Raw genomic sequence first — 111,665 nt, 5'->3', positions numbered from 1 at the left:
GCGTGCTTCGACGCGTTCGCGAGCAGCTCGGCGACGACGAAGTAGACGCTGCGCTCGACCTCGGGCGGCACCTCCGCCACCGGATGCTCGACCAGCACCTCGACGGGCACCGGGCTCATGACCGCCAGCGAGTGCACCGCAGCGGTGAAGCCGCGGTCCTGCAGGATCGGCGGTGCGACTCCCCGGGAGAGCGCGCGCAGCTCGTCGAGCGCCGAGCGGACGTGCTCGCGCGCCTCGTCGATCAGCGCCGCCGCGGAGTCGGGATCGGAGCGCACCCGGTTGAGAGCCGATCCGAGGTCCATCTGCACCCGGATCAGCCGCTGCTGCGGACCGTCGTGGATGTCGCGCTCGAGCCGGCGCAGCGCCCGGTCCTCGGCGGCGACCGCCGCGCCGCGGGAGACGCTGAGCTCCGCGACCTCGCGCTGCAGCGCCTCCGAGCCCCAGGGCCCGAGCAGCAGCCGATCGACCAGGAATCGCGCGAGGGTGAGCCCGCGGGTGACGAACGGCAGCGTCGCGAGGAACAGGACGACGAGCGCGACGTCGGCCAGCACCAGGAAGGCCGTGGGCGGCCCGGCGACGCCGAGGACTGCGCTCGACTGCCCGGAGACGAGCCGGACGATCGCCGAGGAGTCGCCGGCGAGCAGCGCCGTCAGCGAGCCGAGGCCGGCCCAGCTCCAGAGCCCGAGGACCGCGGCGAAGACGAGCGCGAGCAGCGGCGCCACGACGAGCGTGTGCAGCAGCGCGAGCCAGTAGTGCCCGTCGACGACCGGGCCGTAGAGGGCGAAGGTGGCGGGCGCGACCGAGGCGGGCGGGCGGCGCCACTGCGGCTCGTCGATCCGCGGGCGGCCTGCGAGTCGGTCGAGCGCTCGGGTCGCCCGAGCGAAGCCCCGGGCGGTGTGCAGCGCCAGCGGGAGGAAGACCGCGCCGATCAGCACGCCGATCAGGCCGAGGCCCAGGGCGAGGGCGACTCCGGTGGCGAACGCACCCGCCAGCGCCAGCGGCACGGCGAGCAGGAGCGACAGGGCCTCGCGGGGCAGCTCGCGCCAGAGCCGGAGGTAGGCGGCGGAGGCCTCGCCGAGGGCGGTCGGCGCTGCAGTCACGCGAGCCTCCTCCCCCGGTCCTCGCGGGTGCGCGGACATCCTCTCGAGGGTACCGGCGGCCCTTCGCGGTGACGCGGGGGCTGACCCCCGGTTCCGCCTCGGAAGCGCGCTGCACGTGGCGGGCCGGCACAGGCCAGGCTCCCCTTCTCCCGCCTTAGCCGAGCCTGCACTTCCTTGCGAACACTGGGCTGCGGCGTAGTGTTGACGATCAGTCACCCCCTCTCGAAAGGAACAGACGATGTCCACTGCATCCGTCACGTCGCTCACCTCGTCGAACCCGGATGTCGCATCCGGAGTCGCCCAGTTCCTCAGCCCGGTCGTCATCGAGATGACCGCCCTGGCCGTCAACAGCAAGCAGGCGCACTGGCACGTGCGCGGCGCCAACTTCATCGGCGTGCACGAGCTGCTCGACGTCGTCGTCGGCCACGCGATCGAGTGGGCTGACCTGGCCGCCGAGCGCGTCGTCGCCCTCGGCCTCCCCGTCGACGCCCGCATCCAGACCGTGGCCTCGGCCACGCAGACCGCCCCGCTCACCCCGGGCTTCCAGCGCTCCGAGAACGCCATCGTCGAGGTCATCGGCCTGATGGACGTCGCGATCACCACGGTCAACACCGCGATCGCCGAGCTCGCCGACATCGATGCGAGCAGCCAGGACGTCGCGATCGAGATCGGCCGCGGCCTCGAGAAGGACCGCTGGTTCCTCTTCGCCCACGTCAGCGAGAGCTGAGCACGCGCCTCCCGCGCCGCGACTGCCCGTCGGATCCTCGGATCCGGCGGGCCGTCGTCCGTTCCTGCCCTGGTCAGTCGTCGTGCGTCACGCGTCCGGCGAGCAGCGTCGCGGCGACGGGCATCGAGCGCAGCTGCTCGCCGTCGGAGGCGAGCGGGTCGCGCTCGACGGCGACCAGGTCGGCGGTGTCTCCCACCTGCGGAGCGAGTCGCCGGGTCCGTGTGGACGCGACGAGCGCCTCCGCGACTGTGACGCGCTGCTCCGGGTGCCACGGCTCGTCGCCGTCCCGGGCGCGGGAGACGGCGGCGGCGATCGCCACCCAGGGGTCGAGCGGCGCCACCGGCGCGTCCGAGCCGAGCACGACCGTCGCTCCGGAGTCGATCAGCGAGCGCAGCGCGAAGGCCCGGCCCGTCCGGCCCTCCCAGTAGCGGTCGGCGACCTCACGGTCGTCCAGCGCATGTGCCGGCTGCACTCCCGCGACCACGCCGAGCCGGGCGAAGCGAGGCAGGTCAGCGTCCGAGAGCAGCTGCGCGTGCTCGATCCGGCCGCCGCCGACCTTGGCCAGCGCGTCGAGCGCGACCGTCGCGGCCGCGTCGCCGATCGCGTGCACCGTCGGCCGGATGCCCGCCGCGGCCGCACGCGCGAGCAGCTCGTCGAGCTCCGCGGGGTCCACGGTGAGGACGCCGCTGCCCTCGTGCCCGGCGTACGGGTGCACGCAGTACGCGGTCCGGGTGTTCAGCGAGCCGTCGATCAGCACCTTGAGCGGACCCATCCGGAGCAGGCCCTCACCGCCCTCGACCTCGTCCCCGGTGCGCAGCCCCTCCGCGATCGCCCGGTCGAGGTGGTCACGGTAGACGCCGATGTCGACGCGCAGCGAGCGGGTGCCGCGGGCGATCCGCCGTGTCCAGTCCCCCGCGTTCCAGCGCATCTCGAGGTCGACGACGCCGACGACTCCGCGAGCGGCCGCGCGGCGCGCCGCCTCGTCGGCCAGCTCGTCGAGCTCGTCGTCGCTCAGCGCGCCGAGTGCCGTGACGAGGCGGAAGCAGGGCTCCTCGCGGAGGATGTCGTCCTGCGCGGGGAAGCCGTAGCGGCGCAGCGCCGCGGAGTTGACCCAGGCGCAGTGCAGGTCGCCGCTGACGAGCACCACCGGTCGCTCCGGCGCCACCGCGTCGAGCAGCGCCGTCGTCGGCAGATCGGGCCAGAGCCCGTCGCGGAAGCCGAAGCCGACGAGGGTCGCCGGCGAGTCCGGTGCCAGGGCGAGCCGCGCACGGACCGCCTCGACCGTCTCCGCGGCCGACCGCGCCGTCGAGACGTCCAGGCGGGGAGCGGTCATCGACCACTGCGAGAAGTGCACGTGCTCGTCCCAGAGCCCGGGCAGCAGCCAGCGGCCGTCGAGGTCGCGCACCTCGGCGTCGCCCGCCCGGCCGGCGTCGAGCGTGCCGTCCGGAGCGATGGCCTCGATGCGGCCGTCGCGGAGCAGCACGGACACCGGCTCGTCGCGGCCGAGGAGCCGCGCGGTGCGCAGGAGCAGGCTCGGGGTCACGGGGTCCTCTCGGTCGTCGCTCATCACGAGCGGTTCAGGCGGTCACGACTGGCACACCGGGCACCAGTAGAGCTTGCGCGCACCGATCTCCTCGAGCAGGACGTTCGTGCCGCAGACCCGGCAGGGCAGGCCCTCGCGCTTGTAGACGTAGTTGCGCTCGGCCCGGCTGCGCACGGCGGCGGAGCGCTGCGTCTTCGTCAGGCCCCGGCGGGTGATCATCATCCCGGTCCGGATGCCGTCGTCGAGCAGGAGCGCCCAGTCGGCCCAGAGCTCGCGGGCGAGCTCGAGCGGGACCAGCTTGCCGGGCGTGTGCGGGTCGAGGCCGGCGCGGTAGAGCAGCTCGGCGCGGTAGATGTTGCCGATGCCGCTGACGACCGACTGGTCCATCAGCACGAGCCCCACCGGCGTGGCCGTCTTGCGCAGGCGGTTCACGAAGCGGTCGCGGGCCTCGTCCGAGTCGTCCGCCGCGGGGTCCGGGCCGAGCCGGGCGAGCAGCGCCTCCACCTGGGAGGGGTCCATCACCTCGCAGGCGGTCGGGCCGCGCAGGTCGGCGACCGTCTCCTCCGTCTGGATGCGCACGCGCACGGCGCCGATCGGCGGCGGCGGGAACTCCTCGAGATCGCTGTCGGTCTCGTGCTCGGTCTCGGAGAGCCGGACGGCCCGGCGGCGGCGCGGGGCGCCGATGCTGCTGCCCGCCTTGCCGTCGTCGAACAGCGGTGAGACGTGGCCGAGGAAGTCCCAGGCGCCGTAGAGGCCGAGGTGCACGTGCAGCGTCGCGTCGCCCTCGAAGCGCAGCAGCAGGTGCTTGCCGACCGCGGTCGACTCGAGCACGGTGCGGCCGTCCAGCAGCGCGGCGCCCTCGGCGAAGCGGCCCTGCGGGCTGCTCGTCGCGACGGCGTGGCCGACGATGTCGCGCTCGAACTGCAGCGCGATGCGGTGGACGGAGTGGCCCTCGGGCACCTAGCGGCCGCTCGCGGCGGAGTCGACCGTGCGGCCGGCGATGTCGCCCGTGGCCTCGTACTCGGCGAGCTGCGCGATGCGGCGCACATGGCGCTCCTCGAAGGAGAACGGCTCGGCGACGAAGGCGTCGATGAAGTCCGTCGCCTCCTCGACCGAGTGCTGGCGGGCGCCGATCGAGATCACGTTGGCGTCGTTGTGCTGACGGGCGAGCACCGCGGTGCTGAGGCTCCAGACCAGCGCGGCGCGGACACCCGCGACCTTGTTGGCCGCGATCTGCTCGCCGTTGCCCGAGCCGCCGAAGACGATGCCGAGCGCCTCGACGCCGGCCTCCTGGTCGCGCACGACCGCGGCGGCCGCGTTGATGCAGAACGAGGGGTAGTCGTCGAGCGGGTCGTACGAGGTGGGGCCGTGGTCGACCACGTCGTGGCCGGCGGCACCGAGGTGCTCGATCAGGTGCCGGCTGAAGTCCAGCCCGGCGTGGTCCGTTGCGATGTGGATGCGCACGCGCTCGTCCTCCGGAAAGCCGTTCGTGGCCCGTGGATCCCGGGCCGGGAGTCAGGGTACCGCTCGCGCGACGGCCCGGTCCTCAGCCGAGGACCGGGGCGCCGACGCGGACCGCGGCTCAGTCGAAGATCGGGTCGCGGGTGCGCGAGCGCTTGAGCTCGAAGAAGCCGTCGTACGAGGCCACGGCGACGAGGCCGTCCCAGAGCGAGAGCGCCTGCTCGCCGCGCGGGATGGGCGAGATGACCGGTCCGAAGAAGGCGATGTCGCCGATCGCGATGACCGGCGTGCCGACGTCCTGGCCGACCCGGCCGATGCCGTCGAAGTGCGAGGCGCGCATCGGCTCGTCGTACTCGTCGGTGTCGGCGTATGCGGCGAGGCTCGCGTCGAGGCCGACCTCGGCGAGCGACTCGGTGATGATCGCGTCGACGTCCGTGCGGCCGCCGTTGTGGATCCGCGTGCCGAGCGCGTCGTAGAGCGGCTTGACCTTCTCCTGGCCCTCGCGCTCGCCGACGGCCGCGACGAGGCGGGTGTAGCGCAGGGCGCGCGGGAAGAACGCGCGGTAGTCGTCGCTCACGTCCTGGTCCTCGTTGAGCACGGCGAGGCTCATGATGTGCCAGGTGACGTCGAGGTCGCGCCCCTCCGTCACCTCGTCCACGAAGCGGGAGGTCATCCAGGCCCAGGGGCAGGAGGGATCGAACCAGAAGTCAACGTCGGTCATGAGGCAACGCTACGCCTCTCGGCGCCTCTCGGGTGCGCGGGTGCGGCGCGGCCCTAGGGTGGATCGGTGGCGCCCGCACCCCGGCGCCGAAGCGGCAGCGCCGAGACGAACGGATGGAGCACCCTGTGCCTGGAGACAACCTCACCCGGAGCGAAGCGCAGGAGCGCGCCTCGCTGATCCAGGTCGACGCCTACGACGTCGCCCTCGACCTCACGCGGGGGGCCGAGACCTTCCGCAGCACCACGACCGTGCGCTTCACCGCGACGGAGGGTGCCTCCTCCTTCATCGACGCGATCACGAGGACCGTGCACTCGGTCACGCTGAACGGCGTCGAGCTCGACCCGGCCGACGTGGCCGACGGTGTCCGGATCCGCCTCGACTCGCTCGCCGCCGAGAACGTCCTTCGCGTCGACGCCGACGCGCTCTACACGAACACCGGCGAGGGCCTGCACCGCTTCGTCGACCCGGTCGACGGCGAGGTCTACCTCTACTCGCAGTTCGAGGTTCCCGACTCGCGGCGCGTCTTCGCGGTGTTCGAGCAGCCCGACCTCAAGGCCGCGTTCTCCTTCACGGTGACCGCGCCCGCCGCCTGGCAGGTCGTCTCCAACCAGCCGACCCCCGAGCCCGTGCCCGCCGGCGACGGCGTCGCGACCTGGAGCTTCGAGCCCACCCCGCGGATCTCCTCGTACATCACCGCGCTCATCGCCGGCCCCTACGTCGTCGAGACCGACTCGCTGGTCTCCTCCGACGGCCGCACCGTCCCGCTCGGCGTGTTCGCGCGCGCCTCGCTCGCGCCGTTCCTCGACGCGGACTACGTCTTCGAGAAGACCAAGCAGGGCTTCGCCTTCTACGAGGAGAAGTTCGGGGTGCCGTACCCGTTCGCGAAGTACGACCAGCTCTTCGTGCCGGAGTTCAACGCCGGCGCGATGGAGAACGCGGGAGCGGTCACCTTCACCGAGACCTACGTCTTCCGCTCCAAGGTGACCGACGCGGTCAAGGAGCGCCGGGTCGTCACGATCCTGCACGAGCTCGCGCACATGTGGTTCGGCGACCTGGTGACCATGAAGTGGTGGAACGACCTCTGGCTGAACGAGTCGTTCGCCGAGTACGCCTCCACCCTCGCGACCGCCGAGGCGACCGAGTGGACCGAGGCCTGGACCACCTTCGCCGCGATGGAGAAGAGCTGGGCCTACCGCCAGGACCAGCTGCCCTCGACGCACCCGATCGTCGCGACGATCAACGACCTCGAGGACGTCCAGGTCAACTTCGACGGCATCACCTACGCCAAGGGCGCCTCGGTGCTCAAGCAGCTGGTGGCCTGGGTCGGCGAGAAGGAGTTCCTCGCCGGCGTGCACGAGTACTTCGTGAAGCACGCGTTCTCGAACACCGAGCTGCGCGACCTGCTGGTCGAGCTCGAGGCGACCAGCGGCCGCGACCTGACCGAGTGGTCGGCGCAGTGGCTCGAGACGGCCGGCGTCAACACGCTCCGCCCGGAGATCGTGGTCGACGAGGAGGGCGCCATCGCCTCGTTCGCGATCCTGCAGAGCGCGGTCGCCGACTACCCGACGATCCGCCCGCACCGTCTCGCGATCGGCCTCTACGACTTCGAGGGCGACCGCCTCGTGCGCATCGACCGCCTCGAGCTCGACGTGGACGGCGAGCGCACCGAGGTGCCCGAGCTGATCGGCCGCACCCGCCCCGCGCTGGTGCTGCTCAACGACGACGACCTCGCCTACGCGAAGATCCGGCTCGACGACGCCTCGCTCGCCGTCGCGATCGAGCACCTCGCGAGCATCAGCAGCCCGCTCGCGCGCTCGCTGGTCTGGGGCTCGGTCTGGGACGCGACCCGCGACGCCGAGTCGGCGCCGCGCGACTTCGTCCGTCTCGTCCTCGGCAACATCGCGACCGAGACGGAGTCGACGACGCTGCGCACGGTCCTCGGCCAGCTCGTGAGCACCGCCTCGCAGTACGTCGCGCCGGAGCACCGCGACGAGGTCCTCGCGGAGGTGGGCGACCGGCTCTGGACGCTCGCGCAGGGCGCCGAGGCCGGCAGCGACGCGCAGTTCCAGTTCGTGAAGGTGCTCGCCGGCGTCGCCTCGACCCCGGCCCACCTGGACGCCGTGCAGGCGCTGCGCGACGGGACGACGACCCTGCCGGGGCTCGAGATCGACACCGACCTCTCCTGGGAGCTGCTGATCGCGCTCGTGGCCGGCGGACGGGCGGACGCCTCGGACATCGACGCGGCCCTCGCGGCCGACAACACCGCGACGGGAGCGCAGTCCGCGGCGAACGCCCGCGCGGCGATCCCGACGGCGGAGGCCAAGCGCGCGGCCTGGGACTCGGTGACGCTCGACGACTCGGCGCCGAACACCATCGTGCGCGCGACGGGGCTCGGCTTCCAGCACACCAGCGATCCCGCCGTCCTCGAGGCCATGGTGCCGGTGTACTTCGACGCCCTCCGCTCGCTGTGGGACGCGAAGAGCTACAAGATCGCGGAGTACCTCGTCGTCGGCTTCTACCCGGCGGCGACGCCCACGCCGGCGATCGTGGACGCCACCCGCGCGTGGCTCGACGCGAACCCCGACGTGCCGGCGCTGCGCCGCCTCGTGATCGAGAACCTGGCCGGCGTCGAGCGCGCCCTGCGCGCGCAGGAGCGCGACGCAGCGCTCTGAGCGCGGGGGTCTCGATACGCCGCTGCGCGGCTACTCGACCAGCATGGACAGCCGGAGGACCACGCGCCTCTTGCATGCTGATCGAGTAGCGCGCGCAGCGCGCGTATCGAGATCCCCCGCCACCAGGAGGGGCGGGTCTCGCTGCGCCGCTGCGCGGCTACTCGACCAGCATGTGGAGTGTGCACGGCGCGCGAGGGGAACCGCGCCGGCCGCGCCGACTCCGCAGGACAGCGAGATGGTGCGGCGTCAGCGCTCCGGGACCGCGCGGCGGGCCGGCCCGTCGTACGCCGACAGCGGGCGGATCAGCGCGTTCGAGGCGCGCTGCTCCAGGACGTGCGCGGTCCAGCCGACGACGCGGGCCGCGACGAAGAGCGGCGTGAAGAGCTCGGAGTCGAAACCCATCAGGCGGTAGGCCGGACCGGACGGGTAGTCGAGGTTCGGCAGGATGCCCGTGCGCTCGCTCATCTCGGCGGCCAGCGCGTCGTAGAGCTCGAGCATGTCGTCCGCCCCGGCCTGCTCCGCCACCCGGCGGAGCGCCGCCTCCATCGTCGGCACGCGCGAGTCGCCCGACTTGTAGACGCGGTGGCCGAAGCCCATCACCTTGCGCTTCGCCCCGAGCGCCTCCGCCAGCCAGGCCCGCGCGCGGGGACCCGCCTCCGGCCCGATGCCGATCTCGTCGAAGACGTGCAGGACGGCCTCGTTCGCACCACCGTGCAGCGGTCCCTTCAGCGCGCCGACCGCCGCCGTCACGGCCGAGTGGACGTCCGAGAGCGTCGATGTGACCACGCGAGCCGTGAACGTCGAGGCGTTGAACGAGTGCTCGGCGTACAGCACCAGCGACACCCGGAAGGCGTCGACGACCACCGGGTCGGGCAGCTCGCCGAAGGTCATCCAGAGGAAGTTCTCGGAGTAGTCGAGATCGTCGCGCGCGGCGATCGGCTCCTGCCCGTGCCTGCGACGCTGGATCGCGGCGACGACCGCGGGCAGCACCGCCCAGAGCCGCATCGAGCGCTCCAGGACCGCCTCCGGCGACTCGTCCTCGGGGTCCGTCTCGAGCGCGCCCAGCACGCTCACCGCAGTGCGCACGACGTCCATCGGATGCGCCGTCACCGGCAGCAGCTCCACCACCGCGCGCACCTCCGGCGCCGGCTCCCGGTGCGCTCGCTCGAAGGCGCGGAGCTGCTCGGTCTCGGACGGCGTCGGCAGCTCGCCCTTCCACAGCAGCCAGGACACCTCCTCGAAGGAGCGGGACGCCGCCAGCTCCTGCACCGGATAGCCGCGGTACAGCAGCGAGTTCGACTCCGGATCGACCTTCGAGATCGACGTGGTGTCGACGACGACCCCCACGAGTCCCTTGCGGATGTCCTGCTCGGTGGTGCTCATCGCTCGCTCCTTCGCGATCGGATCGGCGACCGGAGCCGCCGGGGTGGGTCGTGGCTCAGGCGCCGTGGTGGCCGGCGAGGCTGAAGTCGAAGACGCCCTCGTCGAAGCGGCTGTAGGACGAGTAGTCGAGCAGCTCGTAGAGCTCGGCCCGCGTCTGCATCCCCGCGACCTCGGACTGCAGCGAGCCCTCCGCCTTCAGCGCGTCGAGCGCGCGCATCGCCGCGCCCATCGCGATGCGGAGCAGCGACACCGGATAGATCACGATGTTCACCCCCACGTCGGCGAGCTGCTGCGTCGTGAAGAGCTCACTCTTGCCGAACTCGGTCATGTTCGCCAGCACCGGGACGTCGATCGCGGCACGCACGGCCTCGAACTCGCTCAGGTCGCGCATCGCCTCGGGGAAGATCGCGTCGGCACCGGCGTCGACGAGGCGCTTCGCCCGGTCGATCGCGGCCTGCAGCCCGTCGAGGGCGCGGATGTCGGTGCGGGCCATGATCACGAGACCCGGATCGCGTCGGGCGTCGACCGCGGCGGCGATGCGCCGCACGGAGGTGCTCTCGTCGACGACGGCCTTCCCGTCGAGGTGCCCGCAGCGCTTGGGGTTCACCTGGTCCTCGATGTGCAGGGCCGTCACTCCGGCGTCCTCGAGCATCTGCACGGTGCGCGCGACGTTGAGCGGCTCGCCGAAGCCGGTGTCGGCGTCGATCAGGACGGGCAGGTCGGTCATCCGCGCGATCTGCTGGCCGCGGCCCGCGACCTCGCTCAGCGTGGTCAGGCCGATGTCCGGCAGGCCGAGCTCGGCCGACAGCACGGCGCCCGAGACGTAGACGCCGTCGAAGCCCTTCTCCTCGATCAGCCGCGCCGACAGCGGGGTGAACGCCCCCGGCAGCTGCAGCAGCTCGCCGGTCGCGAGCCGCTCGCGGAAGAGGCGGCGCTTCTCGGCGGGAGTCCGGGTGGAGTGGAGCATCGGGCGTCCTTCCCCTGGGGCGGAGTTCGGGTGCGGAGTGCGGAGGCCGGGCCGGCCCTCGTCGAATCTATCCCCCGGACGCCGCCCGGCGTCGCTCCGGCGTCACCGGAGCCGGCCGGCGCGCGTCCCTTAGCCTGGACGGGATGCTGCTACTCGAGACCTCCACCCCAGACCCCGTCGCCGCGACCATCTCCTTCTTCGACTCCGAGCTCTTCTGGAAGAGCGTCGCCGTCCTCGCGATCGTGCTCGGCGCCCTGCTGGCCCGCGTCATCGCGCACTTCGTGGTGGGGCGCGTCGTCGATCAGATCGTCTCAGGGGTGAAGAAGCGCCAGCGGGTCGAGGACACGCAGGCCATCGCCGCCTCGCCCCTCGCCGCGGTCCGGGTCGTGCAGCGCACGAGGACCCTCGGCTCGATCCTCAACAACATCAGCTCGATCCTGATCGTGGTCATCGCCGTCGTGATGATCGTGAACACCATCGACAACACCCTGATCGGCTCCTTCGCGCTGCTCACGGCCGCGCTCGGCGCCGGCCTCGGATTCGGCGCGCAGAACATCGTCAAGGACGTCCTCAACGGCCTGTTCATGGTCGCGGAGGACCAGCTGGGCGTCGGCGACGTCGTCGACACCGGCCAGGCCACCGGAGTCGTCGAGAACGTCGGCGTGCGGATCACCCAGATCCGTGACGTCAACGGCACGCTCTGGTTCGTCCGCAACGGCGAGATCGTCCGGGTCGGCAACATGTCGCAGGGCTGGTCGCGGGTGATCATCGACCTCGCCGTGCCCTACGAGACCGACCTGGAGTCCGTGCAGAGCACGATCCTCAGCACCGCGAACGAGCTCGCCTCGAGCAGCCGCTGGCGGGCGCGGATCATCGACAAGCCCGAGCTCTGGGGCCTCGAGTCGATCGCCGACGACGCGCTGGTCATCCGCGTGGTGCTGAAGACCCGCACCACCGCCAAGGACGACGTGGCGCGCGAGCTCCGCATCCGCCTCAAGCGCGCCCTCGACACGCTCGACGTCAAGCTGCCCTCGCTCAGCGCGGTGGTGCTCAGCGGCTTCGAGGGCGCGACGAGCGTCGGCGGCGTGAAGGGGCCGCGGACGACGCCGACCGCCACGGTCACGACCGAGCACGGGAAGCCGGTGCGCCTGCCACGTGCTCTGCGCAAGCCGAAGGCACCGCCGGCGCCCGAGCAGGTGCCGCCCGCTCAGCGTCCGCAGGACGGCGGCTCCGTGCCGCCGCAGACGGGACCGCGCTCGTGAGCGGGCTGCAGATCGGCGGCACTCCCCCGATGCGCTCCTTCTGGGAGCACCTCGGCGGGCGACCGACCTTCGAGCGTCTCGTCCGCCGCTTCTACCAGGGCGTCCGCGAGGACGAGGTGCTCTGGCCGATGTACCCGGAGCACGACCTCGAGGGCGCGATCCAGCGGCTCACCGGCTTCCTCGAGCAGTACTGGGGCGGCCCCGGCACCTACAGCGCGGAGCGCGGGCACCCGCGCCTGCGGATGCGGCACCAGCCCTTCAAGGTGAACCCGGAGGCCCGCGACCACTGGCTCGCGCACATGCGGGTCGCGGTCGACGAGCTGGAGCTGGCTCCGGCCGACGACGCGATGCTCTGGGACTACCTGGAGCGCGCCGCGCACGCGATGGTCAACACCTTCGAGGAGTAGCGCTCGGCACTTCCCGCCGGCGTCGGGTCAGGCGGGGGTGCGGACGAGCACGTGCCCGCGCCGCGAGGTGAGCCGCCGCCACTGGCCGCTCTCGAGCAGCGCGACGGGGTCGTCCGCGCCGAGGAAGCCGAGTGCGAACAGTGCGAAGGCGGCGCCCGCGGGCACGTCCTCGAGACCGTCGAGAGGACGGCCCCAGACGGTGGAGCGCACGCGGCCGACGATCTGCTCGCCGGTCTCGGAGCCGACCGCCGCGGCGATCTCGTCGATGCCGTCGCGGGCGACCTTCTCGAGGAACGCCGGGTCCACGGGCTCGCGCCGCTGCCAGCCGCCGCGCGGCGGCGAGATGCCGGCCCAGGCGCCCGCCGTGGCGTCGTCGCCGTCAGGCAGCACGACCGGCTTGCCGTCCGCTCCCCCGGGCTCCCACTGCAGGCGGGCGAGCCGGTCGGAGAGCGCGCGGATCGGCACCACCCGGTCGAAGGCGGTCGGCTCGTCGAGCGCGAAGACGCGCAGGCCGAGCACCGTCGAGGACCGGTCGAGCAGGCCGCGCGGCTGGAGGATCGCGGTGTACGCGGCCAGGATGCGATCCTGCGCGAGGAGGCGCACGGCGCCGTCCTCGACACGCGCGGACCGGCCGAGGAACACGCGCAGATCGGAGAGGCTGGGCGGATCCGCCAGGGAGAAGGACGACATCATCGCGTCGATAAACTTACCCGAGGCCGCTCTCCTGATCGGCAGACACCCCGGAGGTCCCGTGTCCGATCCGCTCTCCTCGTTCCTCACCGCCCTCGATCTCGTCGACACGGGAACCCGCACCAGCGAGGACATCTCCACCGGCCCGTCGCAGTGGATGCCCGAGGGCCGCGTCTTCGGCGGCCAGGTGCTGGCCCAGTCGCTGATCGCCGCGGGCCGCACCGTCGAGGAGCGCAGCGTGCATTCGATGCACGGCTACTTCCTCCGCCCGGGCGACGTCTCGCTGCCGATCACCTTCTCGGTCGACCGGATCCACGACGGCCGCTCCTTCGCCACCCGGCGGACGCAGGCGTACCAGAACGGGGCGCCGATCCTCTCGATGATCGCGTCGTTCCAGACCGAGGACGAGGGCCTGGACCACCAGACCCCGATGCCGGAGGGCGTGCCGGACCCCGAGTCGCTGCCGAGCACGGCCGAGGTGCTGAAGGGCGTCGACCACCCGGTCGGCAGCTTCTGGGCGACGCAGCGGCCGTTCGACGTCCGCCATGTGGAGCAGCCGGTCTACCTCCGCGCCGACCCGAATCGCACCGCACACCAGTGCGTCTGGCTGCGCGCGCTCGGTCCGCTGCCCGACGATCCGCTGCTGCACCGCGCCGCCCTCGCCTACGCCAGCGACTACACGATCCTCGAGTCGACGCTCCGCCGCCACGGCGCCGCCTGGATCACCCCCGGGCTCCGCATCGCAAGCCTCGACCACGCGATGTGGTGGCACCGCCCCGCCCGCGTGGACGAATGGCTGCTCTACGTGCAGGAAGCGCCGAGCGCTTCGGGCGGTCGCGGGCTCTCGCTGGGCCGGATCTACTCGCGCGACGGCCGCCTGGTGGCGAGCGTCGCCCAGGAGGGCATGGTCCGCGTCCCGCTCGGCTGAGCGGTCCGGCTCGCGCCGGGACCGCCAGCCGGAGGGGACGGCGTCAGCTCCGCTTGGAGAAGGCGACGGGCTCCTCGACGTACGGCGCCCAGACCTCGCGGAGCTCCTCCGGGATGCGCTCGGGGCGACCCGTGGCAGCGGTCACCATGACGAGCGTCGTCGCGGCCTTCGTGTAGAGCACGCGCGGCTCGACGCCGGTCGGCGAGTACAGCTCGTAGCAGACCTCGAGGCTCGCGCCGCCGATCCGCCCGATCCAGAGCTCGATGTCGAGCGGGGCGCGCATGTACGGGATCGGCGCGAGGTACTCGATCTCCTGCCGCGCGATCAGGCTGATCGTGCGCGCGCCGGGCCGGGCGTCGAGCACCGCCGTCGCCCTCCCGCCCGGCTCCGGGGAGTCGGGGCGCCAGAACGCCTGGATGCGCGCCTCCTCGAGCAGGCGCAGCATCTCCGCGTTGTTGACGTGCGCGTAGGCGTCGAAGTCCGACCAGCGCAGCGGGATGGCGACGTGCAGGCGCATCAGTCGCGGGTGAGCTTGCGGTACGCGGAGCGGTGCGGCTTCGCCGCGTCCGGACCGAGGCGCTCGATCTTGTTCTGCTCGTACGACTCGAAGTTGCCCTCGAACCAGTACCAGTTGGCCGGGTCCTCCTCGGTGCCCTCGTAGGAGAGGATGTGCGTCGCGATCCGGTCGAGGAACCAGCGATCGTGGGTGATCACCACGGCGCAGCCGGGGAACTCGAGCAGCGCGTTCTCGAGGCTGCCGAGCGTCTCGATGTCCAGGTCGTTGGTGGGCTCGTCGAGCAGGAGCAGGTTGCCGCCCTGCTTGAGCGTCAGCGCCAGGTTGAGGCGGTTGCGCTCACCGCCGGAGAGGATGCCGGCGCGCTTCTGCTGGTCCGGGCCCTTGAAGCCGAACTGCGAGACGTAGGCCCGCGAGGGGATCTCGGTCTTGCCGACCTGGATGTAGTCGTGACCGTCGGAGACGACCTCCCACAGGTTCTTGTTCGGGTCGATGCCGCCGCGGGTCTGGTCGACGTAGGAGATGTCGACGGTGTCGCCGATCTTCAGGTCGCCCGAGTCGAGCGGCTCGAAGCCGACGATCGTCTTGAAGAGCGTGGTCTTGCCCACGCCGTTCGGGCCGATGACGCCGACGATGCCGTTGCGCGGCAGGGTGAAGCTGAGGTCGTCGATCAGGACGCGGTCGCCGAAGGACTTGTGCAGCTTCTTCGCGTCGATGACCTGCGAGCCCAGGCGCGGGCCGACCGGGATGACGATCTCCTCGAAGTCGAGGACGCGCGTCTTCTCGGCCTCCGCCGCCATCTCCTCGTAGCGCGCGAGGCGCGACTTCGACTTGGTCTGGCGGCCCTTCGCGTTGCTGCGGACCCACTCGAGCTCGGTGGTCAGGCGCTTGGCGAGCTTCGCGTCCTTCTTGCCCTGCACCTCGAGTCGGGCGCTCTTCTTCTCGAGGTAGGTCGAGTAATTGCCCTCGTAGGGGTAGAGGTGACCGCGGTCGACCTCGGCGATCCACTCCGCGACGTTGTCGAGGAAGTACCGGTCGTGGGTCACGGCGAGGACGGCGCCGGGGTACTTGGAGAGGAACTGCTCGAGCCAGAGCACGCTCTCGGCGTCCAGGTGGTTGGTGGGCTCGTCCAGCAGCAGCAGGTCGGGCTTCTGCAGCAGGAGCTTGGTCAGCGCCACGCGGCGCTTCTCACCTCCGGAGAGGCTGGTGACGGGCGAGTCCCCCGGCGGGGTGCGCAGCGCGTCCATCGCCTGCTCGAGCTGGGAGTCGAGGTCCCAGGCGTCGGCGGCGTCGATGGCCTCCTGCAGGGTGCCCATCTCGGCGAGGAGCGTGTCGAAGTCGGCGTCCGGGTCCGCCATCGCCAGCGAGATCTCGTTGAAGCGGTCGATCTTGCCCTTGATCTCGCCGACGCCCTCCTGGACGTTCTCGAGCACCGTCTTGGTCTCGTCGAGCTCCGGCTCCTGCATCAGGATGCCGACGGTGTAGCCCGGGCTTAGACGCGCCTCGCCGTTGCTCGGGGTGTCGAGCCCCGCCATGATCTTCAGGATCGTCGACTTGCCGGCGCCGTTCGGGCCGACCACGCCGATCTTCGCCCCGGGCAGGAACGACATCGTGACGTCGTCCAGGATCAGCTTGTCGCCGACCGCCTTGCGGGCGCGCACCATCGAGTAAATGTATTCAGCCACTTCAGTCCCTCAACCGCTCGTACGTTCTCGGAGCCCCGCTCTCCGCCGCGGGCGTCCCGTTCATCGGGTGCCCCTCGGCCGGAATGTCGCCGGTGATCGACCACCGCACGCGGGAGCGCGGGCGGGAAGGTCGGAGGCCGGGCCGGTACCGAGGATACCGGCTGGACGCGCGGAGCGTTCGGCTCGCTGCTCCGGCTCCGGCCGGCGGCTCAGCCGTCGAGCGGAACGGTGCTGCCGATGAGGCAGGCGCCGGTCGCGATCGGCGCGGCGACGACCGCGCGGACGCCGTCCACCTTCGGCCCGTACTGCCCGATGAGGCAGGCGTCGCTCGCCTTCACCGAGACCTGCACGGAGTCGGCCTCGAGGCCGACCGAGGTCTCGTCGGCGGTGAGCTGCATCGACTCCTTCGCGAAGCCGGCGGCCACGAGAGCGTCGACGACGCTCCGGCCGGGCGTCTCCGGATCGGAGCCCGCGGCGGCGGTGACGGTCTCCCGGAAGAAGGGGAGGTTCTCCTCGGCGGTGCCGCCGGGCACCAGCGCGACCGGGGCGGCGGGCTCCTCGGTGGACGGGGCGGCCGACGCCGACGGGCTCTCGGCGGCCGGCGGCGCGGTGGGCGCCGTGCAGCCGGCGATCCCGGTCAGCAGCGCGAGCACCGCTCCCGCTCGCAGGCCGGCGCGGACGACGGTCCGTGTGCTCACTCGAATCCCTCCCGCGGCGGCCGAACGCGCGCCGAACGCCGCGTCAGAACGGGGCGTCGGCCGAGTCTAACGAGGCCTCGGACGGCTCCGACGCGGAGGCGCGCGCTGCGCCCCAGTCGCCGCCGGAGGACGCGGAGGTCGCGCCCTCGACGGCGGCCGGCGCCTCCGGGCTCCAGCCGCTCGCGCCGCTCGTGGCCGCCTCGGGCGCTGCCGCCTCGGGCGCTGCCGCCTTCGCCCGCCCGACCGTCCGGGTGCAGCGGGTCGTCCCCCAGGCCAGGTCGTGGCCGAGGCCCTCGGCGATCACGCTCACGTCCGTCCCCGTCTTGCCGCCGGACTCCCAGGAGCGGACGGAGAGGCGCCCGGTGACGAGGACGCGGTCGCCGCGCGCGAGCGAGGCCAGGGCGTTGCCGGCCAGCCCGTTGAAGGCGTTCACGGTGTACCAGTTGGTCGAGCCGTCCACCCAGCGCTGAGTGGAGCGGTCGTAGCGCCGCTGGGCGGACGCCAGGCGGAAGGTCGTCATCGCGGTGCCGCTCGCCGTGTCGACGCTGCGCGGCTCGGTGCCGATGACTCCGATGACGGTCAGGGTGTCGGTCATGCTGCTGTCCTCTCCTCGGTCGCCGCCACGGGCGGCGCTCCTCTGCTCCCGGCGCGACTGCGACGGGGACGCCGCCCGGGCGGAGGGGGCCGGAACCACCCGGGCGACGCAGGGACAGTGTCGCGACGAAGGGCCCGCCTCCGTGCTGGAGGCGGGCCCTTCGGTGGAGACCGGGCGACATCGTCGCCTGGGGAGGAGAGCTAGGAGGCGAGGATGTACTTGGAGTACGACTTGCGGATCTTGTTCACCTTCGGCAGCGCCACCGCGAGGCAGTAGCCCTGGCCGGGGTTCTTGGCGAAGAAGTCCTGGTGGTAGTCCTCGGCCTCGTGATAGACGCCCAGCGGCGCGATCTCGGTGACGATCGGGCCGTCCCACCACTCGGACGCGCGGTCGCGGGCGGTCTCGAACAGCTCCTTCTCCTCGTCGGAGGAGTAGTACATGGCCGAGCGGTACTGCGTCCCGACGTCGTTGCCCTGGCGGTTGAGCTGCCGCGGGTCGTGCAGCGTGAAGAACACGTCGAGGATGACCTGCTCCGGAACCACCTCGGGGTCGAAGGTGACGGCGACGGCCTCCGCGTGCCCGGTGCGGCCCGTGCAGACGGACTCGTAGTCGGGATTCGGGGTGGATCCGCCGGTGTAGCCGGAGACGACGTCGGTCACGCCGTCGAGGACGCGGTAGACGGCGTCCAGACACCAGAAGCATCCTCCGGCGAGTACGAATGTGCGCATTGCGTGTGACTCACTTCCTGTCGCATCGACGCGTCCGGGGTGCCGGGCACGTCTCTCGATCCAACACCTCCGGCGCTGTGCGCATTCCGCACGGCTCGAGCGCTGGAATAGAGTCGGCGCGTGAGCTACGACGCCGCCCCCGCCCGCTACGACGCCATGGACTACCGACGCGCTGGACGGAGCGGGCTGAAGCTGCCCGCCCTCTCGCTCGGCCTCTGGCACAACTTCGGATCCGACCGCCCCCTCGACACCCAGCGCGCGATCCTGCGCCGCGCGTTCGACCTGGGGATCACCCATTTCGACCTCGCGAACAACTACGGCCCGCCGTACGGCGCCGCCGAGACCGCGTTCGGCCGCCTCTTCGCCGAGGACTTCCGCCCGTACCGCGATGAGTTGATCGTCTCCTCCAAGGCCGGCTACGACATGTGGTCCGGCCCCTACGGTGACGGCGGCTCGCGCAAGTACCTGCTCTCCTCGCTCGATCAGAGCCTGACCCGGCTCGGACTCGACTACGTCGATGTCTTCTACTCGCACCGCCCCGACGCCGAGACGCCGATCGAGGAGACGATGGGCGCGCTGGTCTCGGCCGTCGAGCAGGGCAAGGCGCTCTACGTCGGCATCTCGAACTACAGCCCGGAGCAGACCCGCGCCGCCGAGGCCGCCCTGGCCGGCAGCGGCGTGCACCTGCTGCTGCACCAGCCGCGCTACTCCCTCTTCGACCGCCACATCGAGGACGGCCTCTTCCCGGTCCTCGACGAGATCGGCACGGGCTGCATCGTCTTCTCGCCGCTCGCCCAGGGCCTGCTGACCGACCGCTACCTCGACGGCACGGTCCCGGCGGGATCCCGCGCGGCGACCTCGCGCTTCCTCTCCTCCGACCGGATCGACGAGAAGTACCTCGAGCGGGCCCGCGGTCTGAACGCGATCGCCGAGGGCCGCGGCCAGACCCTCGCGCAGCTCGCCCTGAGCTGGGTCCTGCGCGTGCCGACGGTCACGAGCGCCATCATCGGCGCCTCGAGCGTCGCCCAGCTGGAGCAGAACGTCGCGGCCCTCGAGGCCGGACCGCTCACGGAGTCGGAGACCGCCGCGATCGAGGAGTTCGCGGTGCACGGGACGTCGCTGAACTGACGGCCCTGACCTGACCGCCGCGGGCCGGCGGCGATGTCGGTGGTCGCTCGTAGTCTGCGAGAGCACTCGGCCGGTGGGTGCTCCCGCATTCGACGACCAGCAGGAGGAAGCAGTGTCCCTCACCACCCTTCACGCCACCCGCGTCCCGCCCACCCTCACCCGCGTGAACGCCCGCCTCTGGCGCGTGAGCACCGGAGGCGGCTCGATCGTCGGCCACGTCGAGCTCGTCGAGGGCCCGCAGGGCGAGAAGTACCGCGCGCGGCTGCTGCGCGCGGGCATGCCGGCCGGCGCCGAGATCGGCGAGTTCTGGAGCGTCGAGGACGCCGTCGAGGTCTTCCGGGTGGCCTGAGCCCCGGCTCGGCGCGCCGATCCCCCGGGGGTCGGCGCGCCTGACCGGTGTGCCGCCGGGCCCCGGGCTAACGTTCGGCTCATGCAGTGGTGGAACGAATTCGTGACCTGGGTCCAGACGGCCGAAGGGCGCCAGTCGGTGTTCGTCGGCGCACTCGTCCTCCTCGCCGTGATCGTCGGGGTGATCGTGGCCGCGCTCGTCCTCCGCTCGGCGATCGCGCGCCTCATCCGGCAGCAGGAGCACGAGCGCAAGAACGCGGTCATCGCGACGCTGATCGACGCCGCGGTCGACGCCTCCGCCTGGAACGTGCTCAGCCAGTCCGAGCGCATCCTCAGCGACCGCGCCGCCGCGCAGGCCGAGACCCACCTCCGCCTGCTCCCCGTCAAGGGCTCGGGAGTCGCCGCCAACTGGGCCGCGCACGAGCTCGCCGACCTCAAGCACACCTCGTCGACCGGCGGGTACCAGACGCAGGCGAGCGTCGGCGAGTTCCGAGACCGCCTCGTGCTCTGGCGCGACAAGCCGAACCGCGCCCGGAAGGCGTTCCTCGCCGACCTCGAGCGCTGGCGCTTCTCGGAGACCTCGCGCCCCGAGACGCCGAAGACCGGTGCCTCGACGGAGGGCTCGAACGAGCGCTCCCCCGAGCCCGTCCGCACGACCCCTGCGGCCGCTGCGGCGACCCCGGTGGTCGTCGGTGCCGGCTCGAGCACCGAGCCGACCACCGCCTTCGAGCGGCCGTCGACGCCGACGATCGTCCTGCCGCCCGCCTCCGACGGACCGCACAACGACGAAACGCGCCGACTTCTCGCCGACGTCGACCGCCTCGACGTCCCGTCGCGCGAGCGGCCCGTCGAGGAACTGCCGCCCGTCGAGCAGCGCGCCGCGAGCACGGACGCGGACTCCGCGGAGGAGTCGGACGAGTCCTCGGCCGAGCGCGATCAGAGCGCCGCGACCGCCCGCCCGGCCGACTAGCCGTCCCGAGGAAGAAGAGAAGGCCCCGATCGCGAGTGCGATCGGGGCCTTCTCCGTGGTGCAGTTCATACGCCTCAGACGTGCGCATCTCGAGCACGAGCGACTCGACCGACCAGCACAGCGAGGGGCGCCGCGATGATCGTCCACGCGACGGCGATTCCGCCGAGGATGGCGAGGAGCAACATGGTCGTACCTCCGTTTCTTACGTCGTTGTAATTCCGGTGCTGGACCAGCCTAGGGGCGGGTGGAGGGGCGGAACGGCCGATGCGGCGAAACACGCCGGTGTTGCTCAGATATCTGCACTGTGCTAGCGCCGCCCGGACCGCGAGCCCGCGTCCGGGGGACCTGCCGACCCGCGTCCGGGTGGCAGGAGCGGACGGGGCTCGACGGAGAGGATCCGACGGGCGGGCGGAGCGATCGCCGCGGTCGTCGTGACGCGGAAGTGCCCCCGGCAGGACTCGAACCTGCGACCGTCAGATTAGAAGGCTGCTGCTCTATCCGCTGAGCTACGGGGGCGTCTCGCCAGGCTACTACGGCGCCTCCACGCGGCGGCGTCGCCACGGCGCCGGCAGCAGGGCCCGGTCAGACGCCCTGCACGAGACCCAGCACGCCGACGACCAGGGAGACGACCGCGAGCAGCAGCGAGATCCCGATCAGGATCGTGTGGACGCGGAGGAAGGTCGTGGCGCGACCGGAGGCGTCGCGGGCCCGCGGGTCCTTGCGCACCCGGCGGAGGAACGGCGGCCAGACGACGGCGTTCCAGACGGCGTTGGCGATCAGCAGCACGCAGACGAGGATCATCACGGAGATCGATTCTAGGAGGCGCTCCCCCGCCGCCCCGGCCGTGTCGGTGGCCGCGGATAGACTTCGGCGCATGAGTAGCGCCCCCGACCGTCTTGTCTGGATCGACTGCGAGATGACGGGACTCGACCTCGCCGTCGACGAGCTCGTCGAGATCGCCGTGATCGTCACCGACTTCGATCTCGAACCCCTCGACGAGGGGCTGTCGATCGTCATCCGCCCCGACGCGTCGGCGCTGGAGAACATGGGCGACTTCGTCCGGAACATGCACGAGACGTCGGGCCTCCTGAAGGAGATCCCGGACGGCGTGAGCGTCGCCGAGGCCGAGTACGAGGTCCTCGAGTACGTGCTCAAGCACGTCCCCGCCGAGCAGCAGGCGCCGCTCGCCGGCAACTCGATCGGCACCGACCGGGCGTTCCTGGTCAAGTTCATGCCGCGTCTCGACGCGCACCTGCACTACCGCAACGTCGACGTCTCGACCGTGAAGGAGCTGGCCCGCCGCTGGTTCCCGCGCATCTACTTCAACGCTCCGGCCAAGCACGGCGGCCACCGCGCCCTCGCCGACATCCTCGAGAGCATCCGCGAGCTCCGCTTCTACCGCCGGGCCGTCTTCGTCCCCGAGCCGGGCCCCACCTCCGCCGAGGTGCAGGCCGTCTCGGCCGCCGTCGTGGACGAGTTCGCCTCGCGGATGTAGTACTCTCGTACAGTTGCTTCGCGGGTTCGCCCCGCGGAACACCGTCCTGGTGGGTATAGCTCAGTTGGCAGAGCGCCTGGTTGTGGTCTAGGAGGTCGCGGGTTCGAGCCCCGTTACTCACCCCAGTTGTAGGAGAACCACCTCGGAAGGCCCGGAGTCGATGGCTCCGGGCCTTCCGTCGTTCCGCCGCCGGAGATCCGACCGCTCCCCTACCTGATCGACGACGAGAGGCCAGGCGATGCTCACCCTCGACGAGGCCGAGTTCGAGACGCTGGTCGTCGCCGAGCTCGACGCCCTCCCGGACGACATGGTCGACGGGCTCGAGAACGTCGTCTTCGTGGTCGAGGACCGTCCCGAGGACGGCTCGCTCGACCTGCTCGGCCTCTACGACGGCGTCGCCCTGACCGAGCGCGAGCGCTACGGCTTCGGCGAGATGCCCGACCGGATCATCCTCTACCGCGAGCCGCACCTCGCCGCCTGCGAGACCCTCGACGAGCTGCGCGACGAGATCCACGTCACCCTCGTGCACGAGATCGCGCACTTCTACGGCATCGACGACGACCGCCTGCACGAGCTCGGCTGGGCCTGACCCGTCAACCTGGAGCGATGGCCTCCGGGTCGCTCGAGTCGAGCACCAGGTCGGCGCCCTCGCGGGGACGCTCGCGTGCGCAGTAGCGCCGGAACTGCTCGTCCCAGGAGTCCCAATGCGGCTCGAAGAGCGCGCCGTCGCGGGCGAGCGCGCGCTGCTTCCGCTGCGCCTCGTCCGCCTCGATCCAGACGGTGAGGTCGGCGAAGCGCCGGCTCCGCTCCCCCGCGGCGCCGCAACCCTCGAGCAGGAGGAGCGGTCCCTCGGCGGTGCGCGGGCCAGCGGTCGTGTCGGCCGCCCAGTTCCAGGCCTGCCAGCGCGCGCCGAGCCCGAGCGCGTGCGGCCGGACGATCCGGTCCGCCGCGATCGCGACCGAGCGGTCCAGGCCTGACCAGCCGGGGTAGACGTCGTCCATCCGCACGAGCGCGGCCGCGGGAGCGCGGGCGGACCGCCGCAGCTCCGCCAGCAGCGCCAGCGCGAACGTCGACTTCCCCGAGCCGCTCGGGCCGTCGAGCAGCACCGTGCGCGCGCGGCGGGCGACGAGGCCGGCGACGAGCGTCCGCGCGGTCGCCCCGGTGAGGTGCTGCGGGTCAACCATTCAGCACGAAGCTCCAGGCGCCGGTCAGCACGGCCGCGGTGACCGCGACCGCCGCGATCGCCGCGCCGCCCAGCATCAGCAGCCCGTCGAACGCGCCCAGGCGCGACTCCCGCGCCCAGGTCCGCGGGGTGTCCGAGCCGAAGCCCTTCGCCTCCATCGCGGTGGCGAGTCGGCTGCCGCGCCGGATCGCCAGCACCAGCAGAGAGAAGCTGCGGGCGCCGAGGCTCTTGAGCGCCGCGATCGGCCCACGGCCATCGGCCACGCCGCGCGCGCGGCGGGCCATCGCGAGGGTGCGCCAGTCGTCGGTGAGCAGGCCGACGAGCCGCATCCCGGCGAGGCCGCCGAGGACGAAGCGCGCCGGGAGCCGGAGGATCTGCGCGAGCCCGTCCGCGAGATCGGTCGGATCGGTCGTCGCGATCAGCACGACGCTCGGCAGGCCGATGGCGAGCACGCGCAGGGCGATCGCGGCGCCGAGGGCGACGGAGCCCTCCGTGACGGAGACGAAGAGGAACTGCCCCAGCACGGCGCCGCTGTCACGCCCGTAGAGCACGGTCGTGATGCCCGCGAGCGGCGCCGCGATCCAGACCGGAGCAGTACGGCGCACCAGGTCGCCGGGACGCAGCCCGACGAAGGGCAGCACGAGCAGCTCGAGCGCGAGCGCGGTCGCCGCGGACACGACGTCGACCGTCAGGATCAGGACGACGGCGATGACGAGGCTCGCGACGAGCTTCGCGACGGGGTTGGCACGGGCGATGCGGCCGCGGGCCGGGATCGCGTCCAGGAGCGTCATCCGGTCACCGCCGTCGGCTCGCCGAGGCGCACCACGGCGTCGGCGAGGGCGGACACCAGGTGCTCGTCGTGGGTGACGGCGAGCACCGCGCGGCCGTCCGCGCGCAGCTCGGCCAGGAGATCGACGACCACGTCCCAGGTCCGCCGGTCCTGCCCGAAGGTCGGCTCGTCGAGCACGACGACGGCGGGACGCCGGACCAGCGCCGAGGCGACGGTGAGCCGCCGCTTCTCACCGCCGGAGAGGGTGAACGGGTTCGCCTCGGCGAGGTGGGCGAGGCCGAGCCGCTCGAGCAGCTCGTCGGCGCGGCGCCGCTCCGCCTCGTCGCGTGCGCCGAGGTGCAGCTCCTGGCGGACCCGCGCCGTGAGGAACTGGTGCTCCGGCTCCTGGAACACCATCGCGACCCGGTCGGCGAGCTGCCGCGAGCTCCAGCGGTGCGGGTGCGGAGACGCTCCGTCGCGCACGGCCGACGAGGCCACGACCTCGCCCCCTGCCGGCGGGAGGAGACCGGCGAGCGTCAGGGCGAGCGTGGACTTGCCCGCGCCGTTCGGGCCCAGCACGGCGGTCACCCGTCCGGCGTCGATCGTCAGGTCGAGGCCCGTCGCGATGAGGGGCGGCGTGCGCCGGCCGAACACGGGGCGGGCGAGATCGAGCGCGGCGGCGGTGAGGGCGGTCGACGCGGGTGCCGGTGACTCGACGCGCCGCTCCGGGTGCTCACCGGGGAGCCAGACACCCGCTGCCACGAGGACACCGCGGGCGCGCTCGATCACGGGACGCGGCTCGCCGTCCGCGACGACCGTGCCGTCGGCGCCGAGCACGACGATCCGGTCGACGAGGTCGATCCAGACGTCGACGCGGTGCTCGACGACGATCAGGGTGGCGCCGGAGCGCGCCGTGGTCCGCTCGACCGCGGAGCGCACCTCCTCGACCCCGCGCGGATCGAGGTTCGCGGTCGGCTCGTCGAGCAGCAGGAGGCGGGGCTGCATCGCGAGGACGCCGGCGAGGGCGAGCCGCTGCTTCTGCCCGCCCGAGAGCGCGGAGGTCGATCGGTCGAGGGCGACGTCGAGACCGACGTCGTCGAGCGCGCGCCGAACCCGCGCCGGGATCTCCCCGCGCGGCACACCGAGGTTCTCGCAGGCGAAGCCGACGTCGTCGCCGACGCGGGCCAGCACGGCCTGGGTGTCCGGGTCCTGGAGGACGAGACCGGCCACGCCGCGGCGCTCCGCCGGCGAGGCGCCGTCGATGCTCAGCTCGCCCTCGTCCGCGCCGTCCTCCTCGCCGCCGAGCACCCCGGCCAGCGCGTGCAGCAGCGTGCTCTTGCCCGCGCCGGACGGACCGAGGAGCAGGACGCGCTCGCCCGGCTGCACCTCGAGGTCGAGCCCGGTGACGGCCGCGCTCGACCGGCCCGCGTGCCGCCAGCTCCAGCCGCGGGCCCGGATCGACGCGCCGCTCATCGAGCGCCCGCGCCCGCCCCCTCGACCACGCGGCCCTCCCGGCCGGAGACGAAGCGGTCCAGCGCTCCGGAGGCGGCGAGGCCGCGCACCGCGAACCAGGGCAGGAGCCCGGCGAGGACGGCGCCGGACACGAGCGACGACACGACGTAGACCGTGCGGAACAGGTCGTCGACGGCGGGGTAGTAGACCAGCAGGTCGTTGACGGCGAGGGCGAGGCCCGCGCCCGCTCCGGCGAGCATCGCCACGAGCGGGCGTCCGCTGCGGTAGAGGAAGAGGGCGAGCACGATCTCGGCGCCGAGGCCCTGGACGAGGCCGGAGAGCAGGACGGCGAAGCCCCACTGCGTGCCGATCAGCGCCGAGACGACCGCCGCGAGCAGCTCCGTATAGAGCGCCGCGCCGGGCTTGCGGATGATCAGTCCGCCGAGCACGCCGGCGAAGAGCCAGCCGCCGCCGAGGAGGCCGCCGAGGCCGGGGAGGAACTCGAAGGCGACGCCGAGGACGTTGGTCGCGATGCCCCACGCCCAGAAGACGATGCCGGCGGCGACGGCCACGACGCTGGCCACGACGATGTCGACGACCCGCCAGCGGAGGTCCCGGGGACGGCCGGCTGAGGAGGGGGTGGACTTCTGCGCTGCTGACTTCTGCGCGGAGGTGTTCTGCGCTGCTGAGTTCTGCGCTGCGTTGTTCTGCGCTGGTGTGTTCTGCACTGACGTGCCCTTTCGTGGAAGCGAAACGGGGCACGGGTCGAAGAAGAGGAGATCGAAACGTTCCTTCGCTGGCATGACCCAGATCAGGTTCGACGGTCGAAGGCTGCTGCCTTCCTCTCAGCCCGGTGCACCGGACTCCCGTGTTCGTCAGCAATCATAGACAGCATGTCGTGGTCGGTGGTGCTCGTCCTCGCCGCGGTCCTCGTGGTGCTCCTGCAGGTGCTGCTCTGGCGGCGCCGCTTCCGGATCCGCCGTGAGCTGCTCAGCTACGGCACGCGGGTGTCCGGTCGGGTGGTCGCCCAGGATCCGGCCCGCGGAGACGCCTCGGCGGCGCGCGATCTCGGTCGACTGCTCGTCGCCTACCGCCTCGTCGACGGCGAGGAGCGGCACCTGGTGAAGACCCCGCAGCGCCGGGGTGACGCCTGGATGGCGGGCGAGCCGGTCGCGGTCATCTACGACCCGCGGCGGCCGAACGACGCCGAGCGGCTGATCGTCGGCTTCGGCCGGACGAAGAAGACGTGGTTCTCGGCGCGGCCCCAGCGCTGAGGCCGCGCGCCGGAGCGGCTACTTCTTGAGCGCGCGGATGATCCGCGCGAGCGCCTTGCCGGAGACCCAGACCAGCGGGACGCCGACGGCGAGCACCGAGACGATGTTCGGCTGGAAGCGCAGTCCCAGGTCGTCCTTGATGTAGGCGCCGATCGGCACCACGGCACCGCCGCCGCCTCCTCCGCCGCCCTCCTGGCCGTCCTCGGAGCCGCTGCCGCCGCCGAAGCCGAACCAGCGGAGCGAGACAGGGACGAGCGAGACGCCGTCGACCTCGATCGGGTCTCCGTAGCTCGTCGCGGCACCCGCGGAGGTCACTTTGTCGGCCAGGGAGACAGCGATGTTGGGCATGGCCCGACGCTACTCCGCGGGCCGAACGGGCGACAAGCGGCGCACCGGCGCGCACAGGACTCCCCCACCTCCTCCCCGAGGTCTGCTGCGATGATCGTCGGATGCCGTCCCGCCCGCGCCGCCGCCGACCAGGTCGCGCCGCGACCGTCGCGGTCGCGAGCCTGCTGCTGGCGGCGTTCCTCGCCTTCCACCGCGTGCTGTGGGACGCGGCCGGCTGGCTGTCGGTGGTCGAGACCGCGATCCCGTGGTCCGGACTCGCGGTGCTCCTCCTCGTGGCCGCCGCGGTCGCCCTGCGCTCGCGCGGTGCCGGAGCAGCGGTGACCGTGCTCGTGATGGTCTACGGCGTGCTCGTGCTCCCGGTGGCGCTCCCCGCACCGGCGGTCCGCTCCGGATCGTTCACCGTGATCAGCCAGAACCTCGGCACCGGCGACGACGCCGGAGCGCTGGCGGCGGAGCTGGCGGCGAGGGAGCCGGACGTGCTCGCCTTCCAGGAGCTGGCCGGCGAGGATCGCGAGGCGGTCGACGCGGAGCTCTCGGACGCGTACCCGCACTCGTACGTGGTCGGCACCGTCGGGCTGTGGAGCCGCACCGAGCTCTCGAACGGCGAGCCGCTCGACCTCGGCCTGGACTGGAACCGCGCCCTCGCGGTCGACGTCGACACCCCGCTCGGGGCGACGCGGCTCTTCGTGGTGCACCTCGCCTCGTTCCGCCTCGGCGATCACGCCGAGCGCGATACGATGCTGGGCGGCCTCGCCTCGACGCTCGCGGACGACGCGTCGGACCGCACGCTCGTGGTCGGCGACTTCAACACCGCGACCGACGACCACCTGCTCGCACCGGTCCTCGACCAGGCGGCGCTGGTCCGCACGTCCGGCATCGGCTTCCCGGCGACCTGGCCGGCTCTGCTGCCGCTGGTCTCGCTCGATCACGCTCTGGCGGACGGGGTGCCCGCCGCGACCCTCGAGGTCCTGCCGCCGAACGGCTCGGACCACCGGCCGATCAGTCTGACGATCGGTTCCGCGTAGCGAGGGTGTCGCTGATGTCGATGCCCTTGGCCGACTCCGGAGCGGAGCGCGAGAGCAGCGAGGCCGGCCGGACGGCGCCGGTGCCGAAGCGCGCCGAGACGCCGTCGACCGCGAGCTCGGCGTCGCGCCAGTCGTCCGAGTCGCTCCAGAGCGAGAAGGCGACGTCGTCGCCCTCGACGAGCTGCTCGCCGCGGACGCCGATCAGGCGCACGGGCCGGCGCAACGGGTTGGCCGCCTCGAGCAGCGCGGACGACGCGTCGTAGAGCACGCGCGCCACGTCCGTCGCCTCGGGCAGCGTCCGCGAGCGCGTCAGTGTGCTGAAGTCGCCGAAGCGGACCTTGACGGCGACCGTGCGGCAGCGCACGCCGGAGCGGCGCATCCGCACGGCGACCTTGTCGCAGAGGCGCAACAGCTCGCGGCGGACCAGCTCGGGGTCGGCGACGTCGTCCGCGAAGGTGATCTCGTGGCCGGCGCTCTTCTCGATCTGCCGGGTGTCGACCGGGCGAGGATCGACGCCGTTGGACAGCGCGTGCAGGCGGCGCCCGGTGGCCTCGCCGAGAGCCGAGACGAGGGAGGCGAGCGGCGTGGTCGCCACATCGGCGACGGTCCGCAGGCCCCGGCGCACCAGCGCCTCCTCCGTGCTGGCGCCGACGCCCCAGAGCGCGCTCACCGGCAGCGGGTCGAGGAAGGCCTGCACCCCGTCGGACGGCACGACGAGCAGGCCGTCGGGCTTGGAGCGGCCGGAGGCGAGCTTGGCGACGAACTTGGTGCTGGCGATGCCGACGGAGCAGGTGAGACCGAGCTCGTCGTGCACCCTCCGGCGGATCTCGGTGCCGATGGCCCAGGGCGAACCGGAGATCCGCCGCGCGCCGGCGACGTCGAGGAACGCCTCGTCGATGCTGAGCCGCTCGACGAGCGGGGTGAAGGAGTCGAAGATCGCCATCACCCGGCGCGAGGCTTCGCGGTAGCGGTCCATGTGCGGCTCGAGGATGATCGCGTGCGGGCAGCGGCGGAGGGCGACGGCCATCGGCATGGCCGAGTTGATGCCGTACTTGCGCGCCTCGTAGGTGGCGGCGGTGACCACCGAGCGCGAGCCGATGTGCCCGACGACGACCGGCTTGCCGCGCAGCTCCGGGTGCTCGAGCAGCTCGACGGAGGCGAAGAACGCGTCCATGTCGACGTGCAGGATGCTCGCGCGCGGGTCGTCGAAGGGCTCGGTGGTGACCTGCCGCCCGCTGCCGTCCTGCTTGCTCACGTTCCGCCCTGCTCGAATGGCGCACCGCTCCCCTGACGGCGGTGCTTCCGAGGATCATGGTCGCACGCACCACCGACACCGGGCCGCCCTCGCGCGGACCCGCCCCGGTGGGAATGGCGGCGCCGCTCAGGCGGTTGACCCGAGCACCCACGATCACTCCATCGGAGAAGACATGACGCACGAGCACGAGCCCGCCTCCCCCGACTCCGACCTGAGCCTCTGGCTCGACCTGCAGGCCCGCGCGCACGCCGCGTTCGAGGTACGCCTCGACGCGGTGGTCGACTGGACGGCGCCGACCCCCGACACCGAGTGGGACACGCGCGCGCTCGTTCTGCACGTCGTCCGCGAGCAGCAGCGGGCGCACACGCTGCTCTCCGGCGGCGACGAGTCGCCGATCCGGCTCGAGCCCGTCGCCGCCGATCTGCGGAGCGAGTGGACCCGGGTCACGACCCTGCTGCGCGCCGTGTCCCGCGAGATCGACCCCGCCGCGGAGCTCCGCCTCGGCCGCGACACCGTCACCGCGCTGGAGCTGCTGCAGGAGCAGGTCGCCGACATCACCGTGCACACCTGGGACCTCGCGCGGGCCACCGGCAGCGAGGAGGCGATGGAGGAGGGCCTCATCGCCGCCGTGTGGGAGCTCTTCGCCCCGCAGGAGGAGACGCTGCGCGCGAGCGGGCTGTTCGCGGCGCCCGTGCCGATCGACGCCACCGCGCCGCTGCAGAGCCGACTGCTGGCGGTCACCGGCCGCGACGACCGCCTCGCCGCGTGAGCCGCGGCACCTGAGCGGCGCCGCACGAGCCGCACCACCTGAGAACGACCCCAGGCTGCCGACGGCAGGATGGGGAGGTCCGCGCCCACCGCGCGGACGGCACCAGGGGCCCAGCGCCCCGACGAGGAAGGGACACCCATGACACGCGTCGCCGTCATCGGAGCACACGGCAAGGTCGGCCAGCAGATCCTCCATCTGCTCTACGACGCCGGACACGAAGCGGTCGGAGTCGTCCGCAACCCCGACCACTCGGAGGACATCGTCCGCCTCGGCGGCGAGCCGCTCGTCCACGACCTCGAGCACTCGACCGCCGAGGACTTCGCCGGGCGACTGGAGGGCGTCGACGCCCTGGTCTTCACCGCCGGCGCCGGGCCCGACTCGGGTCCCGAGCGCAAGCGCACCGTCGACCTCGGCGCCTCCGTCCTCAGCCAGGAGGCGGCCGCGATCGCCGGCATCCGCCGCTTCGTGCAGATCAGCGCGATCGGCGTCGACGCCCCGCTCGACGACGACACCGAGGAGGGCTGGCGCGCCTACGTCGAGGCCAAGCGCGACGCCGACTCGGCGCTGCGCAGCACCGACCTCGACTGGACGATCCTCCGCCCGGGCGGTCTGACCAACGACGAGGGCACCGGCCGGATCGAGCTCGGCGAGAGCGTCGAGCGGGGCAGCATCCCGCGCGAGGACGTCGCCGCCACTGTGATCGCGGTGCTCGCCGATCCCTCCTCGATCGGAAGGACCTGGGAGATCGTCTCGGGCGACGTCGCCATCGAGGACGCGGTCGCGAAGGGCGCCTGAGCGCTCACCGCCCGTCGGGCGCCGGGAGCCCTGCACCTAGAGTGGGGCGGGTGAGCACTCACCCGCCCCGCCCCTGGATCCGCAGCTACGCCGAGGGAGTGCCGGAGGAGCTGGAGCTCCCGGCCGGCTCGCTCGTCGACATCGTCACCGAGTCCGCGCGGCTCTACCCGCATCAGGTCGCGCTCGAGTTCTTCGGCCGCTCGACCAGCTACGCCCAGCTCGCGGACGACGTGGAGAGGGCCGCGGAGGGCCTGCGCCGGCTCGGCGTGCGGTCCGGCGACTCGGTCGCTCTGATCCTGCCGAACTGCCCGCAGCACGTGGTCGCCTTCTACGCGGTCCTGCGTCTCGGCGCGGTCGTCGTCGAGCACAACCCGCTCTACACGCCGCGCGAGCTGCGGCATCAGTTCGAGGACCACGGCGCGCGGGTCGCGATCGCCTGGGACCGCGTGGTGCCGCTCGTCCAGGACCTCCCCGAGGACCTCGGCGTCGAGACGATCGTCTCCGTCGACCTGACCCGGGCGATGCCCGCGCCGATGCGCGCGGCGCTCCGGCTGCCGATCCGCAAGGCCCGCGAGTCGCGCGCCGCGCTGACCGGGAAGGTCCGCGGCGCGATCGAGTGGGACTCGTTGCTGCGCCGCCGGCTCGACCCGGCGCACCCGCGGCCGACGGCGGAGGACCTCGCGGTCATCCAATACACCAGCGGCACGACCGGCACCCCGAAGGGCGCCGAGCTGACGCACCTCAACCTCACGGCCAATGCCGCGCAGTCCCGCGCGTGGGTGCCGACGGTGCGCCGCGGCGACTGCGTCGTCTACGCGGTCCTGCCGATGTTCCACGCCTACGGGCTGACCCTCTGCCTCACCTTCGCGATGAGCATGGGCGCACGTCTCGTGCTGTTCCCCAAGTTCGATCCGGACCTCGTCCTCAAGGTCGTCCGGAAGCACCCGGCGACGTTCCTGCCCGCGGTCCCGCCGATCGCCGAGCGGCTCGCCCTCCGTGCGAAGGAGAAGGGCGTCTCGCTGCAGGGCATCGAGATCGCGATCTCGGGCGCGATGCCGCTCGACCCGGACCTGGTCGAGTCGTTCGAGGCGCTGACCGGCGGCACGCTCGTCGAGGGCTACGGGCTGTCGGAGACCTCGCCGGTGCTGATGGCGAACCCGGTCAGCACCGCGCGCCGGGCCGGCACCGTGGGGCTGCCGCTGCCGGGGACGGACGTGCGGATCGTCGATCCGGAGGACCCGGAGACCGAGGTCGAGGCCGGCGGCCAGGGCGAGCTCGTCGTCCGCGGCCCGCAGGTGTTCCGCGGCTACCACCGCAAGCCCGACGAGACCGCGGCCGTGTTCACCGCCGAGGGCTGGTTCCGCACCGGCGACATCGCGACGATCGACGAGGACGGCTTCGTCACCATCGTCGACCGGATCAAGGAGCTGATCATCACCGGCGGCTTCAACGTCTCGCCGTCGGAGGTCGAGGAGGTGCTCCGCCGGCTGCCCGCCGTCCGCGATGTGGCCGTCGTCGGCCTGCCGGACGCCCGGAGCGGCGAGCAGGTCGCCGCCGCGGTCGTGCTCGAGCCGGGCGCCCACCTCGATCAGGAGGAGGCGCACCGCACCGTCCGCGAGGCACTCACGCCCTACAAGGTGCCCAAGCGCATCGTCGTCGTCGACGAGCTGCCCCGGAGCATGATCGGGAAGGTGCTGCGCCGCGAGGTGAAGGCACTGCTGCTCGACGAGTCCTGAGGCCGGGCGGTTCCCCGCCGACCTCAGGACTCGCGGGGGTCAGAAGTCGAAGCCTCCGCCGAAGTCGCCGCCGCCGAAGTCGCCGCCGCCGCCGAAGTCGCCCCCGCCGTAGTCGCCTCCTGCGTCGCCGGCACCGGCGTCGCCGCCGTCCGCTCCCGCGTCTCCGCCGTCTCCACCGTCGGCGCCCTCGGCCTGGACCGACTCGCCGACCCCGTCGGGGATGAACGCGTCGGCGATGGCGGAGCCGATCACGAAGCCGGCGATGGTGCCGAGCATCGACGAGGCGAGAACGCCGCCGAAGCCCATGCCGCCGGCGCCGCCACCGGCGAAGCGCCGCTCCATGAAGCCGGGCTGGCGCAGCTCGCTGCGGGTCGCGGACTGGGCGAGCGACTGCGCGTCGTCCGCGCGCGGGGCGTCGCCCGCGGGCGCGCCCTCGCTGAGCTCGCGGAAGACCTGCTGGCGCTGCTCGGGCGTGAGCTGCTCGAACGCCTCGCGGTGCACCTGCTCGATCGCCTCGGGCGGCGCGGTCCGGAGGAGGTAGCGGTAGCGCTCGATCGCGATCTCGTCCTTGCTGCGCGCGGACTGCGCGGGCGGGGTGCCGTAGGACGGGGCGTCGGCGCGGCGCTCCGCGGCCGCAGGGGCCGGGTAGCCCACGGCGGGGCGGCGCTCCTCGGGTCGCTCTTCGCGGCCCAGCAGTCGGTCCAGGAATCCCATGATCTCCTCCTCGGCGCGGCAGGATGCGCACGCACAGCGCAACGCTATGCCTCCCTCCGCAGGGATCGCTGAGGGTTCACTCAGAGCGAGCCCAGCGCGGAGGACCGCGAGCGAGCGCGGGTCTCGATACGCCCCTCCGGGGCTACTCGACCAGCTTGAACGCGAGCTCGACGTCAGGAACCATGCTGATCGAGTAGGCCGCGCAGCGGGCGTATCGAGATCCACCAGCGTCAGCAGGCGAGGTCTGCAGACCCACCCCCGGGCGACGCTGGGTCTCGATATGCCCCTCCGGGGCTACTCGACCAACATGAGGGCGCAGCTCGCGGCACGCGAGTCCTCTTCGGGGAGCGGTGCACGGGGCGCGAGTCCTCCTCCGCGCGGGGGGTCAGGCGGACTCGCGGAGGACGAGCTGGTGGCGGACGGTGCGCTGCACCGACGGGCCGCCCTTCGGGAGCTCGCCGGCGATCATGGCGACGGCGAGGTCGAGGGCGTGCCGGGCGAGCTCGTCGAGGTCGACGGCGAGGGTGGTCAGCGTCGGCGCGAGCAGCCGTCCGATCGAGAGGCCGTCGATGCCGACCACCCGGACGTCGCCGGGGACGTCGACCCCGGCTCGACGACAGGCGGAGAGCACGCCGAGCGCGCAGAGGTCGTTGAACGCGACGATCGCATCGGCGACCCGCGGCCGGGCGACGATCCGCTCGGTCGCCTCCGCCGCGGCCTGGGCGGTCGGGCCGTCGGCGCGCACGAGGGAGGGCTCCAGCTCGTGCGCGGCGAACGCGCGCAGCAGCAACTCCGCACGCCTGCTCGGCCGCGCGTCCCCCGAGACGTCGACGATCACCGGACGCCGCACGCCCACTCCGGCCAGGTGCTCGGCCAGCGCCTCGACCGCGTCGGAGTGGTCGAGCACGACCGCGGCCCGCAGCGGATCACCGGTGGGGTCGAGCTCGACCACGGGGACGGAGCCGAGCCGCTCGATCCACTCGGCAGCCCGATCGCCGAAGGTGCCGATCACCGCGTCGGTCTGCGCGCCGAGCGCCTGGATCATCCGATCGGAGTCGGCGGCGAGGCCGACGTCCGCGAGCGACACGTTCCAGCCCCGCGCCGCGGCGACCCGGACGACGGCGGAGGCGAGCTCCGGCGACCACGGGTTCCGCAGGTCGTCGACGACGAGCCCGAGCTGGTGCTCGCCACCCGTCACCAGGCCGCGGCCGAAGCGCGACGGCCGGTAGGACAGCTGCTCCGCCGCCTCGAGGACCCGCTGCTTCGTCTCCTCGCTGATGCCCGGCATGCCGTTCATCGCCCGGGTGACGGTCTGGCGGGAGACCCCGGCGGCCGCGGCGACGTCGTGGATCGTCGCGCGGCCGCCGGCCTCGGCACCGCTCAGGCGCGGAGGTCGAGCCACGCCGTCTGCTCCGGAGTCAGCTCGATCGACAGTCCGCGCATCGACGAGCGCAGCTCGGTGATCGTGCGCGGTCCGAAGAGCGGGAAGGTCGGGAACGGCTGCGCGAGCACGTAAGCCAGGGCGATCGCCGTCGCTCCGACGCCGTGCTCGGCCGCCAGCTGCTCGGCCCGGCGGAGCCGCTCGAAGTTGTCCGGCCCGTAGTAGCAGCGCACCAGCTCGGCGTCGCTGGTGTCGTCCGGGCGGGCGCGGCCGGTGAAGAAGCCGCGGGCCTGCGAGGACCACGGCAGCAGCGGGACCTGCCGCTCGACCAGCCACTCCTTCGAGGCCCGGTCGGTGACGTGCACGCAGCCGTCCCACGGCACGTCGTACGCCTCGGCCAGGCCGAAGTGGTTGCTCAGCGCCTGGAAGCCGGCCCGGCCGTTGGCCCGGGCGTACTCCTGGGCCTCGTCGAAGCGCGCGGGCGTCCAGTTCGAGACGCCGTAGGCGCGGATCCGCCCGGCGCGCTGGTGCTCGTCCATCACGTCGACGAACTCGCCCACCGGCACCTCGAGGTTGTCGCGGTGCATCAGGTAGATGTCGGCGTAGTCGGTGCCCTGGCGCTCGAGGCTCTCGAGCAGCTGCCGGGTGAGCGACTCCGGATCGCAGTACGGGGTGTGCGCGCCCTTGGTGATCACGACGACGTCCTCGCGGATGCCGCGGTTCCGGATCCACTGGCCGAGGCGGCCCTCGAGCACGCCGCCGCCGTAGATGTAGCCGGTGTCGAAGGCGGTGCCGCCCTGCTCGACGAAGGCGTCGAAGATCGCCGAGGCGTGCGCGAGGTCGGGCTGGTTGTCGACGCCCATCACGAGCCGCGACATCCGCTTGCCGACGCCCGGGATCTCGCCGGAGAGCATCGGCGCGTCCGCGGCGACGCGCAGCGGACGGCCGGAGACGGTCGGGATGTCCGCGGTCTCGGCCTCGAACGGGAAGCGCAGGCCGACCGCGGCGCGCCAGCGGTCGAGCGTGCGGGCGGTCGCGAGCGTCTCGTCGAGGGTCATCTGCGGCACCTCGACGGCGCCGGCGGCGAGGGCGTCGGTCGTCGCGTCCGCCTCGAGCGCGTAGGGGCTCTCCCCCTCGAAGACCACGAGGCGGGGCTCCTCGCCCACGACGCTGATCTCGATGCCCGTCTCCGCGGCGCCGAACCACGGGTCGGCCACGTGCAGACGGCCGCGGGTGCCGTGGACGGTCAGGGCGTTCACGTCGTCCAGCGCCACTCCGGTGCGGAGGGTCGCGGTGATGCCGCCGCGGTAGGTCGCGCGGGCGATGCTCCACTCGTCGACGCCGGTCGGGCCGAGCGTGCCCTGCGCGTCGAACTCGACGGGCTCGGCGACGGCGACGCCGGTCGCGGCCTGGACCACGGCCGCCGCGGCGGTGACGGTGTAGCCGCCGACGTCGAGGATGCCGCCGCCGGCCGTCGCGAGGTCGTAGAGGCGGCCCTCGCGGGACCCGGTGCGGAAGGAGAAGGAGGCGTCGATGTGCACGACGTCGCCGATCACGCCGTCGCGGACGAGCTCGAGCAGCGCGGCGGTCTGCGGGTGGAAGCGGTACATGTACGCCTCGACGAGCGGGAGCCCGGCGCTGCGGGCGGCGTCGACGAGGGCCATCGCGGTGCCGTGGTTGACGGCGAGCGGCTTCTCGCAGAGCACGGCCTTGCCTGCCTCGAGCGCCTGGAGGACGAGCGCCGCGTGGCCGGTGTGCACGGTGGAGATGTAGACCGCGGTGACCTGCGGATCGGCGAGGACCGCGGCGTAGTCGCCCGCGGTCGCGTCCGGGAAGCCGTGCTCGACCGCTTCGGCGGCGAAGGCCGCGGCGCGCCCCTGGCCGGAGCTGCCCGCCGCGACGAGTCGGGCTCCGCGGCTGCTCGCCGGGAGCTGGGAGAGGAACCGGCGCGCGATGCTGCCGGGGCCGAGCACCGCCCAGCCGGGTGCGGTGGCGGTGGTCGGGGTGGAGTCGGTCATGCGTGGCCCTTTCGCGGCGTCGTCGACGTGAACGTTCACGCACCACGCTAGAGCGGCACGAGGGGCCGGGTCAAGCGTGGCGCGGAACGTCGCCGTGAACGTTCACCACGCGAAGAGAGACGCTCCCCCGCCGCCGCTCCCGAGGGAGGCGGACGGGCGGAGGAGCGCCGGGATCACTTCTGCTTCGGGACGACCACCCACATCACGAGGTAGGCGATGATCTGCGGCCCGGGGAGCAGGCAGGAGAGCACGAAGAGCAGCCGGACCAGGAAGGGGCTCCAGCCGAAGCGGTTTGCGAGGCCGGCGCAGACGCCGGCGATGATCTTGCCCCGACGGGGGCGCACGAGAGTAGCCATGCCTCCACTCTGGCGCAGGGCCGCTGAGTGGAGCATCAGGGGAACCCCCCGAACCGGGCTAGGGGGTGCCGCCCGGCCGCTCGGAGGCGATCCGCCGGGTGAAGCCGGCGGCGGCCCGCGCGTCCTCCTCCGGCCAGACGAGGCGGAAGCGCTCGAAGACGACGGTGCCGACGCCGCCCGGCGACTCGCGCTCGAAGTAGCGGCGGTGCCCGGCCAGCCAGGACTCCCGCGAGCGGTCGTTCTCGCCCTCGTCCCAGGCGAAGGCCTCGTCCACGCTGTCGAGCGGACCGAGACGGATCTCGACGGTCCGCAGCACGACGCGCGCGACACCGGCGCCGTCGCAGACGATCCAGTGGTCGCCGACGCGGGGCACGGGCTCGTCGTCGACGAGCGAGGCCGTCGCGGTCTTGACTCCGCGGCGCACCAGGGCGAGCAGCTCGTCGGCGAGCTCGACCGAGTCGCCGAACGACTCGACGAGGGGCAGTTCCTCGGGCGCGATCGGCTCGTGCGCCCGGTAGGCGGCCCAGAGCGCTTCCGCCGCCGCGAGATCCGGCTCGGGCAGCGGGGTGCGCGCCGGAGTGTCGGGGAGCAGCGGGAGCAGGTTGGCCCCGGCGAGGGCGGCCGGCTCCTCGGGGTGGTTGTCGGGCGTCTCCACGCGCTCGAACGGCCAGCGCAGCAGCAGCCAGCGCCGCGCGTAGGCGTCGAGCTCCTCCTCGAGGCGGGACCCGACGAGGCTCGGCACGACCCACCAGGACGCCTCCGCACGGTCGTCGCCGACAGGCCGGACGCTCAGGGCACCGAGGACCTCCGTCCAGTCCGCGCCGACCAGGAGGTAGGCGAAGAGGCGCCGCTCGCGCGCGGCGGTCTCGAGCAGCCGGAGCGCGCGCAGGTCGTCACCCGGCGACGCGGAGGGCAGGCCGCTCGGGTCACCCTCGGGCAGCAGCGCGGCGAGCCAGCCGCGGCGCTGGCCGATCACCGGGTGCAGCAGATCCGCGTCGCTCGTCACGAGCGGGCGGAGGAACGCCCCGCCCGGCAGATCGAGCCGAGCGGGGACGGACGCGTCGCCGGGCAGGGTGCTCACGCCGCCGTCCGTCCCCCGCGCATCGACTCAGCCGGCCGCGCGCTCGAGGACGAGCTCGCGGACGCGGGCGGCGTCGGCCTGGCCCTTCATCGCCTTCATCACCGCGCCGATGACCGCGCCGGCGGCCTGGACCTTGCCGTCGCGGATCTTCGCGAGCACGTCCGGCTGCGAGGCCAGGGCGGCGTCGATCGCCTCGATCAGGGCGCCGTCGTCCGAGACGACCGCGAGCCCGCGGGCGTCGACGACCTCCTGCGGGGTGCCCTCGCCGGCGATGACGCCCTGGAGCACCTCGCGGGCGAGCCGGTCGGTGAGGGTGCCCGCGTCGATCAGCCCGGCGAGCTCGGCGACCTGCTCGGGCGACACCAGCTCGGCCGGATCCTGCCCCGCCGCGTTGGCGAGCCGGGCGATCTCACCCGTCCACCACTTGCGGGCGGCCTGCGGCGAGGCGCCGGCGGCGACGGTCTCGCTGATCTCGACCAGGAGACCGCTGTTCGCGACGTCCTGGAACTCGAGGTCGGTGAAGCCCCAGTCGGCCTTCAGCCGGCGGCGGCGGGCGGCGGGCTTCTCGGGCAGCGCGGCGCGCAGCTCCTCGATCAGCTCGGGGCTCGGCACCACGGGCAGCAGGTCGGGCTCCGGGAAGTAGCGGTAGTCGTCGGCGTCGCTCTTCGGGCGCCCGGCCGAGGTGCGGCCGGTGTCCTCGTGCCAGTGGCGCGTCTCCTGCGTGATCGTGCCGCCGGCGGCGAGGATCGCGCCCTGGCGCTGGATCTCGTAGCGCACCGCGCGCTCGACCGAGCGGAGCGAGTTGACGTTCTTGGTCTCGGTGCGGGTGCCGAGCCTCTCCTGGCCGATCGGCTTGAGCGAGACGTTCGCGTCGCAGCGGAGGTTGCCGCGCTCCATCTTCGCGTCGGAGATGCCGAGCGCGAGGACGATGTCGCGGATGGTGGCGACGTAGGCCTTGGCGTACTCCGGAGCGCTCTTGCCCGCGCCGTGGATCGGCTTCGTGACGATCTCGACCAGGGGGACGCCGGCGCGGTTGTAGTCGACCAGCGAGTACTCCGCGCCCTGGATGCGGCCGGTGGAGCCGCCGACGTGGGTCAGCTTGCCCGCGTCCTCCTCCATGTGCGCGCGCTCGATCGGGATGTGCACGACGCTGCCGTCGGCGAGCTCGACCTCGACCGAGCCCTCGAAGGCGATCGGCTCGTCGAACTGGGAGATCTGGTAGTTCTTCGCCATGTCCGGGTAGAAGTAGTTCTTCCGGGCGAAGCGGCTGGACGGCGCGATCGAGCAGCCGAGCGCGAGGCCGAGGCTGATCGAGTAGCGGACGGCCTGCTCGTTGACGACCGGCAGCGAGCCGGGCAGGCCCAGGCAGACCGGCGTCGTGTTGGTGTTCGGCTCGGAGCCGGCGATGTTCGGGGCGTCCGAGAACATCTTCGTCTTCGTGTTGAGCTCGATGTGCACCTCGAAGCCGAGGACCGGCTCGAAGCGCTCGAAGACCTCGTCGTAGTCCATCAGCTCGGGGGCGGACGCGTGCGCGGAGGCCATCAGACGGCACCTTCCTGGGGGGCGGAGAGCTGGGCGGCGGCGAGATCGGGCGCCTGCGAGAGCAGCGGGTGGCCCCACTGCTCCTCCAGGAGCGCCTCGAGCGCGCCGCCGACGGTGTAGAGCCGGACGTCCTGGCGGGCGGGGGCCAGGAACTGGACGCCGACCGGCAGGCCGTCCTCGTCGGCGAGACCGGCGGGGACCGAGATGCCGGGGATGCCGGCCAGGTTCGCCGGGATCGTGGCGATGTCGCCGCGGTACATCGCCAGCGGGTCGTCGAGCTTCTCGCCGAGCCGGTAGGCGGTGGTCGGCGCGGTCGGCGAGGCGATCACGTCGACCGAGGCGAAGGCGGCGTCGAAGTCGCGCTGGACCAGGGTGCGCACCTTCTGCGCGCTGCCGTAGTAGGCGTCGTAGTAGCCGGCCGAGAGCGCGTAGGTGCCGAGGATGATGCGGCGCTTCACCTCGGGGCCGAAGCCTTGCTCGCGGGTCGCGGCCATGACCTGCTCGACCGTGCCGCCGCCCTTCGGGGTGACCCGGAGGCCGAAGCGCACGGAGTCGAACTTCGCGAGGTTGCTCGACGCCTCCGCGGGGAGGATCAGGTAGTACGCCGCGACGGCGTGCTCGATGCTCGGCGCGCTGACCTCGACGATCTCGGCGCCGGCCTTCTCGAGCACCGCGAGGGCCTCGTGGAAGCGGGCGAGGACACCGGGCTGGAAGCCCTCTCCCCCGTCGAGCTCCTTGAGGACGCCGATCCGCAGGCCCTTCACGTCGGCACGGCGGACCGCGTCGGCGAAGGAGGGCCACTCGTCGCGGAGCGAGGTCGAGTCGCGCGGGTCGTGCCCGGCGATGACGTCGTGCAGCAGCGCCGAGTCCAGGACCGTGCGCGAGACCGGGCCGATCTGGTCGAGGCTCGAGGCCAGGGCGACGGCGCCGTAGCGGGAGACCCCGCCGTAGGTCGGCTTGACGCCGACGGTGCCGGTGACGTGCGCGGGCTGGCGGATCGAGCCGCCGGTGTCGGAGCCGAGGGCCAGCGGCGCCTCGTAGCTCGCGACGGCCGCGGCCGAGCCGCCGCCGGAGCCGCCGGGGATGCGGTCGAGGTCCCACGGGTTGTGGGTGGGGCCGTAGGCGGATCGCTCGGTGGTCGAGCCCATCGCGAACTCGTCCATGTTGGTCTTGCCGATCGGCACGAGGCCGGCCGCGCGGATCTTCTGCATGACGGTCGCGTCGTAGGGCGGGCGCCAGCCCTCGAGGATGCGCGAGCCCGCGGTGGTCGGCATGTCGTTCGTGACGATGACGTCCTTGACCGCGAGCGGGACGCCGGCGAGCGGGTGCAGCGACTCGCCCTCGGCGCGGCGGCGGTCGATCGCGTCGGCCGTCGCGGTCGCGGCGTCGCCCGCGACGTGCAGGAAGGCGTGCACCGCGCCGTCGACCGCCGCGATGCGGTCGAGGTGCGCCTGCGTCGCCTCGCGCGAGGAGACGGAGCCGTCGGCGAGGCGCGAGGCGAGGGCGGAGGCGCTGAGGCGGACGAGCTCGTCGCCGTGGGCGCTCACTGCTCCTCCCCCAGGATCGCGGAGACCTGGAAGCGGCTGCCGTCGTGCTCGGGAGCGCCGGAGAGCGCCTGCTCGAGGGTCAGTGTCTCGCCCACGACGTCGGGGCGGAACACGTTCTCGAGCGGGATGGGGTGGCTGGTGGCCGGGACGTCGGGGGTGGCGACGGCCTGGATCGCCGTCACCGAGTCGACGATCTGACCGAGCTCCCGGGTGAGGTTCTCGATCTCCTCGGTGGTGAGGTCGATCCTGGCCAGCGAGGCCAGATGGGCGACCGTGTCGGCCGTGATCTCGGACATGCGTCTCCGTCGGGTGGTTCGTGGGAATCGGCGTCCAGTCTAGCCAGGGGCGCCGACGCTCCCTCCGCTCAGGCCCCGGGCGACGCGGTGGGCGAGGCGGTGGGCGAGGCGGTGACCGTGCCGGTGCCGAAGAGGCTCGTGCCGTGCTTCAGCAGCGCCTCGTAGGCGCCCTGGTAGGTGGTCGGCAGGTCGTCGCCGGGCTCGCCGTAGCGGGCCAGCAGCAGGCCCATCAGCCCGAGGGCCGGCGGGCTGAGCGGCTTGTCCCTGTTCGCGTTGGCCGGGTGCGGCGGGGTCGCCTCCGGATTCGGCGGGAGGTACTGCGGCACGGTGGTCGGCCAGTCGTCGATCTGCCGCGGGGTGTCGAGGGTGACCACGCCGAAGAGGTCGGGCGCGTCGGCGTCCCTGGCCGTGAGCGGCTCGAGCCCGTGCAGGCGGCTGAGGGTGCGGATCAGGGCGCCGTGGTGCATCTCGTCGTGCAGGATCGTGCCGGCCCGCGTGTAGGCCGAGATCGCGATCGCCGGCACGCGGCAGCCGAGGCGGTCGAAGCCGAAGCCCATCTCGCCCTCGCGGCCGTCGCCGGGCGGGGTCGCGGCGGGCGGCGGCACGTGGTCGTAGAGACCGCCGTGCTCGTCGAAGGTGGCCAGCAGCAGGGTGTTGATCGCGTTCGAGCCCGTCGTCGACGCGCTCTCGCGGATCGCCGAGTAGATCTCGTGCAGCAGCAGCTCCCCGGCGCGGACGTCGGACAGCGCGCTGTCGTAGAGCGGCTGCCCGTCGACCTCGTCCTCGTGCAGGACGCCGGTCGGCGGGTGCATGTCGTTGTGGTCGAAGACGAGCCGCGGCTCGACGAAGGCGTAGTCGGGCAGCTCGCCGCTCGCGACGTCCGCGTAGAACTGCTCCATCGGGGCGAAGTTGGTCTTCCAGTACTTCTCGAGCACCGGCGCGTGCAGGAAGCCGGTGTAGGAGACGACCTGCAGCGCGTCGAAGTAGACCCGCCAGCTCTTCCCGGCCTCCTCTAGGCGGTTGAAGACCGTCGGCGCATCGGCGAGGTCGTCGGCGAGCCACTTCTCGTAGCCGCCGCCGTGCTTGTTGGTGACGAAGCCGTGCGAGGTCGAGGCGTGGAAGAAGGAGCGGTTGCAGAAGGTCTGCGAGGGGACGGCGCAGAACCAGTGGTCGAAGACGGCGAACTCGCGGGCCAGTGTCGAGAAGACGGGCAGCATGTCCGGCGAGAAGCCGCCCATGATCGTGCCGTACTCCTCGCGGGTGGGCTCCTCGCCCTTCTTCAGGTGGCGGAGGTTCTGCACGTAGTCCTCGAGGAACCCGCTCATCGTCGGCGCGGAGGCGTCGGCGGGCGCGTTGAAGGGGGCCGTCATCGCGCCGACCGACGCCCCGGCGTTGGACGGCGGGTCGATCGTGCCGAAGAGCTGGGTGTTGACGTGCGGGTACTCCTCGCCCGGGTCGGGATCGGGCTGGCGCATCACCGTGTCGGTCGCGCCCTGGTAGACGTGCGCGGCGACGGTGTCGCCCGCGGCGGTGGTGTTGGAGTGCTCGCCGCTCTGCAGGCCCTCGAAGGTCTCGCCCGCGGGCGGGCCGTCGGCCGTGTGGAGCTGCCCCAGGATGTTGTCGAAGGAGCGGTTCTCGAACATCACGACGACGACGTGGTCGAAGCCCGGCTCGCTGCGCTTCGGCAGGGGCGACTCCGCCTCGCGGTCCCGGCCGGAGGCGACGGCCGCGCCGATCGCTCCGCCGGTGAGGCCCGCGGCGGCGACTCCGCCGGCTACTGCGCCGCCGGCCAGGAAGCGGCGGCGGGAGCGGGAGCGAGGGGCGTCGTCTCGCGGGGTGCGGTCGCCGCCGCCGTCGGTGCCGCTCATGCGTCCCGCCCTTCCCGCGTGCCGCGGATCCGTGCCTCCGGGGAGTGTAGCGACGCGCCCGGGGCGGCGGCTCGGAGCATCATGAGGGCCTGATCGACGTCGTCCGGCTCGGCGGTGACGCCCGCCGCGGCGAGGGCAGCGGCGAGGGCAGGCCCGACCGAGCGCTCCGGGTCCTCCGGCGCGAAGGCGGGTGCCGTGCGCGGATAGCGCGACAGCGGCCGGGCGGGCCCGGACAGCGCCTCGGCGACGGCGAGCACGCCGTCGTCCGCCAGCGCCCGGCGGTCCGCGGCGAAGCGGGCGCGGTGCAGGAGGGCGGGAGTCGCCGGGCCGAGCCGGGCCGTCAGACGATCACCGGGCCGCGCGCTCGAGGCGATGAGGAGGGCCGGGACGTCGCCGGGGCGACCGGACCGCCCGCGCGCGGTGACGAGCAGCAGCACCCGGCGCCCGGCCGACTCCGCCGCCCTGGCCGCGTCGACGGTCTCGTGCAGGAGCCGCTCGGCCGTCCGCGCGTCCGCAGATCTCGACCGGCCCGGATCGGCGGCGGCGGCGAAGTCGGCCGGATCGACGAGCGAGCGGGGCTCGACCAGGACGACCGGCGGCAGGGTGCCCGCGGCGGCCGCCTCCGCGAGACGGGAGAGCGGGAGAAGGGCTCCCTCGGCGGCGGCGACGGCCGCGGGGTCGTGGTGCGGCCACTCGGGGTCGGCGAGCAGCGTGGTCGAGACACCCTGCCGGTCGTCGACGACCAGGGACCAGCGGGTGCCGGCGTGCCGGGCCGAGTCGAGCAGCAGTCGGAGCGGGTCACGGCCGTCCGCGCGCCAGTGGTCGGCGCGCGCGAACGAGTGCGCGAGCAGCGTGTGCACGGGGAGCATCGCGGGGGCGAACCGGTCTCCCGGGGTGCCGGGACCGGGGGCGGTCAGCACCTCGTCGGTGCCGCCGGCGAAGTCGGTGCCCGACTCGCCGTCGAGGGCACCGAAGACCTGGCGGCGCGGCCGTCCGGCGAAGGAGACGACGACGAGGTGATCGATCCGGGCCAGCGCGGCGGCGGCGGCACGCTCTCGTGCGTTCAGCGGTGCCGCACGAACCGCGGCGTCGAGCGCGGTCGAGGCGGCCTCGGCGAAGGAGCGGCGGAGGAAGGCCCGCCGCTCCTCGCCGGGCCGGTCAGGCATCCGCGTCGGGGGTCTCCTCAGCGGCGGGCGCATCGGCGGTCGGCGCATCGGCGGTCTCGTCGGCCGACGCCTCGGCGGCGACCGGGTCGGTGCCGTCGGCGGCGGGAGCGTCGGCGACGGGCGCGCCGCCGGCCGTCTCCTCCGAGGCCGCTTCCTCAGGCAGCGCGATCGCGTCAGGACCCTCGGTCACGAGCAGGTGGAACTCCGCGGCGGTGATGATCCGCACGCCGAGCGCCTCAGCCTTGCCGAGCTTGCTGCCGGCGCCGGGCCCTGCGGCGACGTAGTGCGTCTTCTTCGAGACGCTCGAGCCGGCCTTGCCGCCGGCGGCGAGGATCGCCTCCTGCGCCCCCTCGCGGCTGTAGCCCTCGAGCGAGCCGGTCGCGACGACGGTGAGGCCGGCGAGGACGCCGCCCGCGGCGTCGGCCGCACCGGGGCCGGGGTGGCCGGGCGTGGCGAACTGCACGCCCGCCTTCGCCCAGCGGTCGACGATCTCGGCGTGCCAGTCGACCTCGAACCAGGCGAGCACCGCGTCGCCGATGATGCCGCCGACGCCGTCGACCGCGGCGAGCTCCTCGCGGCTGGCCGCGCGGATCGCGTCGAGCGAGCCGAAGTGCCCGGCCAGGGCGCGCGCGGCGACCGGGCCGACGTGCCGGATGCTGAGCGACACCAGGAAGCGCCAGAGCGGCGACGTCTTCGCCTTCTCGATGTTGGCGATCAGCGCGAGGCCGGTCGTCGACGGGACGTACTCCGCGTCGCCGCCGAACACCTCCGCCTCCGGGTCGAACGGGCCGTCGCGCTTCTGCCGCTTCCGCTTGAACGGGCCGACGACCTTCGCCTCGCCCCGGTCGTCGAGCTTCTGCAGGCCGGTCTCGCTGTCGCGGACGACGACCTCGATCGGGAAGACGTCCTCGATCCGCAGCTCGAAAAGGCTGGCCTCGGTGTCGAGCGGCGGCTCCGCGGGCACGAACGGCTGGGTCAGCGCCGCGGCGGTCACCTCGCCAAGCACCTCGATGTCGAGCGCGCCGCGGCTGCCGATGTGCTCGACGCGGCCGCGCACCTGCGCGGGGCAGGAGCGGGCGTTCGGGCAGCGCAGATCGACGTCGCCCTCCTTGGCGGGGGCGAGGGTCGTGCCGCACTCGGGGCACTGCGTCGGCATCACGAACTCGCGCTCGCTGCCGTCGCGCAGCTCGATCACCGGGCCGAGCACCTCGGGGATGACGTCGCCGGCCTTGCGCAGCACGACGGTGTCGCCGATCAGCACGCCCTTGGCCTTCACCACGTCGGCGTTGTGCAGCGTGGCCTGGCGCACCTCCGAGCCTGCGACCTTCACCTTCTCCATCTGCGCGAACGGGGTGGCCCGGCCGGTGCGGCCGACGCTGACGACGATGTCGAGGAGCTTGGTGTGCACCTCCTCGGGCGGGTACTTGTAGGCGATGGCCCAGCGCGGGGCGCGGCTGGTGGCGCCGAGCTCGTCGTGCAGCTCCAGCTCGTCGACCTTGACGACGACGCCGTCGATCTCGTGCTCGACCGAGTGGCGCTCGCGGCCGTACTGCTCGACGAAGGCGAGGACCTCGTCCACCGACTCCGACACCCGGTTGTGCGCGCTGACCGGCAGACCCCAGGAGGCGAGCAGCCCGTAGACCTCGGACTGGCTCTGCACCGGCGGGTCCGGCCAGGCGCCGATGCCGTGCACGTAGAGCGCGAGCGAGCCGACCCGCGCCTCGCCGGCTCGGAGGTCGAGGCCGGACTTCTTGTCGAGCTGCTGGCGGAGCCCGCCGCTCGCGGCGTTCCGCGGATTGGCGAAGGTGGGGAAGCGGCGCAGGGCGCTGTCGCGGACCCGCTCCTCGTCGAAGGGCTTGCGGGTGGCGCTCGGCCTGGCCGACCAGCGCTCGCGCGCCTCCTCGACGGCCTCGTCCCGCAGGGTCTCCTGCAGGGCGTTCAGTGCCGCGAACTCGCGCACGGGGATGAAGACCTCGCCGCGGACCTCGACCAGAGCGGGGTGCCCCTCGCCCTCCAGCTGCTGCGGGATGCCGGCCACGCGCAGAGCGTTGACGGTGACGTCCTCGCCGGTGCGCCCGTCACCGCGGGTGGCGGCGGTGACGAGGCGGCCGTTCTCGTAGTGCAGCGAGATGGCGAGTCCGTCGATCTTGAGCTCGGTCAGCCAGGCGACCGGGCGGGCGGCGGAGGCGACGGTCTTGTCGCACCACTCGCGCAGCTCCTCGGCCGAGAAGACGTTGTCGAGCGAGAGCATCCGCTCGGCGTGATCGATCGGGTCGAGACCGGCGGCGACCACTCCCCCGACGGTCTGCGTCGGCGAGTCCTCGGTGGCCAGCTCGGGGTGCGCCGTCTCGAGCTCGGCGAGCTCGCGGACGAGCGCGTCGTACTCGGCGTCGGCGAGCGGCGAGGCGTCGGCCGCGTAGTAGTCCTCGCTCGCCGAGCGGATCCGCGCGCGCAGCTCGTCGACGCGCTGCGCCGGATCGAGGTCCGCCGCCGGAGTCGCGCCCGCCCCGGACTTCGCGGCCATCAGAGCACCGCCCCGCTCGCGGAGGCACCGGCGAGGTCGGCCGCGACCGTGCGGTCGATCGTGCACTGGCCGAGCACGCGGGTGCCGAGGTAGACGACGGCCGTCTGGCCGGGGGCGACGCCGTCGAGCGGCGAGTCGGGAGTGATCACGAGCTCCACCTTCCCAGAGACGTCCGACACGACCGCGGTCGCCGGGACCGGGTCGGCGTGCGCGCGGATCTGCACGTCGCAGCGGAACGGCGTCGACGCGTCCTCCGGCGCCGCGCCGGCCCAGGTGAAGCGCGAGCCGGCGATCTCGCCGATGCGCAGCGCCTCCCGCGGACCGACGACGACCTCGTTGGTCTTCGGCCGCACCTCGAGCACGAACCGCGGGCGGCCGTCCGGCGCGGGCACGCCGAGGTGCAGGCCCCGGCGCTGGCCGACCGTGTAGCCGTGGGCTCCCTCGTGCGCCCCCACCACCGCGCCGTCGCGGTCGACGATCGCGCCGGTCTCGGGGGCGACGCGCTCCGAGAGCCAGCCGCGGGTGTCGCCGTCGGGGATGAAGCAGATGTCGTAGCTGTCCGGCTTGTTCGCGACGCTCAGGCCGCGGCGGGCCGCCTCCGCCCGGACGACCGCCTTCGAGGGCGTCGAGCCGAGCGGGAACATCGAGTGCTCGAGCTGCGCGGTGGTGAGCACACCGAGGACGTAGGACTGGTCCTTCGCCTCGTCGCTCGCGCGGTGCAGCTCGGGGCTGCCGTCGGCCGCGGTCTCGAGCGAGGCGTAGTGGCCGGTGCAGACGGCGTCGAAGCCGAGGTCGAGCGCCTTCTCGAGCAGGGCCGCGAACTTGATCCGCTCGTTGCAGCGCATGCACGGGTTGGGGGTTCGGCCGGCGGCGTACTCGGCCACGAAGTCGTCGACGACGTCGAGCTTGAACCGCTCGGAGAAGTCCCACACGTAGTAGGGGATGCCGAGGACGTTCGCGGCGCGCTGGGCGTCCATCGAGTCCTCGATCGTGCAGCAGCCGCGGCTGCCGGTGCGCAGCGTGCCGGGCATCCTGCTCAGCGCGAGGTGCACGCCGACCACCTCGTGCCCCGCCTCCACCGCGCGGGCCGCGGCCACCGCCGAGTCCACTCCACCGCTCATCGCCGCAAGAACCTTCACCGTCCGAGTCTACGAGCGGGCGGCGGGCGTGCGGTGTGCGCGATTCGCGGCGGTCCGTCCCCGGTCGCGTCCGATCTGCAGGTGATCGCGCGCGTTCGGCGCAGACCTGCACGGAGGATCGGGCGACTCGCGCCGGACACCTGCACAACGGACGAGCGCCTGCACAACGGGTGGGTACCGCGCGGAGGCGGCGTCAGGCGGGGAGCACGGCGCGGCTGGACAGGCCGGCGCGAGCCGCCCGCGCGTACGCGCCCGGCAGCGCCGCGAGCAGCGCGTCCACGTCGGCGTCCGTCGTGGTCCAGCCCAGCGTCATCCGGAGCACGCCGCGCGCCTCGTCCTCGCTGCGGCCGAGCGCCAGCACCACGTGCGAGGGCTCGGGGATGCCCGCCGTGCAGGCCGAGCCGGTCGACACCGAGACGCCCGCCATGTCCAGGAGGAAGAGGAGCGAGTCGCCCTGCGCGCCGGGGAAGGCGAGGTGCGCGTTGCTCGCGACCCGCCGGCCGGAGTCGACGGCCGGCCCGGTCAGCGTCGCTCCGGGGACGGCCGCGAGGATCCCCGCGACGAGCCGGTCGCGCAGAGCCGCCAGTCGCAGCGCCTCCTCGGGCAGCTCAGCGACCGCCTCCGTCACGGCCGCCGCGAACGCCGCCGCCCCGGGGACGTCCTGGGTGCCCGAGCGGACCCCGCGCTGCTGACCGCCGCCGTGCAGCACCGGCACGACCCGGGCGTCGCGCGCCAGGACGAGGGCGCCGGTCGCGATCGGCCCGCCGACCTTGTGCCCCGAGACGCTGACCGCGACGAGGCCCGCGCCGTCGCGGGAGCCGGAGGCGCGCCGCACCGCCGCGATCTCGAGCGGCACGTGTCCGAGCGCCGCGACCGCGTCGAGGTGCAGCGGCACGCCGGCCCGCGCGCAGACCGCGGCCAGCTCGGCGACCGGCGCGATCGTGCCGATCTCGTTGTTCACCCAGAGCGCGGAGACCACCGCGACGGAGCCGGGGTCCGCGGCGAGCGCCGCCTCGAGCGTCTCGGGACGCAGGGTCCCCTCAGCGTCGAGCTCGAGCCACTCGACGCGGGCGCCCTCGTGGGCCGCCAGCCACTCGACCGTGTCGATCGTGGCGTGGTGCTCGCCGCCGGGCACGAGGATGCGCGTGCGCGCCGGGGACTCCGCGACCCGCTGCCAGTAGAGGCCCTTGAGCGCCAGGTTGATCGCCTCGGTGCCGCCCGCGGTGAGGATCACCTCGATCGGCTCGCAGCCGAGCGCGACGGCGATCGCCGAGCGGGCGTCCTCGAGCCGGCGGCGCGCCTCCTGGCCCGAGCCGTGCACCGACGAGGGGTTGCCGGGCTGCGCGGACGCCTCGGCGAAGGCGGCGAGCGCCGAGGCCCGGAGCGGGGTGGTCGCCGCGTGGTCGAGATAGATCATGGCGCCCTCCGTCCCGCGTCCGGGGTGCGGAGCAGGTCTCCGGCCCCTCACTACTGTAGGTCGCATGCAGACACGCGACTCCCTGGCCCGCCTCGGAGTCGTCGTGGACGCGGAGGGCGGTGAGCTGCGGGTCTGGTCGGAGCACGCGACGGCCATCGATCTGCTGCTCTACGACGAGAAGGACCCGAGCTGGGTCACCCGCACCGTCCCGCTGACGCGCGGGGAGGACGACGTCTGGTCGGCCCGGGCCGCGCAGCTGACCGTCGGCCGCCGCTACGCGATCAAGGTGGACGGGCCCTCGGGCGTCCCCGGCCGCTTCGATCCGCGGGTCCCCCTGCTCGAGCCGTACTCCCGTGGGCTGCACCGGGTCGCCGAGAACGAGTGGCGCTCCGTCGTCGTGGACGACTCCTTCGACTGGGGCTCCTCCGAGAAGCCGCGCACGCCGCTGGATCGCACCGTGATCTACGAGGCGCACGTGAAGGGCCTGACGAAGCTGAACCCGGCGCTGCCCGTCGAGCTGCGCGGCAGCTACGCCGGCCTCGCGCACGAGTCCACCGTCTCGTCGCTTCTCGAGCTCGGGGTCACCGCCGTCGAACTCCTCCCCGTGCACGCGTTCGTCTCGGAGCAGCGGCTGCTGCGCCAGGGGCTCACCAACTACTGGGGATACAACACCCTCAACTTCTTCAGCCCGCACGCCGCCTACGCCTCCCCCGCCGCCCAGCGCGGCGGCCCGACCGCGGTGCTGCGCGAGTTCAAGGGCATGGTCAAGCTGCTGCACGAGGCCGGGCTCGAGGTGATCCTCGACGTGGTCTACAACCACACCGCCGAGGAGGGGCCGCAGGGTCCGCGCTCGAGCCTGCGCGGCATCGACGACCAGGCGTACTACCGCCAGACCGGCGAGGGCCACTACATCGACGTGACCGGCTGCGGCAACACGATCGACTTCGGCCGGCCCGTCGCCCAGCGCCTGGTGCTCGACTCGCTCCGCTACTGGTCCGACGAGGTCGGGGTCGACGGCTTCCGGCTCGATCTGGCCGCGACCCTCGGGCGGGACGAGATCGCGCACTTCCAGCGCGACCACCCGCTGCTGCGCGCGGCCATCGAGGATCCGTCGCTCGCCGACGTGAAGATGATCGCCGAGCCCTGGGACGTCGGCATGGGCGGCTGGCAGACCGGCAACTTCCCCGACGGCTGGTCGGAGTGGAACGACCGCTACCGCGACCGCGCCCGCAACTTCTGGCTCTCGGACATCGACTACGCCCGGCGCGCGGGAACGGCGCCGGTGGGCATCGGCGGCTTCGCGACCCGGCTCTCCGGCTCGTCGAACACGTTCTCGCTCGAGCGCGGGCCGCTCGCCTCCGTCAACTTCGTCACGGCGCACGACGGCTTCACGCTCGCCGACCTGGTCTCCTACAACGTCAAGCACAACATCGGCAACGGCGAGTCGAACCGCGACGGCGCCGACACCAACCGCTCCTTCAACCACGGCTTCGAGGGGCCGACCACCGACGACGGCGTCAACCGGGGCCGGCGGAAGGCGATGCGGAACCTGCTCGGGACGCTGCTGCTCTCGGCCGGTGTGCCGATGATCACGGCCGGCGACGAGTTCGGCCGCAGTCAGCGCGGCAACAACAACGCCTACTGCCAGGACTCAGACCTCACCTGGCTGCGCTGGGACGGGCGCAGCGACTGGCAGCTCGAGCTGCGGGAGCACGCCCGGACGCTGATCCGCCTGCGCCGCGAGCACCCGGCGTTGCGGCCCTCGCACTACGGGCGCGGCGGTGCGGTGACGCCGGGTGCGACGAGCATGCAGTGGTTCGACGCGCACGGGCGGACGATGTCCGAGCACGACTGGACCTCGGCGGAGAACCGCACGCTGCAGTACCTGGCGGCGTCGACTCCCGAGACGGAGGAGTTCGACCGCGTCCTGCTGATCGTGCACGGCGTCGAGGCGGACACCTCGGTGGTCCTCGCCGAGAGCGAGAACGTCACCGGGTACACCCGGCTGTGGAGCAGTGAGGAGTCGGTGCCGCTCGAGCACGGCGAGTCGTTCGAGCCGGGGCAGGTCGTCCGCGTCGCCGGCACCTCGATGCAGCTCTTCGCCGCGCACGGCCCGCGTCCGGCCGCCGCGAGCTGATGAAGGGCGGACCGGGGACTCCGGCGACGCTCGCGCTGACCGCGGCGGGAATCGCCTTCGTGCCGCGGGAGTACCGGCACGATCCCGGGGCGGCGAGCTACGGCGGCGAGGCGGCCGAGGCGCTCGGGGTGGAGCCGGAGCGGGTGTTCAAGACGCTGCTGGTCGACGTCGACGGCGAGCTGGTCGTCGGCATCGTGCCGGTGACCGGGCAGCTGGGGCTCAAGGAGCTGGCGGCGGCGGTCGGCGGCAAGCGGGCGGCGATGGCCGACCCGGCGCTCGCACAGCGGCGCACCGGCTACGTGCTCGGCGGCATCTCGCCGATCGGGCAGAAGACGCGGCACCGCACGGTGCTCGACGAGACGGCGGAGCTGTACGACACCGTGCTCGTCTCCGGCGGCCGCCGCGGCTTCGACATCGAGCTCGCGCCGGCGGACCTCGTCGCCGCGACGGGCGCGATCGTCGCGGACATCGCGCGCTGAGGGCGGGCGGGTCTCGATACGCCGCTGCGCGGCTACTCGACCAGCATGCATCTGAGAGGACGCTTCGCGGCAGCTCCACCAGCATGCACGGAGGCCGCCTCCCTGCTGATCGAGCAGCCCTCGCAGAAGGCGGATCGAGACATGCTGATCGAGTAGCCCTCGCAGAGGGCGTATCGAGATCCACCGTCACCTGGAGGCCGGGTCTCGATACGCCGCTCCGCGGCTACTCGACCAGCATGACTCCGAACGGACGCTCCGCGGCTGCTCGACCGGCATCGGGGCGCGTCAGCCGGCCGCCGCGACCAGGCCGAGCTCGGCCGAGCGGGCGAGCAGCGGGTGCCGCGGCACGACGCGGACGGTGTAGCCGAAGGAGCCGCTGCGGTCGAGGACGATCTCGCCGGCGTAGGGCACGCGGCCGACCGCGTCGGCGGGCACGACCGCGCCCGACTCCTCGGCGACCTCGAGCTCGTGCAGGCGGACGTCGACGAGCGAGCCGTCCGCCGCGGTGGTGCCCGAGACGACCTGCACCACGACGTCCTCGGGCGAGAGCTCGCCGAGGCGCACCCCCGCGCGCAGGGCGAGCCGGTCGCCGCGCTGGGGCACCGCGTCGATGCCGCCGGACTCCACGGAGGCGACCGCCACGCCCGGCCAGCCCGCGCGGACCCGCTGCTTCCAGGCCGACAGCTCCTTGGCCGGCTCGAAGTGGTCGGCCGCGATCTCGCGCCCGGCCTCGGCGGCGGGCTGGTAGAGCGCCTCGACGTACTGGCGCACCATCCGCTCGGCCGACAGCTCCGGTGAGAGCGTCGCCAGCGTGTGCCGGATCGAGCGCGCCCAGCGGCGCGGCACCCCGTCGTGGTCGCGCTCGTAGTAGCGCGGCACGACCTCGCTCTCGAGCAGCTCGTAGAGCGCGTCCGCCTCGAGCGTGTCGCGCGACTCCGGATCGAGGTCGCGGTCGGAGGACGGGATCGCCCAGCCGTTCTCGCCGTCGAAGTACTCGTTCCACCAGCCGTCGAGGATCGACAGGTTCAGCGAGCCGTTCAGCGCGGCCTTCATCCCGGAGGTGCCGCAGGCCTCGAGCGGACGCAGCGGGTTGTTCAGCCAGACGTCGGTGCCCGGGTAGAGCAGCTGCGCCATCGCAATGTCGTAGTCGGGCAGGAAGACGATCCGCCGGCGCACGTCCGGCTCCTGAGCGAAGCGGACCAGCTTCTGGATCAGCCGCTTGCCCTCCTCGTCGGCGGGGTGCGACTTGCCGGCGATCACGATCTGGATCGGGTGCTCCGGGTGCGTCAGCAGCGCGCGCAGCCGCTCCGGGTCGTGCAGCATCAGCGTCAGCCGCTTGTAGGTGGGCACGCGCCGGGCGAAGCCGATGGTGAGCACGTCCGGGTCGAGCAGCTCGTCCAGCCAGGCCGGAGTCAGGCCGCCGGGGTTCTGCTCGCGCCAGGAGCGGGCGGCGCGCGCCCGGGCGTCGCGCACCAGCTGCTCGCGCATCGAGCGCCGCGCCTGCCAGAGCTCGCCGTCGCTCAAGGCGCCGGACGCCCAGTCGGCGCGGGTGGTGTCGTCGGTACCGAGCCGGTCGCGGGCGAGACCCCGGAGGATCGGATCGGTCCAGGTCGCCGCGTGCACGCCGTTCGTGACCGAGCCGATCGGCACCTCCGCCGTGTCGAAGCCCGGCCAGAGCCCGGAGAACATCGAGCGGCTCACCTCGCCGTGCAGCTTCGAGACGCCGTTGGAGCGCTGCGCCAGGCGGAGCCCCATGAACGCCATGTTGAAGACGTCGCTCGCACCGCCCGTGGTCGACTCGGAGCCCAGCGCCAGCACGTCCTCGATCTGCACGCCCGGCAGCAGCTCAGTGGTGAAGTACCGCTCGATCATCCCGCGGTCGAAGCGGTCGATGCCCGCGGGCACCGGCGTGTGCGTAGTGAAGACCGTGCTCGCGCGGACGACCTGCAGCGCCTGGTCGAAGTCGAGGCCCGAGCCGATCAGGCCGGAGATGCGCTCGAGCCCCTGGAAGCCCGCGTGCCCCTCGTTGGTGTGGAACACCTCCGCGAGCGGCGTGCCCGAGACCTCGGCCCACAGCTCGAGGGCGCGCACGCCGCCGATGCCCAGCAGCAGCTCCTGCAGGAGGCGGTGCTCGCCGCCGCCGCCGTAGAGCCGATCGGTGACCGTGCGCAAGGCGTCCTCGTTCTCGCGGACGTCGGTGTCGAGCAGCAGCAGCGTCACCCGGCCCACCTCGGCCCGCCAGACCCGGGCGTAGAGCGCGCGCCCGTCCGGCAGGGCCAGCACGATCCGCGCCGCGGAGCCGTCCGCCAGCCGCACGATCCGCAGCGGCAGGCCGTCGGGGTCGAGCGAGGGGTAGGACTCGAGCTGCCAGCCGTCGGCGGAGAGCCCCTGGGAGAAGTAGCCCGAGCGGTAGAAGAGGCCGACGCCCGTCAGCGGGACGCCGAGGTCCGAGGAGGCCTTGAGGTGGTCGCCCGCGAGGATGCCCAGACCGCCGGAGTACTGCGGGAGCGCGGCGGCGATGCCGAACTCGGGCGAGAAGTAGGCGATCGAGCGCGGCGCCGACTCCGGCAGCGACTGGTACCAGCGCGGCTCGGTGCGGTAGCGCTCGAGGTCGTCGCGCAGGCGCCAGGCGTCGTCGACGAAGCCCTGGTCGCGGGCCAGCTCGGCGAGGCGCTCGGGCGCGATCGCGCCGAGCAGCGCGGTCGGGTCGCCGCCGCTGCGCTGCCACAGCTCGGCGTCCGCCCGCTCGAACAGGCGCCGCGTCGGCTCGTGCCAGGCCCAGCGCAGATTGCCCGCCAGCTCGCCGAGCGCGGACAGCTCGGGCGGCAGGACCGATCGGACGGTGAAGCGGCGGATGGCCTTCACGGCACTCCTCGACTCTCTGCCGGTACGACGACCGGCTGATCCCGGCGACTGCGGACCCCGGCGAGCACCCCCTGCGGACGGCCGGGGCGGTCGCGCTCGCACACTGTAGCGGAGTGCCCGCGGGCGCCGTCGGCCGTGGCGCCGGCCCTTTTGCACAGCGGCGCGCGCGTTCGCAACCGGCGTGCCAAAGGCATCGCCGGTCGCTACTGTCGTGACGTGGCTCAGACACCTTTCGGCAAGGCTTCGCACGGCAAGGACGCACGACGAGCGGCTCGGGGAGGTGCGGCCCGCGAGGAGACTCCGGCCGCGCAGACACCCCCGTCGCCGGAGGCGGCGGCACAGGATGCGCAGGATCGCACGGCACCGGCTCCGGCCGCGCAGGCGCAGGCGCCTGTGGCACCGGGGACGGCCGACGCGGCGCCGGCTCCCGAGGCTGCGGCGGAGACCGCGGAGCAGTCGCCTCCGACCGGCTCCGGCTACCGGGTGCGCGCCGAGCGCATCCCGATCATCGACCCGCAGCCGCGGCTCGAGGACGACCGCTGGCCGGCGAAGGCCTTCGTCGGCGAGGTCGTCCCGTTCGCGGCGACGGCGTTCCGCGAGGGGCACGACCTGATCGGCGTCGATCTGCTGCTCACCTCCCCCGCCGGCACCGAGTCGGAGCACCGGATGGCGCTGATCGCCACCGGCACCGACCGCTACGGGCGCCTCGTCCTCCTCGACGACGAGGGCGACTGGACGTACCGCATCCGCGCCTTCGCCGACGACTGGGCGACCTGGCTGCACACCGCCGAGGTCAAGATCCCGGCCGGCCTGGACATCGCCGTCACCTTCGCGATCGGCGAGGGCCTCCTGCGCACCGCGGCCGGCGACGACGCCCGCTCCGAGGCCGAGCGCTCCCTGCTCTCCGACGCCGCCGCCACCGTGGCGGACGAGTCGCTCACCCCCGAGGCGCGCCTCGCCGCGGCCGAGGACCCCGCCGTGCACGGCGCCTTCACCGCGCGCCCCGTGATGAGCCTCGCGAGCGTCTCCGAGCCGCGCACCGTGCATGTCGAGCGCACCCGCGCGGGCGTCGGCGCCTGGTACGAGTTCTTCCCCCGCTCCGAGGGCGCCGTCCGGAACGAGGACGGCACCGTCACCTCCGGCTCCTTCCGCACCGCGATCGACCGTCTCCCCGCCGTCGCGGCGATGGGCTTCGACGTGCTCTACCTGCCGCCGATCCACCCGATCGGCCGCAACTTCCGCAAGGGCCCCAACAACACGCTGAACGCCGGCCCGGGCGACCCCGGCTCCCCGTGGGCGATCGGCGCCCCCGAGGGCGGGCACGACGCGATCCACCCCGACCTCGGCACCGTGGAGGACTTCACGGCATTCCACGACGCCGTCACCGCCGCGGGCCTCGAGCTCGCGCTCGACTTCGCGCTGCAGGCCTCGCCGGACCACCCCTGGGTGACCAGCCACCCGGAGTGGTTCACGACGCTGCCGGACGGCTCGATCGCCTACGCCGAGAACCCGCCGAAGAAGTACCAGGACATCTATCCGATCAACTTCGACAACGACCCCGAGGGCATCCGCCAGGAGGCGCTGCGCGTCCTGCGCTACTGGATCTCGCTCGGCGTGAAGATCTTCCGCGTCGACAACCCGCACACGAAGCCGCTCGACTTCTGGGAGTGGATCATCCACGAGGTCAACGCCGAGAACCCCGAGGTCGTCTTCCTCGCGGAGGCGTTCACCCGCCCGGCGATCATGCGGGCGCTCGGCAAGGTGGGCTTCCAGCAGTCGTACTCGTACTTCACCTGGCGCAACACCAAGGAGGAGCTCGAGGAGTTCTTCACGAGCATCTCGCACGAGACGGCCGACTACATGCGGCCGAACCTCTTCGTGAACACGCCGGACATCCTCACCGAGTACCTCCAGTACGGCGGCCGCTCGGCCTACAAGGTCCGCGCCGCACTCGCCGCGACGGCCTCGCCGCTCTGGGGTGTCTACGCCGGCTACGAGCTGATCGAGAACGTCGCGCGCCCCGGTGCCGAGGAGAACATCGATAACGAGAAGTTCGAGTACAAGACGCGCGACTGGGCCGCGGCCGACGCCGACGGCTCGACGATCGCCCCGTACATCACCCGGCTCAACGAGATCCGCCGGGCGCACCCCGCGCTCGCCCAGCGCCGCAACCTGCAGGTGCACGGCAGCGACGACGACGCGATCCTCGTCTACTCCAAGCACCTGGACCGCGCGTTCACCGGCACCGGCAGCGACGACACCCTCCTGGTCGTGGTCAACACCGATCCGCACTCGGCGCGCGAGACCACGGTGCACATCGACCTGCCGTCCCTCGGGCTGGACTGGAGCTCGACCTACGAGGTCGAGGACCTGATCACCGGTGCCGTGTGGACCTGGGGCAGCGACAACTACGTGCGGCTCGACTCCTTCGTCGAGCCCGTGCACATCCTGAGCGTGAAGGCGGACGGACGATGACGGTTCCCGAGGACAAGGGCACGAGCCCGGTCGAGAGCACGGACGAGAGCGAGCGCGGGACGGGGCCGGCGCAGGACGTCGTCCCCGCCGAGGCCGGCAGCCCCGCCGACGCGGCGGGCGTCGAGCCGCGAGTGGAGACCGTCGTGACGACCGGCACGAGCTCGGCCACGACCACGGGCGCGCACGTCGCGGAGCCCGCGGCCGAGGAGTCGTCCGCGGCGCCCGAGCGGCTCACCCCGCCCGAGCCCGTCGCGCCGCCCGAGCCGCTCCTGCCGCCCGAGCCGACCACGGCGTCCGCTACCCCCGAGCCGCTGACGCCGCCGGAGCCGACCGCTTCGTCCGCGACCCTCGAGCCGCTGACGCCGCCCGAGCCGACCGCCGCGGCGGACGCACCGATCGCCGAGACGAGCGACTCCGACCCCGCCCCGGCGCCGGACTCCGAGGTCGACGCGCTCCCCGAGTTCCCCGAGTGGGTCCTCCAGCAGCTGGCGACCGGCAGCAACGCGCTCCCCCACGACGTCCTCGGGCAGCACCCGCTCCCCGGCGGCGGCGCGGTCGTCCGCGTGCGCCGGCCGCTCGCCGACGCCGTCACGGCCGTCCTGGCCGGCGGCGTCCGCGTCGAGCTCGAGCACCTGCACGACGGCCTCTGGCAGGGCGTCCACGACGAGGACCCGCAGGCGTACACCGTCGAGGCGCACTACGGCGACGGCTCCTCCTGGACCGCCGAGGACCCGTACCGCTTCACCAAGACGGTCGGCGACTTCGACCTCTACCTGATCGGCGAGGGCCGGCACGAGCGGCTCTGGGAGGCGCTCGGCGCGCGTCACCGCGAGCACGAGGGCGTCTGGGGCACCTCGTTCGCCGTCTGGGCGCCGCACGCCCAGGCCGTCCGCGTCGTCGGCGACTTCAACGACTGGTGCGGCGAGGGCCACGCGATGCGCAACCTCGGCGTCAACGGCGTCTGGGAGATCTTCGTCCCCGGCGTCGAGCCCGGCGCCTCGTACAAGTTCGACCTGCTCTCGCGCGACGGCCGCTGGGTCCGCAAGGCCGACCCGATGGCCCGCGCCACGGAGGTGCCGCCGGCGACCGCCTCGCGCGTCCCCGTCTCCCACCACCAGTGGAGCGACTCCGGCTGGATGGAGCAGCGCGCGAGCGTCGACCCGCACACCCAGCCGATCAGCGTCTACGAGATGCACCTCGGCTCCTGGAAGCCCGGTCTCGGCTACCGCGAGCTCGCCGATCCGCTGATCGAGTACGTCACCACGCTGGGCTTCACCCACGTCGAGTTCATGCCGCTCGCCGAGCACCCCTTCGGCGGCTCCTGGGGCTACCAGGTCACCGGCTACTACGCGGCGTCGAGCCGCTTCGGCACCGCCGACGACCTCAAGTACCTGATCGACCGGCTGCACCAGGCCGGCATCGGCGTGCTCGTCGACTGGGTGCCCGGGCACTTCCCGAAGGACGACTTCGCGCTCGCCCGCTTCGACGGCGAGCCCCTCTACGAGCACCCGGACTGGCGTCGCGGCGAGCAGATGGACTGGGGCACCTACGTCTTCGACTTCGGGCACACCCAGGTCCGCAACTTCCTCGTGGCCAACGCGCTGTTCTGGCTCGAGGAGTTCCACGTCGACGGCCTGCGGGTCGACGCCGTGGCGTCGATGCTCTACCTCGACTACTCCCGCAAGGAGGGCGAGTGGCTGCCCAACGAGCACGGCGGCCGCGAGAACCTCGAGGCGATCAGCTTCCTGCAGGAGGTGAACGCCACCGCCTACAAGCTCTACCCCGGCATCATGATGATCGCCGAGGAGTCCACCAGCTGGCCCGGCGTCACCCAGCCCACCGTCTCCGGCGGGCTCGGCTTCGGGCTCAAGTGGAACATGGGCTGGATGAACGACTCGCTGCGCTACATGGCGAACGACCCGCTGTGGCGTCAGTACCACCTGGGCGAGATCACCTTCTCCTTCGTCTACGCCTTCAGCGAGCAGTTCGTGTTGCCGATCAGCCACGACGAGGTCGTGCACGGCAAGGGTTCGCTGATCCAGAAGATGCCCGGCGACCACTGGCAGCAGCTGGCGAACGTGCGCGCCTACCTGGCGTTCATGTGGGCGCACCCGGGCAAGCAGCTGCTCTTCATGGGCCAGGAGTTCGGGCAGTACTCGGAGTGGTCCGAGGAGCGCGGGCTGGACTGGTGGATCCTCGACCAGCCCAGCCACCGCGGGCTGTGGAGCCTCGTCGGCGAGCTGAACCGCCTCTACCGCGAGGTCCCGTCGCTGAACGAGCTCGACAACGACCAGGCCGGCTTCGAGTGGATCGACGGCGGTGCCGCGGCCCCGAACGTGATCTCCTTTCTCCGCAAGGACAAGGCCGGCCGCGCGGTCGCGGTCATCGTGAACTTCTCCGGCTCGCCGGTGCACGGCTACCGCGTCGGCCTCCCCGAGGCCGGCCGCTGGGAGGAGCTGCTCAACACGGACGCCGAGATCTACGGCGGCTCCGGAGTCGGCAACTTCGGCGCGGTCGAGGCCCGCGACGAGCCCTGGGCGGGCCGCCCGGCCTCTGCCGAGCTGATCCTGCCCCCGCTCGGCGCGCTCTTCCTGCGCCACGTCGGCTGACCGCAGCCCGTCCTGCACGACGGCGGGCGGAGCGGATGCTCGCGCATCCGACCCGCCCGTCGTCGTTATCGAGCAGCCCGCGCCCGCGTCGCCGGACTCGCCGAGCCTCGCGCCGCCGCTCAGTGGCGACCGTGGTGCGCAGGCGCGTGCGGTCGGGAGGGCTGAGGTCGCGCCGGCGCTCGTTCCTGCGAGGGGGCCGCCGGCGGAGCCTTCCCGGCGCTCGACTTCTCACCGGCGACCGGCGGCTTCGCGGCCTCCGGAGCGACGACCGGCGGCTTCGCAGCCTCCGGAGCGACGACCGGCGGCTTCGCAGCCTCCGGAGCGACGACCGGCGGCTTCTCGGCCTCTGCACGGCCCGCGGCCCAAACGGTGTTCCGGTTCTCCTCCTTGGCGGTCACCTCGCAGAGGACGCACTCCTCGGCAGAGGAGGTTGCGGCCGGAGGTTTCGCGAGGGGGACGCTCTTCCCGGCCCAGACGTCCTCGAGGGACCGCTCGAGACGAAGGTTCGCCGACTCGAGGGGATGGAGAAGATCCTCGGTCCCGAGTGGCCCGCGCACCTCGAACACTCCGACCGAGCTGATCGCCGCGCCGGTACCGATCACTCGCCTCATCGCGGTGTACTCGCTGCGCGTGGGGAGGTTCAGCGCCGCAGCCACCCTGACCTCGGTGGGATGCTGCGTCACCAGCCGGTCGATGGCCTGCTTGCGGCGAGCCAGAGCCTCCCGCTCGTCTGGCGGAGCGTCCTTCGCAGTCCACTCATCGATCTCTGCACGGTCGAGTGCCCCCGCCAGGTAGGGATTGGCCACGCGCTCGAAGTCCGACGCCTCGAACTCCCCGTCGCTGTCCTCGCCGCCTGCGAGGCCGGCGTGCTTCACCGCCTCGAGGCCCCGAGCGCCACCGGTCGTCACCAGCTCCGAGACCCTGATCGAGAGGTCCCGCTCGGCTTCCGTCGTTCCCGGCGAGCGCAGGTCTCCGGATCGCAGCGGTGTGGCGACGACCGCCTCGGTGCTGCGGTCGATGTTCGCGCCGGCGAGGGACTGCACGGAGTGGTAGAGCTCGTGGGCGAAGACGACCGTCGGCGAGAACAGGCGGATCTCGCCCGTCCGGGAGTCGAAGTAGGACAGGGCGCGGTCGGGGTCGAAGTGCAGGACGCTGTCGGAGCCCCCGCCGCCGACGGCCTCGTCCCTGTTCAGCGCCACCGATACCCACCGGGAGGCCGGCGCGATCAGGACCCGCACGCTGGACAGGTTGCCGTCGCTGTCCAGGAACCGGTTGCCGTTCGCCTTCTTCGCCCCCAGAAGATCCGGGACGGCCTCCACGAGACTCCTCGCGGGCTCCGTCGACCGCAGCTGGTCGATCATCGACCGCACCAGCCAATAGGTGCGCAGTCCCGCCTGCGGCGACTCCGTCTGTCCGCCCTCGCGAGGCCGGGCGGCGACCGCGATTCCGGGTGCCACCTCCCAGGACTCGTAGACGGAGCCGGTGATCGGATCCTTCACGAGCGTGAACGAGGACGGCCGCAGCAGGTCACCGCCGGGCATCGCCGCGGCACCACTCGCGGTGAAGAGCGCGCTGAAGCCGACGAGCGCCGCGACGACGACGCTCGGAAGGAGCATCGCGCCACGGCTCCTGACGGAGGATCGAGAGTGGGTGGTCGCTTCGGGACGGCGTCGGATCAGGGCTGAGAGCAGAGGCACGGCAGCACAGTACTGAGCACCGGACCGGCGCTCACGCGCGTGGCGCGGAATCGACGACCGGCCCGGCGGCCGCCCGTCAGGAGGAGCTGCTCACTACCGACGCCGAGATCCACGGCGCTCGGTGTCCCCGGCGGGAGATCGAACTCTCGTAAGGCCGACAGGTGTTGCATTGGACGGAGAGCACGGGCTAGCGTCGAACGAGAGATCGTTCTCCCGCCCGCGCGCGGGGCACTACCGCGACTCCCCGATGAAGAGGACTCCCCCGTGAGAAGAAGAATCCTGACCGCGGCCGCCGCGGTCGCCACCGTCGCCCTCGCCCTGACCGGCTGCTCCTCGGGCGGTGGCGGCGGCGCGTCCGACGACCGGAACGCCGAGGTCCAGTTCTGGTCCTTCACCGGCATTCAGGCGAAGGACAACGTCAGCGAGTACCTGGCCAAGAAGCCGGACGCGAAGGTCAAGCTGACCGAGGTCGGCTCCTCACAGGAGACCGCCACTGCCCTGACCGCCGCGCTCGCCGGCGGCAAGGTGCCGGACCTGGTCATGATCCAGGGCGACGACCTGCCCCGCTTCGTCGAGAACAGCGCCAACTTCCTCGACCTGCGCACCCTCGGCGGCGACGACCTCGACGCCTCCTACCTGAAGTGGGCCGCCGACGCCGGCACCGCGCAGGACGGCTCGGTCGTCGGCATCCCGACCGACGTCGGCGGACTGAGCTTCGCCTACCGCGCCGACCTCTTCGAGCAGGCCGACCTGCCGACCGACCCCGCCGAGGTCGCCGCGCTCTGGAGCGACTGGGACGGCTTCCTCGCGACCGGCGAGAAGTACACCGCCGCGACCGGCAAGCCGTTCGTCGACAATGTCGAGACCAGCGTCTTCTACTCGACCATCAACCAGGTGACCGAGAAGTACTACTCCCCCGACGGCGAGCTGGTCTACGACACCAACCCGCAGGTCGAGGACGCCTTCGACACCGCCGTGCAGGCGCACGACGCGGGTATCAGCGCCGGCATCGCCGCGTTCTCCTCGGGCTGGGGCCCCGGGCGCGCGAACGGCGCCTTCGCGGTGACCGTCGCTCCCTCGTGGATCCTGCAGGGCATCAAGACCGACGCCCCCGACACCGCCGGGAACTGGCGGGTCACCACGGTCCCCGGCGTAGGCGGCAACTGGGGCGGCAGCGTCATCGCCATCCCGGCTCGCGCCGAGCACCCCGAGGCCGCCTGGCAGTACATCGAGACGATGATGTCGGCCGAGGGCCAGGAGGACCACTTCGCGACCTCGGGCACTTTCCCGGCGGCCACCGACGCCCTCGAGAGCGAGAGCGTCCGCGCCTACACGGACCCGTTCTTCGGCGACTCGAAGATCGGCGACGTCATCGCCACCTCCGTCGAGCAGTTCCCGTCCTTCGTCAACGGACCCGACACCGGCGTGATCGGCGCGGCGCTCTCCGGCGCCCTGGTCGAGCTGGAGTCCGGCAACGTGTCGTCGGCGGACGCCTTCTCCTCCGGCCTCGACAGCGCACGCCAGGCCGTCGGCGGCTGACGCAGCCCCGCTGAACGACGACGCCCCCGAGCCCTGCGGCCCGGGGGCGTCGTCGCATGCGGTGCGCGTCGACGTCGGGTCAGTCGATCTCCCCGCGCACCACCGCGGTGCGCCAGGTGTCGATGAGCACGACCGACCCGAGCATCACGAGCGCGAGCGCCACCGACGCGAGGGTGTCGGTGAGCCAGTGGTAGCCGAGGTACAGGCGGGCGACGACCTGACCGGCGATCATCCCGAGCGAGAGCGCGAAGCCGCCGATCGCCCACACCGGCGAGGAGCGGCGCGAGGCGAGCAGGAAGGTCGTGATCAGGAAGAAGTCGCAGACGCCGGTCACGTGGCCGGACGGGAAGGAGAACGTCCCGTCGGCCCCGAGCAGCATGTACTCCACGGGCGGCCGCATCCGCTGCACCAGGTGCGCGGCGAGCTGGACGCTGAGCATCCCCGTGATCATTCCGCCCGCGAGCAGGAGCGGCCGCCAGAGGTGCCGCGCGAGCGCGATCCACAGCACGAGCACGCCGAGGATGATGATCGGCAGGAACACCGGGCCGAAGACCGTGGCCAGCGTGTCCATCACCACCGTCCCCTCCGCGAAGCGCTTCGCGCGGAACCACTCCGAGACCGCGGGGTCGAGCGCCGCCAGGCCGGTGCCCGTCGCGACCTGGACGATCAGCGCGGCGAAGAGCACGAGCCCGACCGCCACCGAACCGCCTCCCGCGCGCATCAGGCGGCGGCGGGCGGGCTCCGTCATCTCCCGCTGCTCGACGAGGAAGCGCTGGTGGAATCGGGCGCTCGGGGAGAGTGCGGCGGTGCTCATCCGCTCACCCTAGGGGGCGGCGAGCACCGTGCCGCTCGCTCCCCGCCCCGCCGCCCGGCCGATCGACGGCGCGCACCGCAGCCGACGGGTCCGTGCCGTCGGCGATGCTCGATCGTCTCCACGATCGTCCAGGTGAGCCCGGGAACCGCGGTGACCGGCGTGTCCACGAGGAGGCGGTCGCCGGGGCGGACGGGCGCCGGGACTCCCCGCGCGGGATCGCGGCGACGGGTCACGAGATCGCGGCGAGCAGGACCAGCGGGTCGCCCTCCATCCAGAGGCAGTCCATCTCGAAGCGGACCACCGAGTACCGCTCCCCCGTCCAGCGCAGCTCGAAGGTCCAGGTGTTGCCCATCAGGGCGTGGCGGGTCGTCGACGGATCGGCACCCTCGCCGGGGGCGAAGTGCTGCGCGAGCGCGTACGCCTCGACCGTCGCACCGCCCGCCGTCTCCTCGACGAGCACGTTGCCGACGAGGTGCATCGTGTCGAGCGGCCCGACCGCGGCCATCACCGTGTCCAGGACCGTCGGCTTCCCCGTCAGGACGGGGAACTCGAGGCCGATCCTCTCGGTGGCCCGGGTCATGTCCACGACGACGTCGTCGCCGAGGACCGCGTCGAGGATGCTCCTGTCCGCGCGGTCCAGTGCTCGGCCCCAGGCGAGGGGCAGCTTCTCGAGCGAGGCGAGGGTGCTGAACGCGGTGAGCGTGCTGAGTGCGGTGTCCATGGTGTGTCCTTCTGTGCTGGGCGCCCGCTGCCGGAGCTGCGGGCGCGTCGGAGGGGCCCGGATCGGAGGATCCGGGCGCGCTGAGGACCGCCGCGACGGCGGCGGTGCGGTGGGAGGGTCAGAGGTGCGGGCGGCGACGACCCGCGCCGACGGCCCGGCGGCCGCCGGCGGGGTCGCTCACTGCCGGTAGAGGGACTCGATCGCGATCTCGCGGCTCGCGCCGTCGCCGGTCGTCACCGTCAGGGTTCCGGACGGACCGGCGCCGAGGTCGTCCGCGACCGGCCACCAGGCCGTCCAGAAGCCGTCCTCGAGGGTCGCGACGATCGGAGCGATCCCGTCCTCGTGCAGGACGACGGACGCGACGTCCGCGCCGGCGAAGCCGAACGCGTAGGCCACCGCGGCGTCGCCGCTGCCGTGGCTGCCCGAGCTGGCGACCTGGACGGCGTCCCCCGACAGCGGTTCCGCGGGGGTCGCCTCGGCCATCTCCCAGAACCCTCCGCCGGACCCCGCGCTGAGGCAGTAGTAGACGGACTCCCCCTGCCGGAAGAGCATCGATGCGGCCTCGCCGCGCGCATCGAGGTGCGAGAGCGCGATCGGGCCGGCCTCGGCGTTCACCCCGTCGAGACTCGACTCGCACCACCGGGTCGCCCCGCTGCCGAGCGGCGAGTCGGGGAGGATCCTCTCGGGGACGCCGGTCCAGGAGGCGAGCACGCCGCCGTTCAGCCCGGTGGACCCCGCACCCGGGATCAGCCCGGGGGCGACGACGATCACGGCGGCGGCAGCGGCCGCGGCGAGGAGCAGGGTCGCCGCGCCCGCCACCGCCCAGTCCTTCCGGCGGAAGCACCGCGGAGCGGGCGCCTCCTCGTCGGCGAGGATCCCGGCGAGGAGGGCCTCCCGGCGGGAGACCTCGGCGGTGCTGCGGGCGGTGCGGGGCTCGGCGTCGGCCGAGCGGAGCAGGTCGAGGAGCTGGTCGGTCATCAGAGGGTCCGTTCTGCCGTGCCGGAGAGGAGGGAGGGTTCGGTGGCGGCGAGCAGCGCCGCGAGACGCCGCTTCGCGCGGGTGAGCCGCATCGCGTAGGCGGCGCGGCTGCAGCCGAGGACCTGGGCGGCATCGGCCTGCGGGAGGTCCTCCCAGACGTGCAGGGCGAGCGCCTCCTGCTCGCCGAGGGGCAGGCGCTTCCACGCGCTCTCGAGGTCGAGGCGGTCGTTGATCGACGGATCGGCGCGCTCCTCGGTCGCGAGGGTCCCGATCCTCACCGCGAGCGCCTGCTGCCGGTTCTCGCCGCGCGCCGCATTGAGGATCGCGTTCCGGGCGGTGCCGAAAAGCCACGGGCGGGCGTCCTCCGGCAGCTCGTGCCGTCGGCGCCAGGCGGCGAGGAACGTCTCGCCCACGATGTCGTCCACGGTCGCGGCGGGTGCGCGGCGGCGGACGAAGCGGAGGACGTCGTCGTACTGGGCTCGGTACAGCTCGGAGAAGTCGTCGCGGGAGCGGATGCTCATGGTTCCCCTTTCGCGGAGTCACAGGTACATGTCCGGCTGCGGCGATCGTGCAACATCCGATGGTCGCGGATTCCGCGGGAGCACGGGGGGCACGACGGCGGATCGGCCCCGGCGCGCTCCGCCGCTGGCAACCCCCTGTCCTGCGGTCGCGAGCGCGGGAGATCGTCGAGCCATGACGGCACCGAGCACTCCCCCCTCCCGCACGGCGGACGGGTCCGGGCGCGCCCGCGGATCGCGGGTGGCCCGGAACGTGTGGTCCGGTGCGCTCTTCGGCCTCGGCTTCGCCGCGTTCGTCGACGAGACCGTGTTCCACCAGCTGCTGCACTGGCACCACTTCTACGATCTCGGCAGCCCGGAGCTCGGGCTCGTCTCCGACGGGGTGTTCCACGCCGTGGGCTGGTTCGCAGCGATCGGCGGACTGTTCCTCTTCGCGGATCTCCGGCGGCGCGGAGCGCTGGAGCCGCTGCGCTGGACCGGAGCGGTGCTCCTCGGCGCCGGCGCGTTCCAGCTCTACGACGGCACCGTCCAGCACAAGCTGCTCGGTCTGCACCAGATCCGGTACGTCGACGACCTGCTGCCCTACGACCTGATCTGGAACACCGTCGCTGCGGTGCTGATCCTCGCGGGGGCGGTGCTGCTCGTGCGGGCGAGGACGGCTGCGGCGCTCGGACGCGAGGCGTCGTGATCCGATCCGTGCTCGACGGACCGGGCCACGCCCACGGCGGAGGCGTCTCCCTCGAGCCGATCCTGCTCCTTCTCGCGGCCTCGGCCGTGCTCGCCTACGCCGGCGCTGCCGCGGTGTCCCGCCGCCGGGGCCGACCCTGGCCGACGCACCGCGTCCTGCTGTGGACGACGGGGATCGCCTGCGCCGCCACCGCCGTCGTCGGGCCGCTCGCCGCAGCCGCGCAGTCGAGCTTCACCGCGCACATGGTCGCGCACCTCCTCGCCGGCATGCTCGCGCCGGTGCTGCTCGTCCTCACCGCTCCCGTCACCCTCGCCGTGCGGGCGCTGAGCACGACACCGGCCAGGCGACTGTCCCGGCTGCTGCGCAGTGGACCCGCGCGGGTCCTGGCCCACCCGATCACCGCGGCCCTGCTCAGCGCGGGCGGTCTGTGGCTGCTCCACCGCACCCCGCTCCTCGAGGCCATGCATGCGGCGCCGCTGCTGCACGTCCTCGTGCACGCCCACCTCCTCCTCGCCGGCTGCCTCTTCGCCGCGGCGGTCATCGGCGTGGACCCCCGCCCCCATCCGCCGGCTCGCGCGACGCAGGTGGTCGCCGTCGTCCTGGCGACGGCCTCGCACGCGATCCTCGCCAAGCAGCTCTACGCCCGGCCGCCCGTGTTCCTCGACGCCGCCGACGTGCGGGCAGGCGCGGAGCTGATGTACACGGCGGGAGGCTGGCTGGACGCGGTGGTCGTCGTCGTCTTCTGTGCACAGTGGTACCGGGCGGCGGGGCGACGACTCGAGCGCGACGACGCCGGAGCGGGCCGCCGGGAGATCCGCCGCCCGGCCTGATTGTCAAGAGCGGATAACCGCCGCCCGGATCGGGGACCATCGAGGGATGGCGACCAGCGGAGCACCCCTCGAGGGCCGGCACGTCCGATTCATCCGCTACACCCGCACCCGCGACGGCTGGACCAGTGAGACGGTCCACGGGCGCCTCGAGGGGCACACTCCGGCGATCTGGCAGCTGCGGGTCGTCGACGAGCTGCGCGAGCTGCCCCGGGACGAGTGGGCGCTCTACCGCCCCTGAGGGCGGGCGCGGCGCCGCTGTCAAGATCCTCGATCGCGGCGGCGCCCTCGGACTAGCGTCGGCGACGCCGGACTCGTGCCAGTCGAGGAGGTCGTCCGATGTCCCGCTCCCCCGCCGCGTCGAGCAGACGCACCCGCGAACCCGACCGCGCACTCGTCCGCGCACTCAGCGGCGTGCCCGCCGGAACGCTGGCGGTCGGACTCGTCCTCTCCCTCGCCGGGTGCGCCGGCCTCGCGCCGGACGCCGCGGCGGCCGGTGCCACCGCCGCGGCGTTCGAGGAGGCGCTGGCCGCCGGCGACGGCGCCGCCGCGTGCGCGGTGCTGACCCCGCGGGCGGCCGAGGCGGTCGTCGAGACCGGGGCGGGATCCACGGCCTGCCCTGACGCGATCCTCGCGCTCGGCCTCGACCCCGCTTCTGCCGGCTCCCCGCGCGCCGAGGCCTTCGGCCAGGCCGCCGTGGTCGCGCTGGGTGGAGACACCGTCTTCCTCGCGGCGAGCGGCGACGGCTGGCGCGTACGCGCCGCGGGGTGCACGGCGACCGGCGAGGACCTCCCCTTCGACTGCGCGATCGACGGCTCGTGATGCGCGGGGTCTTCACCGGCTGCCTGACCGTGATCGGAGCCGGGCTCGTCTTCTTCCTCGCGACGGGGCTGCTGCACCGATGAGCGCCGTGACCCGGGCACTCGGTTCCGAGCGTCACACCGGCGCCGACCGCGGCTTCCTGCGCGAGAACTCCCTGACCCTCGTCTTCGGCGCACTCTTCGTGCTGTCGATGGCCGGTCAGTCGATCGCCGGCTTCCTCGTCTACCTCGACGACCTGCGGATCGCCGGTCTCGAGCCGGTGACCTATGCGCGCTACCTGACCTCGTCGACCTTCTCCGCCGACGTCGCCGAGAACTGGCAGTCGGAGTACCTGCAGTTCTTCCTCTACATCGCCGCGACCGTCTGGTTCGTGCAGCGCGGCTCCTCGGAGTCGAAGGACCCCGGCGAGGCCGGCCGCGCCACCGAGCGGGAGCAGCGGATGGGGCGGTGGGCCGAGGAGTCCTCCCCCGGTCCCGCGAAGCTCCCGGGCGGCCTCCGGCGCCGGCTCTACGCGCACTCCCTGCTGATCGTGATGGGGGCGGTCTTCGCCGGCTCCTGGCTCGCGCAGTCCGTCGCCGGGCACGTCGCCTACGACGAGCAGCAGCTGCTGGACCTGTCGGCACCGGTCTCCTGGGGCGAGTACCTCGCCTCCGCCGACTTCTGGAGCCGCACACTGCAGAACTGGCAGTCCGAGTTCCTCGCCGTGGGCAGCATGGCGGTGCTCTCGGTCTACCTGCGCGAGCGCGGCTCGCCGGAGTCGAAGGCGGTGGGCGCTCCGCACGCGGAGACCGGCGGCGACGAGTGACGCGGCGGTCGACGCCGGCGCCGCCCGAGCCCCGCGTCAGCGGCCGAGGGTCCTGCTCGGGTACTCGCCGAAGCGCGAGGCGTAGGCGGCGGAGAAGCGGCCGAGGTGCGAGAATCCCCAGCTGCGCGCCGTGCCGGCCACGCTCGCGCGCGCCGGGTCGCCCAGCCGCAGATCCGTGTGCACCCGGTCGAGGCGCACGTCGCGGACGTACTGCAGCGGTGTCGTGCCGAGCAGGCGCTGGAACGCGACCTGCAGCCCGCGGACGCTGAGGTGCGCGGCGGCGGCGATCTCGATCGGCCCGATCGGCAGATGAGCGTTCTCCTGGACGAACTCGACCGCCGAGCGGATGCTCTCGTTGCGGGGCGCGAGCAGCACCTCCGGCAGCCCCGCTCCCTCGGGCGGATACAGCTCGAGGAACGCGGCGGCCGCGCGACGCGTCAGCTGGTCCCACAGCAGCGGCGTCACGCGACCGGTGCGGACGGCCGTCGAGATCTCCCCGATCACCGCGTGCCAGTGCGCCACCGCCTCCGCGCTGGGGCGGTGCAGATGGTCGAAGCGGAGAGCGCCGGTGCGGCGGTAGCCGTGCTCGCGGGCACTGCGGTCCACGTGCTCGCGGTTCAGGTGCACCAGCTTCTGGTCGTAGTCCGAGTAGGAGAAGACGAACGGGCGGTAGGCGGGATTGAGCAGCGGCACACCGCGCGTCATCGGCATCGCGTCGCGGTGGACGTCGACCGTCGCCGTCCCCTCGACCAGCCACTGCACGACGTAGTCGCCGCCGGCCGGGTCCTCACCGCTGGTCGCGCCGCGCATCTGCGAGGTCCGCAGGGTCATCACCGGATCGCCGAGCGCCGCGTAGCGGAACGAGAACGGCTGCTCGGTGGCCTCCACCGACCACCCCGTCCCCGAGTAGAAGCCGCCGAGGACCTCGGAGGCGCGCTCCAGATCGGTGCCGACCGCCTCGATGCGGATGCTCCCGCGATCCTCGAGGGCGGATCCGGGCCCGCGGTCAGGCACCGCGCCGTGCTCTCGGGGACTCCGGAGAGCCGTGGCCGTCGAACACGGTCGTGAGCTGCTCCAGAGTGGTGAGGACGGACGCGACGACGGCGTCGTCGAGCGTCGCGACGAGGGCCGACGCCTCCCGGTCGGCAGCGCCGAACGCCTCGTCGACGGCCTCGCGCCCGCGGGGAGTGAGTGCGAGCCGGCGTCGACGGCCGTCCGACTCGTCGTCGACGCGGTGGAGGTGGCCGGTCGCGGCCAGCCGCTTGGCGACCATCGAGGCCGCGGCGCGCGTGACGTCCAGCCAGTCGGCCAGCTCTCCGAGGGTCGCCGAGGAGCGGCCCGCCCGAGCCACGTACAGCAGTGCCGCGACGTCGGTGGCGCCGAGGCCCAGCAGCACCCGTCCCCGGGCGGTCAGGCGGCGCTGGGCGTCCTGCGCCCGCACGACCGCGTCCACGAGGCGTGCCGCACGGTCTCCGCTCGGCTCGAACTCCAGATGCTCCACCACCGCGGCCCCTTCCGCTCGTCCTGGTCCGGGCGTCCGCGCCCGTGGCGGTCTCCGCCTGCCGCCACCCCGCCGGCGCGAGGAGTGCGCTGAGCGGACACTCCGTCCCGAAGGGGACATCGTCAAAAAAGTTACCGTGTCTGCGACGACCCCGCACTCCTCCCCGCCCCGGACCCCGGCAGACAGGACGACCATCATGGGCCTCCTCCTCGACCGACGCTCAGCGGAGCACTCCGGCCCGCCGGACTGCGCGCTCGCGGACCTGCGGTTCGTCCCTCAGCGGCACGCCTCCTCCGGTTCTGTCACTGTTCCGGTGACACTGGGGAGGATGCCACCGCCGACCCGCACCCCCCTGAGCCGCCCTCGTGCGCCCGACGCCGACTCCCGCTCGGGAGGTGCGTCCGATGCCTGAGGACCCGGAGGAGGGAGTGTTCGTCGCCTGGGTGGCGTCGCTGCCCGACGTCACGGACGAGGAGGCGAGCGTCCTCCAGGCCGTCGGCTTCCTGAGCGCGAGCCTGCGCATCTCCGCCGACCTCGCCTTCGTCGCGCTGCGCACCGAGGCGGACACGACCGGCCTCGACCTCGCCGCCGTGGCCCGCGAGGTCCTCACCCACCGCCGCAGCATCGCCGCCCCCCGCCCCGAGGGCTGCCCCTGCGCCTGACGCCTCCGCGTCGGCGAGGCAGAGCCGTGCTGCGGATACGCAGCGTTCCTCCGCGCCCAGGGTCGATCGACGGACGGCGCACCTTCCTCAGCACACGCGGGGTCTCGATACGCCCCTCCGGGGCTACTCGACCAGCATGAGGGGGGCCGGCCCGTATGCAGACCAGCATGAAGTGAGCGGCGCGTGTGCTGGGTCTGCGGCGAGTCCGCAACGAGGCTCGCGAGTCCGCGGCGGGCGGAGCTTGCAAGGGGGCACGGCGAGGCCGCAAGGCCTCCGCAGGCCGGCCGAAAGCTGCGACTGAAGACGGACCCCCGAGCCTGCAGTCCCCAGAACCAGCCGACCCCCTGAAGGCGATGAGCGAGAAACGCGTGCCAGCGTTTCTCGCGAGCCGTGGGCGACCCGCTCTGCGAATCGCAACCACAGACCCAGCCGACCGCGGCGGGAGGAGCGCTCGCGCTCCTCCCGCAATTCAGTACAGGAGCCCCGTGAGCCGCGCCCGTGCCTTGTTGACACGCGGGTCCGTCGTGCCGACGATCTCGAACAGCTCGAGCAGGCGCGCGCGGACGCTCGCCTTGCCGTCGGCGTCGAGGCGCGGGTACATCGAGAGGAGACGGTCGAACGCGTCCTCCACGTGGCCGCCGGAGACGTCGAGGTCGGCGACGGCGAGCTGCGCGTCGAGGTTCGCGGGCTCGGCGGCCGCGGTCGAGCGGATGTCGTCGAGGGTGCGGCCCTGGAGCCGCTGCAGCAGCTTCACCTGGGCGAGTCCGGCGACGGCGAGGTCGTCGCGCGGGTTCTGCGCGATGGCGGTCTCGTACTCGGTGATCGCGGCGGAGTAGTCGCCGCGGTCGATCGCGTCGTACGCCTCCTGGTGGTGCGGGGGCAGTGGGGCGGCCTCGGGCTCGGCGCCCGGCTCGGCACCGGCGGCCGGGTCGACGGGAACGGTGCCGGTGACGCCCTGCTGCGCGGCGAGCTGGAGGACCTGCTCGAGCAGGTCGCGGAGCTGCTCCTCGGTGATGAGGCCGTTGAACATCGGCACCGGCCGGCCGGCGATCACCGCAGCGATCGTCGGAACCGACTGCACCTGGAACGCTTGCGCGAGCTGCGGGCTCGACTCGACGTCGACGCCGACCAGCACGAGGGCACCGGCGTAGGAGATCACGACCTTCTCGAGCAGCGCGGTCATGCTCAGGCTTTGGTCGGACCACGAGCCGCGCAGGTCGATGATCACGGGGACCCGCGAGGACAGCTGGACGACCTGGTCGAACTCCGCGTCACCGGCCGAGAGCAGCAGCGGGTTCGCGACGGGGGCGCCCTGGGGCGCCTCACCGCCGCCCACGGGTGCCGAGGGCGCGGCCGGCGGGGTGCGCCGGTTCACGAGAGTGGACAGGTCGACGGCACCGCGCAGGTTGCCGGGCAGCGGGGGCAGGGGGGTGCTCACGGCAGCTGCACCACCGAGACGAGTCCTTGGCTCCATCCGAGCATGACGATCTTCTCCTCCGATCCGACGGGCGGTACGTAGAACAGCAACTGATAACCGTAGGTGGTCGCGATGCCCGTGGTCGACTTGTCGATCCCGAGCAGGGTCTGCGACGCGCCGGACGTCGACACGGTCGAGCCCTCGGCGGTCGGGCGGACCGTCGCGGTCTCGGCGATGCTCGCGGCGACGAGCGCGCCGGAGTCGTTGGTGGCGAGGGCGATGGTGTCCGAGGTGCCCGCCGCGTTGGTGAACTCGATCGAGGCGGTGTCCGGCAGCGCCTCGCGATCAGCGTTCTTCTTGTCGACGCCGACCTGACCGCGGAGGGTGTCGCCGTCACTCGAGAAGGTCTCGGCGTACTGGCTGGAGTCGCCGTTCGCGAGGATGTCCGCGTAGGCCGCGCCGACGTTCTCCGGAGCGAGCTTCATCAGCTTCGAGTCGGGGGCGACGATCGAGGTGCCGACCGTGACCGGCGCGACGTCGGGGATCCGCGCGTTGGCCTCGAGCGAGATCGCGTAGTCCACCTTGTAGTCGACGCGGGGGCTCGCCTGGCTCATCATCAGGGCGATCGGCGCCTGCGTGGCGTCGGCGGTGTTCTGCACGACCGCCGTGACGAGCCTCGGCCAGCTGTCGGTGTCCTGCGGGAGGACGAGGCTCACCGGCGACGCCGGGATCGCCTGCGGCGCGTCGATCGTGCCGCCCTTCGTCAGGACCTCGTAGTTCGTGGTGCGCTCGGTGAGCGCCTCGCCCTGGAAGCGCTCCGCGAGGATGCTCGCGTCGCGAGCGGCGTCGGCGGCGGCCGCGACCTCGGAGACCGAGGCGACGATCGCCTCCGCCTGCTGGGTGGTGACGACCGGGGTCGGCTCCTCGGCGACGGGCTCGGCGCCGGGGGTCGCGGTGGCGGACGCCGTCGGCGTCCCGGAGGCGCTCGCGGCGAGGTCGGGCCAGTAGTCGGAGCTGCAGCCGGCGAGCAGCACGGTCGCGCCCAGCGCGATCGGGAGCACCAGCAGCCGGCGGCGCCGCGAGGGCTGAGCCGCCGCGAGGGAGGACTGGATGCCGGCACGGGCGCGCGGCAGGCGGGCGCCGCGCGGCACCTTGCCCTGCGGGCCCTTGCGGCGCGGGCCGTGCTGGCGGCGCAGGTGCAGAAACGCCCAGATGTAGAGGACGAGGCCGATGAGCAGGAAGACGGCGCCTCCCAGCAGCAGCGGACCGGCCAGCGGCGTCGCGGTGTCGACCGGCCAGCTCACCCGGATGTCGCTCGCGGCCGGGGCGGTCCCGTCGGTGGCGACGATCAGCGAGACGTCCTCCGGCAGGTCGAGCGCGACGGTGATGCTGCCGGTGCCCTCGAACTGCTCGAGCCAGAGGTCGGAGTCGCGGGGATCGACGACGGCGGCGTTCGCGTCCGCCACGTCGGAGGCCAGCGTCAGCGCCGTCCCGGTCTCCTGCTCGGCGGACAGGCTGTCCGCGCCGTCCTCGCTGCTCGCGTAGTCGATGCGGTCGTAGTCGGAGCCGCCGACCCAGCCCAGCACGTCGGTCGTCGGCGCGTACGCCATCACGAGGTCGCCCTCGCCCTCGACCGTGATCGTCTGCCGGCCGGGATTGGCGCCGAGCGTGCTGCCGTCGATGACGGCGTAGGGGGCGCCGGACTCGAGCGCGGTCTGCGCGGTGAGCGACTCCGGTGGAGCCCACACCGTCCGCTGGCCGATGCCGAGCGCGATGAGCGCCGCGGCGATGACGGTGGCGATGATGGCGAAGACGAACCGCACGAAAGAACTCCTCCTGCGTTGCCGGATCGGGGGGTGGCGGCCCGGGACGGCTCCGGTGACGGCCGGACCGGGGCGCGACGGCAACAGACAAAGACAGTCCAGGTTAGCGGATGGGCTGAGCCGAACCCAGGGATCGGCCGAGAGCACCGATCGAGGGGCGCGCGGTGCGGGTGTCGGCCCGGGCCGCGAGGCACCCGCTGACTAAACTCCCTGGAGTGCCGCGACCCCACCGCGGCCGTGTTCCGGAGGAGACGACGTGGCAAGCGACGAGGCCGAATTCACCCAGGTGTTCCGGGGCTACGACCGGGACGAGGTCGACAAGGCCATCCAGGGTCTGCGCCGCGAGCTCATCCACGCCAACACCCAGGCCGCCGAGAGCGGTCGCGAGGCCAAGCGCCTCTCCTCCCGCATCGACGGGCTCGAGAAGGAGCTGCAGCAGGTCGGCGCGCCCACCTACGCGGGACTCGGCGCGAAGCTCGAGCACACCCTCCGGGTGGCCGAGGAGCAGTCGGAGCGCATCATCGCGCAGGCGGAGAACGACGCCTCGGCGCTGCGCCGCTCGACCCGCGACGACCGCGACGGCCTGCTGAAGGACGCGCGCGACGAGGCCGAGCGCCTCGTGACGGAGGCGCGCCGCCGCGCCGACCGCACCCGCGAGGAGTCCGAGGCGCAGGCCGCCGCGACGCTCGGCAAGGCCGCGGACGACCGCGACGTGATGACCCAGGACGCCGTCCGCGAGGCCGCCGCCATCCGCGGCACCGTCGCCACCGAGGCCGCCGAGACCCGTGCGACCGCCAAGCGCGAGGCCGCGGCGATCCGCTCCGAGGCCGGCCGCGAGGCCGCCGAGATGCGCGCCGTCGCCGCCCGAGAGGTCGAGGTGGCCCGCGCCGAGGCCGCCCGCCTGGCGCAGAGCAACGAGCTGCTGCGCGCCGAGGTCGCCTCCGAGGTCGACCGCCTGCGCGCCGCCGTCACCGCCGAGGTCGCCGAGGCCCGAGCCGCGATCGAGGCCGAGGTCCTGGCCGCCCGCGCCGACCTCGAGGCCGAGGTGCTGTCCGGCCGCGCCGACCTCGCCGCGGAGCTGGCCACCGGTCGTGCCGAGGGCGCCCGCGAGCTCGCCGATCTGCGCACCCAGCTCGCCCGCGACCGGGCCGACGCCGTCGCCCTCCTGGACGCCGAGCTCGCCGCGCTGCGCTCCGCCGCCTCCGACGAGGCCGCCGCGCTCTCGCGCGAGGTCGAGCAGGCCCGGATCGATCTCGTCGTGGAGCTCGCCGCCCGCCGCGAGGAGGCGGACCGCGATTACCTGCTCCGGCACCAGGAGGCGGTCGCCCAGACGCAGCGCTACCTCGACGAGTCGAACCTGCAGCTCGCCGACGCCATCCGCCGCGCGAACGACAAGCGCCTGGAGGCCGACGCGCTCCGCAGCGACGCCCTCGACGACGTCACGCGCCTGCGCCGCGAGGCGCAGGACGAGTCGGACGCGCTGCTCGACTCCGCGCGCGATCGCGCCCGCGAGATGATCGCCGACGCCGAGCGCCGCACCAGAGAGCTGCAGAACACGGCCGAGTCCCGTCTCGACGAGATCCGCACCGAGCGCGACGCGATCGCCGGCTACGTCACCGGCCTCCGCGGCTTGATCGGCCACATCGACGGCCTGTCCGACGACGACTCGAAGGACGACGACGGCGGCTCGAAGAACGACGGCGGCTCGAAGAACCGCTGACCGGCGCGGGCGGGCTCAGCCGAGCTCGCCCGCCCACTCCGTCGGCAGCGGCGACGACGCCGGCGCCACCACCCGCACGATCTCGTCGAGCACGCGGCGCGTCTGCGCCTCGCCGACCCAGAGGTGCTTGCCGCCCTCGACGGCGACCAGCTCGAGCTGCGGGACCGAGGCGAACCGCTCGGCGGCGGCCTCCGGCCGCAGGTAGTCGTCGAACTCCGGGATGAGCGCGACCAGCGGTCGCCCGTCCTCGCCCCAGGCCGCGACCTCCTCGGCCGTCGCCCGGTGCAGCGGCGGCGAGAGCAGGATCGCACCCTCGACCGGGTGCTCCCTGCCCCACTTCAGCGCCAGCTCGGTGCCGAACGACCAGCCGACCAGCCAGGGGTGCGGCAGCCCGCGCTCGGCCACCAGCGCCATCGCCGCCGCGACGTCGGCCCGCTCGGCGGTGCCGCCGTCGAAGGCGCCCTCGCTCGTCCCGCGCGGCGAGCTCGTACCGCGGGTGTTGAAGCGGAGCACCGCCACCCCGGCCAGCGCGGGCAGCCGCGCGGCGGCCTTCCTCAGGATGTGCGAGTCCATGAAGCCGCCGTGCGTCGGCAGCGGGTGCAGGGTGACCAGCGTGGCCACCGGCTCGCCCTCGAGCGGCAGGGCCAGCTCGCCGACCAGGGTCAGCCCGTCGGCGGTGTGCAGCTCCACGTCCTCGCGGCGGGCGGGGAGGACGACGCCTCCGCGGATCTCGTGCGTCATCGTGCTCCTTCGATCCGCCAGCAGTGGGTGTGCCAGTGGCGACGGCCGGCGAGGTCCGCGGCGTCGCCGAGTGCTCCGTCGCCGCGCCAGACGACGACGTGCGCGAGGCCGATGTCGATGGTCTGGCCGCAGCCCGGGCAGAGGTAGTTCTTGACCGCGCGCGACGACGAGACGGGCTGGACGTTCCACTCCCGGCCGCGGCGCGTCTCGGTGCGGCGCCAGCCGGCGAGCATCTGCGAGAGGTCGCGCTGCTCGTCGTCGTCCTCGCGCCCGCGTCCGCGGGGTCGATTGCTGCGCGGCATTGCTCCAGTCTAGGAGCCGCCGCGGGAGCACTCGCTCGCCGCCGTCCCGCCCGGGCGGGTCAGTGCGAGGAGTCGTCCATCTCGAGCCGCGTCTCCTCGGCGTCGAGCATCAGCTGCGCCCGCCGCAGGATCCGCGAGGAGTAGACCCCGCGACCGCGCGCCTCCAGCAGCGCCTCGCGCTCGGCGCTGAGCACCGCCCGCCGCAGGTGCAGGTACTGCCCCTGCGGGCCCAGCGGGCCGTCGGCCTCGCGCTCCACCTGCTCCCACGCGACCTGCGAGCGGGTCAGCGTGTCGCGGCGGACCCGCTCCAGCACCCGTTCGCCGACACTGCCGGCCGGCAGGTCCTCGACCGCCTCCGGCAGCGCCTGGATGCCGGTCGAGGCGACCTCGTCGAGCAGCGTGGCCAGCTCGCGGCGGTCGGCATCGCCGTCGCTCCCCTGGATGCCCGTGACCCGGATGAGCGCCGGCAGCGTCGCGCCCTGCAGCAGCAGGGTGACCACGGCCACGGTGAAGGCGATCAGGATGAGCTGCGAGCGGTAGGGCGTCTCCTGCGGCAGGGACTGCGCGGCCGCGAGCGTGACCACGCCGCGCATCCCGGACCAGGAGAGGATGACGCCGCCCCGCCAGCCGAACGCCTCGCTCGTCGTCGCCGCGAGGTCGGTCTCCCGCCGCTGGTACAGCCGCTCCGCGCGCTGCTGCCGGCGGACGAACCGCTCGTCGCTGCTGGCGCTGTTGCGCAGGCGCATCACCCCGACCGCGAGCCGGCGGTTGATCCGCTCCGCCCGCCGGCCCGAGCCGCGCAGCCAGAGCAGCAGCGGCCAGACGAAGAGGGTGCGCAGCACGATCAGGATCACGACCGTCGCGAGCCCGAGGAGGACCGCGGTGTCGACGCCGACGCCGCCCGGCTCGATGTCGCCGACGATCGCCTTGATCTCGGCGCCCATCAGGAGGAACACGCCGTTCTCGAGCAGGAACTGCGCCGTCCGCCAGTTGACCCGCTCGCTGATCCGCGACTGCGGGCTGAGGAACCGCGCGCTGTTGTGCCCGGTGTAGATGCCGGTGACGACGACGGCGAGGACACCCGAGGCACCGAGCTCCTCCGCCGGGATGTAGGCGAGGAAGGGCACCGCGAACGAGACCGCGGTGTCGAGCACCGGGTCGCGCAGCTTCGAGCGCACGAAGACGGTCAGCACGCCCATCACCAGCCCGAGGACGACGGCCATCACGACCGAGTACACGAAGAGCACGCCGACCTCGCCGATGTCGATGGCGTCGCTCGAGACGGAGGCGCCCACCACCGCGGTCGCGGCCGTGGCCGCGCGCAGCAGCACGAGCGCCGACGCGTCGTTGACGAGGCTCTCGCCCTCGAGCACGGTCACCAGCCGCGGCGGCAGGCCGAGCTTCTTGCCGATCGAGGTGGCCGCGACCGCATCGGTCGGACTGACCACCGCGCCGAGTGCGATGGCGGCCGGGAGGCTGAGGTCCGGCAGCAGCATGTAGAGGAAGAAGCCGACGACGAGCGCCGTGACGACGACGAGCAGCACCGACAGCCCGAAGATCGAGCGCAGATTCCGCCGGAAGTCGGCGAGCGGCACCTGGATCGCCGCGGAGTACAGCAGCGGTGGCAGCACCCCGGCGAGGATCAGCTCCGGCTCGACCTCGATCTCCGGGACGCCGGGGAGGTAGGACGCGCCGATGCCGATGACGACGAGCAGCAGTGGTGCCGCGACCCCGAGCCTGCTCGAGAAGCGCGCGACGGTGACGACGGTGATGATCCCGACGACCCCGAGCAGCGCGTAGTCCACGCTCTCAGGCTATCGGGCGGGCTGACCGCCCCGGGGACGGGCGACGGCGGGGATCAGTACCAGCCGACGCTCTCTGAGTGCGCCCAAGCGCCGCACGGCGAGCCGTAGCGACCGGAGATGTAGCCGAGGCCCCAGGTGATCTGGGTGTTGGCGTTGGTCTGCCAGTCGCCCCCGACGGTCGCCATCTTGCTGCCGGGGAGCGCCTGCGGGATGCCGTAGGCACCGCTGGACTTGTTCTCGGCGTAGACGTTCCAGCCGGACTCGCGGTTCCACAGCAGCACGAGGCAGTCGTACTCGCTGTCGGCCCAGCCGCGCTGCACGATCTGGTCGTAGGCGAGGGCCTTCGCCGAGCCGGGGTCCGGGGCGGCGGAGCGGGCGACGGGCGCCGCGGCGGCCGACTCCTCCTCGTCGTCGTCCTCGACGACGGCCTGCTTCGACTTCGTCGGAGTGGGGGTCGGCGTCGGAGTCGGCGTGGGGGTCGGCTTGGCCTGCGCGTCGAAGGTGTCGCGCTGGACGGTGCGCTCGACCGCCGCCTCGGCGACGACGAGGCGCTGGGCCGGGTCGCCGTTGAAGCGCTCCGGGGCCTGATAGAAGGGCGACGCGACGGCGCCGCTGGACGGGTCGACCGCGCTGACGGCGACGAAGCCAATGGAGGCGGCGAAGGCGAGGAACGCCAGCGGGAGACGGGTCCGGGACCGACGGGCCGCCGGGCGCTTCGAGGTCTCGACCGAGGATCGGGAGACGGGTGGCTGCGCGACGGACGTTCTCTGATGCATACCCACGATCACGAAAGCATAACGGAGGACCTCTCGATCCGCCAGTGCGGGGCCGACCGCTCAGCGCACCGCCAGCATCACGTCGACCACGGCGTCGAGCACGAGGTCCACCTGCGGCTCGGAGTAGCCGCCGCGCTGCGGGGCGAACGACACCGTCCGCACGTCGTCGACGGTCAGCACGGAGCCGTCCCGGAAGTAGCCGGAGACGCGGTCCGAGAAGGCGTCGACCTGGCGGATGTTGTAGCCGGTGGTCAGCACGCCGGCGCGGGTGAAGCGCTCACGCGCAGGCCGCGCCAGGCGGTTCACGATCTCCTGCGCGGTCTCGCGGGCGTTCCGGAGCCAGGCCTCCTCGCCCTGCGACGCGATCGCGTACTGGCGCTCGCGCACCGCGAAGGCGTCCTCGAGGCGCTCCAGCGCGGCGTCGACGTGCGGCGCCGAGTAGCCGCCCTTCTTCAGCGAGAAGGCGGTGTGCCGCAGATCCACCGCGCGCAGGTCGGCCGGACCACCCGAGAGCTGGGCGTAGGCGTCCCTGGCCGAGGCGAGGAAGGAGTCGACCTCGTCCGTGTCGTAGCCGGGCCGGGACTCGCGGGCGCGGGGGAAGGGAGCGTTCATCCCGTCATTCTGCCAAGACGGCGGCCCGGTCCGGGAATCGACGCGTCGACCGCGTTGCGAGGGGACGGAGTCCGCGCGCTCGGCCGATGCGCGGTCCGGTGCCCGAGGTCAGTGCGCGAAGACGAAGTAGAGCACGTAGGCCGCGGCGGCCGACGGGAGGATCGAGTCGAGCCGGTCGAGGAAGCCGCCGTGGCCCGGCAGCCACGAGCTCATGTCCTTGATGCCGATGTCGCGCTTGATCAGCGACTCGGCGAGATCGCCCAGCGTCGCCGTCAGCAGGACGACCGCGCCGAACACGGCGCCGACCCACCAGGGCTGCCCGAGCAGCAGGAGCGCGAGGAGCACGCCGACGACGACGCCCGCGACCGCCGCTCCCGCGAAGCCCTCCCAGGTCTTCTTCGGGCTGATCCGCGGTGCCATCGGGTGCTTGCCCCAGGTGAGACCGCTGGCGTAGGCGCCGGTGTCGACGACGATCACGAGGATCAGGAAGGACAGCGCCCAGAGCTGACCGCCCTCCTCCGCGACGAGGCGGATCGCGAAGGCGCCGAGGAACGTGACGTAGATCTGCACGAACGCGCCGAGTCCGACGTCGAGCAGGAGCTCGCGACCGGTCGACCTCGTCCGGCGGAAGAGCTGCTCCCCCAGCCGCCACAGGGCGACCAGCGCAGAGCCGCCGAGCACGGCGAACCACGCGGCCTGCATCCCGCCGTAGTACGCCGCGGGGACCGCGACGACGGCGACGACACCGGTGGGGATGCGCGGGATGTCGCGCCCGGCGTGCCGCAGCGCGTTCGACAGCTCGAGCGCCGCCAGCAGCACGAGGGCGCCGGCCAGCACCATGAAGAGCTCTTTGACGACCAGCAGGCTGACCACCATCGCGCCGCCGCCGATGAGGCCGATGACGGTCGCGGAGACAAGGTTCCGGCCCGAGCGCGCGGTGAGGCGCTCGTTGGTCGCCTCGAGCTGGGCGCGGGTCGCCTCGAGCTGTCGCTCGACGTCGGCCCGGCCCTGCTGGGCCCGCGCGCGCAGGGCGTCGCGCGTGACCATGCGCGAACCCCGGGCGCCCGGAACGTGCGGCGCCGGAGCGTCGTCGCTGCTCTCGGGATCCTCGGGGTTCACGGGCACGGCACTACACCTCGAGCAGTTCGGATTCCTTGCGCTTGAGCGCCTCGTCGATGGCGTCCACGTGCTGCTTGGTCAGGGCCTCGAGCTCCTTCTCGCCGCGCGAGAGCTCGTCGTCGCCGATGTCGCCCTTGAGCGCGTCGAGGTCGCTCTTCGCGCTGCGGCGGATGTTGCGGACGGCGATCTTCGCGTCCTCCGCCTTGGTGCGCACGATCTTCACGAACTCCTTGCGGCGCTCGGCGGTAAGCTCGGGGAGGTTGATCCGGATGACCGAGCCGTCGTTCGTCGGGTTGGCGCCGAGGTTCGGCATGTCCCGGATGGCCTGCTCGATGTCGCGCAGGGCGCCCTTGTCGTACGGGGTGACCAGCAGCGTGCGCGCCTCGATGTTCTGCAGCGATGCGAGCTGCGAGAGCGGGGTGGGCGTGCCGTAGTAGCTCACCAGCACCTTCTGGAACAGGCCGGGGTTGGCCCGACCGGTGCGCACCGTGGAGAAGTCCTCCTTGGCGACTCCGACGGCCTTGTCCATCTTGACGGTCGCGTCGGCGAGTACATCCGAGATCACAGGGGGCTCCTTAAGAGAGGGAAGTGGTCAGTCTAGTTCGGGGCGGGGGCGCCCTAGTTGGAGACGAGCGTGCCGAGCCGGGTGCCCCGGATGGCCCGCGCGACGTTGCCGGCCGGCTCCATCCCGAAGACCTGCATCGGCATGCCGTTGTCCATGCAGAGGCTGAAGGCGGTCGAGTCGACGACCTTGAGACCGCGCTGCAGCGCCTCCTGGTAGGTGAGTGTGTCCAGCTTCTTCGCGTCCGGGTTGGTCCGCGGGTCGGCGTCGTAGACCCCGTCGACGCCGTTCTTCGCGACGAGCACGACGTCGGCGTGCGTCTCGAGCGCGCGCTGCGCGGCGACGGTGTCGGTGGAGAAGTAGGGCAGGCCTGCGCCGGCGCCGAAGATCACGACGCGGCCCTTCTCCATGTGCCGGATCGCCCGGCGGGGGATGTAGGGCTCGGCGACCTGCGTCATCGCGATCGCGGACTGCACGCGCGTCTCCGCACCGGCCTGCTCGAGGAAGTCCTGCAGGGCGAGGGCGTTCATCACCGTGCCGAGCATGCCCATGTAGTCCGCGCGACCGCGGTCCATGCCGCGCTGCGAGAGCTCGGCCCCGCGGAAGAAGTTGCCGCCGCCGACGACCACCGAGATCTCGACCTCGGTCGCGGCGTCGGCGATCTCGCGCGCCAGGGCGCTGATCACGTCCGGGTTCACCCCGAGAGTGCCGGCTCCGAACGCCTCCCCCGACAGCTTCAGCAGCACCCTGCGGCGCTTGCCCGTCGTCTTCGCATCCGTCTCCGTCATGGACGTTTCCTCCCGTAGACCCGTACAAACCTATCCCGCGCGGGGGACGCCCCGCGACCACGCCCGGGCGCCTCCCCCGGGCAGAGCGAAGGGAGTCCGGGTCGACTGAACGACCCGGACTCCCCTCGCTGTGCGTGCTACGCGCCGACCTTGAAGCGGGCGAAGCCCGACACGGTCAGACCGGCGTCCGCCACGACCTTGCTGATGGACAGCTTGTTGTCCTTGGCGTAGTCCTGGTCGAGCAGCGCGACCTGCTTGAAGTACGCGTTGACGCGCCCCTCGATGATCTTCGGCAGGGCAGCCTCGGGCTTGCCCTCGCCGCGCGAGATCTCCTCGACGATGCGGCGCTCGTTGTCGACCTCCGACTGCGGCACGTCCTCGCGCGACAGGTACGAGGGGTTGGCGAACGAGATGTGCTGCGCGATCGAGCGCGCGGTCTCCGCGTCGTCTCCCGAGTAGCCCAGGACCACGCCGACCTGCGGGGGCAGGTCCTTGTTGGTCTTGTGCAGGTAGACGGCGAAGTGCTCGCCGGAGACGGTGGCGACGCGGCGGAGCTCGACCTTCTCGCCGAGGATCGCGGCCTCGTCGTTGATGAGGTCGGCGACGGTCTTGTCGCCGGCGGGGGCCGCGAGGGCCTCCTCGACGGTGGTGGCGCCGGCGGCGACGACCGCGTCCAGCACGCCCTCGGACAGGGCGATGAACTTGGTGCCCTTGGCGACGAAGTCGGTCTCGCAGGCGAGCTCGATCAGGGTGGCGACGCCGTCCTTCTCGGCGGCGGCGACGAGGCCCTCGCTCGTGGAGCGGTCAGCGCGCTTCGCGTTGCCCTTGGCGCCCTTGAGGCGGAGGATCTCGACCGCCTTGTCCAGGTCGCCGTCGGCCTCGACGAGCGCGTTCTTGGTGTCGACCATGCCGGTTCCGAGCTGCTCGCGCAGCGTCTTGACGTCAGCGAGGCTGAAATTAGCCATAGTTCTGCGAACTCCTCTGTTGTGTCCGGTCGGCGCGGTGCTTCGCGCATCCGCGCCCGCCAGGACGTCGTGGTCTGCCGGTCCCGCGGCGACGGGCCTCGGTGTCGAGGACTCCATCACGCCGGGGTGTCGGCGGTTCTGCTTCGTGGTGAACGTGCACCGAATGAGCGGGGGTCGGTCGGGCGCTCTCGCGACCCGTCCGACCCCCGGCTCAGCGCGGGTGTCAGACGGACGCGGGGGTCTCGTCGGTCGCGGACTCGGTGGTCGAGTCGGCCTCGGCGGGCGCCTCGGCCTCGGCGACGGCCTCGTCGGCGGTCGCGAGCTCGGCGTCGGCGACCTTCTCGGTCTCGGCACCGGCCTGCTCGGCGGGCTCCTGGACGTCGGACGCCGGGGCGTCGGTCGCGGCGGCGTCGGTCGAGGCGGCGGAGTCGTCGCTCGTGGTGAGCAGCTCCTTCTCCCACTCGGCCAGCGGCTCGACGGCGGAGACGTTGCCCTCGGCCTCGGGCTTCTGGTGACGCTGGATGAGGCCCTCGGCGGCGGCGTCGGCGACGATGCGGGTGAGCAGGCTCACCGAGCGGATCGCGTCGTCGTTGCCCGGGATCGGGTACTGGACCTCGTCCGGGTCGCAGTTCGTGTCGAGGATGCCGATGACCGGGATGCCCAGCTTCTTGGCCTCGTCGATCGCGAGGTGCTCCTTCTTGGTGTCGACGACCCACAGGGCCGACGGCGTCTTCGAGAGGTTGCGGATGCCGCCGAGCGACTTGTGCAGCTTGTCGAGCTCCCGCTTCTTGATGAGGAGCTCCTTCTTCGTGAAGCCGCTCTTCGACGTGTCGTCGAAGTCGAGCTCCTCTAGCTCCTTCATGCGCGCGAGGCGCTTGGAGACCGTCTGGAAGTTGGTGAGGAGGCCACCGAGCCAGCGCTGGTTGACGTAGGGCTGGCCGACGCGGGTCGCCTGCTCGGAGATCGCGTTCTGCGCCTGCTTCTTCGTGCCGACGAAGAGGATGGTGCCGCCGTGGGCGACCGTCTCCTTGACGAAGTCGTAGGTCTTGTCGATGTAGGCCAGCGACTGCTGGAGGTCGATGATGTAGCTGCCCGAGCGCTCGGTCAGGATGAAGCGCTTCATCTTCGGGTTCCAGCGGCGGGTCTGGTGCCCGAAGTGGACGCCGCTGTCGAGCAGCTGGCGCATGGTGACGACTGCCATGAGTCGTTCTCCTTCTCTGGGGCTCGGGCGCACGACGGCGCCGAACTCCCGTTCGGTTGTCCGCGACGGCCGGTCGGCACGTCGCCCTGGCGCCCGGCGCGCTCCCGCCCTCCTCGCACTGGGCGAAGGGGACCGTGGGGAGCGTTGGCCGAATGGGCGCGCGTAGTCACCCCGACGAGCGAGGTGCTCCGAGAAGACTAGCACCAGGACGGCCGCCTCCCCCGCGGGGCGCGGCCCGTGCGTCCACCGCGCGCCCGCTGCCAATCTCCGGCACGTGAAAACACCTCCGGCACGCGGAATCGCCCGATTCGTCGAGCCCGAGCCGAGATCGCGAGCCCGGGGTCCCACTGCCCCCTCCGGCACGGAGAAAAGCCTCCGGCTCGCAGAGAATCCTCAATTCGACGAGCCGGAGCCGAAATCACGCGCCCGGGGCTCCGCACCCACCTCCGGCACGCGGATACACCTCCGGCACGCGGAAACCGCCCGATCCCACGAGCCCGGACCGGAACCGCGAGCCCGAAATCCCGAAACGCAGCTCCGGCACGCAGAAACACCTTCAGCACGCAGAAACACCTTCAGCACGCAGAAACCGTCTGATCCCACGAGCCCGATTCGCCATCACGAGCCCGAAGTCCGACGCGCAGCTCAGCCACGCGGCTCCAGCACGCAGCTCCGGCACGCGGCTCCGGCACGCGGAAACGCCTCCGGCTCGCAGAACCGCTGTGATTCCACGAGCCGGAGGCGTTCTAGCGAGCCGGAGCCCGGAGCGAGGCGAGGCCGCGCGCTACTTGCGCGCCGACTTCATCACGGTGCGGATGTGCAGGGTGTCCATCTCCTCCAGCGAGCGGCCCTTGGTCTCGGGCACGAACAGGAAGACGAAGAAGAACGAGATCAGCGCGAACGCTGCGTACAGGCCGTAGGCGAGGGTCAGCGAGACGTCCTGCGACAGGATCGGGAACGTCACGGTGATCGCGAAGTTGGCGATCCACTGCGCCGAGGCGGCGAGGCCCAGGGCGGCGGCGCGGATCCGGTTCGGGAAGATCTCGCCGAGCAGCACCCAGACCAGCGGGCCCCAGGTCGCGCCGAAGAAGACGACGAAGGCGTTGGCCGACACGAGGGCGATCGGGCCCCAGGCACCGGGCAGAGAGACGTCCTCGCCGCTGATGGTCGACTGGCTGAACGCGAGCGCCATCAAACCGAGCGAGATCGCCATGCCGGCGGAGCCGACGAGCAGCAGCGGCTTCCGGCCGACCTTGTCGACCAGGAAGATCGCGACGAAGGTGACCACGACGTTCACGACCGAGGTGAAGACCGAGATGGCAAACGAGTTCGACTCGTCGAAGCCGACCGCGCTCCAGAGCGAGGTCGAGTAGTAGAAGATCACGTTGATGCCGACGAACTGCTGGAACACCGAGAGCAGGATGCCGACCCAGACGACCGGCAGCAGGCCGAGCGCCGGTCCGCGCAGGCTGGAGCGCTGGGCGTTCTCGGCGTCCTCGTCGATCTTCTTCTGGATGTCGGCCAGCGCCTCGTCCACCTCGTCGCGCGGGGTGACCGTCGCGAGGACCTTGCGCGCGTCCTGCGAGCGGCCCCGGGTGGCCAGGTAGCGCGGCGACTCCGGCAGCGTCAGGGCGAGCAGGCCGTAGATCACGGCGGGCACGGCGCAGGCGATGAACATCCAGCGCCAGGCCGCGACACCGAACCAGTACGGCTCGGACGCGCCGCCCGCGCCCTCGGCGATGACGGTGTCCGAGAGCAGCGCGGCGAAGATGCCGAGCGTGATCGCAAGCTGCTGCAGCGACGCGAGCGCCCCGCGGATCGCCTTGGGCGCGATCTCGGAGATGTAGGTGGGGGCGATCACCGAGGCGATGCCGATGCCCAGGCCGCCGACGACGCGCCAGAGGACGAGGTCCCAGACGGCGAAGGCCGCGCCCGCGCCGATCGAGGAGATGAAGAAGAGGCCTGCGCCGAGCAGCATGACCTTGATGCGGCCCCAGCGGTCCGCGAGGCGACCGGCGAGATAGGCGCCGACCGCGCAGCCGAGGAGGGCCGACGCGACGGCGAAGCCGATCAGCGCGGCCGACAGCTCGAACTCGCCCTGCACCGCCTCGACGGCTCCGTTGACCACGGACGAGTCGAAGCCGAAGAGGAAGCCGCCGACCGCCGCCGCGATGGCGAGACCGATCACCTTCCTCTTCAGTTTCGCCGCCGAGGGGTTCGGGATGGTGTCAGATCGTCCGCTGGTCATGGTCGTCTCCGATTCTCGCCGCCGGTGGGTGCGGTGTCTCCGCGCCCGCCCCGGATCACAGGCACGTTACTCCCGCCTGCCAATCCGCCGGGACGGGTTGCGGAGCGCTGCTTTCGCAGTCGCTCCTCCACAAGCGGCGTCCTCCGGTGCTTCTCCCCCGGTCGGGCCGCGAGTCGCCCACGCCTCTGCGCTGTCGGCGAGGGTGTCCGCATGGTTGCTCCTCTCCTCCTCCGCCCGGGCGTGTTCCTGGTGCTCGCCCTGCTCGCTCCGATGCTCTGGACCTCGCCGGTGGACGGCTTCTCCGTCGTCGAACCGTGGCGGGCGCCCGCGCATCGCTACGCCGCGGGGCATCGCGGGATCGACCTCGCTGCCACGGCGGGGTCTCCGGTGCGGGCCGTCGCGGACGGGCGGGTGTCCTTCGCGGGGCGCGTGGTCGACCGGAGCGTGGTCAGCATCGCGCATGCCGACGGGCTGGTGTCGAGCGTGGAGCCGGTGGAGCCGTCCGTCGCAGAGGGTCAGGAGGTGCGCGCGGGGGACGTCATCGGCACCGTGGGCGCCGGCGGGCACTGCGACGGCTCGTGCGTGCACCTCGGGGTGCGCGAGGACGGGGAGCATGTGAACCCGATGCGGTTCTTCGGCGGGATCCCGCGGGCGGTGCTGCTGCCGATGGACGGAGTGGCCGCAGGAGCGGTCGCCGATCCGGAGCAGGCGGTGGTGACGGCGGCGCGCTCAGGCGCGCGGGTGGGCGAGGCGGTAGGCCTCGCGGATCCGCTCGGACGAGACGTGGGTGTAGATCTGCGTGGTGCCGAGGCTCGCGTGGCCGAGCAGCTCCTGGACGGCGCGGAGGTCCGCTCCCCCGTCGAGCAGGTGCGTCGCCGCGGTGTGCCGGAGGGTGTGCGGGCCGGACGGGCCGGAGCCCTGGCCGCCGTCGAGGAGCCGGGCGACGACGCCGTAGACGGTGCGCGGGGTGAGGCGGGCGCCGCGTCGGCCGAGCAGGAGGGCCGGGGTGCTCGTTCCGGTCGCGCTGGTCTCCGCGTCCGGGAGCAGCTGGGGGCGGGCCTTCTCCAGGTAGGTGATGAGCGCCTCCTTCGCGGGCACACCGAACGGCACGACGCGCTGCTTGCTCCCCTTGCCGGTGACGAGCACGGTGAGCCGGCTCAGGTCGAGGTCGCCGACGTCGATCGCGACGAGCTCGGAGACGCGGATGCCGGACGCGTAGAGCAGCTCGACGATCGCCAGGTCGCGCAAAGCCACCGGGTCCTCGGTCGCCCCGCGCGCCGCGACCACGTCGATCAGGTGCTCGGTCTGCGGCTCGGTGAGCACGCGCGGCAGCGGGCGCCCGCCCTTCGGGGTGCGCAGGCGCGCGGCGACGTCGATCGGCAGGCGCTCGGAGCGCTGCGCCCAGGACGAGAAGGAGCGGACGGCCGCGGTCCGCCGGGCGAGCGTCGCGCGGGCGACGCCGGTCTGCGACTCGTGCCAGAGCCAGTCGCGCAGCAGCTCGAGGTCGAGCTGGGCGAGCATCGGCTGCTTCCTGCTGGCGGCGAAATCGATGAGGGTGGAGAGATCGGCGCGGTAGCCGCGGGCCGTGGCGGGTGAGAGGGAGCGCTCGTCGAGGACGTAGCGGAGGAAGTCCTCGACGGCCGCCGCGAGCGGCTCGCCACGCGGGGGCAGGCCTGCGGGAGGAGTGTCAGCCATCGGTGCCCGGCATCCGCGACCACAGGTCGATGCGGCCCTGCTCGTCGAGGCTCTCGAGCTTCTCGATCAGGTCCGTGCCGAAGCGGGTGGCGATCGGCGCGGTGGCGCTCGGGACGAGCGAGGTGACGACCGTCTCCGGGTGCACATGGACGAGCGAGAAGCTCTGCGCGCCGTCGATGCCGGCGAGCTCGCGCTCCGGAGCGCCGAGGTCCATCGTGTAGCTGGTCGCTCCGGCGACGAAGACCGGGACGCCGGCGAAGGTGGCGGCCGTCGGATAGTGCAGATGCCCGCCGAGGATCGCGCGCACGTCGGTCCCGCGCACCACCTCCTCCAGCCGGTCCATCCCGCGGAGCTCGAGCACGGTCATCGCCCCGAGCGGCGTCGGCAGCGGCGGGTGGTGCAGCGCGAGGATCGTGCCCAGCGGGGCGGGCGTCGCGAGCTCGGCGGCGAGGGACTCGAGCTGCTCGCCGGTCAGGGCGCCGTGGTGATAGCCCGGCACCGCGCTGTCGAGCGCGATGAGCCGCAGCCCGCGGAGGTCGACGACCCGGTCGATCGGGGCATCGCTGGACATGCCGGCCGGCTCCTGGTCGAGGAGCACCCGGCGGAACGCACCGCGCTCGTCGTGGTTGCCCATCACCCAGACGATCGGGCAGTCGAAGCGCTCGCCCACAGGATCGAGGACGTCTTTGACCCGCCGGTAGGCGTCCGCCTCACCGCGATCGGCGACGTCCCCCGTGACGAGGATCGCGTCGAGCCGACCGCCGCGCTCGACGAGCCGCGCGACGGCCTGCTCGAGCCGGGAGACGGTGTCGACGCGCCCGTAGAGCGGAGCGCCCTCCGCGAGGAAGTGCGTGTCGCTGAGATGGGCGACCACCCGGTCGGCGGCCCGGAAGTGCCCGAGCTGCGGATGCTCCGGCTGCGTCCTCGTCGTCGTCTCGTCACCCATGCGGCTCCCCTCGCTGCTTGATCGACAGCGTAGGGCGCACCGCCGACAGCACCCCGGCGGCTCGGCGCAGGCCGTGCGCGCGGGATGCTCCGGACGGGCTGCTTCGCCGTGGATCGAGGCGGGGTCTCTCCCCGTGCCTCGCGAGGCCGGAAGAACCTCCTCCCGCGAGTCGCTCGCCTCCAGGCGCCGTCGAGGAGCGGATGCCTCGCCGGCCGGCGAGGGACGGATCGGAACGTCACCCGGTCCTCCTGCGTTGAACCGCCACCTCCCCTCACCCGCTTCTCATGCGGCTGCCCTCCACCTCCCCTCCGCGTCGCGCTGGACGAGCCCGGTCGCGAGGCAGGTGCCGAGCAGGTCGAGCGTCTCGGGGACGGACAGGCCTGAGCGCTGCGCGAGCGCCTCGGTCTCGTGCGCACCGTCCGCGCGGAGGACGTCCAGGACGCGCGTCGCCGTCCGTGAGACCTCCGGCGCGGTGGCGAGCACCGCGGACATGCCGAGCAGCTCGACGACCTCGGTGGCCGACGTCACGCAGGTCGCCGCGTACTCCCGGAGGAGCCGGTGGCAGCCCGCCGAGGAGGCGCTCGTCACCGGGCCCGGCACTGCACCGAGCGGTCGCCCGAGCGCGGCCGCGTGTCCGGCGGTGTTCAGCGATCCGGAGCGGGCACCTGCCTCCACCACGACCGTCGCCGCGGTCGTTGCGGCGATCAGCCGGTTGCGCTGCAGGAAGCGCCAGCGCGTCGGCGTGGTGCCCGGCGGCACCTCCGTCACCACCGAACAGCCGGGCGTCGCGATCACGCGGTGCAGGAGGTCGGTGTGCGCCGTCGGGTAGAGCCGGTCGGAGCCGCCGGCGAGGAAGGCGACCGTGCTGCCACCCGCTCCGAGGGCGGCCTTGTGTGCGACCGCGTCGATCCCGAAGGCGGCTCCGGAGACGATGAGGGCGCCGCGCTCGGCGCTACCTGCGGCGAGGTCCGCGGCGACGTGCTCGCCGTAGCCGGTCGCCGCGCGAGCCCCGACGACGGCCAGCCGGTGCGGAGCGGCGAGGGCGAGCGGATCGCCGCGGCTCCAGAGCACGAACGGCGCGTGCTCCCCCAGATCCGCGAGCGGCTGCGGCCAGCCGTCGCAGCCCGGCAGAAGGAGGCGTGCATCGAGACGGTGCGCGATCTCCAGGCGGCGGAGGAGCAGGGCCCTGTCGACCCGGGGGCGCCAGCGCGCCAGACCTGCGGCGAGGACCCGCGTTCCGCTGCGGGAGTCGTCCCCGTCGCTCTCTCCGTCACCTGTCGAGTCGAACGAGTTCTCGGAGCGGCCGGTCTCCGCGGCAGCGTCATCCGCGCATCCGGTCCCCCTCCGGCGCACGTCCGCCGCCGCCTCCGCCTCCGCCTCCGCCTCCGCCTCCGCCTCCGCGAGGATCTCCCCCGCCGACCCCGTCCCCACCACCTTCGCCAGGGCGCCGCCAGCGCCGAATCGCTCGATCAGCGTCCCGGCCACCGCATCGCCCGGCTCGGCGAGCGAGGACCATGCCGCGCGCGAGAGCGCCTCCACCGGATCGGACTCGCTGACCTCGGGAAGCAGCCGCCGCGCGAGGCGCGTCTCGGTCCGGTCGAAGAGCTCCGCGACGGCCGTCACGAGCCCGCCCCCCGCAGAATCAGTGCGCGGGCGAGGTGACTCGCAGCGGGGCGGTCGATCTCGTCGAGGTCGGCGAGCGTCCAGGCGAGGCGGAGCACGCGGTCGTAGCCGCGCATCGTCACGAGCCCGCGCTCCAGGGCCAGGTCGAGCGTGCCCGACTCCCGGGCGGTCGGGCGCTGCGGGCTCGCGCGGAGCCACGCGCCGTCGACCTCGGCGTTCACCGACCAGGGGGTGCCTGCCAAGCGCGCCCGAGCGCGGGCGCGCGCGGCGACCACTCGGGCACGCGCCTGCGCCGTCGAGAGTCCCGGCTCGTCCCGGCGGACGGCGAGCTGTGCCGCACCGATGCGCCGGACCGTCAGCCGGATGTCGACGCGGTCGAGCAGCGGACCGCTCAGCCGCGCCAGGTAGCGGCGCCGCACCGGCGGCGAGCAGGAACAGATCTCACCCCGGATGCCGTGGCGCCCGCAGGGGCACGGGTTCGCCGCGAGCACGAGCTGCACGCGGGCCGGGAACTCCGCCATCACATTCGCGCGGTGGATGCGGATCACGCCCGACTCGAGCGGCTGCCGCAGCGCGTCGAGGGCGACGGCGGAGAACTCCGGCGCCTCGTCGAATGATCTTGACGACTCCACACCGGAGGCGCATACTCATGTTCAGTAATACCGATATGAAAGACCTGATCAGACCAACAATCGAACAGCCACGTCGCACCGCCGCGATCTACGTTCGCATCTCGAAAGACCGAGTTGGAGCAGGCCTCGGCGTGGAACGGCAGGAGAACGACTGTCGGAAGCTCGCCGAGCGCGAGGGCTACGAGGTCGTGACCGTGTTCAGCGACAACGACATCAGCGCCTACAGCGGAAAGAAGCGCCCTGGATACCAGGCGCTGCTCGCAGCGATGAAGTCCGGCGCGATCCAAGCGGTCTTCGCGTGGCACACCGACCGAGTGCACCGACGTCCGACAGAACTCGAGCCCTATATAGAGGCATCCGATCAGTTCAACATCCCCACCTTCACTGTGCAGGCCGGTCCGCTTCGCCTCGACTCCCCCAGTGGTCGGATGGGTGCACGCATCCACGGAGCAGTCGCCAGCTACGAGGTGGAGATCGGCATCGAACGCCAGAAGGCGGCGAAGTTGCAGGCCGCCGAAAACGGCGAGTGGAGTGGTGGCCAACGCCCCTTCGGCTGGCTGGCCGGAGCGATGCAGGTTGACGAGCGCGAAGCGGCTGTCGTGCGCGAGATCATCGACCGCTTCATCGCAGGCACGTCATGGCGAACCATCGCCCTTGACCTGAACGCACGCGGCATCCGTACGCAACACGACAAGGGATGGAACGCTCTCAAGGTCCGGAACATCGCGATCCGTCCTCGAAACGTCGGGCTGCGTGACCACAACGGCACGGCACAGTACGAAGCGAAGTGGGAAGCCCTCGTCGATCAAGACACATGGCAGCGCCTCCAGACGGCCATCGTCATGAGCAGGAACCACCACACGCAGCGCGGACCGTTCCGAAAGCATCTGCTCAAGGGGTTCGCCTACTGCGGCCGATGCGGCAACCAGATGAACAGCTTTAGCAAGCAGCAGAGGGATGGCTCGTACAAGGCAACCTACCGCTGCCGCGCGATGGACGACGAGAAGGGTCACATCGGCTGCGGCGCCGTCTCACGACTCGGTGCACCCGTTGAGGACTTGGTGAAGGATGCCGTGTTCTTCCGACTCGAATCGGACAACCTTGGTCGGCTCGTCAGCGCGTCCAGCACCGAGACGCCGAAGCTGCGCCAGCTACTCGCTGACCGGCATGCGCAAGAGGTACGGCTGTCCGAGATCGTCTCGCTGTACGGGAGCGGGGATCTGACCTTCGAGGAGTACAAGGCAGCGAAGAGCTCCGCGGCCTCGCGTCTCGACGAACTGAGCCGGCGGATCAACGCGGCGACAGCTTCGAGCGCCTACGCCAACATCCCGATCGGAAGCAGCTTGAGCGACGCCTGGGACGGTGCAGACCTACTCTGGCGTCGCGAGTTGCTGGATCTGATCGTTGACCGAGTCTGGATCGACCCAGTTCCGCGCGGCGAGAGCTTGACGCGGTACAAGTCGTGGACGTTCAACCCAGTGCACGTGCGGATCGACTGGAAGGTTTGATGCAAGTCAATCCGCCCCTTCGTCCGAGCACTCCTACCCCGCAGTAGAGCCAGCCTCACGCGCCTTGCGTTTGCGCTCCCGCTTGGCCGCGGCAGCAGTTCGCGCCGATTCACTCGCACGGCGATTCTCGTGGTTCGCATTCTGATGCGACTTGATGTCAGTCAGGTAGCGGTCGAGGAACTCGTTCTCTCGACCGATCACTGCTGGATGGTTGAGCGTCTCCGTGAGCGAAACCACCGAGGCCATCAGAACCATGTCGAACTGGCTGAGGGGACCGGCCGCCCTGCGCTGGGGCCACGTCAGACTGTTTAAGTTTCGTCGGATTCCGGCATCGAACAGCAGGAAACCGCGCTGCTCCATCCGCAGGAGCGTACTGAGGCTGATTCCGTGCAGCTTCGCGTACGTGTCGCGTCTCTCGGTCAGGTTCAGAGGTGCGGGCATACTCGTGCGCTCAAGCCAGTCGCCCTGCTCTGAAGACCGCGGCCACAACGCGTTTTGGGCGCTCTCACTGTCCGGTGAGTTCGGGGTCTCAACGATCGACCAGCTCAAGGCGGTCAGGACATCTGACCAGTCGCTAAGCCGGTACGTCTCCAGAAGAAACGCATCCTCGCGTCCAGGGAAGGCGAGGCCGTACCCGATGCCAAGGCGCTGCAACGCCTTGGCCGCTCCCCGCTGTTCTTCATCGATGCGCTGCTTCAAACCTTCCATAGTTGACATGTTAGACCGCGCCGACCTACAGTGCACACATCGGGTCAGACCTTCCAGTTTTGAAAGGTCTGGTCGATCGTCGCAGCGCCAGCCGACGCAGCTTCGCCCCGCCACCCAGGAGGTCTAATGCGCAAGTTCATCCAGCGTGTGAGCGATATGCAGGTCGCCGCCGACGACCAGCACGATCCGCCCGGTCTGGCGATGCTCGAACAGCTCGCCGGCCACCGCGTCCTCGACAGCGAGGTCAGTGTGCAGGGACACATGCGCAGAACCCGCGAGATCCACCGAGACGGCGCGGGCAAAGTGATCCGCGACATCGAAGTGGTCGATGAGTTCATCGCACCTCGCATCCACATCACCACACAGAACTACGAGTGAGAGGCAACAACATGACACCCGACATCGCAGCAGGTGCCTTCCTGCTGTTCTTCATCCTGATCGGCTTCGGTGCCGTCGTCGGCCTCGGCGCGTTCCTGCTGGTGAAGGGGCACGGCAAGCTTGCACGAGCTGACCGCAACCGCGAGATCGAGCGCGATCTCATCGAGGCGCAGCGTGACGCCGCTGCACAACGGACGGCATCTCAGAAGCTGCTGCCCAAGTTGAAGCGTGACGGCAGGCTCTGATGTCGCCAAGAGACGACTTCGCAGGCTTCTTCCCCGAGACGATCGGCGGGATCATCATGATGGCGCTCTTCACCATCATCTTCTGGATCGTCAACATCGGCCTTCTGGGAGTGCTGGTGTACTTCGTGGTCGTTGGACCGATCAAGGCTGAGGTCCATGCGCACCCAGACGAGGTGAGCTAGATGACACCGGAAGATTTCGACTACTACTTCTCCATGTGGCTACGTAACTGGAACGGCGCGATCACCGGGACCAGCGTCCTCACCTTCTGTGTGGTGATGAGCTTCATGCTCCGTAGCTGGATGCGGCGCGGCTAGGTCATGCGACGTCTCTGGGGCGCTCTTGCGTTCCTCGTGGTGGCGGTGATCCTCCTTCAGATCGCCGCCGCCGCGCTCCAGCCCTACCTTCCCCTCATCGGCGGAGCCCTAGCCGTTCTGATCCTGCTGATCGTCGTGATCGGCGGGGTCCGACTCATCAGGGTGCTCCTGAAGCGCTATTGACGATTCTTCAATCGCGTCGCACAGTGATGGGCAGCCATGGCGCTGCTCATCACTGTCACCCTCTCCCTTCTTCTACCTGCAACCGCCTGGGTGGTGTATTCACTGATGTCCAACAACCAACGCAAGACTGATGCTGATCGTGTTAGCTACTCGGCGACGTTCCCCGCGAACGTCAGCCCCGACTCCATCTCCTCGTTCATCGAAACGCTCTCTGGTCCGCTCGCGACTGGGTTGCTCGGTCCGACCCCGTCTATCGCGTTCGAGACGCGAGCCACCGACCGTGGCATCACCATCGGCGTCATGCTGCCGAAGCACGTCGCCGACCACATCGAGTCCCAGGCGCGAGCCAAGATCCCCGGACTCAACCTCGCCCGCGACGAAGAGCGAGTCGCGCGGTTCTTCGATGCTGCGCTCGAGATCGGGATGCACTCTCCGTCTCGCCCGATCAAGGCCAACGCCAAGGGGCTCTCCACTTCGATCCTTGCCAGCATCCAAGCGCTGCTCCCCGGTGAAGAGGTCGTCGTGCAGTGGGTGATCGCTGCCAAGAAGTCCGAACCGATGCCCGCGAAGGACGCCAACAAGACGACGAACGAGTTCTCCGTGAAGCAGGCGCTGATCGGAACCAGGGATGCGGGCGGCGACGAACTGAACGAACGTCGCGAGAAGCTCGGCTCTACCAACTTCCTCGCCATCGGACGCATCGGATCCATCGCTCCAACGGTCGAACGGGCAGAGCGCCTGGCACTGAACACGTTCTCGTCGATGTCGTCGTCCAACACACACGCGAACTACCTGAAGAAGCGCCGTGGCAACCTGGCCGTCATCTCCGACCAGATCAACAGGGCAGCCACTCCCCCGATCTTCCCGGCTCAGCTGGCCGTGGGCGAGTTGGTAGGTCTCATCAGCTGGCCGATCGACAGTCCCTTCATCTCAGGCCTTCCGCACGCTGGCGTCCGGTTGATCGCTGCTGGTGAGAACATCCCGCGAGAGGGTCGCGTGATCGGGACCAGCAACTACCCCGGTCACAAGCGCACGATCGCGATGGACTACGAGTTCGCCGTCCACCACACCTACATCGGAGGCATGGCGGGCACCGGCAAGACGAGCCTGCTCGCTGAGCTGGCTCGTCAGGACATGGAGAACGGGTACGGCGTCATCTGCGTTGACATGAACAACACCGGCAGTACGGAGACGCTGGCCAATCGCATCCTCGACTTCGTGCCGGCCCACCGTATCGACGACACGATCATCATCCGACCCGCCGCCAACCTCGGCGCCGCCGTGGGCTTCAACCTGCTGGATCAGGGCAACCCGGAGACGGTAGCTCGGGACATCGAAGCACTGATGACGGCCCTGTATAGCGATGTCCAGGGCGTCAACATGCGCAAGCTCCTCTTCTACGGCGTGCAGACCCTGGCCGAGGCCGGCGGGTACACGCTGAACGATCTCCCCTACCTGGTTGCCCCGGACGGTGATGATCAGACGGCCTGGGCTCACCAACTTATGGACAACGCGAAGGACGCGGACCTCCAACGTTTCTGGTCGATGTGGAAGACGAAGAAGAAGGACGACCAGCTTCGCGAAGCGTCGCCGCTCCTGAACCGCTTCTGGCAGCTGACGGCGCGGCCCGAAGCCCGCGACCTCTTCGGTCAGACCGAGAGCGCGTTCACCATGGACGACGTGGTGATGCAGAACAAGATCCTCATCATCGACCTGGCTGGCGTCTCGTCCGACACGGCCCTACCGATGGCCACCCTGCTGATCAACGCCCTGTGGACCAGCGTCAACCGGAACCGACCTGAGAAGGCCAACTTCCTGTTCCTCGACGAGCTCCAGTTGATCGCCAAGCTGCCTGTGGCGGTCGACGACATGTTCAGGCGTGCTCGTCAGATGAACCTCGGAGTCAACGCTGCGACCCAGTACCTCCAGGGGCTCGACCAGCAGGTGAAGGCCGCGATCCCGAACACGGTGCGCAACCGCGTCATCTTCCGGAGCGGTAACGATGAAGCCCGACTCTGGCGTGACGAGATGGACCGCAGCCTGGTCGGGGAGACGGACCTGCAAAGTAACGAGCCGTTCGAGGCGTACGCGCAGCTCTCAACGAGAACCGGTCGCCCTTCTCCGATCTCGATCCACGCGCACACTCCAAGCAAGCCGACTGGGACTCGTGAGCGTGTGCTGAGACACAGCGAGACCCGCTACCTCAAGTCCTCGGAAGCAATCCTGCGCGAGGGAATCGCCCGGCGAACCGCGAAGATCGCGCACGGACCAGCCAAGGCCGGCGTGAAAATCGGCGTCGACCCTACGAAGCCCTGGAAGGGATGAACCACATGAGCGAGATGGACAACCTGATCGGCGGTCTGCGCCACGAGGCGTACCGCATCGAACTCCTGGGCGAGGCGGTCGCCGTAGAAGGCCGCGAGCTACGGCACGCCGCTGACACCCTGGAACGCCGCGTCCAGGAGCAGCGATCGAACGGGTTCGAACCTGACAACCAGGCGGCGATCGAGGCAGCCTTCGACAAGATGAGCGACGGACCTCAGCGCGAGATCCGCTACCAACTGGACTCGATGCGGGACGTCATTAGAACGATCCGATGAGAACGACGAAGGCCGGGTGCTGTGATGCACCCGGCCTTCGTCGTGTTCAGAGCTAGTTGGCTGCGTGGTACGCGTCCTGGATGGTCTGAGGGATGCGTCCGCGACTGGACACTTCGTGGCCGTTGCTGTTCGCCCACTCCCTGATTGCGGCGAGCGTCTTCGGGTCCGACTTCTTCGATGCGGAAGCGGCAGGTGCAGCGGCGCGACCGCTGGACTTGCGGGCTACGTCGACGAAGGGCGCGACTGCCTTGTTCAGCGCATCGATGTTCTTCTGAGAGAGGTCGACTTCGTAGGACGAGCCGTCGACGGAGAAGCGAACCGTACCGCCCTTACCGTCTTCGATGGGCGAACCGTCAAGGTCATCTACGAGCAGAATCTTCTGAGCCATGGCGCTGACTATACACATGACCGCACGAGAACGCCCCCAGCAATCGCCGAGGGCTTGAATGTCCGTTGGCTCGCCTTTGAGCCTTGATCGCGTCCTGCGCGCTCTCAGCGCGTCTGGCAGCTACTTTTCTGCGTTCTTCGGTGCCAGGTACACGCCGACGTAGCCGATCACGAGCGCGATGACCGCGTTCACGATGACGTCCAGTGCAGCGTTCACTTCCGGTAGGACGCTGATCCCGTACTTAGTTAGTAGAGCTGCTACGAGCGCAACGATTGCTCCTGCGATTGCCTTGCTTGTTGTCATAAAACTCCTTACTTTGCTCCGAAGAGCTTCTTAAATCCCGCGAGTAGCAGCTCGCCGGCTGTCCGGTCTGCGTCGCTCACGTTCACTTCTTTGATGACTTCCTTCTCCACGATCCGGTCGACCGGGACTTCCTTGATCACTTCCCGTATGACCTCAACCGGCTTCTCAACCACGACCTCCTTCGGTCGGGCCTCTAGCTCGGCGATGATCGGTTGGAACTTTCTGGTGAAGTCGAAGGCTCCCTTGCGAATATCGCGGAACCCGCCTGACGCCGCCCATCCCTCCCGGACTAGCTGACGCCAGCTTCGTCCGACCCAGCCGTTGAGTTCCTGGTTATCGAACTGACCCGCGTGTGTTTCATCGAAGGGATAACCCTTCACCTCTGAGTTGATGATCCGCAGCAGATCTGCGTCGTCTTTCGTGATCATGTCGTCGTCTCCTGTTAGCGTTTTCCACTCGTAACCTCCGCCGTTGAGCACCGTAGTCCCGTCTAGGAAGAATGCTGACGTTGCCGGGTATGAGTTGTTGATCACCCAGTTCCCATTTGCGATCTGGTGCCACCCCGTGCCAGTGAACCTGCCGACCCCGATCTCTAGGTGGATGTGGTTGCCGGTGGCGTTCCCTGCCGTTCCTTCCTGGTAGAACTCTTCGCCCTGTTCGATGCGACGTCCTACAGGAAGGTCTGTGACTGAGTTGTCGTGCGTCAGGCTCACTACTGCGTAGTCCTGGCGTCCGTCGGCAAACTGAACCGGCTCAACACTTTCGAGCCACACGGTGTTGCCGTTCGGCCAGACCTTCCGAACCACTCCGGTGAATGGAGCGAATGCGCTTTCAATACCAGGGTTAGAACCCGCGACATCAATCGCGTTGCTTCCAACGTGCGTCCCTTCACCTGCCTTCGTCGTAATGTTCATCACCCGCATCGGGAACAAGATGTTCTGCATCACTTTTCCCCTCGGCGAGAAGGGATGTCGTTGACGTGCAAAAGTAGGAGAGCACATGACCCCACTGCCATCAGCGCGCGAACGTCACTGTCGGGGGCAAAGACGATGTTGATCACAGCCACCACGATCAGGTACACGGCGAACGCGGTTAGCCACTTGTATCCCTTCCGCGTCGCGACCACAGCGCTGTAGGCGTACGGAATTAGGCGGATCATGAGCAGCACAGACAGGCCGATCATTGGTTGACCCCGAAGGTGACGGCCAGCACACCAGCCAGGACGGTCAGGATCACGACGACCGCGCCAACCAGCTTCTCGGACTGAAACCACTTGTTGGGCACGACCTGGACCGTGGTGGCGTTCGGCGCGTTGATCGTCTGAGCTCCCTGGCTCGGGTGCTCCTTTTGGAACGCAGCGACGGCGACAAGGCCGGTCTGCCACTCCTCAATCTTGTTGACGCGACCGTTCGTCTTGATTGCCTGCGTCTCGACACGATCCAGCTGAGCCTGCTGCACGGCCTGACTAGTGGTGATCTCAATCAACTTCTGGTAGATGTCAGAGTTGGTCGGAGCTGCCATCACTAAACGCGACCTCGCACAGTGACGGAGAAGGGAACAGGGTTTGCTCCCGCTACACGGTAGGCGTGACATGCCCAGGTGTAGGTTAGCGAGGTCGAATCCAGGTCCAACTCTGGGTTGATGAACGCCTGTGTGGCAAAGGCGCTCGGTGCAATCGTGATGCTCCACTTGCCAGACGCCGGGGACACGCCCGTTGGAAAGTTCAAGCCGGGGATGACGTTCGCAATCGACCCAGAGCCAGAACCACCAACGCTCCCACCGGTGAACTTCTTCTCGTACTCTTTCCACGTTCCATTATCGAAGACAGTCCAGCCGTTGGCATCGACAGTACGGGAGTTGAGCCCGGCACTCAGGCCAAGAACAGTTGTCTTTTTGTCCGTGTTCGATGACACGTCGCGAATCAAGACTAGGTCCGATGCGGCTGCGTTGCTTTTCGATGCTTGATCGGGGATCTGTACCATGTGAAGTTTTCCTTTATAGCCTTAATTTAGCATCAAGACGGCGATGTTGGTAGTTGCTGGTATTGTTCATTTGACAACTCCTCTTCAAGATCAGAGACGATGTTGCGCTGTTCGTCCAGCAGTTCACCGAGTTCGAGCACGACCTTGTGAGGGAGGTAACGGCGGGAGACGACCTGCATCACTTGCGAGTCGACGTAGTTCCCGAAGTTGCGGAATCCGATTATGTGTCCGACCTGGATCGTCTCGATGTCGTACTTCGCCGCTGATATTTCTATGGTTGAGGTGAAGATCGGCCGAGCAAATCTGCTCATGATCTTGTTGGCATACCGCTGCGCTGATGACGCCAGGGTGAAGCGTCGGTCCGTGATGCGGTAGACGCCGAGACCGTGGTCAGCGATAGCGCCTGCGTCCTGGTACACCTTGTAGAGGATCACGCCTCCGCCGGTGTCTCCCCCGACGAAGTAGATCTTGTTCCTCAGATCCTCCGCGGACTTCTTGATTGAGACGTCCGTCAGATGGATGCCCAAGTTGAACGTGTGATCCGGCGTGACGGAGCGCGGCTTGAAGTAGAGCAGGTTGTCTGCCGGGTTGCCAAACCAGTACCAGCCGGCGTCGGTCTGGTCGAAGGCGCTCTTGATACCTTCCAGCTTCGTATTGAGGCTGAACTTGGTGGTGATCGAGACGCCGGTGCTGTTGATCGAGTCCGACGAGTAGCCGATCCGCCCAGGGTTGGTGTCGAGCACGCTCTTCACGATCGCTTCGATGGCCGTCGTCGAGTAGCTGACGGTGGTGGCCGAGCCGTTCTTGATGACCTCGCTCTTCGTCAGCTCCATGCCGTGCGAGGCGATGGTGACGGTCACGCCGACGGATGCACCGTAGACCGCTTCGTAGTCGATGACCTTCCCGGTGAAGATCCGCCGACCGACAGGGGCTCCGGTGCTCACCATGTAGGGCTGGCCGGTGCTGTCGGTGTATGGACGTCCCATGTGGTCGGTCAAGGGTTCGAAGTGACCGTAGGTAGCGAAGACCTCCACGATGAGCCCGTTCTCCACGTCGGTGTCAGGACCGATCGAGTTGGCCGTCTGCGTCGTGACGAAGTAGGGAGCACCGTTGTGGTCGGTGTAGGCGTTGCCGAGGTGGTCTGTCAGCGGCGCTCGCATCTCCATCGTGTTTTCGGCCGAGCGGCCAAGCCGGACCTTTGTCGTCGTCCCCGGTGTGTTGATCTGCTGAGTGAACTGGAGGTCATCGATCACATCGCGCCAGACGCCGATGTACGTGCCGTCAGGCTTCGAGATCTTGTAGATGTAGCCACGCTCTGAGGTGTCAGGCAGGAGACCCGAAGGGACCGGATCGCCAGCCGGTCGCAGGACGATCCCCCACGTTGTTCCCCGCATGTACTCGGTCGAGTCGATCTGGACGCCGTACTCCATCCCCGCGAGCGCTGCTGGCGCATCCAGGACAGCTGAGCCGGTGAATGCACCGTTGTTCGCCGTCGTCAGGTTGACACCGGTCCCGCTCACTGAGTAGGAGGAAGCTCCATTGCTCCCTGCGTAGACCGCCACCAGGCGAGAGCCATCAACCGGGTTGGTGACCTTGCCCTGGTGGGTCTGAAGGAAGGCTCCGTCGTCGTCGAAGCTGATGCCCGCGATCGGGCTCGTGCCGTGCGCCCCCGAGTACTCGCGCACGGTCATGGCCATCGCGTTGAACTGCGAGACCCCTCCGCTCACCTTCGCGTACGCGGTGACGACCGTCGTGCCGGCCTTGGAGTTGCGAGCGAGCCAGAGCTGCTGCCCTCGCTGGAAGAACCGGCTGCGGATCTTGATCCACTCGTTCCCCCGGTCGTCTGCGATGGCTTGCAGAAACTCCGCCTCGTCTCCCCCAGCGATGAACAAGAGGAGGGTGTTCCCTGCGGTCACTCCCGGAACCGTCACGGTGTTCGTGACCTGGTATCCGTTGGCTGGACTGACCGCACCTTGGACGTACTGGACCGCCATGGTCTACAACCAGCGCCGCGTGTAGCGAGCAGTTAGATTGGCGCTGCGGCTGGTGAAGTCATCCAGGTAGTTGATGACGCCGACTCCTGGCCCCCACTGAGGGAACATGCCGCTGAACGGCGTTGAGATGCTGTTGACGTAGACGGTCTGGTTCAGGGAGTCGATCTCCACGATGTCGCCGTTCGCCCAGGTGCGGGTGATGGCCATGCCTCGAAGGGATGTCCCGTTCGTGATCGTGACGGTACGTGTTCCAGATCCGGCCACGGTGGTCAGCTCGAGGCGCAAAGACGGCTGCGTCTTGTACGTCCCGCCTACGGCGATCGGTATCGCCTGGCTAGCGGCGGTGATCGGGTACCCCTGGATGAGATAGCGCTCGGTCAGGTCTTGGCCGACTCCAGATGGCACGGTGAACGCGATCGAGAAGCCCGCGCTGGTCTGGCCCTTGGCGCGGGAGATGAGCGGCATCTGAGCGGTCGCGATGTAGCGGCGCTTGCCGGTTCCGTTGTCGATCTCGAACGGCTGCTGGGACGGAGCGAGACCTAGGTAGAGGGCGTCCAGTGCAGCGTCGAGCTCTGCGATGGTCGCCGCTCGGATCCAGCCCGAGACGGTGAACGTCTTGGTCTCCAGCGAGTCGCGGACGTAGACCGAGCCGTCACTCTGCGCGAGCGTTTCGGTCTGGATGTTCTTCTGCGCCGGGCTCCACACGTCTGACTCAACCGAAGTGATCGGAAGGGTCTGGAGGTTCAGCGCGCCGTAGGAGAGTTGGATCGCCATCACGCCATCCCCATGCGGGCGAACCGCTGCGCCTGATCGGCCTGTTTGAAGAAGCTGTCAACGGCGGCAGCGTTCTGAAGGATGACGTTCCCGTTGATGGTGATCGAAGGCGCTCCTGCGCCCTCTGATGAGGCCTGAGAGGCGGTCTTCCACGCAGGAGTGACCTGAGAGCCGGCCGGTAGGTTGACCAGCTCGGGTCCGTGCTCACCGACGAGAGTGGTGCCACCGGCTGCGAAGTTGGTGCCGATGGCCTTCTTGTTCATGTTGATGATGCTGTCTGTGGCGGCCTGGAAGCGCTGCTTCGTCTCCAGCGAGTAGACACCAGACGACTGCACTTGCACGTTCCGGTTGAGTGCGGTCTGCGTGGCATCGAGCGAGGTCCGAATAGAAGCCTGCTGACCTTCGACTGCACGAGTCATCTCGTCGTGCGCTTGCTTCACCAGGGCGATCGCGGCGATCGCGGCTCCGACAGCGATCGCAGGAAGAGCGATCGGCAGCAGCATTGCGGCCTTCGTAGTCAGGAATGTTGTTAGGAGCCCTCCCAGGCCGCTACCGCCGGTCATGATGGCAATGCTGGCCGTAAAGGCTGATACAGCAGCCTCAATAGCCATTGCGCTTTTGAAGGCGACCACCGCTCCGACCACTCCCCAGATAATCCAGGTGTTGTCGGACAGAAAGGTGATCAAGCCCGAGACGATCGGCATCGCAAGAGTGATCGCATCTATAGCAAGTCCGAACGCCCCGACCAGCCCGACCCCGATCGCCTGCGCCAACGGTGCGATGACGTTCTTCCACAGATCGTCGAGGGCGGGCATCAGGTCTTGCTTGACTTTTGTCCAGAGGTTGGTCAGCTTCGGCATCAAGTATTCACCGACTTGCTTGGATACGTCACGCACAGAGATCACGAAGTTATCGAATTGTGTAATGGCTCCCGACATGACTCCTGAAAGACTCTTTCCGAGTGAGCCGTAGTCAAATGAGCCGAGCGCACTCAGCGACTCCGATACACGGTCGAAGATCGGCTTCGTCGCCTCACCCGCCATCATGACCAGCTTGTCTTTCACCTGGTCGAATCGAGCACTGACGGTCTTGCCCTGTTTCTCAACAAGGTCGTAGTTGATACCCATCTCACCGAGCGTCTTGCTGATGATCTCCATCGCAGGAACACCCTGCTCTTTGAGCTCGTTGATCCTTTTTCGCGGCAGGTTGAAGCGGTCGATGATCGACACCCAGTCACCGGACAGAGCCTCGCGAAGCGAGAAGGTCGCTCCGGTCAGTCCCTCGGCTGGATTGACGGCGGCAAGAACCTCGGCCTGCTTTACGAGATCTTCAAGCGAGGTCCCGGAGGACTTCGCTACCGGCGTCAGGTTGGCTGCAGCGTCCGCCATGTCGGTGAAACTGAACTGCGTGAGCGCCGCTTCGCGCTTCACCCAGTCGAGCGTCTTAGCTACGCGCTCGTTGTCACCCATGAAGGCTTGGAGCTTCGTCGTGGCCTGTTCGACAGCACTGTTGAACCCGAACCCGATTGCTATGCCCGCGCCTGCGCCGGCGATCGCGAAACCGCCCGCAGCGACAGCGGTAGTGCCCAGCACTCCGCCAAGTGATCCAAGCGCACTGCTCAAGCGACCCGAGCTACCTGTCGCGTTGTCCAGCTCGTCTGCAACACCGCGGATCGGCTTTGAAGCTTTGTCGTCTGCGCTGATGACGATGTTGATCTTGTTGGCCACTCAATGGAACTCGCGACGGCGCTATTAAGTTATTTGGTTATTGCCGCTTTCTCTTTTTCCAATTTAGCACGCTCATCTTCTAGCGACCAGATCGTTCTTGCTTGCCAGAGCGCCTGCCACGGCTCGCGCTCGAACTCCTCAACAGAAAGCTTAAATTCGTGCCGGTATCGGAACGCGAAGAGGTCATCCAACACCTCAGGCGAGACCGTTTGGTGCATGCCCCGCACGATGAAGTTTCGGTACTGATCCTCTAAAGACTCGAGGTCACCGCTTTTAAACGGTCGGATCCCGTCGCCACTGACATGATTTCGTTTTGCCAGGAGAGGTTCATCGCGTCAATCACGTCAGGCACTTCGCTTTTGCCGAACTGGTAGGGAATCGCGACGCCCTCATCGTCCGTATTCATGATCACGCCGTCCTGAGTAGCATCAATGCAAGCCTGACGAACCAGACCGGCAAGCTTGGTGTCGTCGTCCTTCGCCGCTGTGAGTTTCTCGACCATCTCAGTTCGCTGTAACTCGTTTACTGCTCGTACCCTGACATAGCAGTCGTCCCACCCTTCGGCGAAACCCTTCAAGCTTACTTTTCGATGCGCAACAATATTCAGTCCCATAGAACCCTTTCACTTATTTGACGTTATTTACTCACACCGCGCCTCAAAAGAAAAGAGCCCCGGAGGGCCCTATCTTGTCGTACTCAGCGCCTGCCATTACTAAGCCGCTGCGTACGTCGCTCGCGTGTTGTTCAATAGACAAGTGATCGAGCTGTTCGTCGTTGTGTCGAACTCACAGAAGAACTGGACCGTCGCGGTGACCACGGCGTCGCGGTCGCGGGTGAGCTCCAGCTCGCGGTAGCGGACCTTCGATGCGGTGAACGTCAGCTTGTCGTTGCCGTTCGCGATCGTGATGCTCATCGCCTTCGCCACGTTGGTCAGGAAGTCGTCCTCGTACTGGGTGTCCCCTAGACGCACGACGAACTCACCGCGTGCCTCGAAGGCGCCACGATCGAACTCAGGCGCGTCGTCCGTGCCGAGTGGGAAGAACGCCTCAGACGTGCGCTCGAGAGTCAGAGCTACGCGGTTCGCCTTGACCGCTGTTGAAGCGGCCAGTGCTCCGGTGTTCGCAGCCACCTTGAGGGTGACGTGCTTGCTGGTGAACTCCGTCTCAGATGCCAGGGCGACCGTCTCTGTCGACGTCGTGCCGATGCGCGCCTTGACCGCGCTCGACACCTCGACCCACCCGCCGGCTTCGGCAGTGATCTCCAGGTTGTCGAACGTCGTGTACGGGTGTCGCTTGGAGGCGAGCGGTGACACGATGCACGTCGTCAGCGTCCTCGGGATGCTCGACTGGCTGTTGCTGAACGTGTGCGGGTACACGCCTGAGACGGCTGCGCCCGTGCTGACGTTGCCGAACATGCCGAGCAGCATCGCGCCGACGCTCTGCACGGTGACCTTGCCGCCGATCGTTCCTTCGACCCACTTCGCTGTGATCTGGCTGTCGTTCACACGGTCGACGACGCCCATGGCGCTCTCGTTCTCGACCGTGGTCTTCTTCGGCTGGATGCCCTGGGTGAGCCAGTGGAGCCAGAACTGCGGTGCGACGGGTGTCCCCGGCGTTGCTTCGATTCCGAGGCCGATGGCCTCACGTCGCGCTATGTATTGATCGCTAGTTGGCATCACCTACCCCTTTCTTTGTTGATTCATATTCTTCGAGGGCTTCCTCGTAAGACGTTGCCACGATAGACACACCAGTCTCAGGGAAGAAGTAGGTTTGCACCTCCTCTGACGCTTGTACTGTGGATTTGCTCTTTACCATGATTTCAATTTAGAACAATGCGCGCCTTTTGAACAGGACTACTCGTGCTCGACGATATCGACGGAGTAACGCAGCGTGAATGTCACATGCGCTTCGAGCGTTGTGACCCCGTTCGATCGCGGGGCGACGCCGTACTCGGTGTTCATCGCGTCCGAGACGGAGGTGACCCCCTCGGTGACGTACTGGCGAATCGCTCCCTTGACGGTGCGGTCGAGGAACCGGCCGGTGAGCGGGTCACGGGCGCCAACCAGCTTGCGAATCTCGCGCTGGTTGAACACCACCTCCTCGACCTTGTCGTTGGCGTAGCCGTCGCGCTTGTTGAAGACGAGCTTGATCATGATCGACTCAGTGACGTCGTCCTGGCCGAACGCGGCACCCTCGGTCACGTCGCTCAGCTCCGTCACGACCACGCAGGGGAGGTCGAACGTTGCGATAGCTCCTGGGTCGTCGTCGAAGTACTTCTTGAAGGTGGAGCCGAAGGTGCGCTCCATCAGGTTGAGTACGCGGACCACGGTGTCGCTATACATCAGCGCGCCTCATCTTGCGATCGAGGTCCTGCGCGATGAACTGGCCGATCTTCGTCAGGCGAGTGCGGTCGACGTCCATCATCTTGCGCTCGGGCACACCGCGGCCCTCGTCGTGGAAGTAGAAGTAGTCCTGGGTGTTGTAGAAGCCCACCGAGTTGCGCGTCGCCGTGAAGCGGAACCCCTCGTTCATGTCGCCGCTCTGGATCAGATCCGGCCGGCCCGGGAACTCGTGCGCCTTCTCGAGGGCGTAGGCGTCGCTGAGCGGCTGCCACGGCTTGCCGATGACACCACCGCGAGACACGAAGACCTCGCCCGAGAAGAACCCGACGAGGTAGTCACCGACGTCGTTCATGGCGTCGGACAGATCGAGGATGGACGATCCAAACTTCCGGATGCGTCGAGCGAGCTCCTCACCGCCTTGGACAGAAACGACGATCTGGGTCATCGCTACCACCTCTGCTTCACGGTGAACATGTTGGGCTCGTCACCGAAGTTGCTGGACACCCCCTCGTTAGTGTTGAGGCTGTTGCCGTCTTCGTCGACTATCGAGGCACCGCTTGAGGCGTGAGCCGTCACCGCGGCGCGTGCGTCCTTGAGTCGCAGCGCGTACGGGTTCACGTCGCCGTAGGCGTTCGTGAGCAGCATGGCAGCGGCTAGCTTCTCGGTCAGGACACGGATGGCGTCGGGTACCGGCTTGAACGGCACGGTGTAGGCCAGCGACAGCGTGGAGTTGATCTCCGTCTCTGCCGCACGGCGCTGCTGGTCGACGTCGAGGTCGCTCAAGTTGGTGGCGCCGCTGAACCCTGCCTCGGAGCGGATCGCGGCGATGGTCGCGTAGTGACCGAAGTCATCGCCGCGCACGGGCTCCGAGTTGGACAAAGCCGTCTCGTCGTTCGTCGTGGCGTTGTAGTAGGTCGAGCGGTACCAGAACGCACTTGAGCCGCCAGCGTCCGTGTAAAAGCTCGAGAGCTGGTCAGGATCGATGTTTCGCGTGGCGAGGACAGTGAAGAAGTCGTCGGCCGGCACGGAGCCGTCGATATTCGCCGCACGGTAGATGTGGATCAGGTCGCCCACGACGGACGTCACCGGCTCGAACTGCGAGTGGTTCAGCGTGAGCGGCGTGAGCAGGGTGAGCACGGTCGGATCAGTAGCGTTGGCGATGACCACGCGTTCGCAGCCCTCACGGCTGAGCGCTCCGACGTAGATGGTGTGCCCAGGCAAGAAGCCCTCGGTGCTGCGGACCGTGAGCGATGTTGCTCCGGCCGGTGCGGCAGCAGCTAGCTCCCCGCGCTCACGGATGTTGCTCTCGACGAATGACTGGATCTTGAGGGTTGTTGCCATGTGGTGCCTTCGGTCACGAGGACCTGATTACGGTTAGCGCGGGTGTGTCTGGGAGCAGGGTGATGCTCAACGTGTGCTCTGCGAGAGCGCGCGCGGCGGTGATGCGACGGTAGGAGGCAAAGCTGAACGAGCCGAATGCAAAAGAGCCCATCACGAGGGCGTTCCTACCACGAACGATGCGGCGCAGATGAGCTTCATGCTTGGCACTACTTATAGACAACCTGAAAGCATTTTGCAATGGGTGATCTAGCTACCGACCATTGCCAGTCACTTCAGAATAAGATCAACCCGAACATCGGAACTAATATAGCGACCGTGATTGCGGATGGAGCGCATCCGGCGCTGAGAAACGAAACGGTTTGTCCCGATTATCTTTGACATCTGACGGCCCTCTGCATCGCGAAAGTCGATTATTCGTGTCTTCGTGCCAGCATGATCCGGCAGAACAAATATTGCGGCTTCTCCGGCAGGAATCGTTCCTAGCTTCTTAGAAGCGTAGCGAGGGTAATCCTTTAAGTAATCACGGAACCACGGGAAAAATCGAAACAGGGTCATTCCAGTGGCGTCCCATTCATCGCTGGCCTGCGATCTGTAGTCATTGACGCGCTCGAACAATTCAGTTGGACTGGGACGATAGTAGAGCCATACATCAGTGAATGGCAGCTGGGAATTATTCTGCACTTCGAAAACGAAGTTATATCTGAATTTGAGGATGTCCCCTGTTTCGAACCCGCGCGCAGACTTTAACAGAAGCGACTGTGCACGCTCTCGATTGCGCTTGTCTTGCTGAAACACCCGAATCGCGACAAAAAGCGCGAGCGCTGTAAGCAGACCAGTAACCCAATCGGCGACAGAACCGAGCTCCATCGTACCGATCGCCTTGCCCAGCCCTGCAAGAAGCTCATCCACGCGCTCACCGTAGCGCCTTCCGTCGTCTCGGCCCCTACCATCAGGACATGGAGTTCCTCGCGTGGCTGATCACCCCAGCCGTCGTCGCCACCATCCTGTTCGGCGTCCTCCCCTACTACGACGCTGGCACTCGCTGGACGCGGCGCATCAAGAGCGACATCACGATCGCTTCTGGGCTCCCTGACGGCCACGAGAAGGAGATGCTGGAGCAGAGTGTCGTCGAGCAGGCCGAACGGCTCCGCGTCTACCGCAAGGCGTTCACTCCAGGAAGTCTCGTGCTCAAGTGGCTGGTCCTCACGTTCGCAGCAGCAACCACTGGCCTTCTCATCGCGTACCCGCCGATCAACTCTGGTGACGAGGAGTACCCCTTCGGCCCCGCCGACTACATGATGATGTTCACCGGCTTCATGATCCTGGTCCTCGTCGTCGCGCTGATTGGCAGCGGCCACGACGTGCACGGGCGCGATCCCGAACAGATGATTGCAGCGGCCAGAGCACGACGACATCGCAAGCGAACGGCGAAGCTTACTAAGCTCGACAAGCTGCGGGCTGAACGGATCAAGGCTGGCCACGGTATGAAGCCGAACGGGTCACGCCTCGGTTTTTCGACGCAAGTCGATCCGCTAGCCAACTGTGTCAGCACGTGGGAGATGCTTTACATCTCGCAGTTCAGCGGCTGGGGTGCTGGCGGCCTGGCAGATGACGCCTACTCAAGCCTGCGCGAGAAAGAGCGGACAGCACGTGCTGCCGAGTACGCGTCAGCGAAGGCCAACAGTGCACCAAAGAAACGAAAGGGGCTATTTGGGCGGTGAAGCTGTCGCGCGCTTCTCGATCGCGTTGATAATTTCGTTGGCATGAAGTTGCAGCTTGGTCAACCGGCGCTTGGACAGGAAACGGTTCCGACGAAGATCCCACCCCCACGTCTGCCCCCGAATGTCGCGGTAGGTGACAACAGTCACTTTCGCGCCGTCACCAATGGGGAGCATCAACTCGTAACCGTTGGGTGCCTCGAGATCTCTCACCCGATCGACACCGAAGATCGGCGTCCTGCGACGCACCTCGTAGTAGATGCGCAGACCCTGCCAGAGGCTAACGTCTCTCGCCTGAATCCGTTCGAGCGTCTCCGTCCACATCATGCTCGTCAACCTTTTCCAGGCGCGACGGGCGCTCTTACGGCG

109 protein-coding genes, 2 tRNA genes, 1 pseudogene and 1 riboswitch (2 of these 113 only partly in view) are annotated in these 111,665 nt (G+C 70.8%); of the genes and pseudogenes, 38 read left to right on the top strand and 74 right to left on the bottom strand.

The features are described from left to right. Positions 1 to 1,100 carry the 5' portion of a sensor histidine kinase gene (locus C1I64_RS05345; protein WP_164874449.1) on the bottom strand. The gene continues 250 nt to the left of window position 1, outside the view, so 1,100 of the gene's 1,350 nt are visible here — the first part of the coding sequence; its start codon is at positions 1,098 to 1,100; its stop codon lies beyond the left edge, outside the window. A gap of 238 nt (positions 1,101 to 1,338) precedes the next feature. On the opposite strand from C1I64_RS05345, the gene C1I64_RS05340 reads away from it, so the two are divergent. Further along, positions 1,339 to 1,827: a Dps family protein gene (locus C1I64_RS05340; protein WP_123703478.1), complete on the top strand. Its 489-nt coding sequence runs from the start codon at positions 1,339 to 1,341 to the stop codon at positions 1,825 to 1,827. Between the two features lie 73 nt (positions 1,828 to 1,900). Here the strand turns inward: C1I64_RS05340 and C1I64_RS05335 are convergent, their stop codons facing one another. The 4 genes from C1I64_RS05335 to C1I64_RS05320 form a co-directional block, all read right to left on the bottom strand. Further along, complete coding sequence (locus tag C1I64_RS05335; protein WP_127886455.1) at positions 1,901 to 3,394, bottom strand: amidohydrolase; 1,494 nt, start codon at positions 3,392 to 3,394, stop codon at positions 1,901 to 1,903. Positions 3,395 to 3,412: 18 nt separating this feature from the next. Then, on the bottom strand, positions 3,413 to 4,330 hold the full coding sequence (locus tag C1I64_RS05330; protein WP_127886454.1) for an Fpg/Nei family DNA glycosylase: 918 nt from the start codon (positions 4,328 to 4,330) through the stop codon (positions 3,413 to 3,415). After that, a complete protein-coding gene (locus tag C1I64_RS05325; protein WP_127886453.1) occupies positions 4,331 to 4,834 on the bottom strand; it encodes a ribose-5-phosphate isomerase in 504 nt (167 codons plus the stop codon). 118 nt (positions 4,835 to 4,952) lie between these two features. Further along, positions 4,953 to 5,552, bottom strand: a complete 600-nt coding sequence (locus C1I64_RS05320) for a mycothiol-dependent nitroreductase Rv2466c family protein (RefSeq protein ID WP_127886452.1) — start codon at positions 5,550 to 5,552, stop codon at positions 4,953 to 4,955. Between the two features lie 125 nt (positions 5,553 to 5,677). Between C1I64_RS05320 and pepN the strand changes: the two genes are divergently transcribed. Continuing rightward, positions 5,678 to 8,224, top strand: a complete 2,547-nt coding sequence (gene pepN, locus C1I64_RS05315; RefSeq protein ID WP_127886451.1) for an aminopeptidase N — start codon at positions 5,678 to 5,680, stop codon at positions 8,222 to 8,224. 246 nt (positions 8,225 to 8,470) lie between these two features. Here pepN and C1I64_RS05310 read toward each other — a convergent pair whose 3' ends face one another. Continuing rightward, positions 8,471 to 9,607: a bifunctional 2-methylcitrate synthase/citrate synthase gene (locus C1I64_RS05310; RefSeq protein WP_127886450.1), complete on the bottom strand. Its 1,137-nt coding sequence runs from the start codon at positions 9,605 to 9,607 to the stop codon at positions 8,471 to 8,473. A 55-nt stretch (positions 9,608 to 9,662) separates the two neighbouring features. Further along, entirely contained in the window at positions 9,663 to 10,574 is a 912-nt protein-coding gene (prpB, locus tag C1I64_RS05305; protein WP_123445786.1) for a methylisocitrate lyase, read from the bottom strand. Between the two features lie 143 nt (positions 10,575 to 10,717). Here prpB and C1I64_RS05300 point away from each other — a divergent pair, with 143 nt between their 5' ends. Continuing rightward, on the top strand, positions 10,718 to 11,836 hold the full coding sequence (locus C1I64_RS05300) for a mechanosensitive ion channel family protein (RefSeq protein WP_127886449.1): 1,119 nt from the start codon (positions 10,718 to 10,720) through the stop codon (positions 11,834 to 11,836). Between the two features lie 29 nt (positions 11,837 to 11,865). Beyond that, positions 11,866 to 12,243, top strand: coding sequence for a globin (locus C1I64_RS05295; protein ID WP_127888464.1), 378 nt, complete (start codon positions 11,866 to 11,868; stop codon positions 12,241 to 12,243). Positions 12,244 to 12,270: 27 nt separating this feature from the next. On the opposite strand, the gene C1I64_RS05290 is transcribed toward C1I64_RS05295, so the two are convergent. Beyond that, positions 12,271 to 12,933, bottom strand: a complete 663-nt coding sequence (locus C1I64_RS05290) for a DUF8185 domain-containing protein (protein ID WP_308197316.1) — start codon at positions 12,931 to 12,933, stop codon at positions 12,271 to 12,273. 61 nt (positions 12,934 to 12,994) lie between these two features. Between C1I64_RS05290 and C1I64_RS05285 the strand changes: the two genes are divergently transcribed. Further along, positions 12,995 to 13,861, top strand: coding sequence for an acyl-CoA thioesterase (locus C1I64_RS05285; protein ID WP_208645087.1), 867 nt, complete (start codon positions 12,995 to 12,997; stop codon positions 13,859 to 13,861). A 43-nt stretch (positions 13,862 to 13,904) separates the two neighbouring features. On the opposite strand, the gene C1I64_RS05280 is transcribed toward C1I64_RS05285, so the two are convergent. The 5 genes from C1I64_RS05280 to msrA form a co-directional block, all read right to left on the bottom strand. Further along, positions 13,905 to 14,378 carry an acyl-CoA thioesterase gene (locus C1I64_RS05280; protein WP_123703462.1) on the bottom strand — a complete coding sequence of 158 codons (474 nt, stop codon included), beginning with the start codon at positions 14,376 to 14,378 and terminating at the stop codon, positions 13,905 to 13,907. Then, positions 14,378 to 16,060 carry an energy-dependent translational throttle protein EttA gene (ettA, locus tag C1I64_RS05275; RefSeq protein WP_123445782.1) on the bottom strand — a complete coding sequence of 561 codons (1,683 nt, stop codon included), beginning with the start codon at positions 16,058 to 16,060 and terminating at the stop codon, positions 14,378 to 14,380. Before ettA ends, C1I64_RS05280 begins: the two co-directional genes overlap by 1 nt. Positions 16,061 to 16,269: 209 nt before the next feature. After that, on the bottom strand, positions 16,270 to 16,758 hold the full coding sequence (locus tag C1I64_RS05270) for a DUF6993 domain-containing protein (RefSeq protein ID WP_127886448.1): 489 nt from the start codon (positions 16,756 to 16,758) through the stop codon (positions 16,270 to 16,272). Positions 16,759 to 16,801: 43 nt separating this feature from the next. Beyond that, on the bottom strand, positions 16,802 to 17,353 hold the full coding sequence (locus tag C1I64_RS05265) for a single-stranded DNA-binding protein (RefSeq protein WP_127886447.1): 552 nt from the start codon (positions 17,351 to 17,353) through the stop codon (positions 16,802 to 16,804). 200 nt (positions 17,354 to 17,553) lie between these two features. Next, positions 17,554 to 18,081, bottom strand: coding sequence for a peptide-methionine (S)-S-oxide reductase MsrA (gene msrA, locus C1I64_RS05260; RefSeq protein ID WP_127886446.1), 528 nt, complete (start codon positions 18,079 to 18,081; stop codon positions 17,554 to 17,556). 120 nt (positions 18,082 to 18,201) lie between these two features. Between msrA and C1I64_RS05255 the strand changes: the two genes are divergently transcribed. The 3 genes from C1I64_RS05255 to C1I64_RS05245 all read left to right on the top strand — a co-directional run bounded on the left by C1I64_RS05255 (position 18,202) and on the right by C1I64_RS05245 (position 20,527). Next, positions 18,202 to 19,209, top strand: coding sequence for an aldo/keto reductase (locus C1I64_RS05255; RefSeq protein ID WP_127886445.1), 1,008 nt, complete (start codon positions 18,202 to 18,204; stop codon positions 19,207 to 19,209). A 112-nt stretch (positions 19,210 to 19,321) separates the two neighbouring features. After that, positions 19,322 to 19,558, top strand: coding sequence for a hypothetical protein (locus C1I64_RS05250; RefSeq protein ID WP_164874448.1), 237 nt, complete (start codon positions 19,322 to 19,324; stop codon positions 19,556 to 19,558). A gap of 81 nt (positions 19,559 to 19,639) precedes the next feature. After that, positions 19,640 to 20,527, top strand: coding sequence for a hypothetical protein (locus tag C1I64_RS05245; protein WP_164874447.1), 888 nt, complete (start codon positions 19,640 to 19,642; stop codon positions 20,525 to 20,527). A 443-nt stretch (positions 20,528 to 20,970) separates the two neighbouring features. On the opposite strand, the gene C1I64_RS05240 is transcribed toward C1I64_RS05245, so the two are convergent. Both C1I64_RS05240 and C1I64_RS05235 read right to left on the bottom strand, forming a co-directional pair. After that, a tRNA-Arg gene (locus tag C1I64_RS05240) sits at positions 20,971 to 21,043 on the bottom strand. 66 nt (positions 21,044 to 21,109) lie between these two features. Continuing rightward, on the bottom strand, positions 21,110 to 21,328 hold the full coding sequence (locus tag C1I64_RS05235) for an SCO4848 family membrane protein (RefSeq protein ID WP_127888462.1): 219 nt from the start codon (positions 21,326 to 21,328) through the stop codon (positions 21,110 to 21,112). Between the two features lie 73 nt (positions 21,329 to 21,401). Here C1I64_RS05235 and orn point away from each other — a divergent pair, with 73 nt between their 5' ends. From orn to C1I64_RS05220, 3 genes are all read left to right on the top strand, one after another. Further along, the gene (gene orn, locus C1I64_RS05230) at positions 21,402 to 22,022 is read left to right on the top strand and encodes an oligoribonuclease (RefSeq protein WP_123445774.1); all 621 of its coding nucleotides are present in this window, start codon (positions 21,402 to 21,404) and stop codon (positions 22,020 to 22,022) included. Positions 22,023 to 22,071: 49 nt separating this feature from the next. Further along, positions 22,072 to 22,147, top strand: a tRNA-His gene (locus C1I64_RS05225). A 113-nt stretch (positions 22,148 to 22,260) separates the two neighbouring features. After that, positions 22,261 to 22,611 (top strand): metallopeptidase family protein, encoded by a 351-nt coding sequence (locus C1I64_RS05220; protein WP_123445773.1) that lies wholly within the window; start codon positions 22,261 to 22,263, stop codon positions 22,609 to 22,611. A 4-nt stretch (positions 22,612 to 22,615) separates the two neighbouring features. Here C1I64_RS05220 and C1I64_RS05215 read toward each other — a convergent pair whose 3' ends face one another. From C1I64_RS05215 to C1I64_RS05200, 4 genes are read right to left on the bottom strand one after another with little or no spacing between them, the layout of a single operon-like run. Further along, a complete protein-coding gene (locus C1I64_RS05215) occupies positions 22,616 to 23,206 on the bottom strand; it encodes a nucleoside/nucleotide kinase family protein (protein ID WP_127886442.1) in 591 nt (196 codons plus the stop codon). After that, on the bottom strand, positions 23,199 to 23,996 hold the full coding sequence (locus C1I64_RS05210; protein ID WP_127886441.1) for an energy-coupling factor transporter transmembrane component T family protein: 798 nt from the start codon (positions 23,994 to 23,996) through the stop codon (positions 23,199 to 23,201). The genes C1I64_RS05215 and C1I64_RS05210 overlap by 8 nt, the downstream gene beginning before the upstream one ends. Beyond that, entirely contained in the window at positions 23,993 to 25,447 is a 1,455-nt protein-coding gene (locus tag C1I64_RS05205; protein WP_127886440.1) for an ABC transporter ATP-binding protein, read from the bottom strand. Before C1I64_RS05205 ends, C1I64_RS05210 begins: the two co-directional genes overlap by 4 nt. After that, complete coding sequence (locus C1I64_RS05200; protein WP_127886439.1) at positions 25,444 to 26,154, bottom strand: ECF transporter S component; 711 nt, start codon at positions 26,152 to 26,154, stop codon at positions 25,444 to 25,446. The genes C1I64_RS05205 and C1I64_RS05200 overlap by 4 nt, the downstream gene beginning before the upstream one ends. A gap of 43 nt (positions 26,155 to 26,197) precedes the next feature. Continuing rightward, a riboswitch (TPP riboswitch) is annotated at positions 26,198 to 26,305 on the bottom strand. A 14-nt stretch (positions 26,306 to 26,319) separates the two neighbouring features. Between C1I64_RS05200 and C1I64_RS05195 the strand changes: the two genes are divergently transcribed. Then, complete coding sequence (locus C1I64_RS05195) at positions 26,320 to 26,700, top strand: DUF3592 domain-containing protein (protein WP_123445769.1); 381 nt, start codon at positions 26,320 to 26,322, stop codon at positions 26,698 to 26,700. Positions 26,701 to 26,718: 18 nt separating this feature from the next. Here C1I64_RS05195 and C1I64_RS05190 read toward each other — a convergent pair whose 3' ends face one another. Continuing rightward, on the bottom strand, positions 26,719 to 27,048 hold the full coding sequence (locus C1I64_RS05190) for a hypothetical protein (RefSeq protein ID WP_123445768.1): 330 nt from the start codon (positions 27,046 to 27,048) through the stop codon (positions 26,719 to 26,721). Between the two features lie 101 nt (positions 27,049 to 27,149). Here C1I64_RS05190 and C1I64_RS05185 point away from each other — a divergent pair, with 101 nt between their 5' ends. Then, the gene (locus tag C1I64_RS05185) at positions 27,150 to 28,073 is read left to right on the top strand and encodes an endonuclease/exonuclease/phosphatase family protein (RefSeq protein WP_127886438.1); all 924 of its coding nucleotides are present in this window, start codon (positions 27,150 to 27,152) and stop codon (positions 28,071 to 28,073) included. Here the strand turns inward: C1I64_RS05185 and dinB are convergent. Next, positions 28,048 to 29,328 (bottom strand): DNA polymerase IV, encoded by a 1,281-nt coding sequence (gene dinB, locus C1I64_RS05180; RefSeq protein ID WP_123736887.1) that lies wholly within the window; start codon positions 29,326 to 29,328, stop codon positions 28,048 to 28,050. The two genes, C1I64_RS05185 and dinB, sit on opposite strands and share 26 nt — an antisense overlap. A gap of 172 nt (positions 29,329 to 29,500) precedes the next feature. Between dinB and C1I64_RS05175 the strand changes: the two genes are divergently transcribed. The 3 genes from C1I64_RS05175 to C1I64_RS05165 all read left to right on the top strand — a co-directional run bounded on the left by C1I64_RS05175 (position 29,501) and on the right by C1I64_RS05165 (position 32,628). Beyond that, positions 29,501 to 30,097 carry a TIGR03086 family metal-binding protein gene (locus C1I64_RS05175; protein ID WP_127886437.1) on the top strand — a complete coding sequence of 199 codons (597 nt, stop codon included), beginning with the start codon at positions 29,501 to 29,503 and terminating at the stop codon, positions 30,095 to 30,097. A 138-nt stretch (positions 30,098 to 30,235) separates the two neighbouring features. Then, positions 30,236 to 30,892 (top strand): SDR family oxidoreductase, encoded by a 657-nt coding sequence (locus C1I64_RS05170; protein WP_127886436.1) that lies wholly within the window; start codon positions 30,236 to 30,238, stop codon positions 30,890 to 30,892. A 50-nt stretch (positions 30,893 to 30,942) separates the two neighbouring features. Beyond that, positions 30,943 to 32,628, top strand: a complete 1,686-nt coding sequence (locus tag C1I64_RS05165) for a long-chain-fatty-acid--CoA ligase (protein WP_127886435.1) — start codon at positions 30,943 to 30,945, stop codon at positions 32,626 to 32,628. 39 nt (positions 32,629 to 32,667) lie between these two features. Here the strand turns inward: C1I64_RS05165 and C1I64_RS05160 are convergent, their stop codons facing one another. From C1I64_RS05160 to C1I64_RS05100, 13 genes are all read right to left on the bottom strand, one after another. Beyond that, positions 32,668 to 33,342: a hypothetical protein gene (locus C1I64_RS05160; protein WP_127886434.1), complete on the bottom strand. Its 675-nt coding sequence runs from the start codon at positions 33,340 to 33,342 to the stop codon at positions 32,668 to 32,670. Positions 33,343 to 33,727: 385 nt separating this feature from the next. Further along, complete coding sequence (locus C1I64_RS05155; RefSeq protein WP_123445762.1) at positions 33,728 to 34,744, bottom strand: LacI family DNA-binding transcriptional regulator; 1,017 nt, start codon at positions 34,742 to 34,744, stop codon at positions 33,728 to 33,730. Continuing rightward, positions 34,723 to 36,741, bottom strand: coding sequence for an aldo/keto reductase (locus tag C1I64_RS05150; RefSeq protein WP_127886433.1), 2,019 nt, complete (start codon positions 36,739 to 36,741; stop codon positions 34,723 to 34,725). Before C1I64_RS05150 ends, C1I64_RS05155 begins: the two co-directional genes overlap by 22 nt. A 173-nt stretch (positions 36,742 to 36,914) precedes the next feature. Further along, positions 36,915 to 37,097, bottom strand: coding sequence for a PspC domain-containing protein (locus tag C1I64_RS05145; RefSeq protein ID WP_123445760.1), 183 nt, complete (start codon positions 37,095 to 37,097; stop codon positions 36,915 to 36,917). Positions 37,098 to 37,155: 58 nt separating this feature from the next. Then, positions 37,156 to 38,178 (bottom strand): ASCH domain-containing protein, encoded by a 1,023-nt coding sequence (locus C1I64_RS20815; RefSeq protein ID WP_341867816.1) that lies wholly within the window; start codon positions 38,176 to 38,178, stop codon positions 37,156 to 37,158. 27 nt (positions 38,179 to 38,205) lie between these two features. Next, positions 38,206 to 39,720, bottom strand: a complete 1,515-nt coding sequence (gene gatB / locus C1I64_RS05135) for an Asp-tRNA(Asn)/Glu-tRNA(Gln) amidotransferase subunit GatB (RefSeq protein WP_127886432.1) — start codon at positions 39,718 to 39,720, stop codon at positions 38,206 to 38,208. Continuing rightward, positions 39,720 to 41,267 (bottom strand): Asp-tRNA(Asn)/Glu-tRNA(Gln) amidotransferase subunit GatA, encoded by a 1,548-nt coding sequence (gene gatA / locus C1I64_RS05130; RefSeq protein ID WP_127886431.1) that lies wholly within the window; start codon positions 41,265 to 41,267, stop codon positions 39,720 to 39,722. The genes gatB and gatA overlap by 1 nt, the downstream gene beginning before the upstream one ends. Beyond that, positions 41,264 to 41,563, bottom strand: coding sequence for an Asp-tRNA(Asn)/Glu-tRNA(Gln) amidotransferase subunit GatC (gene gatC, locus C1I64_RS05125; protein WP_123445757.1), 300 nt, complete (start codon positions 41,561 to 41,563; stop codon positions 41,264 to 41,266). Before gatC ends, gatA begins: the two co-directional genes overlap by 4 nt. Positions 41,564 to 41,631: 68 nt before the next feature. Next, positions 41,632 to 43,431, bottom strand: a complete 1,800-nt coding sequence (locus tag C1I64_RS05120; RefSeq protein ID WP_127886430.1) for an alkaline phosphatase family protein — start codon at positions 43,429 to 43,431, stop codon at positions 41,632 to 41,634. Continuing rightward, positions 43,428 to 44,597: a hypothetical protein gene (locus C1I64_RS05115; RefSeq protein ID WP_127886429.1), complete on the bottom strand. Its 1,170-nt coding sequence runs from the start codon at positions 44,595 to 44,597 to the stop codon at positions 43,428 to 43,430. The genes C1I64_RS05120 and C1I64_RS05115 overlap by 4 nt, the downstream gene beginning before the upstream one ends. Beyond that, entirely contained in the window at positions 44,590 to 47,121 is a 2,532-nt protein-coding gene (ligA, locus tag C1I64_RS05110) for an NAD-dependent DNA ligase LigA (protein WP_127886428.1), read from the bottom strand. The genes C1I64_RS05115 and ligA overlap by 8 nt, the downstream gene beginning before the upstream one ends. Further along, positions 47,121 to 48,260: a tRNA 2-thiouridine(34) synthase MnmA gene (gene mnmA, locus C1I64_RS05105; protein ID WP_185019957.1), complete on the bottom strand. Its 1,140-nt coding sequence runs from the start codon at positions 48,258 to 48,260 to the stop codon at positions 47,121 to 47,123. The genes ligA and mnmA overlap by 1 nt, the downstream gene beginning before the upstream one ends. Before the next feature lie 193 nt (positions 48,261 to 48,453). Continuing rightward, entirely contained in the window at positions 48,454 to 49,677 is a 1,224-nt protein-coding gene (locus C1I64_RS05100; protein ID WP_127886427.1) for a cysteine desulfurase family protein, read from the bottom strand. A gap of 64 nt (positions 49,678 to 49,741) precedes the next feature. On the opposite strand from C1I64_RS05100, the gene glgX reads away from it, so the two are divergent. Next, the gene (glgX, locus tag C1I64_RS05095; protein ID WP_127886426.1) at positions 49,742 to 51,814 is read left to right on the top strand and encodes a glycogen debranching protein GlgX; all 2,073 of its coding nucleotides are present in this window, start codon (positions 49,742 to 49,744) and stop codon (positions 51,812 to 51,814) included. Next, entirely contained in the window at positions 51,814 to 52,293 is a 480-nt protein-coding gene (ybaK, locus tag C1I64_RS05090) for a Cys-tRNA(Pro) deacylase (RefSeq protein ID WP_127886425.1), read from the top strand. Before glgX ends, ybaK begins: the two co-directional genes overlap by 1 nt. A 285-nt stretch (positions 52,294 to 52,578) precedes the next feature. Here ybaK and glgP read toward each other — a convergent pair whose 3' ends face one another. Next, a complete protein-coding gene (gene glgP / locus C1I64_RS05085) occupies positions 52,579 to 55,158 on the bottom strand; it encodes an alpha-glucan family phosphorylase (protein WP_127886424.1) in 2,580 nt (859 codons plus the stop codon). Positions 55,159 to 55,551: 393 nt separating this feature from the next. Here glgP and C1I64_RS05080 point away from each other — a divergent pair, with 393 nt between their 5' ends. Continuing rightward, positions 55,552 to 57,633: an alpha-1,4-glucan--maltose-1-phosphate maltosyltransferase gene (locus C1I64_RS05080; RefSeq protein ID WP_127886423.1), complete on the top strand. Its 2,082-nt coding sequence runs from the start codon at positions 55,552 to 55,554 to the stop codon at positions 57,631 to 57,633. Next, positions 57,630 to 60,242 (top strand): 1,4-alpha-glucan branching protein GlgB, encoded by a 2,613-nt coding sequence (gene glgB / locus C1I64_RS05075; protein ID WP_127886422.1) that lies wholly within the window; start codon positions 57,630 to 57,632, stop codon positions 60,240 to 60,242. Before C1I64_RS05080 ends, glgB begins: the two co-directional genes overlap by 4 nt. Before the next feature lie 119 nt (positions 60,243 to 60,361). On the opposite strand, the gene C1I64_RS05070 is transcribed toward glgB, so the two are convergent. Continuing rightward, the gene (locus C1I64_RS05070; RefSeq protein WP_127886421.1) at positions 60,362 to 61,858 is read right to left on the bottom strand and encodes a hypothetical protein; all 1,497 of its coding nucleotides are present in this window, start codon (positions 61,856 to 61,858) and stop codon (positions 60,362 to 60,364) included. A gap of 345 nt (positions 61,859 to 62,203) precedes the next feature. Between C1I64_RS05070 and C1I64_RS05065 the strand changes: the two genes are divergently transcribed. Further along, a complete protein-coding gene (locus C1I64_RS05065; RefSeq protein ID WP_164874445.1) occupies positions 62,204 to 63,478 on the top strand; it encodes an ABC transporter substrate-binding protein in 1,275 nt (424 codons plus the stop codon). A 79-nt stretch (positions 63,479 to 63,557) separates the two neighbouring features. Here the strand turns inward: C1I64_RS05065 and C1I64_RS05060 are convergent, their stop codons facing one another. The 4 genes from C1I64_RS05060 to C1I64_RS05045 form a co-directional block, all read right to left on the bottom strand. Further along, a complete protein-coding gene (locus tag C1I64_RS05060; RefSeq protein WP_127886419.1) occupies positions 63,558 to 64,292 on the bottom strand; it encodes a phosphatase PAP2 family protein in 735 nt (244 codons plus the stop codon). 229 nt (positions 64,293 to 64,521) lie between these two features. Continuing rightward, on the bottom strand, positions 64,522 to 65,013 hold the full coding sequence (locus C1I64_RS05055; RefSeq protein ID WP_127886418.1) for a nuclear transport factor 2 family protein: 492 nt from the start codon (positions 65,011 to 65,013) through the stop codon (positions 64,522 to 64,524). 177 nt (positions 65,014 to 65,190) lie between these two features. Next, a complete protein-coding gene (locus tag C1I64_RS05050) occupies positions 65,191 to 65,991 on the bottom strand; it encodes a hypothetical protein (protein WP_127886417.1) in 801 nt (266 codons plus the stop codon). Next, complete coding sequence (locus C1I64_RS05045) at positions 65,991 to 66,512, bottom strand: RNA polymerase sigma factor (RefSeq protein ID WP_127886416.1); 522 nt, start codon at positions 66,510 to 66,512, stop codon at positions 65,991 to 65,993. Before C1I64_RS05045 ends, C1I64_RS05050 begins: the two co-directional genes overlap by 1 nt. A 238-nt stretch (positions 66,513 to 66,750) precedes the next feature. Between C1I64_RS05045 and C1I64_RS05040 the strand changes: the two genes are divergently transcribed. From C1I64_RS05040 to C1I64_RS05020, 5 genes are all read left to right on the top strand, one after another. After that, entirely contained in the window at positions 66,751 to 67,197 is a 447-nt protein-coding gene (locus tag C1I64_RS05040) for a DUF2243 domain-containing protein (protein ID WP_341867815.1), read from the top strand. Further along, positions 67,194 to 68,027: a cytochrome c oxidase assembly protein gene (locus C1I64_RS05035; RefSeq protein WP_164874444.1), complete on the top strand. Its 834-nt coding sequence runs from the start codon at positions 67,194 to 67,196 to the stop codon at positions 68,025 to 68,027. The genes C1I64_RS05040 and C1I64_RS05035 overlap by 4 nt, the downstream gene beginning before the upstream one ends. Before the next feature lie 46 nt (positions 68,028 to 68,073). Next, positions 68,074 to 68,265: a hypothetical protein gene (locus C1I64_RS05030; protein WP_123445744.1), complete on the top strand. Its 192-nt coding sequence runs from the start codon at positions 68,074 to 68,076 to the stop codon at positions 68,263 to 68,265. Positions 68,266 to 68,363: 98 nt separating this feature from the next. Continuing rightward, a complete protein-coding gene (locus C1I64_RS05025; protein WP_127886414.1) occupies positions 68,364 to 68,846 on the top strand; it encodes a hypothetical protein in 483 nt (160 codons plus the stop codon). Positions 68,847 to 68,925: 79 nt separating this feature from the next. Next, complete coding sequence (locus tag C1I64_RS05020) at positions 68,926 to 69,651, top strand: DUF6766 family protein (protein ID WP_127886413.1); 726 nt, start codon at positions 68,926 to 68,928, stop codon at positions 69,649 to 69,651. Between the two features lie 36 nt (positions 69,652 to 69,687). On the opposite strand, the gene C1I64_RS05015 is transcribed toward C1I64_RS05020, so the two are convergent. Together C1I64_RS05015 and C1I64_RS05010 are read right to left on the bottom strand one after the other, a co-directional pair. Continuing rightward, entirely contained in the window at positions 69,688 to 70,665 is a 978-nt protein-coding gene (locus tag C1I64_RS05015; protein ID WP_127886412.1) for a helix-turn-helix transcriptional regulator, read from the bottom strand. Then, entirely contained in the window at positions 70,658 to 71,155 is a 498-nt protein-coding gene (locus tag C1I64_RS05010; RefSeq protein ID WP_164874443.1) for a MarR family winged helix-turn-helix transcriptional regulator, read from the bottom strand. Before C1I64_RS05010 ends, C1I64_RS05015 begins: the two co-directional genes overlap by 8 nt. A gap of 401 nt (positions 71,156 to 71,556) precedes the next feature. Between C1I64_RS05010 and C1I64_RS05005 the strand changes: the two genes are divergently transcribed. Continuing rightward, positions 71,557 to 71,814 (top strand): ANTAR domain-containing protein, encoded by a 258-nt coding sequence (locus tag C1I64_RS05005; RefSeq protein WP_127886410.1) that lies wholly within the window; start codon positions 71,557 to 71,559, stop codon positions 71,812 to 71,814. A gap of 469 nt (positions 71,815 to 72,283) precedes the next feature. On the opposite strand, the gene C1I64_RS05000 is transcribed toward C1I64_RS05005, so the two are convergent. Next, the gene (locus C1I64_RS05000; protein ID WP_127886409.1) at positions 72,284 to 73,288 is read right to left on the bottom strand and encodes a tetratricopeptide repeat protein; all 1,005 of its coding nucleotides are present in this window, start codon (positions 73,286 to 73,288) and stop codon (positions 72,284 to 72,286) included. After that, the gene (locus tag C1I64_RS04995) at positions 73,249 to 75,054 is read right to left on the bottom strand and encodes a DUF8094 domain-containing protein (protein WP_127886408.1); all 1,806 of its coding nucleotides are present in this window, start codon (positions 75,052 to 75,054) and stop codon (positions 73,249 to 73,251) included. The genes C1I64_RS05000 and C1I64_RS04995 overlap by 40 nt, the downstream gene beginning before the upstream one ends. A 256-nt stretch (positions 75,055 to 75,310) precedes the next feature. Between C1I64_RS04995 and C1I64_RS04990 the strand changes: the two genes are divergently transcribed. Further along, positions 75,311 to 76,774 carry a DivIVA domain-containing protein gene (locus C1I64_RS04990; protein ID WP_127886407.1) on the top strand — a complete coding sequence of 488 codons (1,464 nt, stop codon included), beginning with the start codon at positions 75,311 to 75,313 and terminating at the stop codon, positions 76,772 to 76,774. A 15-nt stretch (positions 76,775 to 76,789) separates the two neighbouring features. Here the strand turns inward: C1I64_RS04990 and C1I64_RS04985 are convergent, their stop codons facing one another. The 11 genes from C1I64_RS04985 to C1I64_RS04935 form a co-directional block, all read right to left on the bottom strand. After that, positions 76,790 to 77,515 carry an alpha/beta hydrolase gene (locus tag C1I64_RS04985; protein WP_127886406.1) on the bottom strand — a complete coding sequence of 242 codons (726 nt, stop codon included), beginning with the start codon at positions 77,513 to 77,515 and terminating at the stop codon, positions 76,790 to 76,792. Then, positions 77,512 to 77,817: a hypothetical protein gene (locus C1I64_RS04980; RefSeq protein WP_123445737.1), complete on the bottom strand. Its 306-nt coding sequence runs from the start codon at positions 77,815 to 77,817 to the stop codon at positions 77,512 to 77,514. The genes C1I64_RS04985 and C1I64_RS04980 overlap by 4 nt, the downstream gene beginning before the upstream one ends. A gap of 59 nt (positions 77,818 to 77,876) precedes the next feature. Continuing rightward, positions 77,877 to 79,622, bottom strand: coding sequence for a cation:proton antiporter (locus tag C1I64_RS04975; protein ID WP_123445736.1), 1,746 nt, complete (start codon positions 79,620 to 79,622; stop codon positions 77,877 to 77,879). Between the two features lie 53 nt (positions 79,623 to 79,675). Further along, on the bottom strand, positions 79,676 to 80,398 hold the full coding sequence (locus C1I64_RS04970; protein WP_123445735.1) for an aggregation-promoting factor C-terminal-like domain-containing protein: 723 nt from the start codon (positions 80,396 to 80,398) through the stop codon (positions 79,676 to 79,678). Positions 80,399 to 80,458: 60 nt separating this feature from the next. Then, positions 80,459 to 81,010, bottom strand: coding sequence for a DivIVA domain-containing protein (locus tag C1I64_RS04965; RefSeq protein ID WP_123445734.1), 552 nt, complete (start codon positions 81,008 to 81,010; stop codon positions 80,459 to 80,461). A gap of 108 nt (positions 81,011 to 81,118) precedes the next feature. Further along, positions 81,119 to 82,057, bottom strand: coding sequence for a phosphatidate cytidylyltransferase (locus tag C1I64_RS04960; protein WP_123446013.1), 939 nt, complete (start codon positions 82,055 to 82,057; stop codon positions 81,119 to 81,121). A gap of 82 nt (positions 82,058 to 82,139) precedes the next feature. Then, positions 82,140 to 82,694, bottom strand: coding sequence for a ribosome recycling factor (gene frr, locus C1I64_RS04955; RefSeq protein WP_123445733.1), 555 nt, complete (start codon positions 82,692 to 82,694; stop codon positions 82,140 to 82,142). Positions 82,695 to 82,747: 53 nt separating this feature from the next. Further along, positions 82,748 to 83,479, bottom strand: coding sequence for a UMP kinase (gene pyrH / locus C1I64_RS04950; RefSeq protein WP_123445732.1), 732 nt, complete (start codon positions 83,477 to 83,479; stop codon positions 82,748 to 82,750). 137 nt (positions 83,480 to 83,616) lie between these two features. Further along, a complete protein-coding gene (gene tsf, locus C1I64_RS04945; protein WP_123732203.1) occupies positions 83,617 to 84,444 on the bottom strand; it encodes a translation elongation factor Ts in 828 nt (275 codons plus the stop codon). Between the two features lie 223 nt (positions 84,445 to 84,667). Next, positions 84,668 to 85,645, bottom strand: a complete 978-nt coding sequence (rpsB, locus tag C1I64_RS04940; protein WP_127886405.1) for a 30S ribosomal protein S2 — start codon at positions 85,643 to 85,645, stop codon at positions 84,668 to 84,670. A gap of 784 nt (positions 85,646 to 86,429) precedes the next feature. Next, a complete protein-coding gene (locus C1I64_RS04935) occupies positions 86,430 to 87,893 on the bottom strand; it encodes a sugar porter family MFS transporter (protein WP_123445729.1) in 1,464 nt (487 codons plus the stop codon). A gap of 210 nt (positions 87,894 to 88,103) precedes the next feature. Here C1I64_RS04935 and C1I64_RS04930 point away from each other — a divergent pair. Further along, positions 88,104 to 88,505, top strand: a pseudogene (locus tag C1I64_RS04930) (M23 family metallopeptidase); the annotation flags it as partial. A gap of 117 nt (positions 88,506 to 88,622) precedes the next feature. On the opposite strand, the gene C1I64_RS04925 reads toward C1I64_RS04930, so the two are convergent. From C1I64_RS04925 to C1I64_RS04910, 4 genes are all read right to left on the bottom strand, one after another. Continuing rightward, a complete protein-coding gene (locus C1I64_RS04925) occupies positions 88,623 to 89,588 on the bottom strand; it encodes a tyrosine recombinase XerC (protein WP_127886404.1) in 966 nt (321 codons plus the stop codon). Further along, on the bottom strand, positions 89,581 to 90,534 hold the full coding sequence (locus tag C1I64_RS04920) for a phosphodiesterase (RefSeq protein WP_127886403.1): 954 nt from the start codon (positions 90,532 to 90,534) through the stop codon (positions 89,581 to 89,583). The genes C1I64_RS04925 and C1I64_RS04920 overlap by 8 nt, the downstream gene beginning before the upstream one ends. Before the next feature lie 282 nt (positions 90,535 to 90,816). Further along, a complete protein-coding gene (dprA, locus tag C1I64_RS04915; RefSeq protein ID WP_244209403.1) occupies positions 90,817 to 92,157 on the bottom strand; it encodes a DNA-processing protein DprA in 1,341 nt (446 codons plus the stop codon). After that, on the bottom strand, positions 92,154 to 92,789 hold the full coding sequence (locus C1I64_RS04910; RefSeq protein ID WP_244209402.1) for an ATP-binding protein: 636 nt from the start codon (positions 92,787 to 92,789) through the stop codon (positions 92,154 to 92,156). Before C1I64_RS04910 ends, dprA begins: the two co-directional genes overlap by 4 nt. Positions 92,790 to 92,806: 17 nt before the next feature. Here C1I64_RS04910 and C1I64_RS04905 point away from each other — a divergent pair, with 17 nt between their 5' ends. Further along, on the top strand, positions 92,807 to 94,297 hold the full coding sequence (locus tag C1I64_RS04905) for a recombinase family protein (protein WP_164874442.1): 1,491 nt from the start codon (positions 92,807 to 92,809) through the stop codon (positions 94,295 to 94,297). Positions 94,298 to 94,330: 33 nt separating this feature from the next. On the opposite strand, the gene C1I64_RS04900 is transcribed toward C1I64_RS04905, so the two are convergent. Further along, a complete protein-coding gene (locus C1I64_RS04900) occupies positions 94,331 to 95,005 on the bottom strand; it encodes a 3'-5' exonuclease family protein (protein WP_127886401.1) in 675 nt (224 codons plus the stop codon). Positions 95,006 to 95,131: 126 nt separating this feature from the next. On the opposite strand from C1I64_RS04900, the gene C1I64_RS04895 reads away from it, so the two are divergent. From C1I64_RS04895 to C1I64_RS04875, 7 genes are read left to right on the top strand one after another with little or no spacing between them, the layout of a single operon-like run. Further along, positions 95,132 to 95,383 carry a hypothetical protein gene (locus C1I64_RS04895; protein WP_127886400.1) on the top strand — a complete coding sequence of 84 codons (252 nt, stop codon included), beginning with the start codon at positions 95,132 to 95,134 and terminating at the stop codon, positions 95,381 to 95,383. Positions 95,384 to 95,394: 11 nt separating this feature from the next. After that, on the top strand, positions 95,395 to 95,628 hold the full coding sequence (locus tag C1I64_RS04890; RefSeq protein WP_127886399.1) for a hypothetical protein: 234 nt from the start codon (positions 95,395 to 95,397) through the stop codon (positions 95,626 to 95,628). Then, entirely contained in the window at positions 95,628 to 95,810 is a 183-nt protein-coding gene (locus C1I64_RS04885) for a hypothetical protein (RefSeq protein ID WP_127886398.1), read from the top strand. The genes C1I64_RS04890 and C1I64_RS04885 overlap by 1 nt, the downstream gene beginning before the upstream one ends. After that, the gene (locus tag C1I64_RS20720; RefSeq protein ID WP_279630153.1) at positions 95,811 to 95,945 is read left to right on the top strand and encodes a hypothetical protein; all 135 of its coding nucleotides are present in this window, start codon (positions 95,811 to 95,813) and stop codon (positions 95,943 to 95,945) included. Between the two features lie 3 nt (positions 95,946 to 95,948). Then, a complete protein-coding gene (locus C1I64_RS19975) occupies positions 95,949 to 96,128 on the top strand; it encodes a hypothetical protein (protein WP_164874441.1) in 180 nt (59 codons plus the stop codon). 36 nt (positions 96,129 to 96,164) lie between these two features. After that, entirely contained in the window at positions 96,165 to 98,453 is a 2,289-nt protein-coding gene (locus C1I64_RS04880; protein ID WP_127886397.1) for a type IV secretory system conjugative DNA transfer family protein, read from the top strand. A 5-nt stretch (positions 98,454 to 98,458) separates the two neighbouring features. Continuing rightward, positions 98,459 to 98,728, top strand: a complete 270-nt coding sequence (locus C1I64_RS04875) for a hypothetical protein (protein ID WP_127886396.1) — start codon at positions 98,459 to 98,461, stop codon at positions 98,726 to 98,728. 52 nt (positions 98,729 to 98,780) lie between these two features. On the opposite strand, the gene C1I64_RS04870 is transcribed toward C1I64_RS04875, so the two are convergent. The 13 genes from C1I64_RS04870 to C1I64_RS04810 form a co-directional block, all read right to left on the bottom strand. Further along, a complete protein-coding gene (locus C1I64_RS04870) occupies positions 98,781 to 99,116 on the bottom strand; it encodes a histone-like nucleoid-structuring protein Lsr2 (RefSeq protein WP_127886395.1) in 336 nt (111 codons plus the stop codon). Between the two features lie 311 nt (positions 99,117 to 99,427). Continuing rightward, positions 99,428 to 100,366, bottom strand: coding sequence for a M23 family metallopeptidase (locus tag C1I64_RS20315; protein WP_208645086.1), 939 nt, complete (start codon positions 100,364 to 100,366; stop codon positions 99,428 to 99,430). Positions 100,367 to 100,598: 232 nt separating this feature from the next. Further along, entirely contained in the window at positions 100,599 to 100,940 is a 342-nt protein-coding gene (locus tag C1I64_RS04860; RefSeq protein WP_127886394.1) for a hypothetical protein, read from the bottom strand. Between the two features lie 2 nt (positions 100,941 to 100,942). After that, the gene (locus tag C1I64_RS04855; RefSeq protein ID WP_127886393.1) at positions 100,943 to 101,401 is read right to left on the bottom strand and encodes a hypothetical protein; all 459 of its coding nucleotides are present in this window, start codon (positions 101,399 to 101,401) and stop codon (positions 100,943 to 100,945) included. A gap of 32 nt (positions 101,402 to 101,433) precedes the next feature. Continuing rightward, complete coding sequence (locus tag C1I64_RS04850) at positions 101,434 to 103,395, bottom strand: hypothetical protein (protein ID WP_127886392.1); 1,962 nt, start codon at positions 103,393 to 103,395, stop codon at positions 101,434 to 101,436. Between the two features lie 3 nt (positions 103,396 to 103,398). Then, a complete protein-coding gene (locus C1I64_RS04845; RefSeq protein WP_127886391.1) occupies positions 103,399 to 104,169 on the bottom strand; it encodes a phage distal tail protein in 771 nt (256 codons plus the stop codon). Next, complete coding sequence (locus tag C1I64_RS04840; protein WP_127886390.1) at positions 104,169 to 105,896, bottom strand: hypothetical protein; 1,728 nt, start codon at positions 105,894 to 105,896, stop codon at positions 104,169 to 104,171. The genes C1I64_RS04845 and C1I64_RS04840 overlap by 1 nt, the downstream gene beginning before the upstream one ends. A gap of 250 nt (positions 105,897 to 106,146) precedes the next feature. After that, positions 106,147 to 106,398, bottom strand: a complete 252-nt coding sequence (locus C1I64_RS04835) for a hypothetical protein (RefSeq protein ID WP_127886389.1) — start codon at positions 106,396 to 106,398, stop codon at positions 106,147 to 106,149. A 210-nt stretch (positions 106,399 to 106,608) separates the two neighbouring features. Next, positions 106,609 to 107,571: a phage tail tube protein gene (locus C1I64_RS04830; RefSeq protein WP_127886388.1), complete on the bottom strand. Its 963-nt coding sequence runs from the start codon at positions 107,569 to 107,571 to the stop codon at positions 106,609 to 106,611. Positions 107,572 to 107,748: 177 nt separating this feature from the next. Beyond that, entirely contained in the window at positions 107,749 to 108,237 is a 489-nt protein-coding gene (locus C1I64_RS04825) for a hypothetical protein (protein WP_127886387.1), read from the bottom strand. Continuing rightward, complete coding sequence (locus C1I64_RS04820) at positions 108,230 to 108,682, bottom strand: phage virion morphogenesis protein (protein WP_127886386.1); 453 nt, start codon at positions 108,680 to 108,682, stop codon at positions 108,230 to 108,232. Before C1I64_RS04820 ends, C1I64_RS04825 begins: the two co-directional genes overlap by 8 nt. 2 nt (positions 108,683 to 108,684) lie before the next feature. Then, positions 108,685 to 109,578 (bottom strand): hypothetical protein, encoded by an 894-nt coding sequence (locus C1I64_RS04815; RefSeq protein WP_127886385.1) that lies wholly within the window; start codon positions 109,576 to 109,578, stop codon positions 108,685 to 108,687. Positions 109,579 to 109,845: 267 nt separating this feature from the next. After that, positions 109,846 to 110,487 (bottom strand): hypothetical protein, encoded by a 642-nt coding sequence (locus C1I64_RS04810; RefSeq protein ID WP_127886384.1) that lies wholly within the window; start codon positions 110,485 to 110,487, stop codon positions 109,846 to 109,848. Positions 110,488 to 110,534: 47 nt separating this feature from the next. On the opposite strand from C1I64_RS04810, the gene C1I64_RS04805 reads away from it, so the two are divergent. Continuing rightward, positions 110,535 to 111,299, top strand: a complete 765-nt coding sequence (locus C1I64_RS04805; RefSeq protein ID WP_127886383.1) for a hypothetical protein — start codon at positions 110,535 to 110,537, stop codon at positions 111,297 to 111,299. Here C1I64_RS04805 and C1I64_RS04800 read toward each other — a convergent pair. Then, positions 111,285 to 111,665, bottom strand: the 3' portion of a protein-coding gene (locus tag C1I64_RS04800; RefSeq protein WP_127886382.1) for a hypothetical protein. 300 nt of this gene lie beyond the right edge of the window; only the last 381 of its 681 coding nucleotides appear in the window; the start codon falls outside the window, past its right edge — the gene reads right to left on this strand; it ends in the stop codon at positions 111,285 to 111,287. The genes C1I64_RS04805 and C1I64_RS04800 overlap by 15 nt on opposite strands.

Origin of the sequence: Rathayibacter festucae DSM 15932 (assembly GCF_004011135.1) — a bacterium.
In the GTDB taxonomy this organism is placed as follows: Bacteria; Actinomycetota; Actinomycetes; order Actinomycetales; family Microbacteriaceae; genus Rathayibacter; species Rathayibacter festucae.
Note: the sequence above shows the minus strand (reverse complement) of the source record. Positions and strands in the feature narration are given on the sequence as shown.

Excerpts from the sequence above, each read along its gene's own strand:
- C1I64_RS04900 (WP_127886401.1), bottom strand. The coding sequence starts at position 95,005 with ATGGAAGGTTTGAAGCAGCGCATCGATGAAGAACAGCGGGGAGCGGCC.
- C1I64_RS05190 (WP_123445768.1), bottom strand. The coding sequence starts at position 27,048 with ATGCCCAACATCGCTGTCTCCCTGGCCGACAAAGTGACCTCCGCGGGT.
- C1I64_RS04890 (WP_127886399.1), top strand. The coding sequence starts at position 95,395 with ATGACACCCGACATCGCAGCAGGTGCCTTCCTGCTGTTCTTCATCCTG.
- C1I64_RS04805 (WP_127886383.1), top strand. The coding sequence starts at position 110,535 with ATGGAGTTCCTCGCGTGGCTGATCACCCCAGCCGTCGTCGCCACCATC.
- C1I64_RS04980 (WP_123445737.1), bottom strand. The coding sequence starts at position 77,817 with ATGCCGCGCAGCAATCGACCCCGCGGACGCGGGCGCGAGGACGACGAC.
- C1I64_RS05115 (WP_127886429.1), bottom strand. The coding sequence starts at position 44,597 with ATGCCTGACCGGCCCGGCGAGGAGCGGCGGGCCTTCCTCCGCCGCTCC.
- C1I64_RS05175 (WP_127886437.1), top strand. The coding sequence starts at position 29,501 with ATGACGCACGAGCACGAGCCCGCCTCCCCCGACTCCGACCTGAGCCTC.
- rpsB (WP_127886405.1), bottom strand. The coding sequence starts at position 85,645 with ATGGCAGTCGTCACCATGCGCCAGCTGCTCGACAGCGGCGTCCACTTC.
- C1I64_RS04885 (WP_127886398.1), top strand. The coding sequence starts at position 95,628 with ATGTCGCCAAGAGACGACTTCGCAGGCTTCTTCCCCGAGACGATCGGC.
- glgB (WP_127886422.1), top strand. The coding sequence starts at position 57,630 with ATGACGGTTCCCGAGGACAAGGGCACGAGCCCGGTCGAGAGCACGGAC.
- C1I64_RS05215 (WP_127886442.1), bottom strand. The coding sequence starts at position 23,206 with ATGGTTGACCCGCAGCACCTCACCGGGGCGACCGCGCGGACGCTCGTC.
- C1I64_RS05280 (WP_123703462.1), bottom strand. The coding sequence starts at position 14,378 with ATGCGCCTGCACGTCGCCATCCCGCTGCGCTGGTCGGACTTCGACGCC.
- C1I64_RS05220 (WP_123445773.1), top strand. The coding sequence starts at position 22,261 with ATGCTCACCCTCGACGAGGCCGAGTTCGAGACGCTGGTCGTCGCCGAG.
- C1I64_RS05120 (WP_127886430.1), bottom strand. The coding sequence starts at position 43,431 with ATGAGCGGCACCGACGGCGGCGGCGACCGCACCCCGCGAGACGACGCC.
- C1I64_RS05335 (WP_127886455.1), bottom strand. The coding sequence starts at position 3,394 with ATGAGCGACGACCGAGAGGACCCCGTGACCCCGAGCCTGCTCCTGCGC.
- C1I64_RS05070 (WP_127886421.1), bottom strand. The coding sequence starts at position 61,858 with ATGCTCCTTCCGAGCGTCGTCGTCGCGGCGCTCGTCGGCTTCAGCGCG.
- C1I64_RS05145 (WP_123445760.1), bottom strand. The coding sequence starts at position 37,097 with ATGGCTACTCTCGTGCGCCCCCGTCGGGGCAAGATCATCGCCGGCGTC.
- C1I64_RS05170 (WP_127886436.1), top strand. The coding sequence starts at position 30,236 with ATGACACGCGTCGCCGTCATCGGAGCACACGGCAAGGTCGGCCAGCAG.
- C1I64_RS05245 (WP_164874447.1), top strand. The coding sequence starts at position 19,640 with ATGCAGTGGTGGAACGAATTCGTGACCTGGGTCCAGACGGCCGAAGGG.
- C1I64_RS05205 (WP_127886440.1), bottom strand. The coding sequence starts at position 25,447 with ATGAGCGGCGCGTCGATCCGGGCCCGCGGCTGGAGCTGGCGGCACGCG.
- C1I64_RS05045 (WP_127886416.1), bottom strand. The coding sequence starts at position 66,512 with ATGAGCATCCGCTCCCGCGACGACTTCTCCGAGCTGTACCGAGCCCAG.
- C1I64_RS05020 (WP_127886413.1), top strand. The coding sequence starts at position 68,926 with ATGAGCGCCGTGACCCGGGCACTCGGTTCCGAGCGTCACACCGGCGCC.
- C1I64_RS05050 (WP_127886417.1), bottom strand. The coding sequence starts at position 65,991 with ATGACCGACCAGCTCCTCGACCTGCTCCGCTCGGCCGACGCCGAGCCC.
- C1I64_RS04855 (WP_127886393.1), bottom strand. The coding sequence starts at position 101,401 with ATGGTACAGATCCCCGATCAAGCATCGAAAAGCAACGCAGCCGCATCG.
- orn (WP_123445774.1), top strand. The coding sequence starts at position 21,402 with ATGAGTAGCGCCCCCGACCGTCTTGTCTGGATCGACTGCGAGATGACG.
- C1I64_RS04920 (WP_127886403.1), bottom strand. The coding sequence starts at position 90,534 with ATGGGTGACGAGACGACGACGAGGACGCAGCCGGAGCATCCGCAGCTC.
- C1I64_RS05210 (WP_127886441.1), bottom strand. The coding sequence starts at position 23,996 with ATGACGCTCCTGGACGCGATCCCGGCCCGCGGCCGCATCGCCCGTGCC.
- C1I64_RS20720 (WP_279630153.1), top strand. The coding sequence starts at position 95,811 with ATGACACCGGAAGATTTCGACTACTACTTCTCCATGTGGCTACGTAAC.
- C1I64_RS04815 (WP_127886385.1), bottom strand. The coding sequence starts at position 109,578 with ATGGCAACAACCCTCAAGATCCAGTCATTCGTCGAGAGCAACATCCGT.
- C1I64_RS05295 (WP_127888464.1), top strand. The coding sequence starts at position 11,866 with ATGCGCTCCTTCTGGGAGCACCTCGGCGGGCGACCGACCTTCGAGCGT.
- msrA (WP_127886446.1), bottom strand. The coding sequence starts at position 18,081 with ATGCGCACATTCGTACTCGCCGGAGGATGCTTCTGGTGTCTGGACGCC.
- C1I64_RS05150 (WP_127886433.1), bottom strand. The coding sequence starts at position 36,741 with ATGACCGACTCCACCCCGACCACCGCCACCGCACCCGGCTGGGCGGTG.
- C1I64_RS04820 (WP_127886386.1), bottom strand. The coding sequence starts at position 108,682 with ATGACCCAGATCGTCGTTTCTGTCCAAGGCGGTGAGGAGCTCGCTCGA.
- ybaK (WP_127886425.1), top strand. The coding sequence starts at position 51,814 with ATGAAGGGCGGACCGGGGACTCCGGCGACGCTCGCGCTGACCGCGGCG.
- C1I64_RS04850 (WP_127886392.1), bottom strand. The coding sequence starts at position 103,395 with ATGGCGGTCCAGTACGTCCAAGGTGCGGTCAGTCCAGCCAACGGATAC.
- C1I64_RS04905 (WP_164874442.1), top strand. The coding sequence starts at position 92,807 with ATGTTCAGTAATACCGATATGAAAGACCTGATCAGACCAACAATCGAA.
- C1I64_RS05235 (WP_127888462.1), bottom strand. The coding sequence starts at position 21,328 with ATGATCCTCGTCTGCGTGCTGCTGATCGCCAACGCCGTCTGGAACGCC.
- C1I64_RS05000 (WP_127886409.1), bottom strand. The coding sequence starts at position 73,288 with ATGGAGCCAAGGACTCGTCTCGGTGGTGCAGCTGCCGTGAGCACCCCC.
- C1I64_RS04970 (WP_123445735.1), bottom strand. The coding sequence starts at position 80,398 with ATGCATCAGAGAACGTCCGTCGCGCAGCCACCCGTCTCCCGATCCTCG.
- C1I64_RS05290 (WP_308197316.1), bottom strand. The coding sequence starts at position 12,933 with ATGTCGTCCTTCTCCCTGGCGGATCCGCCCAGCCTCTCCGATCTGCGC.
- C1I64_RS04895 (WP_127886400.1), top strand. The coding sequence starts at position 95,132 with ATGCGCAAGTTCATCCAGCGTGTGAGCGATATGCAGGTCGCCGCCGAC.
- C1I64_RS05265 (WP_127886447.1), bottom strand. The coding sequence starts at position 17,353 with ATGACCGACACCCTGACCGTCATCGGAGTCATCGGCACCGAGCCGCGC.
- C1I64_RS19975 (WP_164874441.1), top strand. The coding sequence starts at position 95,949 with ATGCGACGTCTCTGGGGCGCTCTTGCGTTCCTCGTGGTGGCGGTGATC.
- C1I64_RS04925 (WP_127886404.1), bottom strand. The coding sequence starts at position 89,588 with ATGGCTGACACTCCTCCCGCAGGCCTGCCCCCGCGTGGCGAGCCGCTC.
- C1I64_RS04935 (WP_123445729.1), bottom strand. The coding sequence starts at position 87,893 with ATGACCAGCGGACGATCTGACACCATCCCGAACCCCTCGGCGGCGAAA.
- C1I64_RS05160 (WP_127886434.1), bottom strand. The coding sequence starts at position 33,342 with ATGGGATTCCTGGACCGACTGCTGGGCCGCGAAGAGCGACCCGAGGAG.
- C1I64_RS04875 (WP_127886396.1), top strand. The coding sequence starts at position 98,459 with ATGAGCGAGATGGACAACCTGATCGGCGGTCTGCGCCACGAGGCGTAC.
- C1I64_RS05100 (WP_127886427.1), bottom strand. The coding sequence starts at position 49,677 with ATGATCTATCTCGACCACGCGGCGACCACCCCGCTCCGGGCCTCGGCG.
- prpB (WP_123445786.1), bottom strand. The coding sequence starts at position 10,574 with ATGCTCCACTCCACCCGGACTCCCGCCGAGAAGCGCCGCCTCTTCCGC.
- C1I64_RS04880 (WP_127886397.1), top strand. The coding sequence starts at position 96,165 with ATGGCGCTGCTCATCACTGTCACCCTCTCCCTTCTTCTACCTGCAACC.
- C1I64_RS05030 (WP_123445744.1), top strand. The coding sequence starts at position 68,074 with ATGGCGACCAGCGGAGCACCCCTCGAGGGCCGGCACGTCCGATTCATC.
- C1I64_RS05005 (WP_127886410.1), top strand. The coding sequence starts at position 71,557 with ATGCCTGAGGACCCGGAGGAGGGAGTGTTCGTCGCCTGGGTGGCGTCG.
- ligA (WP_127886428.1), bottom strand. The coding sequence starts at position 47,121 with ATGGCCGCGAAGTCCGGGGCGGGCGCGACTCCGGCGGCGGACCTCGAT.
- C1I64_RS04830 (WP_127886388.1), bottom strand. The coding sequence starts at position 107,571 with ATGCCAACTAGCGATCAATACATAGCGCGACGTGAGGCCATCGGCCTC.
- C1I64_RS05185 (WP_127886438.1), top strand. The coding sequence starts at position 27,150 with ATGCCGTCCCGCCCGCGCCGCCGCCGACCAGGTCGCGCCGCGACCGTC.
- C1I64_RS05340 (WP_123703478.1), top strand. The coding sequence starts at position 1,339 with ATGTCCACTGCATCCGTCACGTCGCTCACCTCGTCGAACCCGGATGTC.
- C1I64_RS05055 (WP_127886418.1), bottom strand. The coding sequence starts at position 65,013 with ATGGACACCGCACTCAGCACGCTCACCGCGTTCAGCACCCTCGCCTCG.
- C1I64_RS04960 (WP_123446013.1), bottom strand. The coding sequence starts at position 82,057 with ATGGTCACGCGCGACGCCCTGCGCGCGCGGGCCCAGCAGGGCCGGGCC.
- C1I64_RS04985 (WP_127886406.1), bottom strand. The coding sequence starts at position 77,515 with ATGACGCACGAGATCCGCGGAGGCGTCGTCCTCCCCGCCCGCCGCGAG.
- C1I64_RS05195 (WP_123445769.1), top strand. The coding sequence starts at position 26,320 with ATGTCGTGGTCGGTGGTGCTCGTCCTCGCCGCGGTCCTCGTGGTGCTC.
- glgX (WP_127886426.1), top strand. The coding sequence starts at position 49,742 with ATGCAGACACGCGACTCCCTGGCCCGCCTCGGAGTCGTCGTGGACGCG.
- C1I64_RS05060 (WP_127886419.1), bottom strand. The coding sequence starts at position 64,292 with ATGAGCACCGCCGCACTCTCCCCGAGCGCCCGATTCCACCAGCGCTTC.
- C1I64_RS04845 (WP_127886391.1), bottom strand. The coding sequence starts at position 104,169 with ATGGCGATCCAACTCTCCTACGGCGCGCTGAACCTCCAGACCCTTCCG.
- C1I64_RS05300 (WP_127886449.1), top strand. The coding sequence starts at position 10,718 with ATGCTGCTACTCGAGACCTCCACCCCAGACCCCGTCGCCGCGACCATC.
- gatC (WP_123445757.1), bottom strand. The coding sequence starts at position 41,563 with ATGTCCGAGATCACGGCCGACACGGTCGCCCATCTGGCCTCGCTGGCC.
- C1I64_RS04870 (WP_127886395.1), bottom strand. The coding sequence starts at position 99,116 with ATGGCTCAGAAGATTCTGCTCGTAGATGACCTTGACGGTTCGCCCATC.
- pyrH (WP_123445732.1), bottom strand. The coding sequence starts at position 83,479 with ATGACGGAGACGGATGCGAAGACGACGGGCAAGCGCCGCAGGGTGCTG.
- C1I64_RS04965 (WP_123445734.1), bottom strand. The coding sequence starts at position 81,010 with ATGAACGCTCCCTTCCCCCGCGCCCGCGAGTCCCGGCCCGGCTACGAC.
- C1I64_RS05025 (WP_127886414.1), top strand. The coding sequence starts at position 68,364 with ATGTCCCGCTCCCCCGCCGCGTCGAGCAGACGCACCCGCGAACCCGAC.
- C1I64_RS05310 (WP_127886450.1), bottom strand. The coding sequence starts at position 9,607 with ATGAGCACCACCGAGCAGGACATCCGCAAGGGACTCGTGGGGGTCGTC.
- gatB (WP_127886432.1), bottom strand. The coding sequence starts at position 39,720 with ATGGCCTCCGCGCACGCGTCCGCCCCCGAGCTGATGGACTACGACGAG.
- C1I64_RS04860 (WP_127886394.1), bottom strand. The coding sequence starts at position 100,940 with ATGGCAGCTCCGACCAACTCTGACATCTACCAGAAGTTGATTGAGATC.
- C1I64_RS05320 (WP_127886452.1), bottom strand. The coding sequence starts at position 5,552 with ATGACCGACGTTGACTTCTGGTTCGATCCCTCCTGCCCCTGGGCCTGG.
- tsf (WP_123732203.1), bottom strand. The coding sequence starts at position 84,444 with ATGGCTAATTTCAGCCTCGCTGACGTCAAGACGCTGCGCGAGCAGCTC.
- C1I64_RS04825 (WP_127886387.1), bottom strand. The coding sequence starts at position 108,237 with ATGTATAGCGACACCGTGGTCCGCGTACTCAACCTGATGGAGCGCACC.
- C1I64_RS04835 (WP_127886389.1), bottom strand. The coding sequence starts at position 106,398 with ATGGTCGAGAAACTCACAGCGGCGAAGGACGACGACACCAAGCTTGCC.